Origin of the sequence: Streptomyces sp. NPDC059649, from assembly GCF_042734445.1 — a bacterium.
GTDB lineage: Bacteria > Actinomycetota > Actinomycetes > Streptomycetales > Streptomycetaceae > Streptomyces.
This window is the reverse complement of sequence record NZ_JBHWDV010000002.1, coordinates 458289-569671: the sequence shown is the minus strand read 5'-3', so window position 1 is coordinate 569671 and position 111383 is coordinate 458289. Positions and strand designations below refer to the sequence as shown.

Sequence of the window (111383 nt, the reverse complement as noted above, 5' to 3'; positions counted from 1 at the left end):
AGATGGTCCGCGCGGGCGGATCGGGATACGGGGTCAACCGGCACGTGGGTCCTCCAGGGGTGGGATGACCGCAACGCTAGGCACGCTGACCTGGGGCGGGTTGGTAGCCCGGTGAACAATCCGGGGGGCCGGTTCGTGCCTGGATCCGAATCCGTGGAGATCGACGGTGGCTGGTGGGTCGGAGGGCCTGGTGGATCGGATGGCCTGGCTGGCACCTCTCGCAGAACCTGGGAGCGCCGTCCCAACCAGCGCCCTCCGCCTGGGGATCGCCACCGCCCGTCGGCATCGCCCCAGACGAGGGAGTGCGTGCGTCGCCGATATCCTGCCTGGCATGTCCCACTCGTATGCGGGTCTTGATGATGCGGGTCTTGATGATGCGGGCGTTGACGACGCGAGGGTTGACGATGCGGGGGTTGACGATGCGGGGGTTGCGACAGCAGCGGCCCGTGCCGGCGCGGACGTGGTGCGCAGCATGTACGGCCAGCGGCTCACCCGTATCGACAAGGGCGCCGGGGACTTCGCCACCGCCGCCGATGTAACGGCCGAGACGGCGATCCTCAGCATCATCCGCGCCGCCCGGCCCGACGACGCCGTCCTCGGCGAAGAGGGCGGACAGCAGGGCGCCACCAAGGCCGCGCGCCAGTGGCTGGTGGATCCCTTGTGCGGCACGCTGAATTACGCCGTCGGCACCATGCTGGTGGCCGTCAACGTGGGGCTGCGCGACGGGGCGGCCGCGGTGGCCGACCCGTTCAGCGGCGAGGTCTTCTTCACCGACGGTGAAACCGCCTGGTTGCGGCATGACGGTCCCGGTCCCGATGCCCGGCTGGCCCCCTCACCCGCCAGTCAACTCGTCGACGTCAATCTGGACCCGCCGTTCCCCAACGCACCTGGTTTCCGGGCCGTGGACCTGCTGGCCCACCCCTCATTCGGGGAACGGTTCCGCCCCCGGGTCGCCTCCACGACGCTGGCGTTGGCCTGGGTCGCCGCCGGCAAGCGCGCCGCCTACGTCACGGACGGCGGCGACCTGTCCGGGAGCGTGCACTTTGCCGCCGGCATCGCCCTCTGCCGGGCCGCCGGCTGCGTGGTCACGGGGATCGACGGCGCCCCGATCGGTCAGGCAGGTCGCGGACTCGTCGCGGCTGCCGACGGCGAAACCCACCACCTTCTGATGTCGATGATCCGCAGCAGACGTCAGGGCAGCGCCTGAGACATCACCGCCGGGCTGTCGCCTCAACTGACCTTGCCACTGCGCTACTCGGCCACTCGGCTAGCGGTCACCGGGCCGTTGCGGACGGAGACGTCCCGTGCAGACGGAGTTGGAGCATCGCCGCAAACCGGGCGGACGGATCCTGCAGGTCCAGCTGTCCCACCTCGGCCACCCGACGGATGCGGTAGCGGAACGTGTTGGGGTGGACGAACACGCTCGCGGAGGCGGCGATGACGTCTCCGAAGGCGTCCAGCCACGCCCGCAGGGTCTCGACGAGGTGGGCGTTGTGCTGGGCGTCGTAGGCCGCCAGCCGGGCGAGCGGCCCGCAGAGTTCGTCGCGGTTGGCGATCGCGAGGTCCCGGATCTCCAGGAGGAGGGCGTCGACGTATACGTCGGCGATCGAGGCGACGCGCTGGACGCTCTCGCCGCTCAGCAGTACGCGCAGCGCCCGGTCGGCGTTGGCCCGGGAGCGCGGGAGGGCGGCGGGCTCCTGGGCGACCGAGCCGATGCCGATGACGGCGCCGGCCCGGTCACCGGTGCGCTGCAGGAAGTTCGCCGCCACCTGCACGGCGCGTTCCCGGGCGTGGGCCGGATCGCCGGTCACCGGGAACAGTGCGTACGCCACGTCGCCGAGCAGCGCCACCGCGGAACGGGGTTGGACGGCGGTGAGGTGGACGGCCAGGGCGCCCGTGAGGCGCTGGCGCTCGGCGGTGAGGTGAGCATGATCGTCGCCGGCGCCTGGGCCCAGTCCCATGGCCATGACCAGGGTGGGTTCGTTCACCAGCCCCAGCCGACCGAGCGCATCGACCGCCCCTCCCCCGCCCTCCAGCGCGGTGGCGACGAGGTCGGCGCGCAGCCGGTTCTCGGCGTCGGTGCCCGCGCGGAACCGGAGCATGTGGAGCGCCGCGAGCTTGGCCGCCTCCCGGAACGCCTGGTCGCGCTCCGGTGTGAGCGGTTGCCGCAGCGCCGCCCACAACGACCCCAGGATCTCGTCCCCCGCACGCACCGCGATCGCCACGCGTGGCAGCGCGACCTCGTCACCGACGGTCGGCGGGGGAATGTGCACCGGGCCGTCACTGCGGTACAGCTGCTTGAAGGCCCCGCTCTCCTCATGGGCGCGCAGATAGCGCTCGGGCACCTGCCGGGCCAGGATGCTCTCCACACGGGCTGTGTCCGCCTCGTCCTGCCGGCCGGAGAAGGCCAGGATCCGCGAGCTGCGGTCCTCGATGGTGATCGGGGCGTCCAGCAGGGTGGCGATCGCGTTCGCCAGCGCGAAGAGGTCACCGGACGGCACGCCGCCGAGCGTGTGTGCGCCCGCTTCGCCGACGTCCCCCTCGGACAGCAGGGTGCGCAGCATCGCAGCCAGCTGGGCCCAGGACGCTCCCCGGGTCAGGGCCAGCAGCGCCACACCGGTCTCGGCCACGACCGGTCCGAGCTCGCCCGCGTCCTCGACCGGGCCCCGGACCACCAGGGCCGCGGCCCGATGAACGGCGAGGTCCCGTAGGAGCCGGGAGATCTGCTCGGCTCCATGGACACCGACGCCGAGCACGATGGCGCGCTGCGGATAGTGCTGCTCGTCATACGGGTCGTGGATGCCGACGCCACCGATCTCTCCGGCCGCCTCGGCGCCGCCGTGCAACAGGTCCAGGAGGGTGGAGCCGAAGTCCTTGAGCACCCGGCTCAAGCTTCTGGCGGGGTGCGTCGACATGCGCCTGATCATCTCCGCAGGTTAGGGCCGTCACGGTCCCCCGGCTTGGTGCGTGCGGACGAGGATAGGCGAGCGAATCCGTATCTCCGAACGAACCCAGGTGATCACCAACCCGAGCGATCATGGATCCGGTGGATCACGGACTCGGATCTCCGCGCACGCGCCGACGACCACCTTTCCCCTGCCCGCAGCGTCTCAGCAGCCTCGGCAGCCCACCGTTCAGGTCCCTCCGGGTCCGCTCCACCCTTCACCGCGCGGACCGCCGCACCGAACGTACTCCCGCTGAACACCGGCGGGCACTGGTTCACTCGACGTCCAGCCGAGCACGGCGCGCTCGTACCACCGTTGTCGGCGATAGCTCAGCCATGTCCCGCTTTTTCGGAAGAATCCTTCCCGCTCACCCATAAGAGCGTGGTCCGGCTGCGAGTTGTTTCCGGCCCTGCCCGCGTGACCATGTTCGTCGTCACGAGGGTTGGGGCCGGAGGCCACGGAGGCTGTGCTGCGCCGACGGCGGCGTGGGGGTGAGGTCTTGAGAACCCATCCCTGGCTGTCGACGGCCAGGCCGTGGCCGGGTCCCGGCTCCGATGTCCAGGGCAGGAGCTCTGGGTAGGGCGAACGCAGGGTAGGGCTATGCACCTGACTCCACACGAACAAGAGCGCCTGATGATCCATGTGGCGGCGGACGTCGCCGAGAAGCGTCGGGCCCGGGGGATCCGGCTCAACTACCCCGAGACCGTCGCGCTGTTGACCGTCCACGTCCTCGAGGGCGCCCGCGACGGGAGAACCGTCGCCGACCTCATGTCTTCCGGGCGGAAGCTGCTGACCCGTGAGGAGGTCATGGAGGGCGTCCCGGAAATGATCAAGAACGTACAGGTGGAGGCCACGTTTCCGGACGGCACGAAGCTGGTCACCGTCCACGATCCTTTCCCGGAAGCGGGCAAGGACGACGAGCCGCTGGTCTCACCGGGCAAGGTGGACTACTCCACGGAGCCGGGCGACGAGTTCGTGCGCTTCAACGAGGACCGCGAGGTCACTCCCCTACCCGTCAACAACCCGTGTGACCGTCCCGTCCAGGTCGGTTCGCACTACCACTTCGCCGAAGCCAACCCCGGCCTGGAATTCGACCGTGATGCCGCCTGGGGCAAGCGCCTGCACATCCCGGCCGGCAGCTCCGTGCGCTTCGAGCCCAACGTGCCGGAGCATGTCGAACTGGTCCCCATCGAGGGCAAGCGCGAGGTGCACGGCCTTCGCGGCGAGGTCGGCGGCCCCCTCATCGGCACCCGACCTTCATCCACTGAGCGTGGCTCATCCGCCGAGCAGGCTTCATCCGCCGAGGTCGGGGGTGAGCTCAATGACTGAGTGCTGCCCTGAGCCTCCCAAGCCTTCCGATCCCCTGACCCGCGTCCAGTACGCGGACCGGTTCGGACCGACGACCCGCGACCGTATCCGTCTCGCCGACACCGAGCTGCGGATCGAGATCGAGGATGACTGGGCCGGCGGTCCCGGGCGCAGCGGGAACGAGATGGTCTTCGGCGGCGGCAAGGTGATCCGTGAGTCGATGGGGCAGTCCATTGCGCCGCGCGACCGGCGCGGCGCACGTGATGCTGACGAGCCCGTCGGGGCCGACGAATCCGGTGATGCCGACGCCGGCGACGTCGTCGAGCCTCCCGACACCGTCATCACCGGTGCCGTCATCCTGGACCACTGGGGCATCGTCAAGGCCGATGTCGGCCTCCGCGACGGTCACATCACCGCGCTGGGCAAGGCGTACAACGACGAGACCATGGACCGCCTCCATGACGGGGCCGGCAAGCACAATGACGTCGGCCCGACACCCACGGATTTCGTCATCGGTCCGGAGACGGAGGTCATTGCGGGCAACGGGAAGATCCTCACCGCCGGCGGGGTCGACACGCACGTCCACTTCATCTGCCCCGAGCAGGTCGGTGAGGCGCTCTCCGCGGGTGTCACCACGCTCATCGGCGGTGGTACGGGGCCGGCGGAGGGCAGTACCGCCACCACGGTCACGCCCGGTTGCTGGCACATCGCCCGCACCTTCGAGGCGCTGGATGCCTTCCCGGTCAACGTCGGACTGCTCGGCAAGGGTGCCACCATGTCCGAGGAGTCCATGTACAACCAGGTGGATGCGGGCATCATCGGCTTCAAGATCCACGAGGACTGGGGTGCCACCCCGGCCGCGCTCAAGAAGTGTCTGGAGGTCTGCGAGGAGACCGGGGTTCAACTGGCCCTGCACGCCGACTCGTTGAATGAAGCAGGCTTCGTCGACGACACCATCGCGGCGATCGACGGCAGTGACGGCAGCGATGGCCGCCCCGTTCGCTCCCTCCATGTCTTCCATGTCGAGGGCGCCGGCGGCGGCCACGCCCCCGACATGATCAAAATGGTGAAGGAGCCGAATGTCCTGCCCGCCTCCACCAATCCCACCCGGCCGCTGACCATCAACACGGTCAGGGAGCACTTCGACATGGTGATGGTCTGCCATCACCTCAACCCGAAGATCGAGGAGGATCTGGCCTTCGCGGACTCCCGGATCCGCCCCTCCACGATGGCCGCCGAGGACATCCTGCACGACCTCGGCGCCATCTCGATCATGTCCTCCGACGCCCAGGCCATGGGCCGCATCGGCGAGATGATCACACGCACCTGGCAGACCGCGCACGTCATGAAGGTCCGCCGGGGCTTCCTGGAGGAGGACAGGCTGCCGGAGGAGGAGCGGCCGACGGGTGAAAAGGGGGCCGACAACAGGCGCGCCCGCCGGTACGTCGCGAAGTACACCATCAACCCGGCGATCGCCCAGGGCATCGATGCGGTGGTCGGCTCCGTGGAACCCGGCAAGCTGGCCGACCTGGTGCTGTGGGAGCCGAAGTTCTTCGGCGTCAAGCCACATCAGGTCATCAAGGGCGGGCAGATCGCGTACGCGCAGGTGGGCGACGCCAACGCCTCCATCCCCACCCCGCAACCGGTACTCCCCCGCGCCGTGTGGGGAGCCACCGGCCTGGCGCCTCGCTCCACCTCGTTCAACTTCGTCACGCAACGGGCCATCGACAGCGGCTTGCCCGAACGGCTCTCGCTGGGCAAGAAGTTCAAGGCCATCACCAGCACGCGTGGCATCCGCAAGGCGGACATGAAGGAGAACGACGCGACCCCCGACGTCCGGATCGATCCCGACACCTACGAGGTGATCGCCGGGGGCATGAAGGTGGAGGACGTGACGACCCGCGTCGAGGGCCAGACCGTCGAGCGGAGCTATCCCAGCGAACTCCCCATGGCACAGCGGTACTTCCTCTTCTGAGGCACCGAGCGCCGGACGATGCACACGCAGCACGGAGCCGGTGCCCTGACACCAGTGACGAAAGGTGACCCGCGAAAGAATGAGCCGTGCCGCACTGCTCGTCCTGGCCGATGGCCGATTCCCCGCCGGAGGGCACGCACACTCCGGCGGGGCCGAACCCGCCGTGGCAGCGGGCCTGGTCAACGACAGGCACTCGCTGGAGGACTTCTGCCGGGGGCGCCTGCACACCGCGGGCCTGGTCGCGGCGGCGCTTGCTGCCGCGGCCGCCGCGGGCCATGATCCGGTGGCGCTCGACGAGGCCGCCGACGCCCGCACACCCGTCCTGGCGCTACGGATCACCGCCCGCAAACTGGGACGACAGATGATGCGGGCCGCCCGCGCGACCTGGCCCTCGGCCGAGCTGGACGCACTGGCCGCGGCCCGGCCGCAGGGCGCGCACCAGCCGGTGGTGCTGGGGCTGGCCGCGCGGTCCGCCGGGCTTTCCCCGCTGGATGCCGCGTACGCGACGGCGTACGAAGCCCTCAGCGGACCGGCCACCGCGGCGGTCCGGCTACTGAGCCTGGACCCTTTCGACGCCACCGGGGCCCTCGCCCGACTCGCTCCCGACCTCGATCGGACCGCCGCGGCGGCGGCCGCCGCTGCAGCACGCGTCCCGGCCGAGGGGCTCGATGCGCTGCCCGCCGCGTCCGCGCCGCTGCTCGACATCACCGCGCAGCAGCACGCCGCCTGGCCGACACGCCTCTTCGCCTCCTGACCTCCAAGAACCCGAAGACGCCACACCTCACGCAGGTCTCAAGAGCCCATGAACGCCCCACCTCACGCAGGACTGGAGTTTGTATGCACCGTGACCACGACGAGACGTTTCCCGAGCGCCACACCTACAGCGCCGCCGACCGGGTACGGCCCGGAGGGCACCCGCGCGCCCTGCGCATCGGCCTGGGCGGACCCGTCGGCTCGGGGAAGACCGCAACGGTGGCCGCGCTGTGCCGTGCGCTGCGCGACGAGCTGTCCATCGCCGTCGTCACCAACGACATCTACACCCGCGAAGATGCCGCATTCCTGCTCCGCGAGGCGGTACTGCCCGCCGAGCGGATCTCCGCTGTAGAGACCGGCGCGTGCCCGCACACGGCGATCCGTGACGACATTTCGGCCAACCTGGAGGCAGTGGAGGATCTGGAGGCTGCGTTCTCCTGCGAGGGGACGGGACCCCTCGATCTGGTGCTGGTGGAGTCGGGCGGCGACAACCTCACCGCGACCTTCTCCAAGGGCCTGGTCGACTTCCAGATCTTCGTCATCGACGTCGCCGGCGGCGACGACATTCCCCGCAAGGGCGGCCCCGGCGTCACCACCGCCGACCTCCTGGTGATCAACAAGACCGACCTCGCCCCCTACGTCGGCTCCGACCTGGAAGCCATGGCCCGCGATGCCAAGACCCAGCGCGGCGAACTCCCCGTCGTCTTCACCTCCCTCACCACCGGTGACGGCATCAAGCCCGTCACCGACTGGGTCCGCGCACGACTCACCGACTGGAGTGCCGGCCCCGCATGACCCTCACCCGGCCACACACCGCACCTGCCCCTGACCGGTCCGCCCCGGGGGTACGCGCCACCGCCCGCATCCTGGCCGCCGTCAGGGGCGGCACCACCGCCCTGCCCGTCCTCGACGGAGACGGCCCCTTCGAACTGCGCCGCCTGAATACCCACGGGACCCAGGCCCGGGTGTGCGTCGTCGGCGCCATGAGCGCCCCCCTCGGCGGCGACCGGCTGCGGATCGAAGCCACCGTCCAACAGGGCGCGGCACTGCACCTCACCTCCGCCGCCGCGACCCTCGCCCTCCGCGGCCCGACCTCCGCACCCGCCAGCTACGACGTGCACCTGACCGTTGGAGAGCACGCGCAGCTCCACTGGCTGCCCAAACCGCTGATCTGCGCGGCCGGCAGCGATCTGCGCCAGATCTGGACGATCGACCTCGCCCCCACCGCCCGGCTCGTACTTCGCGAGGAACAGATCCTCGGACGCACCGGCGAGTCCCCCGGCCATCTGACGACTCGCCTCACTGTCCGCCGAGGTGGGCGCACCCTGTTGGACCAGCAGGCCGCATACGGGCCGGGCGAACCCGGCTGGGACGGCCCGGCAGTCCTCGCGGGCCACCGCGCAACCGGCCAACTCCTCGTCGTCGACCCGGACTTCGAGGCAGACACCCCCGAAGTCCAGCTCCTCGGCGACGCCCCGCAAGACGGCCAAGCCGTACGGACCCCCCTCGCCGGCCCCGCCACCCTCGTCACCGCCGTCGCCCCGGACGGCCTCCGCCTGCGCCACCTCCTCACCACCCACCTCCTCACCACCGCACAGATCGACTCCGGCCAGCCCCTCGCACGCGGCAACCCGCACTGATCCGGGCGTCACACCAACGCGGGCTATCGCTCACCCGGCCCGCCACATGCTCAGGCGGCCCATGGACTCATGACGGCCGGAGGAATCACCGATGACGGGGGGGGACATTCCCGGCGGGGACATGGTGCGATGCGAAGGACAAGCTGATGGGTTCCTTCGACCTGGGCAGCTCTGACTTGGTCAGATCTGCCCAGGTCAGGTCTGACCTGGGCGGATTCGATCTGGGCGGACGCGTAACCCTGGTGACGGCGCTACCAGCGGCATCGGATCCGCCACCGCGGCGCTCCCTGAAGCTCCCGGTTGGCTGAAGTCTCCGGCCGACTGAAGCCTCCGACTGCCCGGCCGCCCGGCCGCTCAGCCGCCCGACCGCTCAGCCCCGCTCCGCCAGTCGGCTCACTGCTCGGTCCGGTTCACCCGGATCAGCGTCTGCTGCCCGTTGGCGACGAGGTTCCGCCGGTCGTGCTGGACTCCGAACACCTCCAACTGGCATACAGTCAGGGTGCGTCCGGACTTCAGGACCGTCCCGACCGCCTCGATGTGGGCGCCGACCGCAGGCGCCAAGAGGTTGATCTTGTACTCGACGGTGAGCACGTCGGTGTCCTCGGGGAACAGCGTGAAGGCGGCGTAGCCACCGGCGCTGTCCGCGATGGCGCTGGTGGCACCGGCGTGGAAGTAGCCGTGCTGCTGGGTCACTTCGGGGCGGCCGGGGAGCACGATACGTACCCGGCCGGGGCCGATGTGGGCTATCCGGGCCCCGAGGTGGCTCATCAGCCCCTGGCGGTCGAAGCTGTCCTGGATGCGCTTCTGCACCTCGGGGCTCGCCTCTTCCGGCTGCGTCTGATCTTCCACGTACTCTCCTTCGACGGACATCACAGTGTGGCGACGGACACGACAATTTGCGTGTACGAGGGTGACGCGGGCCGATCAGCCGGCGAGGCGTTCCACCAGCAGGAACGCGCCGATGACGATCATCATGACACCGGAGACCCGGGTCACCGCCCGGGCCGCCGAAGGGCGGGTCCTCAGGACGGTGCGGGCCAGGACGCCGACGGCGAGGTAGACCAGGGCGCAGGCCGTCATGTGGAGCGTGCCGAGCAACCCGGTCTGCGCGGCGACGGGCCAGCCGCCGGCCGGGTTGATGAACTGCGGGAACAGCGAGAAGTACAGCAACAGCGCCTTGGGATTCAGGCCGCTGATCCCGGCACCCTTGAGCATGACCCGCCCGCGCGAAACGGGCATTGCCGTGGGCACCATTGCCGAGGACGCCACCGTCGAGGAGCCCACCGCCGAGGACGCCACCGTCGAGGAGCCCACCACCGAGGAGCCCACCACCGAGGAGCCCACCGCCGAGGACGCCAATGTCGAGGAGGCCACCGCTGGGGAGCCCACCGTCGAGGACGCCGTCGTCTCCGTGGCCGCGCCCAGGACCGCCGGCCGCGACAGCACGCCCCAGCCCAGCCACATCAGGTAGGCGGCGCCGGCGACGGTCAGCACGGTGAGCACGGTCGCCGAGCTCGCCACGATCACCACCAGACCGGCCACGGCGAGCAGCGTGTATCCCGCGTATCCGGCTATCAGCCCGGCCACCGCAGGGACGACCGACCGGTCCCGCAGCCCCGCCGAGATCGCATAGGCCCAGTCCGCGCCCGGTGTGAACACCAGCAGCAGATCCACCGCCAGAAAAGCCGCCAGCGTCGTCGTGTGCATCGATGGTTTCCTCTCACGTTCCTTGCTCTGAGAGGAAACCTAGGCTGGACCTGCCGGAAAGTGTTGCTGTTCTTACCCCATGATCGCGCTCACTGAGGGAGAATCTTCTCCATGGATGCCCTCGACCGGAAAATTCTTACCGAGTTGCAGCTGGACGGCCGCCTGACCGTCACCGAGCTGGCCGCCCGCGTGCAGCTGAGCGTCTCGCCCTGCCACCGCCGCCTGCGCGACCTCGAACGGGAGGGCGCGATCCGCGGCTACCGCGCCGTCGTCGACCCGGCCGCCATCGGCCTGAACTTCGAGGCCCTCGTCTTCGCCACCCTGCGCTGGGAGGACCGCGACACCGTCACCGCCTTCGAAGAGGCCGTGACCGCCATCCCGCACGTCCTCCAGGCCCAGCGCCTCTTCGGCGAACCGGACTACCTCCTGCGCGTCGCCACCACCGACCTGGGCGCCTACCAGCAGCTCTACGACGAGCAGCTGGCCAAGCTGCCGGGCGTCCAGCGACTGACCTCCACGCTCGTGATGAAGAACGTCATCGACGACCGGCCATTGCCCGAATGACCGACCGTTGCCCGAACGACCGGTCATTGCCCGAATGACCGCCCGTTGTACGAGTGGCCGCCCACTGCACGAGTGACCGCCCATTGGCCAGGCGGCGACTGCTCCGACTCAGATCGCTAGAGGTGTGATTCCAAGGCGGCGTAGACCTTCCGCCAGGCCTCCGCACCGGCCTTCGGGTCGTAGTCCTCCGGGCGGTCTGCGCAGGCGAAGCCGTGCCGGGCGCCCGGGTACGTCACCAGCTCGTGCGGCACCTTGGCCTCGATGAGGCGCTGCTCGGCCTGCTCCCACTCGTCGGCCGGGATGATGTGGTCCAGCTCGCCGCGGAAGCCCAGCAGAAAGGCGCCGCCCTCCGCGATCCGCTCGCTGGTCTCCAACGGCGGCACCGGGCCGACCAGCGGAAAGCCGCTGTTCAGCAACCAGCCCGGGTAGAAGACGGCGGCCAACTCGAAGCGCAGCTCGGTCGCCGCCCGCACCGCGATGTGCCCGCCCATGCTCAGCCCGAGGAAGGCCACGCCCCGCTCACCGGCTTCAGCACGCGCCACCGTCAGAGCCGCCGAGGCGTCAGCCACCAACTCGTCCCGGTCCAGCGCCCGCATCAGCACCAAGCCGTCCTCGCGCTCCTCGGCCGAGTACCCGAGCGCGGTACGACGGGCGTTGCGCCAGTAGTAGTCCGGTGCCAGCGCCACGTACCCGGCCGCCGCCAACTCCGCGCAGGTGTCGCGGACATAGGCGTTCACTCCGTACAGCTCGGAGCAGACCACCACCGCGCCGCGCACCTCACCCTCCGGGCGGTGCACATACGCCTCAATGCCACCGGCTTCGCCGAGTCTCTCCCACTGACCAGTCATCAGTTCCCCCGTGCCTTGATCGCTGAAAGTCGCCGCAATCCTAGACTCACGCAACGTCCGTCACACTGGCCACGGAAAAACACAGAGATACCGACGCGGAAACGCATGCGGATGCGGCTGCCGCTGCCGCTGCCGTTGCCGTTGCCGTATGGATAAGGGCAGATGCCGTGTCAGTGGCCGGCACTACCGTGTGGTGCATGACCAACATCAGTTTCTGGACCACACCGGCGGACCGCATGGTCCGTGGCGGCATGGGCAGATGCGACATCACCGTTCTCCAGCCGCCGTTCACGGCGACCGCCCACACTCTTCCGGCCAACGACCCGGCGCGAGCAGTGGAGTTCGCCGGATCCTTCGGCACCGTCGATGAGGTACTGGGAGAGATCGAGACCCGCCCCGCGAACCAGACCCTGTTCCTCGGCGAGCGAGCCGACCTCGACCAGATACAGGCCGGGGCGTGGGGTCCCATACTGGGGATCAGCGATCCCGCGCTCGGTGACGATGGTAACGACACCCCGCTGCTGTACGAGGTGGGCCGCCTGCGCGAGCGCTACCCGGATGCGCGGATCGTCGGCCGGGTGGAGGTGGACTACGGCGAGTCCCACACCGAGGACATCGTGTGGCTTCCTGACGGCACCATGTTCCACGCCTCCGGTTGGCCCGGGATGGACCCCTGGGAGCTGACTGGCGACCCCCACGCGGTCGTCGCCGCCCTCGGCATCACCGGCGACATGCTGGAGGACATCGACGTCGACCTGGACGCCGAGCCCGAGGAAGTCGAGTGGTCCGCCTTCGTCGGCTTGGCCTTGGGGGACGCCGACCCGTGGCCCTGGACGCACCTGGAGACTTCCGTACTCAAGGTCCGCCACACCGAGAGCTACACCCACCGCATGGAGAGGCTGTACTTCATCGGCGGCTGATCTGATCGTTGAGGGTGGTCTGCGAGTCACGAAGCGGCCCCTCCGCGCCCCAGGGCGCCCATCCGCGCCCAGTTCGCCTTGCCCGTGCAGACCGCAACACGCCCGTACTTGATGGAGCAGCATTCAGGGGCAAGTGGTCCATCGTCGACGTCAGTTCGGCTGCCGGCGGGTCCGTTTCACCTCGCGGTCGATGGCCCAGGCGTCGGCGACCGGACCGATGTGGCGGAGCTTGTCGGGATTGATCACCGAGCGGATGGTCTGGATCTGTCCGTCGAGCACATCGAGCGCCAGGGTGTGCAGCACCTTGCCGTCCCGGTCGCGGAAGATCGCGCCCGGCTGGCCGTTGACTTCGTGCGGCTCGAACGTCACGTCGATCCGGGCCATCAGCGGGAAGACGGAGGCGAGCAGCCGCGCCACGTTCTCGGGACCGACGACGGCCCTGGACAGCTGCGGGGCCTTCCCGCCGCCGTCACCGACCATCGATACATCGGCGGCGAGCAGTTCCCGCAGGCCGCCGACGTCGCCTTCGCGGAGGGCGTCGAAGAACCGCGACGCCAGTTCCTCACGCTCTTCGCGGACCGCTTCGAAGCGCGGCCGCCCGGCTTTCATGTGCCCCCGCGCCCGCGCGAGTAGCTGCCGGCACGCCGCCTCCGACCGCCCCACTGCCGCGGCTACCTCGTCGTATCCAAAGCCGAACACCTCCCGCAGCACGAACACCGCCCGCTCCAACGGGCTGAGCCGCTCCAGCAGGAGCAGCGCCGCCATCGACACCGAGTCGGCCAGTTCCGCCGAGCGCGCCGGATCCTGATACGGATCGCTCAGCAGCGGCTCGGGGAACCACGGGCCCACGTACTCCTCCCGCCGGACCCGTGCGGAACGCAGGACATCGATCGAGATCCGCGTCACCGCGGCCGACAGATAGGCCTTGGTCGACGTGGGCCGGGTCGCCGAGCCGTCAAAGCGCAGCCATGTCTCCTGCACGGCGTCCTCGGCCTCTCCCACACTGCCCAGAATCCGATACGCGATCGAGAACAGCAGCGGCCGCAGCTCCTCGAACTCCTCGACCTTGCTCACGCCGAATCCCCTCCCCTGGTTCCCCGCCCCGCGGCCCGGGGCCCTCCGCCGGGCCCCGAGCCAGTCGTTGATGCCGTTCAGTGGAACTGCCCGGGCTGGTAGTTGCCGGCCGGCTGCTGGGTGATGACGTTCAGCCGGTTCGCCATGTTCATGAACGAGACCGTGAACACCAGGGCGGTGAGCTGCTCCTCGTCGTAGTGCTTCGCGGCATTCGCCCACACCTCATCGCTGACCCCACCGGCCGCATCCGCGACCCGGGTGCCCTCCTCCGCCAGCTCCAGCGCGGCACGCTCGGCCTCGGTAAAGACCGTCGCCTCCCGCCATGCCGCCACCAGGTTCAGTCGCACCGAGTCCTCGCCGGCAGCGGCGGCGTCCTTGGTGTGCATGTCGATGCAGGCGGCACAGCCGTTGATCTGGCTCACGCGCAGCGCCACCAGCTCCTGCGTCGCGGCCGGCAGCGGCGATTCCTTGAGCGCCTTGCCCGCCGACATCACGTACTTGAGGGCCTTGCCGGCGGTCGGGCTGGCGAAGTAGTTCAGTCGCGCGTCCATGGGGTGCTCCTCTGGGATTGTTCGTACCTACACCCCCTGAGACGGGGTAGCCCGACCACCTGTGACATGGGGAAATGTGACCTGCGTCTCTCCCCCTCCCCCGGCTGTCGGCACGCGTCATGCGTCACGCGTCACGCGTCACGCGTCACGCGATGACGTTCCTGCCGTACGTGTCAGTGCGGCCGCGGAACCACATCAAGACCAGGCAGTCACCATATGTCCGGCGTCGGGATCGCCCGGCTGAAGTCGCCGGCCCGCAGTGCGTCGGTGGGTATCGACCAGTGCATCCAGCCTCCGTCGCCGCCCAGATACCACTCGTCGTGTCCGGAGAGTTGGAGCAGGTGGTGGTAGGTGGTGGGGTCTTCGCCCCAGGGCACCATGGGCGAACTCCCTGTGGGGAACTTCGGCCAGCCAAAGGCTATGTCCTCGGCAACGAGCGCGCCCGGCCGGCTCGACCACTCCGTGAGCAACTCCTCCACGTACTGACCAGGCATGGCCTTGGCCAGGTGGTCGGCCTCGGGCCCCAGGTCGAGGGCGTGCCAGGCCGGGTCCCAGGTGTCGGGGAAGTCGAACCCGGGCGTGGCTGCCCAGGGGACCGGGTCGAAGACGCTCGACCGGGCGGGTGGGTTCGTCTCGACGGCGTGCGCGGCACGGGCTGCGATCACCTTCCCCAACTGCGGGTCGAACGAGAGGTATTTGAGTGCCACCTCGTAGGAGGCGGGATCGCACTGCTCGGAGTCGGTGTCCAGGGAGAAGAAATTGAGCAGGCCCGTACCGGCCGGGAGGACGTCGTCGAGCCAGGGGGCCAAGGCGTCGGTGTCGAGGACGGCGATCAGGGTCAACGGAAAGCCGTCGCAGGTCGGCCACGGTGTGCCTGGTTCAAGCATCGCCCGGCCGCCGAACCGGCTGTGCCCGGCGGCCTCGCCCGGACCGGCCTCGGTGAGTGCGAAACCAGGCCGGGCGAGGCGGAGGAACCGGGCGGCGAGGTCGGGGCCGAGACGTTCGGCGCAGAAGTCTCGGAGGGCCGGGCGGACGGTCTCTGGAGTCATACGCCCAGTCAAGCACCAGCCACTGACAGGCGGACCAGGCCGCCGTTCCAGGTGTGCCGGGCCCGAAGTCCAAAGGCACCCGCCCCTCCCGCGATCAACCTCCTGTCAAGGAGAGCGCCACGGTGGCCGGCCGGCACGCGAACGTCCTTCGGTGACTGGTGCGGTGAAACGGGCGACCAGCGGAACAGCCAGGGCGATGAGAACCACCGTCACCAGAACCGGCCCCGGGCCGAAGAACCCTGTCACCCCCCGAGCAACGTCCAGCTCCGGCGAGTCCGTTCGGCACGCATACCCTTCGGTCGAGCAGCCGGTCAGCACGCCCTGGAGGACCACTCCCCACGTCCAGATTCCGGCCGTCAGCCACCCGCCGAGCAGGCACGCGGGAAGAACGGCCAGCTTCAGGAACCGTGGCATGCGGTGCGCCTGGGGGTCGCCCCGGAACCACTGGGCCCCGACCAGCGTGAGCCAGCCGCACAGCAGCACCGCGGCTGCGGCCAGCGCTGCCAGGAAGGACGCGGCGAGCGGTATGCCGGAGAGGCCGTAGCCGGACACCCTCGTGTAGAGGGCGAGCCAACTGCCCGTCACCACGCCGGCGGCCACGATCACGCCGGTGAGCGCCGACCGGCCGAGCCGGGCCGGCCCGCCCGCGTACCACTGGTGGCGCCAGAGCGTGAACCCCACGAACAGCGTCAGCCCCACCCCGACGAGCAGCCCGCAGAGAGTCGGTGTGAAGAAGTTGTCCCTCGGCCCGTAGAACCGCAGCAGCATGTCCTGGAGCGTCGGCAGCAGCACACCGGCGACGGTCGCACCGAGGAACACCCGCCCCGGCGAGGAGGCGAGCACCCGTCCCGGGGTCCTGGCGACGCCCAGCCGGTCCGTGCCCATGGGGTGGTGGCGCAGCCAGGACCGTAGCCGCGCCGCGCCCGCGCCGTCCCCGCCGTCGGCCTCCGCGCCGAGGGCACCGAGGGCGGCGAGCAGCCCCTCCGGGTCGGTCGTCCCGGCATGCACATCCGCATGGTGTTCGCGGATCCGCAGGTACGCGCGGACGATCAGCTCACCGAGCAGGGTGAGCAGGACGACCCGGGCCAGGGCGACCACCATCGCTGCCGGCGTGGAGTTGCGGTTGAGCACGTCCAGTGTCATGGCGAAGGCGATGAAGGCCCCGGCGAACAGGTTGGAGGGGCGGAACACCGTCAGCACGTTGTACGCCTGCAGGTCCCCGGTACGCAGATGCGCGAGCTCGTGCCGGACCACGGACTCGAAGATCCGCCGACCGTGGTCGCTCTGCTCGCGGAGGACCAGCAGTTCCGGGCCGAGCATGAGGAGGGGCCGACCTCGTTGGCCGGTGACGTACGCTCCGGACGCCAGCCGCGGGTCCACCATCACGGTCGGCTCCCGGCTCAGTCGGGCTTCCCTGACCAGGCTCTCCACCGCCTCGGCGACGCCGCGAAAAGGGGTCTCGGCCAGTGGCGTGGAGCGCCGCTGGCGGCGCCGGCTGGTGTGCAGCCCGATCACGAGCCCGGGCGTGAGCAGCATCAAGAGGTAGTTGATCGTGCCGCTGACCATCGCACTGGGATCCCTGGGACAGTTGAGGGACGAGCCCATGCACAGCTCGGCCACGGGTGCCTGCAGCGTGGCCATCCACAGTGCGAAGAAGAGGTCCTGGGTCAGCACGGTGGCGACCAGCAGGGTCAGCATCAGCGAGGAATCGGAGGGAAACGCCTCGATGTCGAGCGCGGGGGCATGACGGGGTGCAGGGGAGGAAGGGGAAGAGGGGGAAGAAGAGGCGGTCATGATGTCGGGTCCTGGGCCCCGCGCCCGCCGGGGCTCAACAGCGCCGGTTCGTCCGCCGAGGCGACCCGTACCCGTGCCCGTGCCCCCACCACGCGTCGGGCGAACTCATCGCGCCGGACTCTGACGGTGACGGGGTCAGTGTCAGAGTCGGTCTCGGTGTCGGTGTCGGTCTCGGTGTCGGTGTCGGTGTCGGTCCATAAGTTCGGTGTGCGTCCGAAGTGCTGCGGCATCGCATTGTCCCCCTCACCGCTCAACCTGCGTGAAGGCCACACTCCTACCGCCCTCCTCCCCTCGGCGCAAGGTCCTCACGGGACTCCGTCCCGCTACCGCAAAAGGTGCGAAGGAGGGGGGAGTTGGAGGGCAACCCAACTCCCCCAATTGGCGGGGTACTTCGGTGCTCATGTACGCACCTCCATGCGCATGTGACGTACTTCGGCGCTCACAAGGCATACCTCCGGCCCAGGCACGGGCCCTCAACGAGGGACCGTGACGAGTCCCCTCTCGTAGGCCATGATGACGAGTTGGACCCGGTCCCGGGCGCCCAGTTTGGTGAGCAGCCGTGACACGTGCGATTTGGCGGTGGCCACCGTGATGAAGAGGTCTTCCGCGATCTCGGTGTTCGACCGGCCGCGTCCGACGAGGGTCAGTACTTCCCGTTCCCGGTCGGTGATGCCCTCGACCGGCCGTGGGGAGCGTTCCGGGCCCGCCGGTGGTGCGGCCTCGGGGCGTCCGACGAAGTCCGCGATCAGCCGGCGCGTCACACCCGGTGCGATCAGTGCGTCGCCGGCGGCGACCACCCGGAGCGCCGCGAGGATGTCGTCCAGTGCCATGTCCTTGACCACGAAGCCGCTCGCGCCGGCCCGCAGCGCGCCGTAGACGTGGTCGTCCTCGTCGAAGGTGGTCAGGACGAGGACCCGGGTCGTCGCCGGACCGGCGGTGATCAGGCGGGTGGCCTCGATCCCGTCCATGCCGGGCATCCGGATGTCCATGACCACGACGTCGGGGCGGAGGTCGCCGACGAGTCGGACCGCTTCGGAGCCGGTGGCGGCCTCACCGACGACTTCCAGGTCGGGGTGGTCGGCCATGATCACGCGCAGACCGGAGCGCACCAGCGGCTGGTCGTCGGCGAGCAGGATCCGGATGGTCATCGGGCCTCCACCGGGACCTCGACGGGTACGGGCAGCGGCAGCCGGGCCGCGACCCGGAATCCACCGTCGGGGCGCGGGCCGGCGCTGAGGTGGCCGCCCAGCAGACCGACCCGCTCGCGCATGCCGATGAGGCCGAAGCCGTGGCCCGGGCCGTCCCCGGTGGCGCCGCGCCCGTCGTCGACGACCTCCACGGACAGCTCCTCGTCCCCGTAATCGATGGCCACCCGGCAACTCCCGGTGCCGGCGTGGCGGACCACGTTGGTCAGCGCCTCCTGCACGATGCGGTAGGCGGACAGGTCGATGTCGGCGGGCAGTGGGCGCTGGTGGCCGCTGCGGCGCACGTCGACGCGTACCCCCGCGTCCGCGGTCGTCGCCGCCAGTCGTTCGAGGTCCGCCAGCCCCGGCGCGGGTGCGAGCGGGGACTGCTTCGGGTCGGTCGTATCCCGTTCGGCCTGACGGAGCGACACCAGTGTGCGCCTGAGGCCCGACAGGGTCTCCCTGCTGGTGGCCTCGATGGCGCGCAGGGCCTCGCGGGCCTCGGCCGGCTGGGTCTGGATGACGCGGCTCCCCACGCCGGCCTGGATGGCGATGATGCCGATGCTGTGCGCGACCATGTCGTGCAACTCCCGTGCGATCCGCAGCCGTTCGGCGGTCACGGCCTCGGCCACCTCCTGCGCACGCAGTGCCACCGCGTGCTCGCGGCGCTCGCGGCCGAGCAGACCCGCGATGCAGGAGGCGGACATCGCCAGGAGGGCGATCACCACGTTGATGGTCAGGTTGTCCCCGTGCGCGAAGAGGCCGGTCACCAGGAGTTGCACGGTGAAGGACACGGCCCCGGCGACGATCGAGGCCCGCCGCGCGCAGTGGGCGACGATGAAGCCCAGGATGAGGTCCACCGCGAGATACGACAGGAACTGGCCCTGATACCCCACCGCCAGGTGCTCGGGCAGGGAGCGCGGTGTGCCCACCACGACGGCAGTGGATCCGAAGAGTGCCAGGGCCAGCGCCGGTATCGGCGTCCGTCGCAGCACACCGACGAGCAGGCTCGCGGCCAGCAGTGCCCCGACGCCGTGGACCGTCCCCGACGCCCTCGGCGCGCCCCCCACCAGCAGTCCGACCATGAGGAGGTAGCAGGCACCTCCCGCCCAGGCCCCGGCCTTCGTTCTCGTCATCGGCGGCATGCCCTCGTGCGGACAAGGGCGCGGTGGGCGACGCGCGCAGACAACGGAGTGATCGTTATGGGGTTCACGCCCCGAGATTAACCGGCTACCACCCGCGCGGCATCAGCCCGGGGACGTACGCCCACGGGCCAACCCGGCCGCACGATTGCCACCCCCGGCCCCATGTCTGGACACGGGTCCGCCCGGCAGTGTGGATGCCGTGATCGAAGTCAACGAACTCACCAAGCGCTACGGCCGCAAGACGGCCGTCGACCAGCTGTCCTCCACCGTCCGGCCGGGCCAGGTCACCGGATTCCTCGGCCCCAACGGAGCCGGTAAGACCACCACCCTGCGGATGGTCCTCGGTCTGGACGCGCCCACCTCCGGCACCGCCACCGTCAGTGGCGTCCCTTTCCGCCGCCACCCGCGCGGACTGCGGCACGTCGGCGTTCTCCTGGATGCCGGCCAGGTCCACGGCGGACGCAGCGCCGCGGCCCACCTGGCCGCCCTGGCCCGCAGCAACGGTCTTCCGCGGCGCCGGGTGGACGAGGTGCTTCAGGAGGTGGGGCTGGCCGAGGTGGCGACCCGCCGCATCGGCGGATTCTCCCTCGGCATGAAGCAGCGACTGGGTATCGCCACCGCCCTGCTCGGCGACCCGCCCGTGCTCATGTTCGACGAGCCGATCAACGGCATGGACCCGGAGGGCGTGCTCTGGGTACGCCGGCTCTTCCGGCGCCTGGCCGCCGAGGGGCGCACGGTCTTTCTCTCCAGTCACCTGATGTCGGAGATGGAGAACACCGCCGACCAGCTGGTCGTCATCGGCCGGGGCCGCCTCATCGCCGCCGAGTCGGTACGGGACTTCGCGGCCCGCGGCACCCGGCGCAGCGTCGTGGTCGGGACTCCGCAGGCCGCCGAGCTGACGGCCGTGCTGACCGCGGCGGGCGCCTCGGTCGAGCCGGAGGGCTCGACCGGCGCCGAGAAGCTCGCCGTGACCGGTCTCCCGGCGGACCGGATCGGAGCGCTCGCCTTCGAGCACGGTATCCAGCTGGACGAGCTGACCAACCGCACCGCCTCGCTGGAGGCGGCCTTCATGGAACTCACCGCCGACAGCGCCGAATACCTGGCAGGACAGCCCCGATGACCACTCTCACCTCGGTCCCCCGGACCACCCCCGTCGCCGCACCGACCGCCCGCTTCCGCGATCTGCTCGCCTCCGAGTGGATCAAGATGTGGTCCCTGCGCTCCACCTCGTGGACGATCGCCCTCACCGTCCTGTTCGTCATCGGGTCCACCGTCGTGGCCACCTCGTCGGACGCCGCCGCGGGCTCCGCCCCCGCTGATTTCCGGCCGTTCGACGCCTACCCACCCGCCGGCTACTGGACGTTGATGCTCGTCGCCAGCAGCATCGGCGCCCTGACCGTCGTCAGCGAATACCACAGCGGCCTGATCCGCACCACCACCGTGGCCGTCCCCGCCCGCGGCTCGCTCGTACTGGCCAAGGCGGCCGTCACCGCCGCACTGTGGACCGTGGTGGGCACGGTCGCCGCCACCGGCTCCTTCCTGGTCTCCCAGGCACTCCTGGACGGGCAGCACGCCGGCGTTCCGATCACCCACCCCGGGGTCCTCCGGCCGCTGCTGGCATCCGCGCTGCTGGCCCCGGTCTGCGCACTGGTCGGTCTGGGTCTCGGCGTTCTGATCCGGCACGCCGCGGGGACCATGGTCACCAGCGTCTTTGCCCTGCTGATGCTGCCCCCCATGTTCTCGGAGAGCAATCGCTGGTCGGCGGACATCAAACACGCGCTGGTGTCGGCCGCCTGGACCCGCCTCATCCAGACCTGGGAGCCGGATCCCGGATCCCTGGCCTACAGCGCCACGGTCCCAGGCTCCTGGGCCGTGTACCTGCTCTGGCCGCTGCTCACGGTGGCACTCGCCGTGTTCGCCGTGCGGCGCCGCGACGTGTGAAGCCTCGCGGTCCTCGTCGGCCCGGCCGGCGATGCCGCCCAGCTCCGCCCCCGGTCGGGTCTGGCTCCGTGCGCCGGCTCGGCCGGGTACGCCGCGGACACGGTTCGGAAGCTCCCAACTATGGTTCACAGACTGGGAGTTGGAGGATGCCGAGTTCATCGGCCCGGGCGAGGGAGGGCCGCCGCGCCGGGTTCACGTCATGCACGGGGGCGTGCCCTTCGGTCAGTCCGCCTCATCGGGCGCCGGGGTCTCGCGATCCAGCGCGGGGATGTCCGCCGGGAAGAGGCTGACCAGGAGGCCGTAGGGCTCGCCGCGGGAGCTGTCCACCGTGTGCGGCTCGGCGGCCTGTTCGCGTAGCCGGGCAGCCAGCGCATGGGCCTCCTCCGGGGCGAGCCAGAGGTGGCGCAGTACGGTGTGCTCCGCCTGGTCCGGGCGGGCCGGCAGCATCTCGCCCAGCGCGGCGTTGATCAGGAACTGGGGACCGCCCTCGACGTCCTCATGGAACGTAAAACCGTGGCTGACCAGCGCGAAGAGCTGTTCCGTACCGCCGCGCACCGGTCGGGATTCCGCCAGGCGGACCAGGCCGGCCTCGCGGAGCACCCGCACGTGGTAGCCGGTCGTCCCCTTGGCCATCCCCAGCGCCGTGGACAACTGGCGGAGCGTGGCCGGCCGCTGCCGCAGAACGTTCACCATGCGGTGGCGGATCGGGTGTCCGAGCGCCTTGAACTGCTCGGGTGAACGGAGCACCAGGGGCTCGGCCTGCGGGTCTGGCATACCGGCAAGTGTCCATATTCCTCGATGCTTTGACAAGCGGCTCGGAGCGGCACCAGAATCGGCCGCATCCAAGCGACGACGATTTTCGACGCTTCCTTGCCCGGAAGGACTCGCGATGCCCCTGTCGACGGCCCTGGTCGCCACCGACCGCCCCGCCCGCTACCTCAAGCAGCTCGTCTCCCACCTGGGCCACAAGGCCACCACCCAGCTGAGCGGCAGCGGCCGGGGAACCGTCCATCTCGACGCCGGGACCTGCGTACTCACCGCAGACTCGGAGGGGTTGTGCCTGATCGCCACCGCCATGGACATCGAGGGCCTGAACCGCGTCCAGGACGCGGTCGCCCGTCACTTGGTGCGCTTCGCCACCCAGGAGGCCCTGAGCGTCGACTGGACCGAGCCGGTGGCCGGAGAAGACCTGGCGGGCCTCGGCCCGGTGGTGGACGACTATCTGCTGGCGCACTGCACTCCGCCCGACGACGCGCTCCAGGAGCTGGCCGACACCACCCGTGAGGCCACCGGGGGCGCGTCAAGGATGCAGGTCTCCGCCGACGAGGGGGCGCTGCTGACGATGCTGACCCGCCTGGTGAACGCCCGGTTCGCCGTGGAGGTGGGCACGTTCACCGGCTATTCGTCCGTCTGCATCGCACGGGGACTGGCCGCCGACGGTCGCCTGCTCACCTGCGACATCAGCGACGAGTGGACCTCGATCGGCCGCCCGTCCTGGGAACGGGCCGGTGTCGCCGACCGGATCGAGCTGAAGCTCGGCCCGGCCCTCGACACCCTGCGGGCCCTGCCGGCCGAGCCCGCCATCGACATCGCCTTCATCGACGCGGACAAGGCCAACTACCCCGCCTATTACGAGGAGATCGTCCAGCGCTTGCGTCCGGGCGGCCTGGTGGCGCTGGACAACGTCTTCCTCGGCGGTCGGGTCTTCGACCCCGCGTACCAGGAGGAGCACCACCTCGCGATGCGCCGGCTGAACGAGGTGATCGTCGGCGACGAACGGGTGGAGTCGGTGATGCTGCCGGTACGGGACGGGCTCACGCTGGCCCGCAAGCGCTGACGCGGAGCGTGGCGGAGCCCGGGAGTCGTATCCAGCTCCCGGGCCCCTGGGGATGCCACCCAATTGCGCACGCCGGCGGCGTTTAAGAGGACGGATCAGTCATCAGGCCGTCGTGTTCTTCCTTTGAACTACCGCACCGTGGAGAGGTGCAGGCAAGATTCGAACTCGCATCCGACGGCGTTCGTCCGGCCTCGGTCGTTCCGGCGATCGGCGGCGATGCTGAAGCTGGAGCGAGAGTCTGAGATTGATGCGGAGGTGCCTCTGCCATGTTGGGCTACCCCGGCCCGTGGTGCCGGGAGAAGGACTCGAACCTTCACTGTCCACCGCTTCTTCAGGCTGAACTTCAGTTTCAGCTTGCGCTCATCGCACGAACCGGTCCTCATTTCCGGCCCGTGCCTGTTGCGCACCCCCGCGCTCGCACGCGGGGGCGATCATGGATGCTACCCGCGGCCGATGCCGGCCGCACGGGCAGCGGCCGGCGTCAGCCGAAGAGGTAGCCGAACACCGCGTCGCCGATGCGCTGGTCGGTGACCTCGACGCCGTTGGCCTCCTCGCGGGCGAACTTGACCGCCTGCTGGAGCTTCTCGACCCGCTCCAACAGCTCGTTCACCCGGCGCGCCGGAAGTGCCCCGGAGAACTTCACCGTCGTCCAGTAACCGATCGGCACGTCCTCGTAGTACACCTCGACCTGTGCCGGGTGCTTGTCGGTCGCCTCCGCCTTGACGTGGTTGCGCGGGACCTTCTTCGTACGGATCGTGCGGACCGGGTCCGTCTTCCACCAGTCCGTGGACGGGTCGAGGGACCAGGACTCGGCGGCGTCGAGCACGGGGAGCTTCTTGACGAAGGCGTGCAGGTCCGTGAGCTGCTTCTCCAGGAACAGCAGGTAGCTGACCGGAACTTCGGCGAGGATCGTCCGCCCGTCGACCGAAACGTCGGCCCGGGCCGTGCAGTTGGCCCAGTCCTTGGTGGCCGTCACGTCGAACAGCCGGGTCAGCGACGCCGACATCTCCCGCAGTATGTCCTCGCCCTTGACCTGCACCCGTGTGGACTCGGGCGGCAGCTGCTCGCCCTCTTCGTCCTTCGGCTGGTACGTACGCGAGATACCGGCCAGCTGTGCGGGCTTCTGCAGCTTGTGGTGAGCCGCGGTGATGTCCTGGAGCGACTTGCTCTTGACACCCTTTTCGACAGCGATGATCTGGTTCAGCTTCGCCACTTCGTCCCCCTTCGAACAGCAGAAACATATCCCACGACCGTCCCTCGCTCGAACGCTTTTCGAGCCGCGGAGCCATGCCGATACTTGGAAGACCCAAGTCACTCCTTGGGAAAACCAAGCACGACCGTTACGCTCCCTCTCGTGATCAGACACAGGGAAGACGGATATGAGCTCTCCACAGACCCCGACCGTCTCGACGTCGGCCTGGTACACCACTGGCTCTCGACCGACGCGTTCTGGGCGCTGGGCCGCAGCCGGGAAACGGTCGATCAGGCGGTGCGCAGCTCCCTCAACTTCGCCGTCCACGAGACCGCCGGTCCTCAGGTCGCTTACGCACGTGTCGTCACCGACCGGGCCACCTTCGCCTGGCTCTGCGATGTCTATGTCGCTCCCGCCCACCGCGGGAAGGGGCTCGGCACCTGGCTGGCCGGCGCGGTCCGCGACCACCTTGCTCCGTACCGGCTCAAGCGCGTCCTGCTCGCCACCCTCGACGCTCACGGGGTCTATGCGAAGGCCGGGTTCGAACCCCTCCCGAACCCTGAACACCTGATGATCCTCACCCCAGGCACGGCGCCATGAAGCGACCGGCCGCAGTGCCCACTGGGCGTCAGGTGATCCAACGGAGCCGGCCGACTGCCTGCGAGGCGAGCCGGGCCGGAGAGGGGAGATGAGTCAGGCATGCGTGTGGTGATCTTGTGTGGCGGGGAGAGCTCGGAGCGCGACGTCTCCCTGGCCTCGGGCCGCTCGGTCGCCGGGGCCCTGCTCGACCGGGGACACGAGGTGGTACTGGTCGACCCGGCCGCTGCGGTCCCGGTCCTGGCCGGGCCGCTACGACCCGGTGACGCGATCGACGGGTTCGCGGTGGGTAAGGAACCACCTTCCCCGGCAGCCCGGCAGCAGTTGAGGCGGCGCATGCACGCCGCCTTGACCGGCGGTCCGGTCCTGGAGCTGCTGCGCGAGGCGGAGTTGGTGTTCCTGGCGCTGCACGGCGGCTGGGGCGAGGACGGGCATGTGCAGGCGCTGTTGGAAATGGCGGGCGTGCGGTTCACCGGCGCGGGCAGCGCGGCATGTGCGGCGGCCTGGCACAAGGGGCGGGCACAGGCGGTCCTGGGTGCGACAGGCGTCCCGGTGGCCGAACGGGTGCTGTGGGGGCCCACCGCGAACGGGGTGCCGGAGGCCGTGAGACGGCTGCTGACGGCCGGGCCGGTGGTGGTCAAGCCGGTTGCGGACGGGTCCAGTGTGTCCGTCCACTACGTCGACTCCCTCCCGCAGCTGACCCAGCTCGCGGCCGAGATGCGCTCCGGTGAGGTGGAGCTGATGGTGGAACCGTTCCTGTCCGGGCGGGAGTTCACCGTGGCCGTCGTCGGTGACCAGGTGCTCCCCGTGGTCGAGATCGAGCTGACGACATCGGTGTTCGACTACACGTCCAAGTATCAGCCGGGGGCGGTCAGCGAAGTGTGCCCGGCACCGGTACCGGACGCGTTCGCCGCTCGTCTGCAGGAGTTGGCCCTGCGTGCGCATCATGCTCTGGGGTTCGGCGGCGACGCGTACTCCCGTACCGACTTTCGCTGTGACGCGAGCGGCGAGCCGAGGTGCATCGAAGTGAACGCGCTCCCGGGCCTGACCGCGACGAGCCTGCTGCCGCGCGCGGCGACCGGTGCCGACTGGTCCTACCCCGAGCTGATCCAGCGCCTCATGGACCTCTCGACGCGCTGAGGACGGATGCCTCGAAGTGCGGGTATCCGGGCCTCATGGGCCGGTGGGGATGTGGGCCGGTGAGCCTTGGTGGGCTTGGGGCCGGTGTGCCTGTGGGCCGGTGGGCCTGCCGGATGCGGTCATTGGCTGCCCTTGATGTGGACCCACTGGGGCCAGACGCGGGCGGCGGCCTCGACCTGGCGGACGACCGGTCCGACCGCCTTGGTCGCCTGCCTGTAGCCCTGGAACAGTCCGTTGAGCATGGCGTCGTTCTCGCCCGCGTTGTTGCGGTTGCTGTCCACCAGGTCGACGCAGCGCCGGCTTGCCTCGACGGTCGTCTTGAGCCAGGACGACCAGGGGCCCTGCAGGTCGAGGTCCGGGATCGCAAGACGGCGCGCGGCGGTCGCGTCCTTGTGCAGCGCGGCACAGGTCGTGCGGAGCCGTTTCGAGTCGAAGCGGACCATCTCGCGGGGACGGGACTTCGCCACCGCCACCATTTCGTCGAGCTGCTTGCGGAACTTCCCGTAATCCGCGGTCAGTTGGAGGATGCTGTGTTGCCCGCTCACCTTGAACCAGGCCAGCAGTTGGAAGGCTCTGATGCGTTCGGACGCTCTGGGCGGTGGTGGTGGGCTCATGACGGACGGTGTCTGTGCTGCCGCGGACTGCTGACTGGCGACCGCCACCGGCCCGAACGCGGCGACGGCGATCAGCAGGGCCAGGCCGCTCAGGGCGGCCACGGAGCGAGGACGGGAAGGCGACGCGGGTGGCGAGGGCGTGGCGGGAGTCGAGCGGGGCCGGCTCGCCGCGGTCCGTAGGTGCAGGATGCCGACCGCGCCTCTCACCACCACGGCCAGCAGAGCCGCGCCGAGCACGGAAGACAGCACCAGGCCGGCCAGGGACTGGGAGAAGAACCAGCTCGCGGAGGGCAGCAGGTGGCAGCTGTGGCCCAGGGTCCGCAGCGGCCCCAGACAACCGTCCACCGAACCGAGCGCGAACTGTCCCACCACGGCGAGGGATTGGGCCACCCCCGCCGCGACGAGCGCACGCAGCAGCCGCCGGTGCCGGGCGGTGATCGCCACCACCGCACCGGTCAGTGCCACCCCCGCCCAGATCGCGGTGGCCGCCCACCACAGGTACAGGATCGAGAACGCGCCGTTGGGTGCGCCGAGCGGCGGCTGCCAGGTGTGCATACGGGCCATGACCACGGCCACCCCCGCCAGACAGCCGACACCGCCGAGGATCCCGGCCGTCACGGCCGACCGCAGCCCGCCGGCCTGGCCGTACACCCGGGTCCGCCACAGCCAGAGGACCAGGGGGTATGCCCACAGGACCGTCGTCGCGCCGAGGAACAGTGGGTTCGTGCCCAGCATCGACGCCTGCGGCATGGTGGGGGTGAACCAGTCGAGCTCCGCCGTGTGCTCGCTCCACGGCCCGGGAAACGCCCGGATCACCTCCTGCTGCAGGCCACCGTGGGTGAGGATGTCGCCCGCCAGGTACAGAAAGCCGAACCGCAGCCACCAGTTCAGCCCGGCCGCGGCCAGCAGGCAGGAGGCCAGCAGGGGCAGCCAGACCGCGGTACGCAACGAGGTTCCGCCCAGCGTCCGCAGCCGTAGCCGCGCGCAGGCGACGGTCCACAGGGTGAACAGCACGGCACCGGCCGGCAGTACCAAGAAGACCGCGGGGTGCTCCGGCAGCCATCCGGCGCCGCTGGTGATACCGGTCATCAGCTCACCGCAGGCCAGACCGAGCCCCAGCGCGAGGCCGGAGCGCAGCCCGTCTGGCCCGGGTAGACCGCTGTGCTCGGCATAGGCGAGCGACCGCCAAGCGGCGACGGCGACAAGTGCCCCGGCGGGCACGGCGGTTAGCCAGGTCGCCGCCGTGGTGCCCCATAGGCCGGACAGAGTGTGTGCGGAGACCAGGACGGACCAGCCGGTCAGGAACATCTGCTCCGCGCCCAGGGAGAACAGCGCCGCCGGATCGGCCAGCGACCGTCTGCGCACGGCCCAGGAAGGATGGGTGCTCCACAGGGCCGTCAGCCAACTCCACGCCGGCTGCACGTACTTGGGGAGCAGGAGACGCGTTCCGCGGTCCCGGGCGCGTTCCCAGACCCCGTGCTCGGCCCCCAGGGCGACGGCGTCCGCGTCGGCGTACAGCTCACGGTGGCGCAGGGTGTCGGCGCGGGCCAGCACCACGAGGAGCACCATGAACAACGCGCTGGCCACGGACCGCAGCACACCGGCCCGCCCGGCGGGCCAGAACACCTCGTCGGCCCCGTAGAACGCGCCGAAGAACTGCGCGGCGATGAAGCTGCCGCCGTACAGCACCGTGTACGGCACGACGACCAGTGCCACGAAGACCCGCCACAGCGCCGTGACGGCATAGGCGAGGTCCACGTCCCGGTTGCGGAGGTGGGCCAGCTCGTGCAGCACGACGGCGTGGAATCCGGCCCGGCCGTCGGCGCTGCCGCGACGCGCGGCCAGTAGCCCGGCGTGCAGACAGACCGTGTGCCGCCCGGCCCGGCCGAACGCCTCGGCACCGGCGTCGAAGGAGGCGGGGTCCACCACGAAGGCCGGTACGGTACGCAGCCGCGCGGTGGCCACCAGTCGCATCAGCTCGGCCCGCAATTCCCCGGTGGGGTCCGCCTCGTCGACGGTGATCACGCGACCGCGCCTGGCCTTCCAGCGGGGCAGCCAGACGTACAGCACGGCGGCTGACAGCAGCACCAGTACGGCGCCGAGAACACCAGGCAGTTCGGTGACCACGGCACCCGCGGGCACACAGTCCTTGAGTTCCTCAAGTCCTCGGACGTCGAGCCGCATCGCGTCGACCATCCGGCCGTTCGGATCGAAGCCCGCCGCGAACTTGCACAGGATCGCCTTGTCGTCCCAAGGCGCCAGCGCGAACATGCCGTTGACCATCTGGAGGGTCGCCACCACCATCACGAACACCAAGAGTGCGAAGCGCAGGGTGGTGCCCATCGGCAGGACCCGTGGGTCGATCCGACCGTGCCGGGCGTCGACCGGTGCCGGTGGGGCGCCGCCCGGTACGGGCGGCGCGCCGCCGGCGCTCAGGACGCCCTCCCGGGTCCCGGCCCGGCGTCGCCGTCCGGCCCGGCCGCGGCGGACGCCACCGGCGTAACGGCCTGTGGAAGGGCAAGGCGCGCCACCACGCGGTCGGCGAGCACCTCCGCGGCAGCCTCCTCCAGCCCGGCCCGCGCCGCCCCCTCGCACACCCGACGGTGTACGGCGGGCAACTGGTCAGCGGTGAGCGCGGGCACTTCGGGCGGCGGCGCCGGCGGCGTCCGCAGCAGTCGGCGCAGCCTGGCGCCGAGCCCCGCCAGGACGCCACCGACCAGCGTCCTGGCGGAGGCGCGGCAGACCTCGTCCACCGCGAGCCACACCACCGGCGTGATCACCGCGGCGGTCTCGGCGAGACCGAAGCCGAGCGGCGCGCTGGTGTTGCGGCGCTTGAGCAGCCGTACCGCTTCCTCATGATCGAGCCGCGCCAGACCGTCGACCAGCGGCAGCTCCTCGGGCGCCTGCTGGGCAACGATGTCGGACACCACACCCCGTACGTCCCCACTCACCGGCGCCACCTCCGCACGTCGTGATCAACGGCCCACGCGTCAACTCCGCACGTACTCAATGTAGTTGGCAGACACGCTGCCCGTCTGCAGGGACATCCACGCCGGGTCGGCGGCACCCGGCCGACGTATGGCGGCGCCTACACCTTGCCGGGTGCGGCGATGTCCATGTCCAAGGACCGCAGCAGCGCGGCCAGTTCTTCCTGGAAGAGCTTGTCCGGGCTGATGGTCTGGGTGCGCAGATGTCCGTAGACCTCCAGTGACACCAGACCGTGCAGGCGGCCCCAGATACGCAGGGCGAGCGCCACGGCGGCCGGAGGGAGGTCGGGGTATGCCGGGCGGACCTTGCCGAGCAGGCCTGCGTCGAAGTCGGCCCAGTCGAAGTCGCTGCCCGCATAGAGGTGTTCGGCGTGCGGCCAGGCGGCGTCCGCGAGTCCGGCGAGACCGGTGACGCACGTCCAACCGTCTGTGGACCTGCTTCAGCCCGGCGGAGAACATCGCTCCCGGCGAGCGCACGGGCCGGTTCCGCATCGGCGGCGACCAGCCGGTCCTCGACGCGGACGGACGCAGCCGCATCTCCGCGGAAGACGCCGCCGTGGCCCTCATCGACGAGGCGGAACTACCCCGCTTCGTCCAACGCCGCTTCACCATCGGTTACTGAATCGGTTACTGAGCGACGCCGGCGGCTTCAGCGGGCCGCCGCCCGGGGCCTGGGCGGCCGGGCGGCGGCCGAGCCGGCGGGGTGGGGTCGGCGGGGTGCGTGCCGGATGGCCGAGAGGAGGCTGCCGCGCCGGCGCCGGTCGGCATGCCACAGCTTGAGCCGGACGGCCGGGCGGCATCCCGGCCTCAAGGCTGCCGGTCCGACTCGCCCCCTTCCGGACGCGGCCACACATCGGCTATCCGCAACGTACCGTTGCGGTATTGAACAACGGGGGCACGGGTCCGCGGGTCGACGAAACGCCTGGCTCCCCACGGCTTCCAGCCCAGGTTGATCAGCTCGAAGGCCACCGTGCGCGGGGAAGGTTCCAACTTTTTGGCCCACTCGGCCGTCTGCTTCTGGCCAGGGGGAATGGTCTCCCATCCGCCGAAGGGGAAGTCGCCGCTGCCGACATAGCATTGCACCTCCCGGACGCACTTCCGCGCGAGGCGGTCACTGCGCCCCAGGATTTCCATCCAGCCGTCCCATCGGACATCCGCACCAACTTCCCGCGGCCTGGGTTCCGTCCTCGGGCCACCGGCCCACTCACGTCGGGCAACCAAATCCCTCAGCGTGCGATGCGCCGGCGTCCCCTCCTCGTACTCCCGCGCGAGACGCCTCAACGCCCGCATTCCGGAGGCCGATACATGGTTGGGGCGCAAGAGAGTGCGCCAGTCGGGCCGCCGCACCATCGCGTCCGTGCCGCGATGGGGGCGCAGCGCGATACGCATGAGCACGACCACAGCGACGAAGACGGTCAGAAAGCCGAAGCCCAACAGAAACGCGTCCACGACCGACTCCCGTCTCACCGACCGAGTCCCTTCTCACCAACCGCCGCCCCAGTCACCGTCCGATGATTTGCTCGGCATCGAACTGTGATGTTCCACCGGCCGATCCGTTCCCACGCGCGCCCAGAGCACGAAGGCCCCAGCACCCAGGGCGATCAGACCGACCGGAATGAGTATCGCCAGAATCCACGTAAGCATGCCTTGCCTCTCCAATGGGCTGCCGATCGACGGGAACCTGATCAACCGAAGAAGTGGCGGTTCCGGCGCACGAAGTCGGCAAATCCGAGGGGCTCACGACCGGTGAGATCCGCCACGGTTGAAGTGACCTTCTCGGCGCCGCCGTTGCGGTAGGAACGGGCGACATCGATCAGCGCATCGGCGTAGAACTCGGGCAGCCCGCGGCTCAGCATTGCCGCGCGCGCTTCGTCGTCGGGCAGGCCCACATAGCGCACCGGCTTGCCGAGGACCTCGGAAAACGTTTCCGCGGCTTCGGCGTAGGTCAGTGCCTCGGGTCCGGTGAGGTCATGGACGCAGCCGTCGTGGCCGTCGGAGGTGAGTACCCGCGCAGCGACAGCGGCGATATCGCCGACGTCGATGAAGCTTATGGGTGCGTTGATCAGTGGCAGGGTGAACTCGCCGGCCTCGCGGATGGACGGCTGATTCAGGAAGTTCTGCAGATAGAAGTTGGGGCGCAGGACCGTCCACGGGAGGCCGGATGCGACCAGTGCCTGTTCGACGGGCCGATGCAGCTCGGCGATCGGCGAGAGCCCTTCGTCGGCCCGCCAGACCGACAGCTTGACCACCCGAACTCCCGCCGCACGGGCGGCTTCCACCATGTTGAGTTCGTGCGTCGTCTGGTCCGGGCTCGTCGCTCCGAGCAGGAAGAGGGAGTCGATGCCCTCCAGTGCGGGCCCGAGCGTGTCCGGTTTGGCCAGATCGAGCGTCACTGCCTGTCCGCCCGACTTGATCACCCGAGCCGTGGCGCGGGGATCGCGGTAGGCCGCACGTGCGGCCACGCCGTCGGCGGAAAGACGAGCGAGAAGGGCCGTTCCGACATTCCCACTCGCGCCGGTCACCAGAATCATCTTTGCCTCCGAGGCAGTAGCAGTGAGTGGGCCAGGCTCCTGGTCACTGGCCCACTCGTCCGTCGATGCGCTCGCGCAACAGGTCGGCGTGCCCGCAGTGACGGGCGTACTCGTCGATCCGGTGCACCATCAGTTCCCGGACGGCGGTCCGGTCCTTCCCCACGCGCTCGCCCAGGTCCGGGTGTTCTGCCAGCGCGGCGTCGGTCGCGGCCTGCTCACGCTCCAGATCGGCGTACGCGGCCTCGACCACGGCCGGCTCGCCGACGGCTCCGTCGAAGTCCGCGTCCCGTTCGCCGTAGAGCTTCGGCAGCGGGTCAGCGTCGCTGATCCAATTGCGCCAGCCCCGTTCCACCTCGGCGAGGTGCCGCACCAGGCCGAGCAGCGACATCGTCGACGGCGGAACCGACCGACGGGCCAATTGCTCCGCATTCAGACCCTCGCACTTCATCCGCAGGGTCATGCGGTAGTTCGTCAGGAAGTCCTGCAGCGTCGCACGTTCGCCGTCCGGACTGGGACCTGCGCTGTTGCGGGGGTCGTCGTCCGGATCGGACCACATGTCGGGGTAGACGGTTGCCTGGCTCCATCGCGCGGGTTGGTCACTCATGCGTGGCATGTTCGTCCGCGACGGCCCCGGCACGCTACTGAGTTTCGCTGCCCGGCCCACGCCACGGTGGCATCAGGATGAGGTGCCGGTCTGGGGTAATGAAGCCCTGCAGCAGGCCAGGCCGGTTCCGCCTTCCTGCCGCCGACCCGACACAACCTCATGTGATGTCGTGGTCCGAGGAGAGCTCACCAACGCGGCGGACGGGCGGCGCCGTTGCCTCACCTTCGCTCTGCCGACCAACCGCTCCCTGCTCGGCGCATGTCAGCCCATCCCCATCTGGAAGCGTGCTACGGCTCGACGGTGGGCGGCGCCTCGGTCCACCCCGGTTCGGAACGAGGCCGCGCAGAGAGTACGGGCACCCGCTGTTGTACGTGGCGGGAAGTGCCCGTCCAACACTCCCTTCCGGTAACTGGCCGTACCTGAGGCTGACTTGCGGAGGAGCACCGCACGCGCCTCGACCGGCACCTGACCCCCACCGAAGACTCTCAGTCACTGCCTCGGCGGGGCCGGACGGCCGTCAGAGGAGCAATGCGCCTGCTCTCCCCTTTTCCGAGACACGTGGCCGGAGCGACTACCGAGGCGACTGGCTTCGCTACCCTGAGGCGAGGGTTTTGTCCGAGTATATCCAGGAGTTTCCATGGCATTCGTGCGTTCGGTCGGCGTCAACGGTGACAATCAGCCGGATGATGTCCGAGAGGTCCAGGAGTTCCTCAATGACTTCCGGGCCGACAACGGCCTTCCGCTGATCTCCGTGGACGGCCTCGTGGGGCCCGCCACCATCGGGGCGATCAATGCCTTCCAGGCAACCCAGGGCGGCGACCAGGACGGACAGATGGTGCTGGCGGACGCCAGTTCCGGTCTCGTCTCCGGCCAAGGCGATGGGAACTCCCTCAAGGAGGCGTGCGAGGCCGCCAAGGCGGACTGCAAGGCCACGGCCGACTGCGCGCAGGGGGACACGCTGAAGACCGAAAAGTGCTTCTGCTGGCGCGGGGGCACCCAGAAGTTCACCTGCCAGGTCAAGTGCAGCTGCCAGTCACCGGTGGCCTGAGCTTCCCCGACGGCCGCCCTCAGGTGTCTCGCCGCCCGGATGGTGGTGGCCCCGGCCGGCCTGCTGATCGCTGCGCGCGGCAGGCGTGACGCGACCCGGTGCGGCCGGGCAAAAACGCGCACTTCGGACGGTGCCTGGCGGCCGTCGCTTCGGAGGCGGCCCCCCTTCCGGACTCCGGCCCGGCCGTATATAGGCTCACGTCCGAAACGAGCCTGACGGGGGAGTATCGAGTGGAGAGGCTGCGGCAGGACGATCCTGCGCGGATCGGGGAATTTGTGGCGTTGGCGCGTCTCGACGCCGACGGCAGCCGGGGTGTTCCCGAGCGCCGCTATCTGGCCCGTAGTGCTGACGGCAGGCAGACCGTGTTGGTGTGTCTGCCGTCGCCCGGCGGTGACCCGGCGCGGTGGGCGGCCGAGGCGCAGCAGGCGGCCCGGCTGACCCAACCCGGGTTCTGGCCGGTCGGCCAGCTCGGGGGGACGCCGGCCTTTCCGTGGTACGCCTCCCCGTACCGGCCCGCGCTGCCGTTGCCCGCCGTCCTGGCCGCGTACGGCGGCCCGCTGCCGGAACCGGTGGTCCGTATGCTCGGCGGCACGCTGGCCGAAGCCCTGGCCTCGGCCCATGTCCTGGGCATCGTGCACGGCGGTGTCTGCCCGGCGGGCGTGCTGCTGACCGCCTGCGGGCCGCTGCTGGGCTGCTTCGGTGCGACCCGCGCGAACCCGGTGGCAGGGGCCGCCTCGCCCACGCAGACAATTGGACTGGAGACCGGCTGCCTGGCGCCCGAACTGGCGGCGGGCGGGCCGGCGGACCGGGCCGCTGACGTCTACGCGCTGGGTGCCGTGCTGGCGTACGCGGCGACCGGGCACACCGTGCCGGAGCGGCAGGAGATCCCCGCGAGCCTGCGGGACCTCATCACGGCCTGCCGCTCACGCGACCCGCACGGCCGGCCCGAACCGGCAAGGGTGCTCGCGGAGTTGCTGCCGGGCGCGGCGTACGGCGCGCTGACCGGGTCCACGGAACCGGTGTCGCTGCCCGGCCGGGTCGTCGAGGCGTTGTCCCGTCAGTCGGCGGAGGTCCTCGCCGCCGCACTCCCCACCCAAGGGAGCTGAGCCATGATCTCCCCCCTTCTGCATGACGACCCGCACACCGTCGGGCCGTTCCGGATCCTCGCCCGCCTCGGCGGAGGCGGTATGGGCACCGTCTACCTGGGCCGTTCCGCGGGCGGACGCACGGTCGCGGTGAAGACGCTGCACGCCCGTCTCTCCGCGGACACCACGTTGCGGACCCGCTTCCGGCTGGAGACGGACGCGGCCCGCGTCATCGGTTCCGATCATGGTGCGGCGGTCGTCGACGCCGATCCCCAGGCACCGACTCCGTGGCTGGCGACGGAGTACGTCCTCGGCCCGCCGCTGGACGACGCCGTCGAGGCGGGCGGGCCACTGCCCGAGCCGGCCGTGCGCGCCCTCGGTGCGGCCCTCGCCGACGGGTTGGAGCAGCTGCACCGGTCGGAGGTGGTGCACCGCGACCTGAAGCCGTCCAACATCCTGGTGACCGCGCAGGGCCCGCGGATCATCGACTTCGGCATCGCCCGGGCCTTCGGTGACGAGCACCTGACGAGCGTCGGCAGTGCTGTGGGAACGCCGGCGTTCATGTCGCCCGAGCAGGCGTCGGGCCTGGAACACGCCGCGGCGGGCGATGTGTTCGCCCTGGCCGGGGTGCTGGTCTTCGCCGCCACCGGCGTCGGTCCGTTCGGCGGTGGGGCGCCGACCGACCTGCTGTACCGCGTCCGGTTCGGCGAGCCGGACCTCGGCGGGGTGCCCGAGTCGCTGCGCCCGCTGCTCGTCCGTTGCCTGGCCAAGGATCCCGCGCACCGCCCGTCCACCACCGAGCTGCGCACCGCGCTGGGCGGCGCGGTGGCTGCCCCGGGCGACCGCGGCGGTTTCGCGGCCCTGCTGCCCGACGCGGTGCTGCGGGAGATCGCCCGGCGCAGCGACGAGGTGTGGCGCGAGCCGCCGCACCGTTTGCCGCCGCCGGTGCCCACCGAGGTGCCGCGGGCCGAGGCCGCCCCCGCACCGGGCGTCTCGCGGCGGCGGCTGCTGACCGTGGCCGGCGGCGCCCTCCTGGGCGGCGGCATCCTCGGCGGCGGTGGCTGGGCCCTGCTCGCGGGCTCCGGTGACGACGGGGGCGGCGGCAAGAAGAAGGACGCCGTCGACCGGCCGAAGCCCCCGACCCAGCTGTGGAGCACCACCATCCGGTGCCCCGACTCCGGGGGCGAGGTGATGCGGGTGGGCCGGAACCTCGCCATGCGCGCGGGGATCGTGCTGTGCGGTGTCAACGCCGAGTCGGGCCAGGACACTTGGCAGTCGAACGTCGCCGAGACCTGGCGGTCGGCCACCGACGGAACCAGGCTGTACGCCTTGCGGGGGCACACCGAGGAGGCGGCGGCGCTGGCGGTGTGCGAGGTCTCGCAGATCAACGGCGAACTGGGCAAGCCCCTGGTGGAGCTCTCCGCGTTCACCGGCAAGAACCAGTACAACCAGCTGCTGTGCGTGGTCGACGGCATCGCGTACCTGGTGGCCCGGGCCGCTTCCGGCGGACGCTGGTACCTGGTCGCGGCCGACCTGAAGTCGGGCAAGGAACGTTGGCGCAGCCCGGTGGAGGGGCCCCAGTCCCAGGGATTCCCGCCGGTGCTGTCCGGTTCCGTGGTGGGGTCCCGGGTGGTGCTGTGCGGCAGCCCGAGCGAGGACTCGAAGTTCATCCGCCTCTCCGCCCACGACAAGGGTCACGGCCGTCAACTCTGGGAGATGTCCGAGACGTTCGCGGGCACCACCCCGCCGTCCCGGCTGGTCACCGACGACCGGAACCTCTACCTGGGCGCCGAGAGCCTCACCGCCCGCCGGCTGTCCGACGGCGGTCTGGAATGGCTCTTCGAGAACGGGCGGGACCGCGGCGGCAGCGCGGGCCAGGAGCGGCAGTACGGCGCGCCGATCGTCCAGGACGGAGTCCTCTACTGCACCAGGGCGGACCAGGGACTGATCGCCGTCGACGCCCTCTCCGGCACGCTGAGCTGGCAGGAGAAGGGGCTGTCCGGCAGGAAGAACAACCGGGACGTGACCCCGGCGGTCGGAAAGCGCTACGCGTACTGCGCCGACGACAAGGGCCTCCGCGCCATCGACCTGCGCACCCGCCGGGCCGTCTGGACGTACGAGGCCACGCCCCTCGTCCTGTCCGCCGACCCCAAGGGCGGCCACCTGTACGTCCGCCAGGAGAAGCGGACCATCGCCCTCCCGCTCGCCTGACGCCCCGCCCGTTCCGATCCAGGAGACGACCGCCTGTGAAACCCCTCGGCCAGGGAGATCCGCTGCGCCTGGGCCCCTACCGCCTGCACGGCGTCCTCGGCGAGGGCGGCATGGGCAAGGTGTACTTCGGTGCGGACGCCTCCGGACGCCCCGCCGCGGTCAAGGTCCTGCTGCCGGAACTCGCCCACGACGGGCACCTGGCCGACCGTTTCCTCCGGGAGGCGCGGACCGCGCAGGCGGTGACCAGTGAGGGCGTGGCGCGGGTACTGGCCGCCGAACTGGAGGGCGGCAGGCCGTGGATCGCCACGGAATTCCTGGCCGGCCCGACGCTGGACGACGCCGTCGAGCGCTTCGGGCCGCTCGACGAGCCCGCCGTACGGGAGTTGGCGCGGTCACTGGCCCGTACGCTCCAGGACGTGCACGCCACGGGGCTGGTCCACCGGGACGTGAAGCCCCCCAACGTCGTCCTCACCTCGCGCGGCCCCCGTCTGATCGACTTCGGTATCGCCCGTCCCGAGCACGGCCTGACCCTCACCCGGACCGGGCAGATTCCGGTCACCCCCGGCTACGGCGCGCCGGAGCAGGTCCTCGGGCAGCGCGTCGGTCCGGCCGCCGACGTCTTCTCCCTCGGCGCCGTCCTCGCCTTCGCCGCGAGTGGCCGGCCGGCGTACACCGGCGCCGAGATCACGGCGGTGCTCTACGAGGTCGTGCACGGCGACCCCGACCTGGCAGCCGTTCCGGAGGGCTTGCGGTACCTCGTCACGCCCTGCTTCTCCAAGGACCCGGCGGCCCGCCCGCTGCCCGCCCAGGTCGCCGAGGCCGCCGCGGCCCCACCCCAGCCGGAACGGCTGTGGAAGTCGGGCCAGTTGGGCTCGGAGATCCGGCAACGGGAAGCGGCGGCACGCCGGCTGACGGCCCGTCCGACCATCGCGGCCACCGAACCCGGGGGTGCCACCGGCGGGGCCCCCGGCCTCCCCCGGCGCCGGCTGCTGGTCGCGGCCGCCGGCGGTGCGGCGCTGCTGGCGGCGGGCGGCGGTACGGCCTGGTGGCTCACCCGTGATGACGGGGGCGACACCCCGTCCGACCCCTTCGACATCCCGCCGGCCGCGAAGGTGCGGGCCGCGCCGCTCGGCTCCGCCGAGGGCACCCCGAAGCCGCTGTGGGGGCCCCTCCAGGGCGTGGCCGACGCCGGGTCGCCGGCCCCGCTGCCGGTACGCGATGTGGTGGTCTTCGCGGCCTCCGGGGGCGGCATCGCGGCGCGCCGGGTCACCGACGGCCGGGAGCGGTGGCGGATCGGCGACGCGAAGGCGGAGGCCGGTTATCTGTCGATCGGGGACCGGCTGGTGGCCACCGCCGACCGCAAGGGGACGCTGCGCACCTGGGTGGCCGCCACCGGTTCCCCGCGGTGGACGGTGGACGCGGAGGTGGGGGCCCTGCTGGCCGCGGACGCCCACGCGGTCTATCTGCTGACCTCCGACGGCCGGCTGCGCTGCGTGGGGACCGACGGGAAGGTGCGGTGGACCCGGCGGCCACCGCTGCCGCTGCCGGGCGGCCATCCCGTCGCGGCCCTCGGCGCCGGCCGACTGGTGCTCTGTACGGAGAAGGGCGACGTGGCCGCCGTCCGTGCGGAGGACGGGGCCCGTGCTTGGGTCCGCAAGGGACAGGCCGAAGGACCACTACGGCCCGCCGTCGACGGCACCACCGTCTACCTCGGCGGCCGCAGCCTGGCGGCGGTGGAGGCCGCCGGCGGTCGCGAGCTGTGGGCCCTGGACCCGCTGCGGCCGCCCAGGCGGGGCGTCTACGGGTGGGGCCCGCCCACCGTGGCCGGCGGCGTGGTCTACGCACTGGACTGCGATGCGCTGCGTTCGGTGCGTGCCGACGGCAGCCAGGCAGCCTCCCCGGTGATGATCGCGGGCGTGGCCCCGCCATGGCGGCCACCGGTCGTGCAGGGGAACAGCGTCTGGGTCGTGGAGAGCGACGAGACAGGGGTGAGCGGCCTCCCCCGCTCCGGAGAGGGCCAGCCCCAGACGTACGCCCTCGCCGGTAGCCGGTCCCGCTCCACCGCCGCCAGCGGCAACCGCCTCTTCGTCCTCAACGGCACGACGTTGCTGGCGCTGTCGGTGTATTAGGCGACTGCCCGGGATGGTCTGACGCTGCACAGGCGGATGCGGGAAGAACCACCGTTGCTGGGAGAAGAACCCATCGGCGGCGACTACCGACCGTCGCGGTTCCGCACCGGGTGCGACAGGAGATGCGCATCACATTCCGTCGTGTCACAACGTGCGGGGGCTGTTCCGTCCAAGGGGTGTCACCGTCAACCACGACACAGGAGCGCACCATGGAAGCCCGGTTGAACCTCTTCACCAGCCCGGTCGCGGCCAAGTTCGGGAAGCACATCATCGCCGCGGGCAAGGTGCTCGCGGACTCGAGACTGCCGGCGGCGACGCAGGAACTGGTGAAGCTGCGCGCCAGTCAGATCAATGGCTGCGGGTTCTGCACCGACATGCACACCAAGGACGCCGCGCACGCCGGGGAGACCGCCGTCCGCCTGAACCTGGTCGCGGCCTGGCGGGAGGCCACGGTGTTCACCGAGGCCGAGCGTGCTGCCCTGGAGATCACGGAGCAGGGAACACGTATCGCCGATGCGGCCGGCGGGGTCAGCGACGAGGCGTGGGCGAATGCCGCCAAGCACTACGACGAGGACCAGCTCGCCGCCCTGGTGTGCGCGATCGCCCTCATCAACGCCTTCAACCGCATGAACGTCATCGTCCAACAGCCCGCCGGCGACTACCAGCCGGGCCAGTTCGCATAACTCAGGAGTGCCTGGCCGCCGGGGGCTTTCGACCCCCGGCGGCCGCCGCAGCACACCACGCCGGCCCCCGTGCCGTACGCCCTGCCGGGTGTCCCGGTCACTATTGGTCGAGCTTGCTCCACGGCGTGATGTCCAGTCGGGCCGCCTCGGAGTCCAGTTGCTTGGCGGCCAGCCGGATGTTGAGCGTCGCGGCCTTGCCGGCGTTCGCGCGTGCCCCCGCCACGACGGCGCTGCGGTCTGTCAGCACGGCCTTGGCCCAGGTCTCGGCGGCATCGGCGAAGTTCTGCGTGTCCGCCGGCGCTCGCTCCGCCAGCTTCACGAGTCGCTCGTGATCGGTCTGCGCGACCCGCTGTACGTTCTCGGTCTCCTCACGTGCGTCGCCTGCTTTGGCGGCGGCCGACTCCTTCTTCATGGCGCCTTGCAGGTCCCTGACCGCATCGGCGATATCGGCCGACGACTGTTCTACCTCTGTGTCACCGCCACACCCCACCAACAGCACAGAGCCGAGCCCACAGGCAAGCAGTGCTAACGCTGCCCTCTTCACAGTCCCAGTCCCCCCAATGGTCAACACATAGAGTCATCGCGAGGTGACAGCATAGGGGCTGAGCCGCACTGGCAGGCCGTAAACGGGATCAGAAATCGACGAGCTCGCGGTCGTCGATGCGGGCCACTGACTCCGGCCGGAAAAGCTTGGTGTACTCGGCCCGGATCGCCTCGATTTTGCGGCTGACCGGGCCGGCCTGATCCGTCAGGGGGAGCAAGGTGACCTTGTGCGAGCGCTCGCGCTCGATCTTCCCGTGGGTGTCACGGAATTGGCCGAAGGCGTCCTCTTCCTTCCGTCCGGTGACAAGCACCGGGCAGGGCCGAGGGACGCATTCCCTCGGCCCTGACACGGCTGTCGGTCCTGACCGGGTTGACGCGACTCAGTTCTTGACGGGGTTGATGGACATCAGTCCGGTGAAGAACGTGACGGGCACCGTGTCCGTCTTGTTGGTGGTCGTTCCGGTGCTGGTCGAGGACGTCTCGGACGAGCTGAGCCCCGCGCCGAACGAGATGACCTTGTCGAAGCTGGCGTTGATCTGCCCCGACACCACCTTCTCCAGGCCCTGTTGCCGGATCTGCTGCTCGCTCAACGTCACCGAGGTGAACTTGACGTCCCGTTGGATCGAGAACACGAAACTGCGCTGCCGGGGGTCCAGGCCGGCGAGCGTCAGTTTGCCGACCAGGTGGGTGGTGATCAGGATGCCGGGAGGCGTGCCAAGGGTGCCTGGGTTGCCTGCCATGGCGGAGGAGTAGATCGCGGGGTAGGTCACCCAGTGGGTGGACGAGCCGTCGACGACGATGTCCAGCGGTTTGTCCGGGGTGACCTTGCCGTTGAGGATGACGCTGGGCGCCGCGGGCACCACATTGTCCTGACTGAGCACCGGCTTGCCGTCCTGGAAGATCGCGATGGCGAAACTGCCGCGCTCCCAGTCCGCCTCGCTGGGGCCGAAACTGACCGGGGCGAAGCTGAACACGAACGACCGGTTGTCCGCGCCGATGGGGACGGGCGGCCGCGGGGTGGGACGGGGTGCCGGAGCGGGCGGCTTCGGTGTGCCGGAGCCGCCGTCGCCGGGGCCGGGTGGGGTACCGGGGCCTGGCGTACCCGGGGTGCCGCCGCCCGGGGTGGGGGGCGTGCCACCGGTTCCCGGGGGCGTGGTGCCTCCGGTGCCGGTGCCGGTGCCTCCGCCCGGCGTACCGCCGCCCGGGGTCCCGGTGCCGCCGCCGGTCGGAGTGCCGGGGCCGGTTCCCGTGCCGGGAGTGCCCGTGCCCGGCGTCGGGCCGGTGCCCGGCGTGCCTGGGGTGCCTGGTGTGCCGGGGTTCTTGCCCGCGAGCCCGGCCGCGTTGCTCGCCAGTGAGGTCAGCAGGGCCGCGATCTCCTTCTGCATCGACTCGTCGCGGAAGATGTCGCCCTTGCCGAGGAGTTGGAGGGCCGCCGCCATGCCCACGGGATCGGGGGCCTGCGGCGGCTGGACGATGGTGACCGCCGACGCGGGCAGCCCCGAGGGCGTCGTGGAGACCACCACGTCCCGGCTCCCCGTGGACACCGGAGCGATCTGCGGGGCACTGTCCGGATCGGGGGACTTCTGCCAGTCCCAGAACCGGGTGTTGTCGATGACCTCCGCGGAATTGCAGTGGCCGAGTTTGGCCTCGGCGAACACCCCACGGGTGGGCAGGCTGACCAGCTGCTCGCTGCGGGCCGGAGCCACCTCGGGAAGCCGTAGCTGCCCCTCCCCCGCGTCGTCGAACAGGGCGGGGTCGAGCGGGAAGGCCGTGGAATCGCCGAGCACTTCCAGGGCGCGGTTCTCGACGGCCTGGAACAGCGGGCGTGTGGTGCCGCCGACGGTGAGGCTGCTGCCCGCGAGTTCGGTCCACCGGGCGTTGGGGTCCTCGCCGAGCCGGATCAGCCGGTAGTAGTGCTCGCGGTTCTGCACCAGGTGTCTGCGCAGCCGGATCCGCAGCAGGTTCTCCTCATCGCTGAGGCGTTGGAACGGGGTCGGCGCGGGGGCGGGCTCCGGCGCCTGGCGGGCCGCCAGCGACCAGGTCGTGGACGGCTTCTGGAACAGCTTTCCGCTGGGCTCGTCGACCAGGAGGTGGGTGTTGCCCGCGGTGTCCACGGCCGTGACGACCAGGTGTTCCACGGCGACGTCGTCGTTCCTGCCCTCGGTGTGCGGAGGGGTGAGGGTCACCGAAATGGTCCGCAGATCACGCCAGTTGACGCGTTCGTCGGGCCGGGGAACACCGGCGAGGTCGACCGACGCGTGGGTGTGCTGGAAGTCGCCGGGATTCTGCAGATGGGTCGGGTCCGGGTCCCAGTCACTGTGCTGCGGACGGATCAGATTCGTGACCTTCTGGCCGCCGTCCGAGGCTCGTTGGGTGAGCGTGACCGTCGTGGGCACCCGGTCCTGGAAGTTGGACAGATCGCCGATGGTGAAGCGGAACTGGAACAGGATGAACTCCACGCTGCCCGGATCGGGCGGCACCGGCACCTCGGGCTGGAGTTCCCGCCAGGCGGCGTACTTCTCCACCGCGTCGAATCCGCCGGCCAGTTGCGGATCGAGCAGCCCGGCCTGCAGCAGGCGGCGGTAGCGGACGATGACCAGCTCGTCGTCGAGGTTCGGGGACGCGGCCGGCAGCAGGACGGCCGGGCGCACCCGGCCGCGCTCGACGAGCACCCGGAAGTGCCGCAACACCTCATAGTAGAGCAGGGTCATCGCATGCGCGTGATTGTGGTTGCGTACGGTCCGGGTCTGCGCGGTGGAGTTCTCCGCCTGCCGGGACTGCACGACCACCGTGCTGCGCATATCGCGTACGGAGGTGGAGTGCTGGCGGATCTGGTCGTGCAAGTTCTGTACGGTGTCCGCCGATACGCTGCGGTCGCCGGACGTCGTGGCATAGCCGCCGCCGATCGCGGCGGAACCGCCGAACATGCCCATCGACGCCGCTCCCGCCGCGCCGGTCATCACCGAGCCGCCGCGCTGCCACTCGTTGACGGCGCCCTTGACCACCTCGTCGACCGTCCGGTCACGGGTGAGGGCATGCTCAAGGTCGTCCGTGAGCGCAATGTCCTCCAGCCGGCTGTCGGTTGAGGTACGCGACCAGTCCACGACCGCGAGCTGAACCTGCTCTCCAGGAGCCAGCGGGAGGCTGTAGGTGACCTGGCCGAGCCCGTGTCCCACCGGAATCCAGGTGACCTCGTAGCTGATGACCAGGGCGATGGGCACCGGAAATCCGGCAAAGCCGTGGGAGCCGTCGGAACCCTCGGAACCGTCGGAACCCTGGGAGCCATCGGAACCCTCGGAGCCCTTGGAGCGCCCGGAGCCGTCCGAGGTGGTGCCGCCCTCCCCCGGCCGGGTCGTGTACTGCGCGCCGTAGTCCAGGCGCGCCAGGAGATCCGGGACGGTCACGATCTGGTGCACCTGATACTGCTGGGTGGCCACATTGGACGGCAGCAGGGTCTCGCAGCCGTCCTGCCCGATGAGTTCGGCCGGTACGTACGCGAAGGAGCCCGGCGAGAGATACCAGTCGAGGAGCGAGGGCGACTGCATCGCGGGGAAGCCGGTGGTCGATCCGGTGAAGACACCACCGTGATCCACGCCGAGCCGCAGGACCAGTGCCTGCGCCTGCTCATCGGCCTCAGCCAGGACGTCCACCGCGCTCTGCAGCGGACCGCCCAGGTACAGCCACACATGGGCGAGCCGTACCTCGGCGGTGGAGCCGTCGGGCCGCTCGGCCAGTTGCAGGGCCTGCCGCCACAGCGGCGCCAAATCCCACGAGAGGTACCCGGCGTGGTCACTGCCGAGCAGCCCCAGCGGAATGCGGACCGTATTCCCGGTGCGGGCGGCAGCCCCGGCAGCCCCCACCTCGCCCCCGGAGGCTTCTTCGGAAACGGTCAGATGGGCTTCGAGAAAGGCCAACGCCCCGGAAATGGGGCCGCCGGTCCTATTGTCGGAGAGAAACACACAGCAGCGGGCCGGGCCGCCGGTGTCGTCGGTGTCGTCGGTGTCGTCGGTCGGAAGTGCGATGTCCATGGTTCCCCCCATCGACTTCGCGCCTGAAAAGGAAGCCGCAGCCTCAACGGCGGGCGGTCAGGCGACGAGAGGAAGGTAACGCAAGGAGGCTCGATCACCTCTCGAACTTCTTGTGGAACATTTGGACAGAGCATGCAGGCCGTGACCGGGCGGACGTTATTCCGCTGCTGAGATGTACGACTGGAAGGCTTCCCGGACCGCGCTGGGCATCTCTTTCTTGCCACCGGCCACGACATCAGTGAACACGTGCCGCACTTCCCCCTCTGCGATAAGCCGTTCGCCGACCTTGAATCTCGGGCGCACGATCATGCTCGTCGTTCCGAGATGGGTAACGGGCATCTCGATATCGACCAACTCATCGAATCGTGCCCCCTGGCGATAGCGAATCCGCGCCTCTGCCACGACCAGGTCCGTTCCGGCCTCGACCATGGAGGCATAGTCCGTCGCTTCGCGCCACAGCTCCGTCATGGCAACGTCGTAATAGAAGAGATAGTGGCCGTTGAACACGACGTTCTGCTGGTCACACTCGCTGTAGCGCACCCGCAGTCGGTGCGTGAAGAGCTTGGTCATGAGCGAGATCGTAACCGCCTCTCGCACTGACGAACGAGGTGCCGGGCGGGACCAAGTGCCGCTGCAGGGTGGTCAGTTAGCGGCAAGCTCGTGGCCGGATCAGCCCTGCTCGGTCCGCCCGGTCCGCCCGGTCCGCCCGGTCCGCTCGGTCCCGACTTTCGGACCGGATGACCTGGCGGCCGCCACCGCAATGCAAGGCGGGGCTTGACCTTCACACTAATGGGAAGGTTTGAGCATCCCCTCATGCGAAACACTGAGCTCCCCACCGATACCCCCACACCCTCACTCGACGCACCTGACGAGACATCAACCAACCCGCACAAGATGCCGATTGGCGCCCTTCTTGCGCTGGCCATCGCGGTGTTCATCACCAGTCTCACCGAGACCCTGCCGGCCGGACTGCTGCCCGCAATGAGTTCCAGCCTGCACACGAGCGAGTCGGCCACCGGCCAGACAGTGACGATCTACGCGCTCGGCACGGTGCTCACGGCCATCCCGCTCTCCGCGGCCACCGCCGGCTGGCGCCGCAAGCGCCTGCTGCTGACGGCCATGGCCGGCTTCGCCGTCGCCAACACCGTTACCGCAGTGTCGGCGGACTACCCGCTGACCCTCGTCGCCCGGTTCGTCGCCGGCGTCGCCGCCGGGCTGGCCTGGGCGCTTCTGGCCGGCTACGCCCGCCGGATGGTCGCCCCCCACCAGGCGGGCCGGGCCCTCGCGATCGCCATGGCGGGCATCCCCGTCGCGCTGTCCCTGGGCGTCCCGGCCGGTACCTTCCTGGGCCAGGTGGTCTCCTGGCAGGCGGCCTTCCTCGCCATGACGGCCCTCACGGTGGTGCTGCTGGCCTGGATCGTCGTCACCGTGCCCGACCATCCGGGCCAGGCGACCGGCGGCAAGATCCCCATGCGCCGGACCCTGCGCGTTCCGGGCGTGGCCGCGGTGCTGTTCGTCACCCTCGTCTTCGTCCTGGCCCACACCATCCTCTACGCCTACATCGCCACCTTCCTCCAGCACATCGGCCTGGGCGGCCGTACCGACGCTGCTCTGCTGGTCTTCGGCATCGCCTCGCTGGCCGGCATCTGGATCGTCGGCACCTTCATCCACGGTCACTTGCGCACCTTGACCCTCGCCAGCACCGTGCTGGTCGGCATCGCCGCCGCGGCTCTCGGCGCCTTCTCCAGCAGCCACGCCCTGGTGTACGTCGCCGTTGCCCTGTGGGGGCTGGGCTGGGGCGGAGTTCCCACCCTGTTGCAGACCGCCGCGGGCCAAGCCGGTGGGGAGGCGGCTGATGCCGCCCAGGCCATGCTGGTGACCCTGTGGAACGTGGCCATGGCGGCCGGCGGCATCATCGGCGGCCTCCTCCTCCAGGCCGTCGGGGCCGGCGCCTTCCCCTGGACCGTCCTGGTCCTCCTCGTCCCGGTCCTCGCCGTCGTACTGACCGCCCGTTCACACGGATTCCCCACCCGCGGCGCCACCGGCAGCGGCAGGGGCAGGGGCGCCGACACGGGCACGGGCACGGGCACGGGCACGGGCACGGGCAACTGACGACACAGCGACCCACCGGCGACGAGAACGCCCGAGCGGAAGCCGGCAGCAACGGATCGACCATCGACCGCAACCACGGGCACCACCTGCACGCATGTCCATGTCTGTCGTCTCACTGGCTGTTGGCCGGGACTATGGTCGGCACCATGACCCTTTCGATCCGAGAACGAGAGAGTTTTCTGGCGGAACCTCACATCGGTGCGCTGTCAGTGGTCGAACGGCCCGACCGCGCACCGCTGACGATTCCCATCTGGTATCAGTACACGCCGGGCGGCGAGCTGTGGGTGCGCACCGGGCCCGACTCCCGGAAGGCGCTGGCGATTCGGGCTGCCGGGCGCTTCAGCCTGATGGTGCAGCGGACCGAGCCGACGGTGCGCTACGTATCGGTGGAGGGCCCGGTGACCAGGACGGAACCGGACAGCCGCGAGCGGTCCTGGGAGATGGCCGCACGGTACCTCCCCGAGGACAAGGTCGCCGCCTTCGTGGAGTACGACCAGACCCAGCTCGGTGCGCATGTCGTCATCTCCATGCGGCCGGAACACTGGGTGTCCGCCGACCTGGGGTCGTTTTGACCGGAGCGCATGTAGCCCCTGCACGGGGCCGTGCCGCGGCCCCTTCTCCATTGGTCACCACCATTGCCCCTGGCCGCCGGGTCGGCCAGGGGCAGGGGTGCCGGCTCCTGCTGAGGCAGGCGCTAGTGAGTGCGAGGATCTCCGGGTGAGCTGTCCCGCGAATAATGAGCTGTCCTCCGCCGAGCGCGCATTCATGATCAATGCCAGTGAAATCGACATCCTTCCCGGTGTCCGGGGCGATCTGGACGAGCCGCTGGCGTCAAGGCCGGCCGCGGACCTCATGCCGACTCTCCTGACGCTGGTCGACAAGGGATGGATCGAGGTCTCCCGGCTCATCCCCTGGACTGCACCGGACGGTGCCGCAGGATTCCAGCCCGGCCCTTCCCTCCCCGAGCAGGAGCTTGTTGCGCTGCTCTCTGACACCACGAACTGGGAGTACCCGGAATCCGGCGAGTGGCTCGGCTGCCTGACGCTCACCCTTACGGAAGCGGGACGAAAGGTCCCCCGCTGATGCGTGGTTAACCACAGCCACACCGGCTGCGAAGCGCTTCTGGTGGGAGTCGCGCTGTGGGCGGCGCGACTGTAGGGCGAGCGCGGTGACCTCCGCATCGAGCCATGTCGCGACGCCGTAGTCAGGTCGTCTGCGCCCTTGCGCGTACGACCCGTGATCCGTATGTGATCACCGCCCCGTAATCTGCACCTGACCAGGGGATGCGCAGGATGCGTGACGAATACGGGGGCCCACATGACATACCGACGTGCGGTGATACCGGCACTGGCCGGAGGGCTGCTGCTCACTGCCCTTCTGTGGTGGGCGGGGACGAGCGCGCAGGCGCTGCATCTGCCGGGCGCCACCACCATGATGGGCGTCCCGGCCACCGTCGAGCTCGACCACTGGCTCGCCCCCTGGTCGTACGATCCTCCTTCCTCGGCCCAGCTCGACGCCGAGGCGCCCGGTGGGGTCGGGGGCACGGCCTGGATCGCAGGCACCAGCTACCTCGCGCTGTACACCACCGCGTTGCAGATCCGGTTCGCCGCGGTCTTCGTCTTCTTCGTGCTCGGGGCGCTGCTCCTGGTCCGCAGACTGCCGCCGGTGCGCGGCCGGACGGCGGCCGCACTACTCGCGCTGTGGGCGTGGGGCCTGGTGGCCGGGACCCTGGCGGTGACCGTCTCCGCGCCGTGGCTGATCGCCTCAGGCGGGCACGGCAGCTTCCGCTTCCTGCCCCAGCTGGCGAGCCTGATCGGCTCCGGGCGGCAGATCCTGGTACCGACCGCACTGGTGGCTGCGGTGGTGACCGTGCTCGTAGCACGGGTCACGGCCAAGGAGGCCGGTCCGCTGGCGCAAGAGGCCGTCCCGGCCCGCGCCGCCCGCCTGGCCGCTACCGCCGGCACCGCGGTGATCGCCCTGTCCCTGGTGGTCCTCTCGTACCAGTCGGTCGCCGCCGCCCTTCAGACGGTCTCCCCGAACATCGGACTGCTCTCCGAACCGGGTGACCTCCTGCGCCAGTGGCTGCTGCTCGGTGCCTGGAACGGCCCGATGGGCACACCCCTCGGCGACTGGCTCCTGTACCGCGCCGCCGACGTGCTGCTGCTCGCCGTGGTGTGGTTGTCGCTGCGGCGACTGCCCGGACTCCTCACCCGTGCCACCGTCCCGGCGATGGCGGTCGGTGCGGTGTGCGCGACCGTGCTCGGCCTGCTGGCGAGCCAGCTGTTGCGGGCGGCGACGGACGGGATGGGCCTGCGTTGGGGTCTGCTGCACCTGTTCGCCGGCCTCGGCGGCGGCGTCCCGGCCGCCCTGACCTGCGGCTTGGTGGCGGGAGTCGCGGCCGCGGTGACGCTGCGGGTGGCCGGGGGCCGAACGAAGACGGCCGACGAGCCCGAGGAGTCCGACGAGCCCAACGGGTCCCACGGCCCGACGGGTCCGACGGGTCCGACGAGCCGTTGACGACGGGGAGTTGACGACGAGCCGTTGACGACGAGGAGTTGACGACGGTGAGTAGACGACGGTGAGTTGCTGAAGTAGCTGGGGAGTAGAGGAGGAGCTGGGGAGTACGCGCACATACGAGGGAACGTTTGCGTGGGTGGGCGCCTCCTGGCCGGGTGTAAGCGGCTTCTCGCATCCGGCGAAGGGATTCCCTCATGATCAGCAGCGACCGCCCCATGCCCACCCTCGAAGGGGCCGAGCACCGGTGGGTGACGGTCCGCGGGGCCCGGCTGCACCTCGCCGAGTTCGGCAGCGGCGAGCCCGTGGTGCTGCTGCACGGCTTCCCGCAGCACTGGTACGCCTGGCGCGCGCTCGTCCCGCTGCTCGCCGACGATCACCGGCTGATCTGCGTCGATCTGCGCGGCTTCGGCTGGTCGGAGCAGACCAAGCACGGCTACGACACGGACGGACTCGGCGACGACGTCCTCGCGCTCCTTGACGAGCTGGGCCTCGACCGGGTGACCCTGGTCGGACACAACTGGGGTGCCGGCGTGGGCTTCCGGCTCTGCCAGCGGGCCCCGGAACGATTCCGCGCCTTCCTGGCGTTGAACATGGCACACCCATGGACGCGTCACCGTGACGTCCTGCCCAATCTGTGGCGGATGTGGTACACCGCCTTCCTCGAGTACCCGGTGCTCGGACGGCTGGTCCTGCGGCACTGGCCCGCCTTCACCCGATATCTGCTGCGGCGCGCGGTCGCCGACCCGGCGGCATGGCGGGACGCGGATCTCACGGAGTTCACCGAGGCGGCACAGGCCTCGGCGCACGCCGGGCAGGCGATGTTCTGGCAGTACGTCGTACGGGACATTCCGGCGGGCTTTCGCGGCACCCACCGCCGGCGGCGGCTGACCGTCCCGACGTTCGTCCTGGGCGGCGAGCACGACCCGGTGATCCCGCCGGCCCTGCTGCGCGGCGATCCCCACGCGGACGACCTGACCGTCAGGATCGTGCCGGACGCAGGACACCACCTGCACGAGGAGCGGCCCGCGCTGGTGGCCGAGGCGCTACGGGAACTCGTCGCCAGGACGTGAGGACCGGAGCAGACGACTGGTCGGAGCAGACGACTGGTCCGGGGCGAGTCCAGGCAGCCCAGGCAGCCCAGGCGAAACGACCCGATGACAGGGGCCGGTTGACAGTAGTGACTGGCACCTGACGATGAGTCAGCGCAGGGCGGCGCGGTCCTCCACCGCACGGAAGAAGGCACGCGTGCGGCGCTTCCCCAGCAGAGTCCGGTAGACACGCTGCACCGGCCCCAGGGCGGCGGGACGCGCCGCGCCGCACACCGCGAGCCGCGTCCCGACGCCGTCCGGCTCCGCGGCGATGCCCATCGTCACCAGGCGGGACTGCATCAGGCACCATCCGGGGCTCAGCCGCACATCGAACGGGCCGCGCAGGCCGAGGACGTCCTCGGCCTGCGCGGCTTTGCGCTCGCTGTCGCCGGCCGGAACCCTGAACTCCCGCACGAAGGAGATCAGATGGGGCAGCTCGCCCTCCAGGTCGGCGATGACCGCCCACACCTGGTCGAAGGGCAGCGCGATCCGAGCCTCGCCATACAGCGGGGCGCGCAGTCCGGCGGCCAGTACGCGCAGCCGGGCGACCTGGTCGGGGGCGGTCACCGTGTCCACGCCTTCCGGAAGGACGAACGGGCCCTGCTCAGCCGTGACTTCACGGTGCCCTCGGGTACGCCGATCAGTGCGGCCGTCGTCCGCTCATCCAAGCCTTCCAGCTCCCGCAGTACGAGCACGGTGCGGTGCTGGACGGGCAGTCGAGCAAGCAAGTCCCGTACCTCCGTGGTCAGTTCGGCCCCGGCACCAGGCAGCAGATCCCGCAACCGGGCGATCTCCTCGGGGTCGGCGGGCGTCTCACTCGCGGTGCGGCGCGCCACCCGGGCGGCCTCGCGCACCGTGACCGCACGCACCCACCCATAGAACGCCTGCGGGTCCCGCAGCCCCCGCAGCCCCCGGAACACCGCGACCAGGGATTCCTGCACCGCGTCCGCTGCATCGCGCGGGGCGATCGAGGTACACAACCGCGTGACGTAGGGCGTCACCATCTTCAGCAGGTCGTCCATGGCAAGGGCATCGCCGCGCTGCGCGGCCCGTACGAGCGGCGCCGCCGCGTCCCAGGGCCGCACGTCGTCATCCATCGCGGGACACCGTACCGTTACGGCTCCGAGCGGAAGGGTGCGGGGCGGGGCATGGAATGGCAGGGCAGGTCATGGAATGGCAGGGCAGGCCATCGCCGACACCCTGCCACTCCCGTTCCCCCGGCTGCCCACCCCGTACCCCCGGCGCCCCACGGCGCCACCCGGAATACCCCGCCCCTCCGCAAGGTTGAGGCTCAACAGGGGGCCTTCGCGTCCCCTACGGGATCCGTTCGACCGCCCCCTACGGGCCCAAGGTGGCGTGGCCCGGCGAGCTGAGGAGCTCAAGTTCTTCCTCCGTCAGCCGGAGTCCGCCCGCTGCCACGTTGTCGACGAGGTGATCCGGGTTGCCCGTCCCGGGGATGGCCAGCACGTGGATGCCTTGCTGCAGGGTCCACGCGAGCCGTACCTGCGCCGGCGAGACCCCATGTGCACGGGCGACAGCGCAGACCTCGTCGTGCTCGGCCCGGACGGCGCCGGCCTCGCGCCCTTCTCCGGCGATGGCGAAGAAGGGCACGAACGCGATGCCGCGTGCCGCGCAAGTGCGGAGCATCGCCTCCCCGTTGGGTGCGTCGATCCCGTAGCGGTTCTGCACACACACCACCGGCGCGATTGCCTGGGCCTGGTCCAGGTGCTCCAGACGGGCGTTGGAGATGCCGAGGTGACGGACGAGTCCGGCGTCGCGCAGCTCGGCGAGGGCCCCGAAGTGCTCGCTGATGGATTCCTGGCCCATGATGCGCAGGTTCACCACGTCGAGGTGGTCGCGACCGAGTTGGCGCAGGTTCTCCTCGACCTGGCCGCGCAGTTGGTCGGGCCGCGCCGAGTCGGCCCACCTTCCGGAGGCGTCCCGGGCCGGGCCGACCTTGGTGGCGATGACGAGGTCGTCCGAGTACGGCGCCAACGCGGAGTTGATCAGCTCATTGGCGGAACGCAGCCGGGAGAAGTAGAACGCCGCGGTGTCGATGTGGTTGACGCCGAGCTCAACCGCGCGGCGCAGTACGGCCAGTGCCTGGCCGCGGTCGCTGGGGGTGCCCTCGTGGAAGGCGGCGCTGCCGGTCAGGCGCATGGCGCCGAAGCCGATCCGGTTGACCGTGAGGTCACCGAGCAGCCAGGTGCCTGAGGCGGCGGCGGAGACCGTACCCAACGTCATCTGTGTCATCAGCTCCCATTCGATCGGCCCTCGACCCTCGCCCTCGCCCCTCGACGATTCGGAGCGTGGCGGTCCTGGAGTATGCGCAGGTGACAGCCGGGGCGGAAAGGTGCGGAGCGGTGGGGGAATGTCACAGCGCGGACGGGAATCCTCGGCTGTGCACCCGGCGTTACTACTACAGGCCGAGCGCCCCGGGGCCCGGGCGCCCTGCGGCACTCCCGCTCCGGCGGGGCGAAGATCCGGATCGCTTGCGCCATGGGACGAGTCCGGCACCGGAACCACCTGGTCGGCACTCCCTCGTCCTCGCCCGCCTGGTCGGTACAGCTACCGAGCGCGAGGCGTCGCATCCCAACTCTGGTGCACGGTTCGCCTCGTGCCCGTCTCGCAACCAGCGTCCGTAGCGCAGGGCCCGTAGCGAAGTGCCTGGGGCACAGTGCCCGTAGCGCAATGCCCGTAACGCAGTTTCAGGCGTGCATGCGGGCCGGTCCAGCAGACCGGGGCCCGGCGGGAGCGTGCCCTGGGCGGGCTCGGTCCGCCGTGCCCCGGCTGGTTGCGGTGGCCCGGTCAGGCGGGCAGGGCCGGGTAGTCGGTGTAACCGCGCTCGTCGCCGCCGTAGAAGGTGGCGGGGTCGGGCTCGTTGTACGGACCGCCGGACGCGAGGCGGCGGGGCAGGTCGGGGTTGGCCAGGAACAGCGCGCCGAAGGCGATCAGGTCCGCGGCGCCGTCCTCGATCAGGCCGAGGGAGGCCTGGCCGGTGGGCGCGGGGTGCGTGAACGGGTTGAGGACGAAGGTGCCGGGCCACTCCTTGCGCAGGCGCGCGGTCAGGCTCTGGTCGGGCCCTTCGAGTACGTGCAGATAGGCCAGGCCCAGTGGGGCGAGACCGGCCACCAGGGCGGTGTAGGTCGCCTCCAGGTCCGCCGGGTCCGTCTCGGCGATGTCGTTGAACGGGGCGCCGGGAGAGATACGGATACCGGTCCGGTGGGCGCCGATCGCCTCCGCGACGGCCGCGGCGACCTCGACGGCGAAGCGCACCCGGCCCGCGACATCGCCTCCCCAGGCGTCGGTGCGCTGATTGGCGTTGGGGGCGAGGAACTGGTGGATCAGGTAGCCGTTCGCGCCGTGAAGCTCCACCCCGTCGAAGCCGGCGGCAATGGCGTTGCGCGCCGCATCGACGAAGTCGGCGATCGTCCGCACGATCTCCTGGTGCTCCAGTTCCCTCGGCGTGACGAAGTCCTGGGGGCCCTGGTGGGTATACACCTGGCCCGTGGCCGCGACGGCGGAGGGGCCCACCGGGATCAGACCGCCGGGCAGCAGGCTGGGGTGGCCGATGCGGCCGGTGTGCATCAGCTGCGCGAAGATCACTCCGCCCTCGCGGTGGACCGCGTCGGTCACCTGCCGCCAGGCCGCGACCTGCTCGGCGGAGTGCAGGCCCGGGGTGTCGGGGTAGCCCTGGCCGATCACCGACGGCTGGACGCCCTCGGTGATGATCAGACCGGCGCCGGCCCGCTGGGCGTAGTAGGTCGCCATCAGTTCCGTGGCGGTGGCTCCCGGCCCGTAGGCGCGGCTACGGGTCATCGGCGCCATCGCTATGCGGTTGGCCAGACGCTTGCCGCCCAGCTCGATCGGATCGAACGCGGTCGTCATGATCATTCCCTTGGTCAGGAGCGGGAGCCGCCCGGACTGGCGGCTCTCCTCGGCATGCGTGCTTGCTCGACGCACCATTGGCGTGCGTGTTTGCTCGACACACAATTACCTGTCCGAACAAGTAAATCATCATCCAGCCTTCCCGCCCCCACGCGTGAGCTGCATCACCCAGCAGACCATCCCCCACTGGGACTCGATTGACGTGGGACAACCCCGGATCTCCACAAGGTGCACCACGGACCACGGAGGGTCGTTATCCTGACTGCATCCGGCGAAATACGAGTCGGATTACTGTCCGGCAAAGTTCGGCCGGGAAGGGACGATTTTGATGAGCGGGACAACCAGCCGGGACGCGCACAGCCAGTCGTCGCAATCGACGCCGGCCACCTCTTCGGTGCCGGTGCCCGCTACCGCCCACGTGGGGCCGGTCAGCCACGCGATCTTCCGCGTGGCCCGCCTGCACCGCATGATCGCCGGGCAGCTCCTGCGTCCGCTCGGCCTCCATCTCGGCCAGGAACTGGTCATGATGCATCTGTGGGAACTCGGCCCCCAACGGCAGACCGACCTCGTGCGCTTGATGGACTCCGACGCGGCCACCATGACCCGCAGCATCAAGCGCCTGGAGAACGCCGGCTTCGTCCGCCGCCGCCCCTGCCCCGACGACAAGCGCGCCGTCATCATCGAACCGACTGCCGCCAGCAAAGCTCTGCGCCGGGAGGTCGAAGGCATCTGGGCCGAACTCGAAGGCGCCTCCACCGGCGACCTCACCTCTGAGCAGCAGGCCGAAGCACTGGACGCCCTGCGACGCATCGAGGACAGCCTCGCCCGCGTGGCCGCACGTACGTCCGCGGCCGAGTCCCCCGCACCGGCCGCGGAGGCTCAGTAGCGGTAGTCGGTAGTCGGTAGTCGGTTCGCGCCGCCGGCCACCCATGGCCACACACGCCCTTCGAGTGGCGTGCGGCCGCTCGCCGTGGCCGCGAGCCGAACCGACCGACAGCAGGAGAACGGGAGAGCGGGAGAGCGGGAGAGCGGGAGAGCCCGCGCGCGCTTGCCTCCTGGAGCCATCAAGCTCCGATAATGCGTGGATGGATCACACGATGGCTCGGGCATTCGTCGACTCTTGGGTGAAGGCGTGGAACGCCCACGACGTGGATGCTCTGTTGACGCACTTCTCCGACGACGTGACGTTTCGGTCGCCGGTGGCGGCGCAACTCCTCGGCGGTGACGGGGTCATCCGCGGCAAGGACATGCTGCGCGCCTATTGGGCGGAGGGCCTGCGACGCATTCCGGACCTGCGGTTCGAGGTGGTCGGCAGCTACGTCGGAGTGGACTGCCTGGTCATCAACTACCGCAACCAGAAAGGCGGTTTGGTCAACGAGGTGCTGCTCTTCGACGGCCCGCTGGTCACCGAGGGATACGGCACCTACCTCGGCGAGAGCGACAATCCGGCCGGAGCCCACTGAGGGATTCCGGGCCCCATGCCTCCGGATCATGAGGGATTCCGGGGCCCAACCCTCCGGATCGGCCAAGGGCCAAGCCTGGGCCATCCGCTTCCTGACCTGAGGCCGCGTGGGGCGGTCGGCTCGGCTGACTGCTGTGGCCTGTCCGATGGGTCAGGTCAGGTCCTAGTAGCTGAGTGCGGCGAACCATTCGTCCCGGCCGTGCCGGGTGAGGTCGAGGAAGTGCCAGACCGGGCAGAGCAGGTCGATACCGCGCTGGTCGATGTCGTCGGACATCCGGGGATGCGCCGAGTAGAAGTGGCGCACCGCCCCGTTGCCGTCGCGGGTGAAGACCGACACCGTCGAGTCCTGGTTGCCCTCGGCGTCCTCGCTGCCGAGGTCGTATTTGAAGGTGCTGGAGCCGGCGCTCAGCAGCCGCAGGTTCGTCCAGTTCCGGTTGCGGGCGTGTGCGCGGAGGGTGGGCAGGTCGGCCGCGGCGACCACGGCGAGGTCGATGTTCTGCGCGATGTGGTGGGCGACGCCGTTGAACCCGTCGATCCACATCGTGCACATGGGGCACGGCTCGGTCTGCCGCTTGCCGTACATGAGGTGGTAGATGACGAGGTCCCGCCCGGGCCGGGTGAACAGCTCGCTCAGCCGAACGGTCCGCCCGGGCGCATCGCCGGCGTGCAGGTCGGCGGGGCCTTCCTCGAACGCGTAGTCGTCGACGACGGGCCCCGGCGGCAGTCGGCGGCGCAGCTCGGCGACGCGTTCGCGGTGGCGCATCAGCTCGATCTCGGCTTGGCGCAGCTCCTCACGTGCGTCCGTGTATGCCTCGGGCTCCCCGGTCAGATGGGTGAGACGCATCGCTACCTCCTCCGCGACCGGCAGGGAGCTGCCGCTCCGACCACCATTGTCCGCTCCCGCGCGGGGGCCCGCGAGGCGGTGCGAGGGGTCAAGCGGAACGGAATGCACACCGGGTTCCACCGGGTTCCACCGGGTTCCACGCGCGGGTGAAACGTCCATCAGCTCACGAGGCACAGCCACAGCACGCGCGCAGGGAGCGCAGGGAGCGCAGCACCGCTCACCGCGGTGCGGGAGGGGCGGTGGACCGCACGGTGAGTGATCGCTCAGGCAGGCCGTACGCGCATGCAAGGACATTGCCGGCCACGAACCTCTTTGCATGACCATGCGAGATGCTGCATACTCTTTCCATGTCCAAGGTCCTCACCTCCCTCCCCGCCGGCGAGCGCGTCGGCATCGCCTTCTCGGGCGGCCTCGACACCTCCGTCGCAGTCGCGTGGATGCGTGACAAGGGCGCCGTCCCGTGCACCTACACGGCCGACATCGGCCAGTACGACGAGCCCGACATCGCCTCGGTCCCGGGCCGCGCGAAGACCTACGGTGCCGAGATCGCGCGCCTGGTCGACTGTCGCGCGGCACTGGTCGAGGAAGGCCTGGCCGCGCTGACCTGCGGGGCGTTCCACATCCGCTCGGGCGGGCGGGCCTACTTCAACACCACGCCGCTCGGCCGCGCCGTCACCGGCACCCTCCTGGTCCGGGCGATGCTCGAGGACGACGTACAGATCTGGGGCGATGGCTCGACCTTCAAGGGCAATGACATCGAGCGGTTCTACCGGTACGGCCTGCTCGCCAACCCCCACCTGCGGATCTACAAGCCCTGGCTGGACGCGAACTTCGTGACCGAGCTCGGCGGCCGCAAGGAGATGTCGGAGTGGCTGCTCGCCCACGACCTCCCCTACCGGGACAGCACGGAGAAGGCGTACTCCACCGACGCCAACATCTGGGGCGCCACCCACGAGGCCAAGACGCTGGAGCACCTCGACACCGGCGTGGAGACCGTGGAGCCGATCATGGGCGTGCGGTTCTGGGACCCGTCGGTCGAGATCCTCACCGAGGACGTGACGATCGGCTTCGACCAGGGCCGCCCGGTGACGATCAACGGCAAGGAGTTCGCCTCCGCCGTCGACCTGGTCATGGAGGCCAACGCCATCGGTGGCCGGCACGGCATGGGCATGTCCGACCAGATCGAGAACCGGATCATCGAGGCCAAGAGCCGCGGCATCTACGAGGCCCCCGGCATGGCCCTGCTGCACGCGGCGTACGAGCGCCTGGTCAACGCGATCCACAACGAGGACACCCTCGCCCAGTACCACAACGAGGGCCGGCGGCTCGGACGCCTGATGTACGAGGGCCGGTGGCTGGACCCGCAGGCGCTGATGGTCCGCGAGTCGCTGCAGCGCTGGGTCGGCGCGGCCGTCACCGGTCAGGTGACGCTGCGACTGCGGCGCGGTGAGGACTACTCGATCATCGACACGACCGGCCCGGCGTTCAGCTACCACCCGGACAAGCTGTCCATGGAGCGCACCGAGGACTCGGCGTTCGGCCCGGTCGACCGGATCGGCCAGCTCACCATGCGCAACCTCGACATCGCCGACTCGCGCGCCAAGCTGGAGCAGTACGCCGGGCTGGGCCTGATCGGCACCGCCAACCCCGCCGTCGGCGCCGCACAGGCCGCCGCGACCGGGCTGATCGGCACGCTGCCGGAGGGCGGCGCCGAGGCCATCGCCTCCCGCGGCGAGGTCTCCGACGCCGACGAGTTGCTGGACCGCGCCGCGATGGAATCCGGCACGGACTGAACGGACCCAACGGACCCAACGGACCCAACGGGCTCGACGGTCTCAACGCACCCAACGGGCTCGACGGACTGATCAGCCCTGGTGGCGAGCGGTGCGCTCGCCCTCCCTCCGGTGACGCAGCAGCGAAGCGGCCGGCTCAGCGCCCATGGCGCGGAGCCGGCCGCTACTGGTTTCCGCATGACTGGTTCCGCTGCTCAGCGCATAGTCTGCCGGCCCGAAGCGGCCATATCGCCCAGAGGCGGTCAAGGTGGTAGGTGACACGACACTCCACCTGCGGGAAAGGCGGCACCATGAGCAGACTGATCGTCACCGCGTTCGTCACCCTGGACGGCGTGATGCAGGCCCCCGGCGGCCCGGACGAGGACGTCGACGGAGGCTTCCAGCACGGCGGCTGGCAGGTCCCGTACGTCGACGAGGACTTCATGGACCTCATCCTGGGGATCTTCGAACGGACCGCCGACCATCTCCTGCTCGGCCGGAAGACCTACGACATCTTCGCCGCACACTGGCCGCGCGTCACCGACCAGAACGACCCGATCGCCGTGAAGCTCAACTCCATGCCCAAGTACGTCGCCTCACGCACCCGCGACAGCCTGGAGTGGCACAACTCCCATCTGCTGAAGGGTGAGGCCGCGCAGTCCGTCGCACAGCTCAAGGCACAGCTCGACGGCGTGATCATGACGCAGGGCAGCAGCAACCTGATCCAGACCCTGCAGCAACACGATCTCGTCGACGAGTACCGGCTGCTCATCAACCCCCTGATCCTCGGCACCGGCAAGCGGCTCTTCGCGGAGGGCGCCACCCCGGTCGCCTGGACGCTCATGGAATCCCGCACCACCAGCGCGGGCGTGCAGTACTGCGCCTACGAACGCGCGGGCACCCCCGAATACGGAACTTTCCTGCTGGACGAGCAGGGCTGATGACCCGCTACGCGCGACCTCTACCACGTAAGGCACCATGTAAGGCATGGATAGCATAAGTGGGCCTTACGAGCTGCGCGTGGGTGTGCCCTCCGTCGAGGTCTTCCGCCGCCTGCGGACCGATGCCGGCCTCTCCGACAGAGCCCCCGAAGCCGTCGCGCTCGCCCTGCCCCATACCTGGCACGGCGTCGTGCTTCACCACCAGGGCGAGCCCATCGGCATGGGGCGGATCATCGGGGACGGGGGCACCGCGTTCCAGATCGTCGACATCTGCGTGCACCCCGCGCACCAGGGGCGAGGTCTCGGTAAGCGCATCATGGCCGCGCTCACAGAGGAGCTGGAAAACCGGGCGCCCGCCACCGCGTACGTCTCTCTGATCGCGGACGGTCCCGCGCGCTTCCTCTACGAGAAGTTCGGCTTCGCCGACACCGCCGCGCACGGCTCGGTGGGCATGTACCGCTTCATGACCGGGAGTTGACCGGCAGGTGGCCCGCCGCGCTCGCCGCCGGGCCACCACCTTCCCGTCTCCGGGCCACCACCATCCCCTCCCCTCGGGGCCGCCCCTACCCCGCCGTCACCGTCACATAGCCGACCTTCTTCACACGGCCGTGGTGGGCGACGACCGTCACCGGGTAGCGGCCCGGCTTGATGTCGGTGCGGATGGTGGCCGTGCCGAGGAAGCGCGGGTCGTCGCCGTCGGAGGCCTTGCTGTCGTCGGCGCGGAGGTGGAGTACGTGGGTGAACGCCGGGGAGGTGGCGGTCAGACGCGTCTCCTCGCCCGGGTCCGGGGTCACGTCGTGCCACATGACCCCGACCTTTCCTCCTCGGACGACCCGGATGCTGTGCCGGTGTGGGCTGTCGGCGTAGTTGCCCGGGGCGTACAGTTCGGGGCCGTACGCCTTGCCGAGGTAGTCCGGGTCGCCGGGGCGGGACGCGCGGACCGTCAGGCGCTTCTTCATGATGTGCCGGCCGTGTGGGCCGAGCAGTTCGAAGGTGTACCTGCCGTCCGCCAGACCGGGCTTGAGCTCCGGACGGGCCTGGAACGTCCGGGGGTTGTAGAAGTCCGCCTTGTCGTGGACCAGACGTACGGGCCGCGACAGGGCTGCGGACCGTACGGTGAAGTGGGTGCCCCGCTCACCGGGGTACAGGTCGTCGAAGTACAGCCACACCGGCGCCCCGGGGCGGGCAACTTCCGACGCGGGGGTGAAGGTGAACGACGGGCGTTGCGACCGCAGGACCTGGATCTTGTCGCGGGCGACGGTGCGGCCTGCGACGGTGACCGACACCGGGTGCCAGCGGGGCTTGGCCGTCATCGCGAGGGCGGTCGTGGCCCGGCACGAGCCGTCCTGCCGGCGCAGCCGTACGGGCCCGCTGAACGCGGACGACCGGGCCACCACCGGGGCGTCCCCCGCGTCACAGCTGACGCCGTCGAGGTCCATGGTGAGCAGTTGCCCGGGGCGGGCCTCCAGATTGCCGTCCAGGGTCAAGGTGGGCTTACCGGACGTGGCGGTGGGCGTGCGCCCGCTCTTGCCGTGGGGGTGCTCCGCGGTGCTGTGCGCGTGGTGCGCGGACGCCCCGGGGCTCTGCGCCGCCTTGGTCGGGTTCGCCGAAGTGGCGCCGCACCCGCCCAGCACAAGGCCGGCCGCGATCACGCCCATCAGCCTGGACCAGTTCATCGTCTCCCCCAGTCGGTCGGTCAGAGGGAGAGATGCCGGCACGGCGATGTTGGTTGTCTGCCTCAGGGGCAGATCTTTTAGGAGTAAGGGCCATGCGTACGTAGGGGACATGCGTCGTAAGGGGCATGTGTAGTAAGGGACATGCCTACGTAACGGGCATCTCGCACACACTCCTGAGGCACCTGTCGAGGGACCAGGGAGGTCTAGCTGTCGCCGGCGCGCCGAAGCTCCGCCGCGAGGTGGTGTTGCAACGGCTGACCGACCGCCGCGAGGTCATGGACGAAGGTGAGCGTGTCCTGGTCCGCCAGGTCGTAGCGGCGGCGAGAGGCATTGACCTCCTTGGCGGTGGGAGTGAGCGCCACCTGATGGGTCGTCAGGTCGACCGTCCCGTCCTCCGCCCGGCCGACCAGGATCTCCGCGACGCCGGTGGGCTGGGTGATCAGTGCCTCCACATGCCCCTCCGGCTGCAGCCGCCACCAGCCGCTCTCGCGCGCGGCCGGCCGCAGCGGGGTGTCGTCCGGGTCGAGGAGCCAGGCACGTGCCTCGTAGCGGAGGAAGGGGCGCCCGTCGTGGCTGAAGGTGACCTCCTGCGCGTACGCGAACTCCTCGGCGAGGGTCGGATACCCGCCACGCCCCCGGCCGACCCACCTGCCCAGCAGCCCGATCAGCGGCGCGACCAGGGCGTGGGGCGCGGGCACTTCGTCCGGGCGGAACGCGTCGGGGTACGGGGGCCGCGGGGTGAGGTCGGACATGAGGTGCGCTCCTGGATCGTCGTCGGTGCCGGGGGAATCCTCGGCCTCCCCATGATCGCCCCCTACACCTCCTCACCGGGAATCGACAGGTACGCCTCGCGCAGAGTGCTCAGCACCGGGTCGTCGACGGTCAGCGAGGCATCATCGATCGCCGTCAACGCCCGGACGCCGATGCTCGTGTTGGTGGCGAACGCCGCCCGCATGCTCTTGGCCCGGTCCAGGGTGAGGGGCGCGATCCGGTGCTCCACCTGTTGCTGCAACAGCCTCATGGTGACGCCCGGCAGCACCGGGGCCTGGGGCCACACCACGGTGCCCGCGCCGTCGATGAAACCGACGTTCCAGGTCGGCCCTTCGCTGACGTACCCGTCGGGCCCGACGAGCAGAGCGTCGTCGAAGCCGGCGCGCTGTGCCGCGCGCCGCACGTGCAGAGCCCCGAACAGGCCGCAGTGCTTGACCTCGGGCAGATCGCGCTCATAGGGAGCGCTCATCGCGCGCAGCGGCGGCGGGGGCATCGCCCCGGCCGGACGTACGGTGACCAGTACCTGGGGCTGATCGGCGTCGGCAGGGTGGCCGACCTCGACCGCGGGATCGTAGACGGTCACGCGGACCACGCACGGACCGCGCCGCCCCTCCAGCGCCTGCCGGACGAACTGCCGGACGCGGCCGGTGTCCAGATCGGCGCCCCAGACGGTCCCGCAGTCCCGTACGAGGCGGTCCAGGTGCAGCGACAGCCCACGGATCCGGTGTTCGGCGTCGGCCCGCATGGTGGTGAAGTGTCCGTAGCCCGTCAACGCCAGAGGGAGCACGTCATCGGTGGTCACGGGCTTTCCGTCGAGATGCGCCATACCCCCAGCATGTCAGGACGGTCTCGGGCCGCGGGATTCCAGAGGGTCCCGGGGGCCCGGGGGGGCCGGGGGTTCCAAGGGCCCAGGAGGTTCCGGGGCCCATGGGCGTTCCTCGTATTCGTGGTGTTCGTGGGTGTCCCAAGCAGTTCTCACCGCCCGGGACACCCACGTGTCAGTGCAACAACGGGGCCTACCTGGCGAGTTCGGCCGGCTCGTCCAACCGTGTCAGTTTCTGCGGGTTGGCCACCGCGTGGATCCGGGTGACCCGCCCGTCCTCCACCACGAGGCTCACCGCCGCCAGCCGGCCGTCGAGCTCTATCCGGCCCGCGGGCGCGCCGTTCAGCCACACCGCCGACACCGCACGACCGGGGCGCGCGAGCAACTGCGCCACCAGCTCGGCCCCATGGATCGGAGCCCGCGCGGCGGCCGCGAGCCCACCACCGTCGGTGACCAGGACCACGTCCGGCGCCATGACCTCCAGGAGCTCCTGGACCTGCCCGGTGCGCAACGCGGCCAGGAACCGCTCCACCACGGCCTGCTGCTCCGACCGGCTCACCGCCACCCGCGGCCGCCGGGCCGCCACATGCTCACGGGCCCGCCGCGCGATCTGCCGCACCGCGGCCGCGGACTTCCCGACGGCCTCGGCGATCTCGCCGTACGGCACGTCGAAGACCTCCCGCAGCACGAACACCGCCCGCTCCGCCGGCCCGAGCGTTTCCAGCACGGTCAGCATCGCGATCGAGACGCTCTCCGCGAGTTCGACGTCCTCGGCGACATCAGGGCTGGTCAGCAGCGGTTCCGGCAGCCACTCGCCGACGTATTCCTCGCGACGGCGGGACAACGTCCGCAGGCGGTTGAGCGCCTGCCGGGTGACGACCCGGACGAGGTACGCCCGCGGCTCACTCACCTGTGCCTGGTCGACGTCGGCCCACCGCAGCCAGGAATCCTGCAGCACGTCCTCCGCATCGGCCGCTGACCCGAGCATCTCGTAGGCGACCGTGAAGAGCAGGGTGCGGTGGGCGACGAACGGGTCCTCGGTCATGCCGTCGAGGCCGCGCCGGAGGTCACCGTGCGCTCGGCCAGCGGAATCCCGCAGACCTCGGAGAAGCCCTGCGAGGCGACCCCATGGGCATTGTTGTTCCTGGTAGCCATGTTGACGAAGGCGATGTACGCGGTGAGCTCAACCATCGCCGCCGCGCCGAGCCGGTCCAGCAGACCGGCATACATCTCATCGGTGACGGTCGGCGGCGTGTTCGTCATCGCCTCGGCGTACTCAAGGACGTCCCGCTCCAGCGGCGTGAACACGTCCGACTCCCGCCAGCGCGGCACCTGGCTCGCCTTGGTCAGGTCCAGGTTCTGGTTCAGTGCCTGGAAGTAGCCGACGTCGAGGCACCAGCCGCAGCCGACCAGCGCCGCAACGGCCATATGCGCGAACGACTTGAGGCCCGCGTCGGCCGTGTCCCACTCGGCCAGCTTGGCCGAGAACTCCAGGTTGGACGTGGCGACATCGGGGCTGTGCCACACCACCTCGACGGGCTCGGGCACGGCACCGAGCTGCTTGGTCATGTTCTCGCGGAGCTCGGCGGGAAGCTCGGCCTTCGGAACGCGTAGCGACATGGTGTTCTCCCTGTGGGTGTGTATGTCTGCCGGTACGCCATGAAGACACCGCCGGTCCGTCGAATGTGACAGCGGGGGTCCGGTGACTGTCACCAAGGGGAGGCTGAAGTGATCGGCCTCGACGAGGAGGTGGCCGAGAGCGGCCGTGGGTGCCGCGGGCCGGCGGCGGCTCATGGCCCGCGGCGGGTTCACTCAACGGCTGTTCATCGCTCACTCATCGATCAGGCATCCGTCAGTCAGCCGGAATCGACTCGCGCAGGGCCTTCGCGGTCGCGCGGGGGTCGTAGCCCTCGGGCACGCCCTCGACCAGGATGATGTCGCCCTCGATGTGCCGCGAACGCAGCGGCGCGATCTCCTGGTAGGCGGGCGAATCCCACCAGGCCTGAGCCTCGGCCACGCTGGGAAAGCCGATCACCACCACGTGCCCGGGCCAGCTGCCCTCCTTCACCTCGTGCTGGGCCGCATGCACGAGGAAACGACCGCCGTACGGCTCGAACGTCGCAGAGATCCGCTCGATGTACTCAGCGATCTCCGGGTGCGGTACGGCCTCCTGGAGATGACCTATGACATAAGCAGGCATGAGAACCTTCCAGTTGCTCGGCTGACATCGGCTGACATACGTCGCGATCATGACACGCAGTCGACCGACATCAACGACGTGCGCGCGGCCGCAGCCGCGGGACCCCTCCCTCGCCCCGCTCAGGCCTGGCCGCAGTCAGGGCACAGCCCCCGATAGGTCATCTCGACCTCGGAGACGGTGAAGCCGAAGCGTTCGGAGGCGGGTAGGGCGGCCAGCGGGTCGCCGGTGGGGTGGACGTCGCGGATGGTGCCGCAGGTCGAGCAGATCAGGTGCTGGTGGGGGCGGTGGGCGTTGGGGTCGTAGCGCTTGGCGCGGCCGTCGGTGGCCACTTCGGTCACCTCACCGAGCGAGACGAGCTCGCCGAGGGTGTTGTAGACGGTTGCGCGGGAGATCTCCGGCAGCCGGGCAGCGGCGCGGGCGAGCACCTCGTCCGCGGTGAGGTGGACGTGCTCGCCGTCGAGTACCTCGGCGACTACCCGGCGCTGGGCAGTCATCCGCCAGCCGCGTCGGCGGAGCCGGTCCAGCAGGTCGCTCATGACCACCAGCCTTACTGTGCGTGTTCCGGACAGTGCGTATTCCGGTCCCGGACTGTGGATGGTCCGGTTCCGGACAGTGCGTATTCCCGTTCCGGACCGTGCGTGTTCCGGCCCCGGACCGTGCGTGTGCTGGAACCGAAGTGTGCATCTTCCAGTTCCGGACTGTGCGTGTTCCGGATCCGGACTGTGCGTCTTCCCGTTCCAGGCTGTGCGTGGTCCGGCGAATGAATTCGTACGGGTCTGGCTGTTGTATTGACTTGGACTTCGTCCATCGTAGGATCGGTTCTGGCGACAGCCAAGGGACAGGACAACAGCAGGGAAAGCCCGTGACGGTTGATGGGACGGGTCCGCTCACCGCATCCGGTGCCCTGGCCGCGGACGGCCAGGTCAGCGGGCAGGCGGGTGCCGGCGGCCCGGTGCTGGTCGAGGAGCAGGTCCTGCCGACGCAGGTCGCCCCCTTCGAGCGGGAGTGCGCCCTTCGCGTGCGCGACGGCCGCCGTCATGGCGGGTGCCGGTCGTGCGGTGTCGTCGTTGATGCCCCCGCCGCGGTCGGTATGGCGTGGTGGCTGACCGCGTCCGACGGCCGCGGCCGCTCGCTCGTCCAGGCCGGGCTCATCTGCAGGGGCCCACAGGCCCCGCTCGTTTTCCCGTCCGTAGTTTCTGAAGTTTCTGAGCACCGTGATCTGCCAGTTCGGAAGGATTCCCATGTCTGAGAACCACGACGCGATCGTCACGGACCCGAAGCCCGAGGAGGCAGGCGGCTGCCCGGTCGCGCACGGGCGCGCCCTGCACCCGACCCAGGGCGGCGGCAACGCCCAGTGGTGGCCGGAGCGGCTCAATCTGAAGATCCTCGCCAAGAACCCCGCCGTGGCCAACCCGCTCGGTGAGGACTTCGACTACGCCGAGGCGTTCAAGAGCCTCGACCTCCCGGCGGTGAAACGGGACATCGCCGAGGTGCTGACGGACTCCAAGGACTGGTGGCCGGCCGACTTCGGTCACTACGGCCCGTTCATGATCCGTATGGCCTGGCACAGCGCGGGCACCTACCGCATCAGCGACGGCCGCGGCGGCGCCGGCGCCGGCCAGCAGCGCTTCGCCCCGCTCAACAGCTGGCCGGACAACGGCAACCTCGACAAGGCCCGCCGTCTGCTGTGGCCGGTGAAGAAGAAGTACGGCAAGAGCCTGTCCTGGGCCGACCTCATGATCCTCGCGGGCAACGTGGCGCTGGAGTCCATGGGCTTCACGACCTTCGGCTTCGCCGGCGGCCGCGAGGACGTGTGGGAGTCCGAGGAGGACGTGTACTGGGGTCCCGAGAAGGTCTGGCTCGACGACCAGCGGTACACCGGTGACCGTGAGTTGGAGAACCCGCTCGGCGCGGTCCAGATGGGTCTGATCTACGTCAACCCGGAGGGCCCGAACGGCACTCCGGACCCGATCGCCGCGGCCCGCGACATCCGTGAGACGTTCCGCCGGATGGCGATGAACGACGAGGAGACCGTCGCGCTGATCGCCGGTGGTCACACCTTCGGCAAGACCCACGGCGCCGGCCCGGCGGACCACGTCGGCCCCGACCCCGAGGCCTCCCCCATCGAGCAGCAGGGCCTCGGCTGGAAGAGCACCTACGGCACCGGCAAGGGCGGTGACGCGATCACCAGTGGCCTGGAGGTCACCTGGACCGCCACGCCGACCGAGTGGAGCAACGGCTTCTTCAAGAACCTCTTCGAGTACGAGTACGAGCTCACGCAGAGCCCGGCCGGCGCCCACCAGTGGGTGGCGAAGAACGCCGAGGCGATCATCCCCGACGCGCACGACCCGTCGAAGAAGAAGCTCCCGACGATGCTCACCACCGACCTGTCGCTGCGCTTCGACCCGGTGTACGAGCCGATCTCGCGTCGCTTCTACGAGAACCCCGAGGAGTTCGCGGACGCCTTCGCCCGTGCCTGGTACAAGCTGACCCACCGCGACCTCGGCCCGAAGTCGCTGTACCTCGGCCCGGAGGTCCCGGAGGAGACCCTGCTGTGGCAGGACCCGCTGCCGGAGGCCGAGGGCGAGGTCATCGACGCCGAGGACATCGCGGCCCTCAAGGCCAAGCTCCTCGACTCGGGGCTGACCGTCGCGCAGTTGGTGTCCACCGCGTGGGCGTCGGCCTCCACCTTCCGTACGAGCGACAAGCGCGGCGGCGCCAACGGTGCCCGGATCCGCCTGGAGCCGCAGCGCAGCTGGGAGGCCAACGACCCCGACCAGCTGGCGCTGGTGCTGCGCACCCTTGAGGGCATCCAGCAGGACTTCAACGCCAACTCCGGCGCCAAGCGGGTCTCCCTGGCCGACCTGATCGTCCTCGGTGGCGCCGCCGCCGTGGAGAAGGCCGCCAAGGACGCCGGTTACGACGTCGAGGTGCCCTTCGCGCCGGGCCGGGTGGACGCGACGGAGGAGCACACCGATGCGGAGTCCTTCGCCGCGCTGGAGCCCACCGCCGACGGCTTCCGCAACTACCTGGGCAAGGGCAACCGCCTGCCGGCCGAGTACCTGCTGCTCGACAGGGCGAACCTGCTGGGCCTGAGCGCCCCCGAGCTGACCGTCCTCGTCGGCGGCCTGCGCGTCCTGGGCGCGAACCACCAGCAGACCTCGCACGGCGTCTTCACCGACACCCCGGGCCGGCTGACGAACGACTTCTTCGTCAACCTGCTGGACCTGGGTACGACGTGGAAGGCGACCTCCGAGGACCAGACCACCTTCGAGGGCCGCGACGACGCCACCGGCGACGTCAAGTGGACCGGCACCCGTGCCGACCTGGTCTTCGGCTCGAACTCCGAGCTGCGCGCGCTCGCCGAGGTCTACGCGAGCGACGACGCGAAGGAGAAGTTCGTGAACGACTTCGTCGCGGCATGGGTCAAGGTGTCGAACCTGGACCGGTTCGATCTGGCCTGAGCACGCATCGAGTGACCTGAGACGACGTCCGGGCCGGCCCGCGGGGCCGGCCCGGACGTTCCGTATTTCGGGGGGGCTCCCTTGTGACGGCTCGACGAAGGACGGGCCCCCATCTGTTTAACGCGCAACGTTGACCGTGCGTTTATCAAACCTGGCTTAACTCCCCTGGTGGCTGTGCGGTGACCAGCAGCGCAGTCACGTAAGCCAACGGCTCGAAAATGGGGGGCATTTTGCAGTTCCGGCATACGGCAATAGCCATCGCCGCCACCGCCACTCTGGGGATCAGCACCCTGACCGGCACGGCGTACGCCAACCACCACTCAGCTGCGTCGCCGACGGTGACGACGTCGGTCCTCTCCCGCGGCGCCCGGTCCGGAGCGCTGCCGCAGTCCGGTCTGCCAGCCAGTTCCGTCAAGAAGCAGAGCTCGGCGCCCGGCAGCGCCGACAAATTCTGGACATCCGAGCGCGTCAGGCGTGCGCTTGCCAACCCGGTGGCGCCCGAGGGACCTCGCACCCCTCCCATGAGCCGCCCGCTGAAACAGTCCGCCCTGCCCGACGTCGCACTCTCCGCAAACGCCGTACCGCCGAAGCGCTCCTTAGCTTCCGCTCCTGGCGAGGCGAGAACCAGCGCCGCACAGGCGCAAGAGGCCACGCGTTCGCTGCGCGCACCCGAACCCAAGAAGTGGCCGTGGGCCGCCACCGGAATCCTGTTCTTCGAGACGGCCGCAGGCCGCTACGGCCACTGCACCGCCTCCGTCATCACGCACTCCAACAAGTCCTCCCTCTGGACGGCAGCGCATTGCCTTTATGACTGGGCCAAGAAGCGCTGGTACAAGAACTTCGCCTTCGCGCCCGGATTCGCCAAGACGGCGCCCTACGGCTACTGGGACGTCAAACGCGTCATCGTCCCCTCCGTCTACATCAGCAAAGGCGACTTCCGCTACTCCGACATGGGTGGCATGGTCCTCCAGCCCCGCAAGGGCCGCTCCATCCAGAACACGGTCGGCGCATACGGGTATGAGTTCCGGTCCAACTCCCCCGAGAACGACAACGTCGCCTCTCTTGGGTACCCCGCCGATGGATACCACCGGCCCGATTCCTTCTACTCCGGCGGTGCCTACATGCGGTACTGCTACGGCAACACGGTGGACGCATCGAACGGGAACCCGCTGGACCAGCGGCTGGAGATGGACTGCGAGATGGGCCACGGGGCCAGCGGAGGGCCCATGGTCAAAAACCTCACCCACGGCGCCCGGATCGTCGGCGTGAACAGCCACCGGAACGGGGACAGTCACGGCAACTGGACCGACAACCACCTGTATTCGTCCGAGCACGGCGCCTACGCCGTGAGCGTGTACAAGTCCCTGTGAACCGACGCACGTGACAGGACCCCGGCTGGCTTCGGCCAGCCGGGGTCCTTCCCTTGTACCGGGGATCTAGCGCTTCGGACAGTCGTATTCATCAGGGCCGGCCTCGTGCACAAGGGTTCCCCTACCCGCCGCAGCCGCGGAGCCGTCGCTTTTCGGTGGCACTCCGCCTTCCGGGCAAGGCCACTTTCCCGTTTTCTCATGGTGTCGCAAGGCGTCGTGAAACCGCGTCGCATCCTCCGGCTTCGACGGCTTCACCTGATGCACCGTCACTTCTGGGCCGTCTTCTCCCCGTGCCTGGAACGCGAACGGCACCGCGGCCACCGCCGCCAGTACCACCGCTGATAACTGAACACCCCTGCTCACTCGGGCGCGCATCACACTGCCCCCTCCTCGCATGGCGCACCGCCTGTCGGTCACCTGTGCCGCCTCCATCGTGCCGTGAGCCGCCACCCGCGTCGACCCCTTCGAGGACACACGGGCCAGAGCGCAAGCGCCGTTGTGAACGCCGTGCTTCGCGCGCGTGACAGGGAATTCGGTATGTGAGACGCCTGCGGAAGAGTCGTTGACGTGGCTGGTTTTCGCTGTCAGCCTCTCGGGTGTGAGCCAGTCCGAGGAATTCGCCGCGCGCTTGCACGTCGATCTGCGACGTCAGGCCAGCGCCATCTGTGCCGCTGCTCGCTAGCCCTGCTGGCTTGAGCCATCGGGCCATCTGCTGACTCGTTCCACGAGGCACGCCAGGCCGTGCCGTGACCTGCCGTACCGGGCGTACCGGCCGTGTCGTACTCGATGCAGGTAATTCGTGACGAGGTTTCCTTTCCACCGGCCGGTGTTTGTGCTGCGCGCTCGCGCACACCGGCCCGCTCAAGGCGATTCTTCCCCTCCTGAACAGGACCTTTCCCATGACCACGCTGAACGCATCGTCCCGACGACAATTCCTCACCCTGCTCGGAATATCGGCGGCCGCGGTGAGTTGCGGTACGACGGCGACCGGTGCGTCTTCCGGGCGGGGGCAGACCAGGACGCTCCGGTACCAGGGCTGGGCGGGCCAGGTCACCTTGCCCGAGTTGGCCGCGGATCTCGGGTATCTGGAGGACGTCAAGCTGAAGTGGATCGGCAATACGACCAGCGGCCCGCAGGACATCCAGTCCGCGGCCACCGGCCAGATCGACTTCGGCGGGGCGTTCAACGGCGCGGTCGTCAAACTGGCCGCGAACAAGGCTCCCATCAAGGCCGTGATCAGCTATTACGGCGCCGACAAGGAGGCGTACAACGGGTACTACGTGCGGCAGGACAGTCCGATCCATTCGGCCCGGGATCTGATGGGCAAGAAGGTCGGGATGAACACTCTCGGTGCCCATGCCGAGGCGTTGCTCGACATCTATCTGGAGCGGGGCGGTCTGTCCCGGAAACAGGCGGGCACGGTCGAACCGCTGGTGGTGCCGCCCGTCAACATCGAACAGAGCCTGCGCCAGCGCCAGATCGAGGTGGCCGTGCTCGGCGGCATTCTGCGGGACAAGGCCCTGGCGAAGGGCGGAATCCGCCCACTGTTCAGCGACTACGGGCTGCTCGGCGCTTTCAGTGCCGGCACGTACGTGATGACGGACCGTTTCTTGAAGCAGAACCCTGATACGGCCCGGATCTTCGTCACCGGGGTGGGACGGGCCATCGAGTGGTCCCGTTCCACCCCGCGCAAGGAAGTCGTCGCCCGTATGACGGACATCGTGAAGAAGCGGGGGCGCAATGAAGAGGTCGCGCCCCTGCAGTACTGGAAGTCGTGGGGCGTCGCGGAGACGGCCGGCCTCATCACCGGCAAGGAACTCCAGCTCTGGGTCGATTGGCTGGCCAAGCGCGGCGACATCCAGAAGGACCAGGTGACGCTGTCCGAGCTCTACACCAATGAGTTCAACGGCAATAAGGCCGGCGGCGCTGCGTCCGCTTCGCCGTCTTCCGCTCCTTCGAAGAACGGGAGTTGACCGATGACGGAATTCATCGCACCCAAGATCGCATTCGAGGGCGTACGGAAGGATTTCACCGTCAAGGGCCGGGCGCGGAAGGGCCGGGCGGGCGACGACCGCGCAGGGGCAGGGCGGGCGACCCGGTTCACCGCCCTCGACGGGATCGACCTGGAGATAGCGGCCGGCGAGTTCGTGGTCCTGGTCGGGCCCAGCGGCTGCGGGAAGTCGACCCTGCTGGATCTGCTCGGCGGTCTCACCCGACCCACCGGCGGGCGGATCCTGCTGGACGGCCGGCCCGTCACCGGTCCGGGCCTGGACCGCGGCATCGTCTTCCAGCAGTACGCGCTGCTGCCCTGGCGCACGGCACAGGGCAATGTCGAGTTCGGCCTGGAGGCCACCGGAGTGCCACGGCGCCAACGCGCCGCACGTGCCCAGGAGTTCCTGGACCTGGTGGGTCTGTCCGGCTTCGAGAACCGCCATCCGCACGAGCTGTCGGGCGGGATGCGGCAGCGGGTCGCGATCGCCCGCAGTCTCGCCTACGACCCCGATGTGCTGCTGATGGACGAGCCGTTCGCCGCGCTGGACGCCCAGACCAGGGAGTCGCTGCAGGACGAATTGCTGCGGATCTGGGAGCGCACCGGAAAGACGGTCGTCTTCATCACACACGGGATCGAGGAAGCCGTCTATCTGGGGCAGCGGGTCGCCGTGATGACCTCCCGGCCCGGCCGGATCAAGCAGGTCGTGCCGATCGCCCTGGACTCGCGCACGGAAACGGACGACCCGCGGTCCAGTCCCGAGTTCGCACGGTACCGGCACGAGATCTGGTCGCTGCTGCACGACGAGGTGGCCAGGGCCCAGCAGTTGGAGAAGGAGGAGGTCTCGGTATGAGCTCCGTAACCGGCACGACCACTACGAGCACGCGGGCCCCCGCCCTCCCCGCACCCGCGTCACCCCTTGCCCCGGCGTCCGGCGTACCCCGCCGTGCCCGCTCGACAGCGCTCCTCCGCCGGGCGGGCCGCCGGCTGCCGTCCCTGCTTCTCAAGGGCGCCGCCAAATCCGTGGCGGTCGTCGCCCTGCTGCTCCTGTGGGAGGTCGCGCCGCGACTCGATCTGGTCGACCGGACGTTCCTGCCGCCGTTCAGCGAGGTCGCCGGGGCCTGGTGGGAGCTGGCGGCCGACGGCCAGCTGGCCGATCACACGGGCGCCAGTCTGGCCCGGTCGTTCAGCGGCTTCGGTCTGGCGGTGGCCGTCGCCGTGCCGCTTGGTCTGCTGATCGGCTGGTACCGGCCGGTCGCCGATCTGCTCGGTCCGCTCCTGGAGGTGTTCCGCAACACGGCCGCGCTGGCCCTGCTGCCGGTGTTCGTCCTGCTGCTGGGGATCGGCGAGACCTCGAAGATCTCCATCGTGGTGTACGCCTGCACCTGGCCGGTCCTGCTCAACACCATAAGCGCCGTGGGCAACGTCGACCCCACGCTGCTGCGGCTGGCCAAATCGATGGACCTGTCCGCGCCACGGCTGTTCCAGAAGGTCATCCTGCCGTCCTCGGTACCGGTCATGTTCACCGGGATCCGGCTGGCCGGAGCGGCGTCGATCCTGGTGCTGGTCGCCGCAGAAATGATCGGTGCCAAGGCCGGTCTGGGCTATCTGATCAATTCCTCGCAGTACAACTTCGCGATCCCGCAGATGTACGCGGGCATCCTCACCATCTCCGCCATCGGCGTGGCCTTCAACCAGGTCCTGGTGACCGTGGAGCGGCGGCTCAGCTCCTGGCGCGTGCCCGCCGCCGGCTGACCCGGCCCCCCCTTCCGGCACCCATCCCGCTCCGAGGAGCCGCTATGCCTCCCGCCGCTCATCCCGGCCCCCAACGCCCCCTGCATCTCAACGCCTTCCTGATGAACGCCGGCCACCACGACGCCGCCTGGCGGCACCCGCGTACCCAGCCGGAACGCGTCACCGACCTGCGCTACTTCCAGCAGCTCGCGCAGACCGCCGAGCGCGGCCGGCTCGACTCGATCTTCTTCGCCGATGGCCTCGCCCTGTGGGGGAAGGTCCGCCACAACGCCCTCGGCGGCTTCGAACCGCTCACCCTGCTGTCCGCGCTGGCCGCGGTCACCGAGCACATCGGGCTGATCGCCACCGTATCGACCACCTTCAACGAGCCGTTCCACACCGCCCGCAAGTTCGCCTCCCTGGACCACCTCAGCGGCGGCCGGGCCGGCTGGAACATCGTCACCTCGGGCACCGTGAACGAGGCCCGCAACTTCGGGCAGGACGAGCACCTGGCACACCGGCTGCGTTACGAGCGGGCGCGGGAGTTCGTCGAGGTCGCGACGAAGCTGTGGGACAGCTGGGAGGACGGGGCGATCCTGCTCGACCGTGCGCGCGGCGTCTACGCCGACACCGACCGGGTGCGGGAGATCAACCACCGCGGGGCGTACTTCGGGGTGCAGGGCCCGCTGAACGTACCGCGCAGCCCCCAGGGCCACCCGCTGCTGGTGCAGGCCGGTTCGTCGGAGGACGGCAGGGAGTTCGCCGCCGAGTACGCCGAGGCCGTGTTCACCGCCCAGCAGACCCTCGCCGACGCCCAAGCGTTCTACAAGGACCTCAAGTCCCGGCTGGCGCGCCACGGCCGGGCCGAGGACGAGCTGAAGGTACTGCCCGGCATCTGCCCGGTCATCGGCTCGACCGAGGCCGAGGCACGGGCCCTCGACCGTGAGCTGACGGAGCTTCAGGTACCTGAGTACGGGCTCGCCCAGCTCTCCGGGATGCTCGGCACCGATCTGACCGGGCTGCCGCTGGACGGGCCGCTGCCCGAACTGCCCGAGGAGCGGGACATCAACGGGAACAAGAGCCGTTTCACGCTCGTCGCCGAACTCGCCCGCCGCGACGGCCTCACCCTGCGTGAACTCATCGCCCGCCTCGGCGGAGGACGCGGCCATCGGGTCGTCGTGGGCACGCCGGAGCAGATCGCCGACCAGCTCCAGGAGTGGTTCACCCACGGCGCTGCCGACGGCTTCAACATCATGCCGCCCCATCTTCCGGGCGGCCTGGAGGACTTCGTCGACCATGTCGTCCCCGTCCTCCAACGGCGCGGTCTGTTCCGTACCGAGTACACCGGACGCACCCTGCGCGAGCACTACGGCCTGCCCCGCCCCACCAACCGGCTGGCCGAACCCACCACCCTCCTGAACGGAGAAACCGCATGACCTCCCACACCAACGACAGCAACGACAGCAACGACAAGAGCGACGGCAACAGCACCAGCACCACATTCGACATCCGCAGGATCGGGGGTCGTATCGGGGCCGAGATCACCGGCGTGGACCTCAGCACAGACCTCGACCCAGCCCTCGTGACCGAGATCAACTCCGCGCTCCTGGAACACAAGGCCCTGGTCTTCCGCGACCAGCAGCTCGACGACGCCGGCCAGCTCCGCTTCGCCTCGCTCTTCGGCGAGCTCACCACCGCGCATCCCACCGTCCCCTCCGTCGACGGGCAACCGAACATCCTGCCCGTCAACGGCGACGAGGGCATCCGCGCCAACCGGTGGCACACCGATGTGACCTTCGTCCGTACGCCCCCGAAGGCGTCCACGCTGCGCAGCATCGTGGTCCCGCCCTACGGTGGCAACACACTCATCGCCAATACGGCCGCCGCCTACCGTGATCTGCCCGATCCCCTGCGCGAGCTGGCCGACAAGCTGTGGGCGGTCCACACCAACGACTACGACTACGCCGCCCCGAAGAACGAGCACGCCGCCGAACACCGCCGGCAGTTCGTCTCACGGAAGTACCGCACCGCACACCCGCTGGTCCGTGTGCACCCAGAGTCCGGGGAGCGGGGGCTGTTCATCGGCGGTTTCGCACAGAGCATCGTCGGCCTGGGCCCGTCCGATTCGCGCGATCTGCTGCGCCTGTTCCAGTCGTACGTCACCCGTCCCGAGAACATCGTGCGGGTGGCCTGGAGCCCCGGTGACCTGGTCCTCTTCGACAACCGCAGCACCCAGCACTACGCCCCCGACGACTACGGCGACCTGCCGCGTCTCCTCCACCGGGTGACCGTCGCCGGCGATGTCCCGGCCGGCATCGACGGCAGGCTCAGCCACACCATCGAAGGCGACGACGCCACCCACTACACACCCGCCGCGGCCTGAGACCGGCTGCCCACCCGCCGGGGCGCACACCGTGACCTGCGGTGTGCGCCCCGGCATCCGCACCGCCGTCATCCCCGCGTCGAAGGCAGCGGCGGCAGTTCCCGGTGCCGCACGGTGAAGGCGCCCTTGATCACCGGTGCGAAGGGAGCGGGAGCCATGCAGGTGCCGGTAGGGGACTCCAGGTCCTTCTTGTCCTTGGCGCGGGGTTCGAAGTTCACGATGTCCCAGCCGAAGCCGAGGCGGTCCGGTGCGTCGCCGCGCCCCTGCTGGATGCTGAGCCCGATCCGCTTGCCCCTCTTCTCGACGTTCGACTCCGCCACGACCGCGGTGAGCGTGGCCGTGCCGCCCCCGGTGACCAGGCAGTCGACCTTCGCCTTCGACCAGCCGGTGATGTGGTGGGCCGGTGAGTAGTGCCTGATGGTCACGGTGCCCTTGGCATCGGTGGGCAGCCCGGGCAGCGGCAGGCCCGGCAGGTGGCGGGTGAAGGGCGCTGCCTCGGCGTCGACGGTGAAGCGGATGTCGTCGTGCGGCGAGTAGACGTACGAGATGCGTCCTGCCCCGTGGACGCCGGCGACCTTGGTGGGCTGCTTCGCGGGCGTCCCGGCAGCGTGCGCGTCGCCGGGCACGGACCCCATCGCGGCGACCCCAGCGAGCACGGCGAGCGCGGCGACGCCGCCAACGGTACCGAGAGCGACAAAGCGCATGATGAACTCCCTTGGAAGGACTGCTGGTTGACCGCTGTTCGGCCGGTCTGCCGAACCAGCAACAGCCTCGCCCGCGCCCACCCCCGACGCCCATCGGCCGATCGGCGGATAAATGCAGTCCGTCCTCGGCGCGCCTCTGCCGTTCGGTAGACGGGGCAACAGGAGAACGGGGGCGGAACACCGGCCGGGGCGGCCGGAGCACCTGCCGAACGCGGCCGGATGATCACGACCTCGTACGCTGATCACCATGGGGGAAACGACACCAGCCGTGCCGGAGTTAATACTTGGCGGACTGCCGACGCTCGTGGCAGCAGTCACCGTGATCTGGGCGCTGGCCCGCCGCCGCGCTGCCGCGCACCGCCGACTGGCCCGCCCCACAGCGGCCTGCGCGCTGCTGTCCCTGATGACCACCGTGGCCGTCACCCCGCATACGGGCGCGTACCTGAAGCTCGTGGAGGCGGGCCTGCTGCTGCCCCTCATCGCGGCGGTCGCCCGCTGGTCGCCGCTGCGGGAGCTGCGCATCGCGGTCCCCCTGGCGGCCCTCGCGGTAGCCGCCTGGCCCGCGCCGCTGGTCAACGGCAGTTTCCTGGAACGTACCGGGGTGGCGTCGTTCTGGCTGCTGCCGGCGCTCGCCGCGGCGGCCATCGGCGGCTATCCGCGCCATGTGGAGCAGCGCCGACGTACCGCGGTGACAGCGGCCCGGCGCGCCCAGCGGCTCCAACTGTCCCGCGATCTCCACGACTTCGTGGCGCACGACGTCAGCGGCATCGTCGTCCAGGCCCAGGCGGCCCGTTTCCTGGCCCCGACCGATCCCGGCCAGGCGGTCCTGGCCCTGGAGCGGATCGAGAAGGCGGGCCTGAACGCCCTGGAGGCGATGGACCGCACGATGCACATGCTGGACGACGACCAGGAATTGGCGAGCACGTCGCACCGGCCACCCGGAATTGCCCAACTCCCCACCTTGATCGATGACTTCACCGCGCTCAGCGGCACAGAAACGCGCCTCCACCTGCCCCCGAGCGCGGCGGAAGCCTTCACTCTCGCCGCCCCGGAGGCAGGCGCGTTGGCCTACCGCATCGTGGCCGAGGCGCTCACCAACATCCATCGGCATGCGCCCCGAACGCCCCGCGCGGAGGTCCGCTTCTCGCCCAGCCCCACGGGCATGGAACTGCGCGTGACCAACGAGCCACCAGACACACCCTCCAGTCACCCCCGCCGCCCCACCGCCCTGCGCCGGCGCGGCGGGCGCGGGCTCGTCGCCCTCACCGACGACGTACGGGCACGGGGCGGCACCCTCACCGCCGGCCCGCACGGCGAGGGCGGCTGGTGCCTCACGGCAATCCTGCCGCTGTCGACCTCCCCGACAAAGGAGCCGAAGAAGCGGCCGAAGGAACCGAAGCTGCCGAAGGAGCCGAAGTGACCGCCTCCACCCCCACCACCGGCGCCCCCAGTCCCACTCCCGGCCACATCACCCGCATACTCCTCGCCGACGACCAGCCGGACGTACGCAGCGGCTTCCGGCTGATCCTCGACTCCCAGCCGGACATGACCGTCGTCGGCGAGGCAGCGGACGGCGCCACGGCCATCGACCTGGCCCACCGGCTCCGCCCCGACCTGGTCATCGCCGACATCCGGATGCCGGTCCTCGACGGCCTGGAGGTGACCCGTCGCCTGACCGGTCCGGCCACGCCCGGTGCCCCTCGCGTCCTGGTGGTCACCACCTTCGACCACGACGACTACGTCCGTACGGCCCTGCGCGACGGCGCCTGTGGCTTCCTCCTGAAACGCTCGGGCCCCGGCCTGCTGATCGAGGGCGTACGAGCCGCCATGGCCGGTGATCTCCTCATCAGCCCGCAACTCACCGTCCGCCTCCTGCGGTCCCAGGCGACCTCCGCCCCTCCCCCAGCACGCGGGCCCTCCCCCCTCACTCCGCGCGAGGAGGAGATCGCCCGCCTTGTGGCGGAGGGTCTGACGAACGCCGAGATAGCCGCGCGCCTCTTCATCTCCGCGGGCACGGCCAAGACGCATATCGCCCATATCCAGGCCAAGTTGAAGGTGCGGAACCGGGTGGGCATCGCGGCCTGGTCCTGGGAGACGCGCGATCCCCCGCAGGCCAGGCCGTAGGGCCGTACGGCCGTCACCGCACCCTGGGCAGGCCGGTCACCGACATCACGAGCGAGTACAGCGAGGTGGTCGCCGTGATGAACAGCCGGTTGTTCTTGGGACCGCCGAAGGCGATGTTGGAGACGGGCTCGGGCACGCGGAGCCTTCCGATGAGGGTGCCGTCGGGGTGGTAGCAGTGCACGCCGTCGTCGAACGCGGCGGCCCACAGCCGCCCTTCGTCGTCGAAGCGGATGTTGTCGAAGCCACCGTCGGTGCGCTCCGCGAAGACCTTGCCGTCCGAGAGGGTGCCGTCCTCGCGTACGTCGAAGACGCGGATCTGCCGGGCTCGTGTGTCGGCGACGTACAACTGCCCTTCGTCCGGGGAGAAGACCAGGCCGTTCGGTCCGTCGAAACCGTCCGCGACCCGGTGGACCGCGCCCGTCATGGGATCGATCCGGTAGACGTCGCAGCTGCCGATCTCGCTCTCGGCGCGGTGCCCCTCGTAGTCACTCGTGATCCCGAAGTCCGGGTCCGTGAACCAGACCGAGCCGTCGGAACGGACGACGGCGTCGTTCGGGCTGTTGAGGCGCTTGCCCTCGAAGCGGTCGGCGAGCACGGTGACGCGGCCGTCGGGTTCGGTGCGGGTGACCCGGCGGTTGCCCTGCTCGCAGCTCACCAACCGGCCCTCGCGGTCGAGGGTGTTGCCGTTGATGTGGCCGGCCGGGGAGCGGAACACCCCGATCGCGCCGGTCGCCTCGTCCCAGCGCAACAGCCGGTCGTTGGGAATGTCGCTCCAGATCAGCTGCCGCCAGGCGGGCAGATAGAGCGGCCCCTCGGCCCAACGGCAGTCCGCGTGCAGCCGCTCCAGCCGTGCGTCCCCGTTGGCGCACCTCCCGGTGCGGAAGCGCTCATCCAGAACCTCGTACGGAGTGTCGAGCATCGATGCAGACATGGTCGCCTCTTCTCCCTCATCCATCGAACCTCATTCGCAGTGATACTAATATGCCCGAACCAGATATGGTGGAGGTATGCGAATGAGCAAGGGGATGGTGGACGACATCGACCGGGCGCTGATCGCGGAGCTGCAGCGGGACGCCACACAGGCCTACGCGGCGCTCGGCAAGGCGGTCGGCCTGTCAGCCGGCGCGGCGCACGACCGCGTACGCAAACTCCGTGAGCGCGGCGTCATCCGCCACACCACCGTGGACGTCGACCCGGCCGCCCTCGGGCAGGGCGTGCTCGCGTTCGTCATGGTCGACTCGTCGGCCTGGATGGGGGACGCTTCCGACGCCTTCGCCGCCATCGCCGAGATCCAAGAGGCGCACATCATCGCCGGCGCCGCCTCCGTGCTCGTCAAGGTGCGCACGGCCACCACGGAGCAGTTGCAGGACGTCCTACGACGGCTCTACGCGATCGAGGGCGTGAGCGGGACACAGGCGACGGTCGTGCTGGAGACCTTCTTCGAAAGGCCGGTCAGCGCCGACTGACGCCTTCGGGGCCGGCCTCGACCTCCAGGTAGCGGCGGCCGCCCGGGCCGCGGACCTCCAGGGCGTCGAAGCCCCACTCGCGCAGTACCTCGCGGCACCGCAGCAGGCTCTCCCGTTCCTCGTAGCGGGCACCGCTCCCCCGCGGCCCGGCCCACCGCACCACCACCAGGCCCGTCCGCTCCCCCGCACTCGCGCGGTAGCCGGTCCGCACCGGCTCGCCGTCCTCGCCGACGGCTGACGGCGTCATACCTCCGGCCTCCAGGAGCAGGCTCACCGTGCGCAGCAGCCGGCGCCGTTCCCACTCGGCGGGACGGGCCTGCGGCTCGGGACCGGGGTTGGTCAGCCGGCGGATGCTCCGGATGCCGTCGAGCGCCACGCGCAACTCGGCCGACCGCGCACCGGTGTCCGCCGTCTCCACGGCATCGGCGCGTTCGGCGCCTGTGCGTACGCGCAGGCCGTCCGCCTGACTGTCCCGGTCGTTCATCGCTCGCCACCTGGTTTGGTTCGGGTCCGCTCCTACCGGCACGAACGGTACGCACGGCAGGGCGGGAGCGCAGCGCGAGCGTCGGGGACGCAGGTTCCTGTCAGGCGGTACGGGTCCCCTGGCCGGGATTCAGGTGCCCGGTCCGTGGTGCAGCCCCCTCCGTGCAGCCCCCCTGCTCCCCTTCCTGCCCTCCTCCGGATATTCGATCGCACGTGGGGATCACTCCGGGCACAATGCGCGCATGCCGACCACCGCGGAGCAATTGCTCTCCGCACTCGAACCGCTGCCGTTCCCCGCCCGCCTCTCCCTTACCGCGAGGACCGCCCATCGGCTGGCCGAGGAGGGCCAACTCTCCCCACTGCTGGCCGATTTGGATGCGCGCGGGCCGTACGAGCGGCGGCTCGCGGCGCTGGCCGCCCTCGCCGGGAAGGATGCCGGATTCCTCGCCGGGCGGCTCGCCGATCCCGACCCGGTCGTCGCCGGCTACGCCCTGCGTGCCACCCGCGTGCTGCCGGTGCCGGACGAGGCGGTGGAGTCGGTGTACGACGACGCACCGGCCGCCCTGCGGCAGCGACTGGCACGGCTGCTGGCCTCCGGCGGCCGGACGGCGCTCGCCGAACGGCTGGTGGTGCGGCTGCGTGCGGACTGGGGCGACGCCGAGGCGGCACGCCCGCTGCCGGCCTGTTCCACGCCGTTCGTCGCCCGGAACCTGCCCGGGCTCGCGCACGCCGTCGACGGCTGGACGGGACTGGCCCGGCGGCATCCCGATCCGGTGCTGGACCATGCCGAAGCCGCCCTGGCCGAGCGGGCGGGGGGACAGCAACGGGAGGAGTGGTGGCGGCTGCACGCCACCGCGGTCGCCGTGCTCGCGCCGCTCCGGCCCGAGCGGGTGCTGACGCTGCTGGAACGGTACGGGCCGGAGAGCCTGCCGTCCTCGCTGTGGGCCGACCTCGGCCCGCTGGTGGACGCCGGCGCCGAGCGAGTGGTCCGCTGGCTGACCTCGCCCGACCGGCACGCACCGCGCCACGAGCCGGTACCGCCCCCGGGAGTGCTGCGCCGGCTGGTGCGGGCCGAGCCGGCGTCGCTGCCCGCCCTCGGCCGCCACTGGCTGGGCCGCGGCGCGCACTTCACCGCCCTGGTCAAGGCCATGGCCCCCGGCCGGCGTCCGGCCTTCCTCGATGCGGTCACCGCCGCCGGGACACCCGGGGAGCCGGCCCTGGCCGTCCTCGATCTGCTGCCCCGCGAACGCCGCTGGGCGGAAGTACGGCGGGCCGCGGGCGAGTTCACGGGGGGTGCCGACTGGTGGGACGACCTGGACACCCTGGTCCACGGGCCGTTCGACGAGGCGCGACCGGCGCTGCTCGCCGCGGTCCGGCGGCCCGACGCGGACGACCGGGCGTCCGCCTGGCCGCTGTGGGTGGCGTGCGCCGCCCGGGACGGCGGCCGCGAGGCGCTCACCGACCTGCTGACCGCGATGCGGCGGCTGCGCAACGAGCGGGACCCGGTCCGCGCCGCCGCGCTCGACGCACTCGCGTCCGTACCCGCGCGGCTGTTCCGGCCCGAGGACGCCACGCGGCTGGACGGGATCACCGTCGATGCCCTGGAGGCGCGGGACGCCTCCGCCGACAGCCGGGCGGCGCTGCGGGCCCTCGCCGAACGCGTACTGGTCGAGCACGCCACCGAGGGTGACCCGGCGCTGTCCGCTTGGGCGCTGGGCACTGTGGAGCGCCTGGTGGCCCGGGCCGGTGTCCCCGACTTCGGTCCGCTGCACCGGGTGCTGCGCCGTGGCCAGGAGCACCAGCTCTTCGAGGCGCTGCGCCCGTGGCTGGCGGCAGCCGCCCAACGTGCCGACTTCCGGGTGCTGTTGGGCCTGGCCGATGCGCTGGGACCGCGTGCCCGGCGGATGCCCCAGCTGCAGGACATGCTGTTCACGGCCTTGGAACGCGGTGACGACGAGACGTTCGCGGCGGCCGCGGAGCGATGGCTGGCCGCACCGGCCACCCGTGACGAGCGGGCGGCCCGGATCGTCGCGCGCGAACCGTCGGCGGTGGTCCTCCCACCCGTACGCCGCGTCCTGGCCCGGCGGCGCACCGACCTGCTCGACGCACTGCTCGGCGACGCCCCGCCCTACGGCCGATTCCTGGTGCGCGGTGCCCGGCGCCCGCTGCCTGATCTCGGCGACAGCGACCGCTGGTTGCCCCGTCAGCAACGGGCCGCGGCACGGCTCGCCGGGGAGGCGGCCGCGGACCGCTCCCTGCCGCTCGACGCACGCGCCGCCGCGGTCCGGGCCGCCGCCCGGATCCCCGAGCTGGGACGCGCGCTGGCGCTGAGGCATGCCGACGACGGGGACGTGGTCGTGGCCGAGGCGGCGCTCGGCGCACTGCCCTGGACCGACCGGCCGCACGAGGCCCTGCCGGTGCTGCTGGAACAGGCCGGCAGCGACCGTGCCCGGGTCGCCGTTTACGCGGCGACCCGCGCCGCCCGCTTCACCGCCCCTTCCCAACTCGCCCCTGCGCTGGGCGAGTTGCTGACCGGCGAGCGGGCGGCGAAGGTGACCTCACGCAAGGAGGCGGTGCGGCTCGCGGCCCGTTTCCTGCCGCCGCGGCGAGCGGTTTCCCTGCTGGCGCGGGCCTTCGGCGCGCCCGACCGCCACCCGGACGTCCGCGCCGCCGTCGTCCGCGCCCTGCCGCCGCTGCTCGACGTGCCCGAGGCCTGGCGCCTCCTCGAAGACGCCGCCCACGACGACGCCCCGCCCGTGCTCGACGCCCTCGTGCGGGTCACCCCGTGGGAGCTGGCCCATGCCCACCGCCCCGGGTACGCCGCCGTGGTCGACGCCGCCTACGACGCGTGTCTGGCGTCCCTCGACGGCTTCGCGAGCTACCGCACACTGCACGCCATAGGCACGTGGGCCCGCTACGCACCCGAAGTGGCCGGCCGGCTCTCCCGAACGGTCTGCGACCTCGACCACCGCGCCCACTGGCGGTACGCGGCATGGGTCCTGCGCGAGCTGGCCGGGTCGGGGCTCCCGTACCCGGTGGGCGGTGCGGAGCCGGGCAGCGTGCTGCACGCCGCGGTGGCGGAGCTGCTCGCCGCGATGCACACGTACGACGGCGGCTGCGACGCCCTGCCCGACCGCGACCTGCCGGCCCTGCAGCGGCTGCGCACCCTGGTGCCCCCGAGCTCGGGCCAGGCCGACCGGCCCGAGCTGCTCAAGGCGCTCGCCGATCAACTGGCGCCGGAGCCCCTGCTGTTGACCGAACGTGCCGAGCTGCTGTGGCGACTGGTCGACCGCACCGCGGAACCGGCCGCGCTGCTCGGCCGCCTGCGCGACCTGGCGGACGCCCTCCAGGACGCCGGAGTGACCGTCGCGCAGCAAACGGCCGGCCGGCTGCGCATCTCCTGGGCGCCCGGCGCACATCCGCAGTACACCAGCGCCTTGCTGGCCGCGGCCGACGAGCTGGCCCGCGACGGCGGCACCGTCACCGGTCTGCTGGCGGCCGAACTGACGGCCGGGACGGGAACACGGCTCGACTGGCCCGAGGAATGGCGGCAACTGCTGCGCCGGCTGCGCAGACACCCGCACCCTGACGTACGCCACCACGCCTACCGGACGGTGACGAAATCGGAATGACACGGGTGGGGCGGCCGTCGTCACACGTGGCGCGGCCCGTCCAGGCCCGGGAAGCCGAGGGCGGGGCAATCCCACGAAGGAGTGACGCGAAGCGTTCGAGTACCCGTCGCGCCCGGTAGACGAGTCCCCGCAAGCCCTCCCCCACTCGCCAGAACATATGTCCACGAAGTGCTTCCCGGTCACCCGTTACGGGGAAGGTAAAGGGCCGTTCTTTAGAGCACCTGTACCCACGATCGCCTTTCTGGAGAGACCGTGCACCCCGTACCCGTGCTCGCCCGTGGCCCCGTCCGGCTCGAACAACGGCAACCCGGCGCCGCGCCGGCAGCATGCCGCAGGCAGCTGCTTGACGCCCCGATCCACCGCCTCCGCAGCGCATCCCGACCGGGAGCGAGGTGGTGGGCATGACGGCGTCGAACGGCGACGCGGCCCCGCCACCGACGACCGGGCAGACCGGCCTCCCCCGGCCCCGCCGCGCGCCGTTGGGCCTTCCGCCGGCGGCGGTGCCCCCGGGACCGGGCGACGGGGACATCACCGACGAGCTGAAGGAGGCGTACTGGTCGGTCTACGACGGCGCCGCGGCCCGGTCGACGGTCCGCGAGGTCCTGGTGCGGCTCCCGCGGATCGTCTGGACGATCGGGCGACTGGCCTGGCGGGCCGACCGGTGGGCCACCTCGGCGGTCGTGGTGCTGCAGTTGGTCTCGGCGGCGATGTCGGCCTTCGGGCTGGTGGCTTCGGTGGCCGTGCTGCGGGAGCTGTTCGGTCAGGGGCCGACGCCGGAGAAGGTGCGGAACGCGGTCCCGCAGATCCTGCTCGTGGTGGGCTTCCTGTCCGCCCGGGCGCTCCTTGAGGCCGGGGTCGCCCTGGCGCAGGCCCGGGTCACCCCGAAGATCCGTACCGCGCTGGAGCGCAGCTTCCTGCGGCTGACCGCACACGTACGTCTTGAGGTCGTCGACGACGCCGACTGGCACGACGACGCCTACCGCGCCTCCGACCGGGGGCTGTTCTACGCCCGGCAGATCGTCGGCCAGGTCGTCGCGCTGGCCTCCGCGCTGCTCGGTCTGATCGGCACGGCCGGGGTGCTCACCGGCCTGCACCCGGTCCTGCTGCCCCTGCTCCTGCTGTCGGTCCTGCCGGTCGGCGCGGCGGCGGTGTGGACGGCGCGGGCCCGCTTCCACAGCTTCAGGCGGTGGAACGCCCTCCAGCGGCGGGTGCGGGTCTTCTCCTGGCTGCTGCTCGATCGGGACGCCGCGGCCGAACTCCGTTCCGACACCGCCCAGAACGCCCTCCTGGACGAGCACCACCGGCTGACCGAGCGCATCGCCGAGGAGGACACCCGACTCGGGACCAGTTCCGCCGTGCTGACGCTGGCCGGCCGGGCGCTGGGCGGAGTCGGGACCGGCGTCACGTACGTGGCGCTGGGCGCCATGCTGATCGCCGGATGGCTCCCCCTCGCCGCGGGCGCGGGCGCGGTCCTGGCCATCCAGGCCGGACAGACCGTGCTGACCCGCTTCGTGGATGTCGCGCACCTGGTCTACGAGCACGCCATGTGGGTCGACGACCTGCTGAGGTTCCAGGAACGGTGCCGCGGACTGCAACCCCGTCGTCGTGAGCTCACGGCACCCGCGACCGTCACCACCCTCACCCTGAAGGACGTCACCTTCACCTACCCCGGCAAGGAGACACCGGCACTGCGCGGCATCTCCATGGAGCTGCGGGCCGGCGAAACCGTGGCGTTCGTCGGCGTCAACGGCTCGGGGAAAAGCACCTGCTCACGCCTGATCGCCGGGCTGTACGAGGCGGAAGAGGGCGCGGTGTGCTGGGACGGGACGGACGTGCGGGGTATCGACGCCGAGTCTCTGCAGGCCCGCGTGGCCACCGTGCTCCAGGACCCGCTGCACTTCCCCTTCAGCGCACTCGCGAACCTCACGATCTCCCGTGGCACGCTCACCGAGGCGGACCCCCAGCGGGCCCTGGACGCCGCCGTGGCGTCCGGCGCGGACCGGGTCATCGCCGGACTGCCGCACACCTGGAACGCGGTGCTGTCCAAGCGCTTCCGGGACGGCCAGGAGCTGTCCGCCGGACAGTGGGCCAAGATCGCCGTCGCCCGCGGCCTCTACAAGAACGCACCCGTACTGCTTCTCGACGAGCCGACCGCGAGCATGGACCCCCGGGCCGAACATGCCGTCTACCAGGCGGTGTTGCGCGACCAGAGCCGCGCCGACCGCATCACCGTCCTGATCTCGCACCGCCTGGCCAGCGTCGTCGACTGCGACCGCATCTACGTCTTCGACGACGGCCGGATCACCGAGTCCGGCTCCCACCACCAGCTGATGGCCCTGGGCGGGAACTACGCGGAAATGTTCACCCTCCAAGCAGCCGGCTACCAGCCCACCCCCACAACACCCGCCCCCGACCCCGAATCCGACTCCGGCCCTCACTCCCCACCCAGGACGGTGCACCAGTGACCGAGAAGACCTCACCGCTCGGTTCGGGCGGGCCGGCTCTACAGCGAGATGGGGTGGTGAGGGGCGGAGCCACCGCGGGTGGCTGGGGGCTCACAGGCTCGGGTCGCGGTGGGTCGGGTGGCCGTCCAGGACGGTGAGCAGGACGGGGAGGTCGGGCAGGGTGGTGGCGGGGGTGGTGAGGGGGTCGTCGGCGAGGACGGTGAGGTCGGCGCGGTGGCCGACGGCGAGCCGGCCGGCCTGGTGCTCCTCGCCCGCCGCGCGGGCGGCGTTGAGGGTCATCCCCCGCAGGGCCTCCAGGGGCGTGAGTGCCTGGTAGGGGCCGTGCGGGGGCCGGCTGAGGTCGCGACTGGGGCGGCGGTGGCGGGCGCCCGCCCTGACGCCCAGCGGCGGGTACGGGGCGATGGGCCAGTCCGAGCCGAGGACGACGGTGGCTCCGGCGTCGGTCAGGTCCCGGCAGCGCCAGGCACGGGCCGCACGCTCCTCGCCCAGGCGGCGCGACGTCGCCGTTCGCGTGGCCCCGTAGGCATCGCTGTCGCCTCGACGCTCTACCTGGTCCTGATGCGCGCCACCACCCGCCCCGGGGCAGGTTCGCGCTCCACGACCCGCACGTTCACCACGGCGGGCCGGAAGACGAGCGACTGACCCCGGCGCCCCTCACCAGCAGAACCGCCGGTCGCCGCGGGCACAGCGACGCCCTGCCCCTCGCCCGCAGCGACGGCCGATGGACGATGGCCGATGGACGATGGGCACCGGTCTCTCAGTCCCGCTGCCCCTGCTCATCGAGCGGCCAGTTCCGCTTCTCACACAGCCGCGCCACCCTGTTGGCCAGGTCTTCGGGCACCGGAACTCCCAATCGGCGGGCGGCCCCGATGCGGTGCCGGACGAGCCCCAGGGTCCAGTCCAGCTGCTCGTCGCTGCGCGCCGCGAATTCCTGGAGCGCCTCCGCCATCAGCTGCTGCCGGTCGATGTCCGCGACGTCCTCTCTCATGGGCGCTGAACCTACCGGGCCTCCTGCCTCGGCAAAACCGCTGAACGCAGAAGTTATCCGACTGCTACCGCGGTGACAGACACCGGCAACGTGGGTGGCGGCCCGTCCACGACGGCCGCGACGGCACGTCATGGAGCCGCGGCGGCCACGGTCCCTACTCCGCTCCGGCCGCACGGGTGCGGCAGGCGTCGGGAAGCGGGGCCAGGCGGCGGGACGGGTCGGCGGGGTGGACGGCCAGGAACGTCTCGGCGGCCAGGCCGGGCGGCGAGACGGGTCGGAAAACGGTACGGCCGGTCGGCAGGTGCTGGGACTGGGCGGCGTAGAAGACGGTCCTGCTGGGGTGGCCGGTGGCGATGGCGGCGAGGGTGTCCCGGACGCTGGCCGCGCTGGCCCCGAAGGGCGAGTTCCACGCGGTCGAGCAGGTGGCCCACATGCCGCATCAGGAGCAGCCCGCCGTCGTCAACGCCCTGATCCGCACCGCCCTCGCCCGGCAGGCCGCCGTGCGCTAGACGACGACAGGACCCGGCGTCAGGGGGACGCGATATGGCAGCCTGGCCGGCCCGGCGTACGCCCACGGTCCGGCCCTCGGCACCGCGGGGGCCGTCCGTCCGCCGCCACAACAGCGCGTCTACGAAAGGGAGGTCGCCGTGCGTGTCGACATCGTCTGGTGGGATCTGTCCGCTTCCGGTCAGACCATCGAGTCCATGCGGGAGTACCTGCGGGACGAATCCGTCGCCGCCTTCTCCGAGGTCCCCGGGCTCCGCCTCAAGATGTGGCTCTCCGACGCCGAGACCAACCGGTGGGGGGCCGTCCTGCTGTGGGAGACGGAAGAGGCAACCCGCCAGGTGCTGCCCAGCCGGGCGCTCGAACTCATCGGCCACCCTCCCGTGTTCGCCCACGGATTCGACGTCGAAGCCACCACCGAGGGCCGCTTCGAAACGGCTCAACTCGCCCTGCGGGGGCTGGCGTTCACCGAAACCGTTGGCGGTTGACAATCCCTCTGCGGGTGTGGCGCCGCCCGACCCGGTGCGCCCACGTTCACGGTGTGATCGTTCAGGGCATGACCTTCAAGGCCTGATCGTCAGTACCTGGTCCACCGGGCGTCGCGGTGTGTGGGGGCCCTTCGGGCCGTATCCGAGGCGGAGGAGCATGTGCACGTGGCCGGATCCCGTGACCGGGTCGCGCAGGATCCAGCGCAGGTCGGGCCATTCGAGGGGCTGGGTCGCGAACGAACCGGCGACTCCCTCGGAGGTGGCCACGAGCATGACGCGTTCGAGTGCCTGGCCGGCGCGCAGCCAGTCGGCGGGACCGTCTCCGGTGGTGCTGAGCGACGCCAGTTGGGGGCTCTTCTCGAAGTCGGCGTAATCGCGGTCGGGTGCGGCGTGCCGGCCGGCGAAGTCCCTGACGGGCGTGGAGCCGGCGCGTTTGCGGGGGCCGAAGGCGTAGGCCGGGATGCCGTCCTCGGCGGAGGGTCCGGTGCCGGTGTCCCGGGTCCAGCTGCGTTGTTCGGCGTCCCGGGCGTCGTCCATGCGGTTGTAGCCCTCGGCGTGCTTGATCAGGTCCAGTACGGTCTCGCGGTGCGCTGCGCCGAGGAAGCTCAGCTGTGCGCCTTCCCGGGCCGCGGCCTCGGTCAGGGCGGTGCGGACGCTCTCCGGGATCTGCCGCTCGGTGAAGGGGTAGCGGCTGGTGTGACGTTCGCGGATCGCGGGGTGGAGGTCGGGGAGGGCCTCGTCGGCGCGGCCGTGCGGGTCGTCCAGGCGCACGGTCGCCAGCAGTGTCGGGGTGTGCGGGTCGGGCAGGAGCGTGGTCCAGGTGCGATGGCCGGCGTGGGCCGCGGCCACCCGTAGGTTCAGCAGCGCCGCTCCGCAGCCCAGGTGCATGCCCCGGGTCGTCGGATCGGCCTCGGGTATCGAGCGGTCCAGATCGGCGGACAGGGTGAAGGTGCGGCTGTGGCGGGCGTAGCCGAAACGCCACGGCTGGGCATTGTGCATGGACGGCGCGGAGACCGTGTCGGCGACCAGGCTCTTGACCAGGGTGTCGTCGAGGATCTTGGTGAACACCGGGTGCCTCCCGGGGCGGCGGGCGGTGGTTCGCTGAACCTCTTCAGCATCGTGCTGGTGCCCGGCTCGTGGCAGGGGCCGTAGGGCCCTGTTCGTGGGCCACCCGGGCCTTCCGGGCCTGCCGGCCGCCGCTCGGGGGCCGATCGGCTCATCCCCCGTCCGGTCCGCCGCGGCCAGGCTGGAGGAGCACGAAGGGAGGTGCACACGATGACGAACGAGCAGCCCGGGCCCCCGTCGGAGCCGGTCCGGACCCGCAGTGACCTCGGCCGGCGCGCAGCGCTGCGCCGGCAGCAGTTGGGACTGACCCGTGAGGAGGTCGCGGCGCGGGCCGCCGCCTCGCCGGGGTACCTGCGGTACGTGGAGGAGAGCGCCGCCGAGCCCGGCATCGGGTTCCTGCTGCGCCTCGCCGGTGCGCTGGACACGACGGTGGCCGAGCTCGCCGGGGGAACGGCGGAGCTGCCGGCCGGCTTCGGCACGGCGGCAGACCATCCGGAGGTGCTGGTCCTCAGTTCCAACGAGTGCCGGCACCTGCTCTCCACCCATGGGGTCGGCAGAGTGGCGGTGACCGTCGACGGCACACCCGCGATCTTCCCCGTGAACTACACCGTCGCCGATGAGGTCATCGCCTACCGCACCGCCCCGGACGCCGGCCCGGCTGCCGCGGCCGGCAAGGAAGTCGCGCTGGAGGCCGACCACATCGATGAGGCCTTCAGCCAGGGGTGGAGCGTCCTGGTCGTCGGGCCCGCCCATGCGGTGACGAACGTCGCCGAGTGCCGCCGGCTGGACGAGCACGCGCACACCGGCCCCTGGATCGGCGACGGGCGCCACTTCTGGATCGCGATCCACCCGATCCGGATCACCGGACGGCGCATCCGCGTCACGGGGGCACGTACGCCCTCGACGACCACGTCGTGATCAACTCGTGGCTCGTGGTCCGCGCGCGGCGGGCCGGCCGGGCGTCCGGTCCGCCTTCAGCGTCCGTACCTGGAGCGACGCCGGCCCGCCGACCGGCCCCCGCCGGGGCCCACTCGGCCCATGGGCTCCGTTCCGGGCCGCGGCGATGCTGGAATCAGGAAGCCGGTATCCGAGCCCTGGCCGCGCGGAGGTACGTCATGGGCGGGTCTGTTGTCGTAGGTCTGGACGGCACCGTGAACAGCGTGCCGGCGGTGCGCTGGGGCGCGGCGGAGGCTGCGGCCCGCGGCCTGCCGCTGCATCTCCTCCATGCCTGGGTCTCGCAGCCGCTGAACCTCCCGGGCGCCAGGGGAGCCACGGACCGGAAGCGCTACGGGGACGAGGTGCTCGGAGCGGCCGAAGCCATGGCGCACACCCTGCATCCGGACGTCCCGGTCACGACCGAGCAGGTCGCGGAGCAAGCGGTCGACGCGTTGGTGGACCGCAGTGGTCTGGCCACGATGATGGTGCTCGGCTCGCGCGGGCACGGCGCGATCGCCGGCTTCCTGCTGGGCTCGGTCAGCCTGCACGTCCTCGGCCGCGCGGAGTGCCCGGTGGTGACCGTGCGCGAGGAGGAGACCGCCGCCTACGGGCGGCCCGAAGTCGTGGTCGGCGTCCAGGAAGCCGGTTCGCGGGGTGAGGCGGTGCTGGAGTTCGCGTTCGCCGCCGCCGAGGCCCACCACAGGCGTCTGCGTGCCGTACGGGCCTGGGAGCCGCCCGTGGTGGAGTGTGTGCCGACCACCGTGGCTCCGCCGGACGAAGAAGAGCTCGCGGCCGAGGAGGAGCGGAAGCTCGCCGCCGTTCTGGCGCCCTGGCGGACGAAGTTCCCCGGCGTCGAGGTCGTGGACCACCTGCAGCAAGGCCGGATCGCACCGGTCCTGCTGGAGTCCTGCTCCCGGGCGAGTCTGCTGGTCGTGGGGCGGCGGATGCAGCGCACGCCGATGCTGCTCGGCCCGGTCGTCTTCGCCGTGCTGCACCATTCCCGCTGCCCGGTGGCGGTCGTGCCGCGGATCTGAACGGTCGCCGGACGCGCCCCCACGGGCGGGGCCAAAGGCTCCTCAGTCGTGGGGCTCAGTCGTGGGGCACCACTGCCACCGGGCAGGTGGCATGGTGCATCGCGGCGTGCGCGACCGGCCCGACCCGGGGTGCGAGGAACGGATGGTGCCGCCTACGGCCGACGACCAGGAGTTCGGCGCCCGGGACGGTCTGCACCATGGCCCGGGTCGGGCTCTCCGGCAGCACGGTCAGTCGCACCGGTACGTCGGGGAAGCGCTCCCGCCAGGGGCGGATCGCCTCCCTCAGCTCGCCGTCCGCCTCCTTGGTGATCTCCTCCGCGACGTCCGTTTCGATCCCCCACGGCACATAGGCGGCCGCCGGAAGGGCACGTCCGTGCACGGCCTGCAGCGGCAGGCCCCGGCTGGCCGCGATGTCGAAGGCGAAGTCGAGGAGGGGGTCGCAGGGGCCGTGCAGGCTCATCCCGACGACGATGCGCGGCTCCGCGACCTCGGCGGCGGCTCCTGCTGCCTCCGCGGACCAGCCACCGCGGACCAGCACGACCGGCCGCTCGGCCTGGCCCACGACGTCGAGGCTGACATCGCCCAGCACATAGCTCTCCCATGCCGTCAGCGCACGGGTCCCGAGCACGACCATCCGCGAATCGTTCGCCGCGTACAGCAGCGCCGGCAAGGCCTCGGAACCGACCAGGTCCTCGATGATCCGCACCCGGGGATGGCGGTCACACACCTCTTCCCGGGCCCGGCGCACGATCTCCCGGGCACCGGCGTTCTGGTCGCGGTCGGGGGGTGTGTCGGGTGCCTCCGCGGCCAGCAGGACCCAGGCGTGCAGGAGTCGCAGCACCCAGCCCCGCCGGTCCGCTTCGTCGGCTGCCCACCGTGCCGCTGCCAGACTCTCCACGGAGCCGTCGAGCCCCACGGTGATCACTTCCGGCTCCATGGCTGTCCTTCTTCCAGGGCGGAGAGGGATACGGGTCGCGAAGCACCTGTCCCACGTGTCGAGCCTGCTGCATGCCCGTCCGGCCGGCAATGAGCCGAAGGGTGCCGTCAGGGGGCCCGAACGGCCCACCGCCGCGCCGTCCACCCGTCCGGCACCGCGCAGGCCCGGCAGAACGTGCTCCGGCCGCCGCGGTCACTACCGTAGAAGGGTGGCCATGGACGCCCGGACGACCACTGCGGAGGACATCGTGGGCGGCTACGGAGGACATCGTGGGCAGCGAGAGGCCTGACCGGGCCGACGGGGCGCAACCGAGCCTGGGCGCGTTGCCGGACGATCTGCAGGAGCGGCTCCGGGCCGTCGAACCCAGCACGGCCAGATCGCCGCATCTGCTGCTGGAAGCGGTCATGTCCGTGGGCGACCGGCTGGAGCTGTCGCAGGTGCTGCGCCGCATCATCGAGGTGGCGGTGGTCCTCGTGGACGCCGAGTACGGGGCGCTCGGGGTGATCGGCGATGACGCCCGGATCTCCCAGTTCCTGACGGTCGGGATCCCCGAGGCGCAGGCCGAGGCCATCGGTCATTTCCCGGAGGGACACGGAATTCTGGGGGAGCTGATCCGGCACCCCACGCCGTTGCGCCTGACGGAGATCGGCGACCATCCGGCGTCGTACGGATTCCCGCCGGGCCATCCGCCGATGCATTCCTTCCTCGGGGTGCCGATCCGGGTCGGCGACGAGGTGTTCGGCAATCTCTACCTCACCGAGAAGCGCGGCGGCCGGCCCTTCGACGCCGCGGACGAGACGGTGCTCGCGACGCTGGCCGTGGCGGCGGGTGTCGCCATCGAGCACGCCCGGCTGTTCGACGAGGTCCGCTACCGGGGGCAGTGGCTGGAGGCCAACAGCGAGATCGTCGCCGGCCTGCTGCCCGGGCCGGGTGAGAACGACGTGATCGAGAAGATCCTCGGCCACGCCGTGCGCATTCTCGCGGCGGATCTCGGCGCGCTCGCGCTGCCGGTCGACGACACCCATGTGAGTGTCGCGCTCGCCGTCGGGGTGCAGGCCGACGCCCATCGCGGCCTGGTCCTCCCGCTCGACGGCTCCTTCGTCGGTACGGCGCTGCACACCGGACAGCCGCTGACCAGCCTCGATGTCGAGCACGACCCGCGGATCACGGCCGGTCCGCCCCGCTGGAGCGGTCTGGGGCCCGCGGTCGCCGTCCCGATGATCGCCGGCGACCGGGTGCGGGGCGCGCTGCTGCTGGCCCGGCTCCGCGGCCGCGATCCGTTCACCGAGCCGGAGACCGCGCCGCTCGTGACGTTCGCGGGCCAGGCGGCCCTCGCCATGGAGATGGCCGACCAGCGCCGGGCCGCCGAACAGCTGGCCCTGCTGAAGGACCATGAACGCATCGCGCGCGACCTGCACGATCTGGCCATTCAGCGCCTCTTCGCCACGGGTATGACGCTGCAGAGTTCCTTGCGTTTCGTCGATCATCCGGAGGCCCGTGAGCGGCTGTTGCGGGCGGTGGACGACCTGGACGAGACGATCAAGATCATTCGTTCCACCATCTTCGGGCTCCGCGCCCATGAGTCCGCCCGCGTCTCCCACGGTCTGCGGGCCCGCACCGTCAGCGCCGTGGAACGGGCCGCGGACACCCTGGGCTTCGCCCCCGCGCTCCGTATGGAGGGGCTCCTGGACACCGAGGTGCCCGCGGAGATCTCCGAGCAGGTACTGGCCGTGCTCGACGAGGCGCTGAGCAATACCGCGCGGCATGCCCACGCCAGTACCGCGACCGTCTCTCTGGTGCTCCATGACCGGACGCTGACCCTGACCGTCCAGGACAACGGTGTGGGCATCCCGGCGGACGGCCGGCGCAGCGGATTGCGCAACCTGGCCGAGCGGGCCGCGAGCCTGGGTGGCGCGATGACCGTCGAGACACCGGCGGACGGTGGCGCCCGGCTGGTGTGGAAGGTGCCGACGCCCACGGGGTGACGCGGCCCCGGGCGCCTCGGCCGTATCGCCTGCCTCGGCCGTACCGCCTCAACCGTGCTGCCGGCCGGTCACCGTGTCCGCGGCGGGCGGCACCTGGGTGGCGAGCACGGCCGCCTGGATGCGCCGCTCCACCCCGAGCTTGGCCAGCATGCGGGAGATGTGGTTCTTGACGGTCTTCTCCGAAAGGTAGAGCCGCTTGCCGATCTGACGGTTCGTCAGTCCTTCGCCGATCAGGCCGAGGATCTCCGTCTCCCGCGGCGAAAGGCTCGACAGCGCACTGGCCTCGGGCTCCTCCTCGGCGCCCTCCCCCCGCAGCGTGCTCATCAGCCGCGTGGTCGTCGCCGGGTCGAGCATCGAGCGTCCGGAGGCGATCGTGCGTACCGCGGCGACCAGATCCGCGCCTTTGATCTCCTTCAGGACATAGCCGGCCGCACCGGCCATGATCGCGTCCAGCAGCGCCTCGTCGTCGTCGAACGAGGTGAGCATCAGACAGGCCAGACCCGGCATCCGCGAGCGCAGCTCCCGGCAGACGGACACCCCGTCACCGTCCGGCAGCCGTACGTCGAGCACCGCCACGTCCGGTCGCAGCGCGGGGCCGCGGGCCAGCGCATGGCCCGCCGTCCCCGCGTCGCCCACCACCTCGATGTCCGGTTCGGCATCCAGCAGGTCCTCGACACCACGACGGACCACCTCATGGTCGTCCACGAGGAACACACGGATCGGCCGCTGCGGTGAGAAACCCTCTGACTCGCTCATGGCGTCCTCCGGGCTGGTGGTACGAGCCGACGCCGCCTACCCCCATCCTGAAGCACCCCCGAGGGTCGCGCCAGATCCGGACGCCCCTGCCGCCCGCCGGTATCCCCGCGCTCTCCCGATGACGCACCTGTCTCCCGATGACGCATGTGTCTCCCGATGAGGCCGTTCGGCTCTCGCCCGCGCCCACCGGGTGTGCCACTCTCGGAAGGCAAGGCGAAAGAGGTCTGCCATGCCTCTGACGAAGATCCGTTGGTTGTGGCTGCGTAACCCGCTCAAGCGCGGTACGGACGTGGCGGAGTCCTGGCTGCTCCTGGTCACGGCAGCGCTGATCGCGGTGCTGGTCCCGGCCGCCGGCGTGACGGCCGCCGATGTCGTCAGCCACGCGGCCGAGCAGCGGAGCCGTGCGTCGGTACCGGTCTCCGCCGTCCTCACGGAAGACGCCCCGACCGCCATCGGCGTGGACTCCCCGGGCGGCACCGCCGGCCGGGTCCATGCCACGGTGCGCTGGACGGCCTCGGACGGCACGGTGCGGACCGGAGTGACGGCCGTGAAACCCGGCCTGCGGGCCGGCGACCGGACCACCGCACGGGTCGACCGGCACGGCTCCCTGCTGCGGGACCCGGTCACTCCCGAAGACGCCGTCGTCGAGAGCGTCGCGGTCGGCGTCGTGGCCGCCTCCACCACCGGATTGCTGCTGATCGGCGCGGACAAGGCCGGAGTCGTGCTGCTGAACCGTCGGCGTTACGCGCAGTGGGAGAAGGACTGGGCGGAGACGGACACCCAGGGACGGCACCGGCAGTCCTGAACACTGCGCCGCGCCGCGGCGTCCTGCGGTCCCGCCCCAGACAGCGTTACGCGGGCCCGCGGTACGGCTCCTCCCGCGCCGAGGTCAGGCGATTGACCACCGCTGTGACCCCGTCGACCTGCCGGGTCATCTGCACCGCAACGGCCACCGCGCCGCTGCTCTCCACTTCCCCGCTGAGGGTCACCACCCCGTCGTGGACCGCGACGTCCACGCTCTGCGGCCCCAGCCACAGCGCCCGCACCACGATCTGGTCGATCACCTCCTGGCGGATGTCCACATCCGGCCGGGCGAAGATCTGCAGCACGTCCCGCCGGGTGACCATGCCGACCAGACGGGCCTCCTCGTCCACCACGGGGAGCCGTTCGATACCGCTCACACACATGAGGCGGGCCGCTCGGACGACGGAGTCGTCGGCGCGGACCGTATGAGCGGGAGCCGACATCACCGCGCCGGCGGTGCGCAGGCCGGGGCCGGCAGCCGCACCCCGCCCGCGCTGGAGGTCCGTCACGGAGATGACGCCGATCACCCGGTCCTCGGCGTCCACCACGGGCAGTCCATTGATGTCGTACTCCGCCAGCCACCGCGCGATGTCCTCGGTCGAGGTGTCCCGCCGCGCACTGACGACCTCGTCCGACATCACGCTGCCGACCCGTCGGCGCTTCATCTCGGCCCCGCAACCGACCCCGGCTCCGTCGGCGCCGGCGTCGTGCCCGCGACGTCGAGCCGCACGTCCACCACGCCTTCCACCGCCCGCACCAAGCGGGCCGCGACGGGCAGCTGCGCGGCCGTGGGAAAGCTTCCCCTGAGCGTGACCACACCGTCGGTGACCACGGCTTCCACCTCTCCCGCGGAGCCCGCGAACAGCCGGTCGAGGACGTCGGAACGCACCTCCGCCGCCAGCTCCTCGTCCGAACGCAGAAAGACCTTCAGCAGGTCGGAGCGGCTCACGATCCCCCGCAGCAACCCCTCGTCATCGACCACGGGAAGCCGCTTCACCGACGTGTGCGCCATCGTCCGCGCGGCCTGGGCGAGGGTGTCGCCGGGGTGCACCGTCAGGGCCGGAGCACTCATCAGCTCCCGGGCCGTCACCCCACCGGCCTTGCGCACATCGTCCAACCGCCGGGCCTGTTCCAGGCGGCTGAGCTCGCTGCCCCGGAACTCCTCCTTCGGCAACAGGTCGGCCTCGGAGACGACGCCGATCACCCGCCCTTCCCCGGCCAGCACGGGCAGCGCACTGACCTTGTACTGCTCCATGGTCTCGACGATTTCCTTGAACCGTGCCTCCTGTCCGACGGCCACCACGGTCCGGGTCATGACGTCGCTAACGGTGTGCGGAGAGTGCTCCATGACGCCTCCTCGAAGCGGACCACAGGGGCACGGCCGTTGGGACACCTCCAGCCTGCTGCGGTCCGCCCTCGCCGGGCAGGGGCCGTCCGGCCCCCTCACCGTGCCGTCCGGCACCGGCCGCGGACGCGCCACCGCGCCACCTGTCCCCCGTGCCGCGCACGAGCCGGACACCCGGGCTCCGTTCAGGCCACTCGGCCGAGCCGGAGACCGACGTTTCCCCGTACCGTCGTCTCATGGCGAAACAGCGAGGTGACGACGGCCGCGCCAAACTGTCGCGGTCGGTCTACGAGCAGGAGCTGTACCGCCTGCAGACCGAGCTGGTGGCGCTGCAGGAGTGGGTGCGTCACGAAGGTGCCCGCCTCGTCGTGGTCTTCGAGGGGCGCGACGCGGCCGGCAAGGGAAGCGCCATCAAGCGGGTCACGCAGTACCTCAACCCGCGGGTCGCACGGATCGTGGCACTGCCCCGGCCCACCGAACGGGAACGCACCCAGTGGTACTTCCAGCGCTATACGGAGCACCTGCCGGCCGCCGGCGAGATCGTGCTGTTCGACCGCAGCTGGTACAACCGGGCCGGCGTCGAGCGGGTCATGGGGTTCTGCACGCCCGCCGAGCACCAGCGGTTCCTCCGGCAGTGCCCGGTCTTCGAGCGCATGCTGGTGGAGGACGGGATCCTGCTGCGGAAGTACTGGTTCTCGGTCAGCGACGAGGTCCAGGAGCAACGGTTCCGGCGGCGGCTCAAGGACCCCGCGCGGCGCTGGAAGCTGTCGGCCATGGACCTCGAATCGCTGACCCGCTGGGAGGACTACTCACGGGCCAAGGACGAGATGTTCGTCCACACGGACATCCCCGAGGCGCCGTGGTACGTCGTCGAGAGCGACGACAAACACCGGGCCCGGCTGAACATGATCGCCCACCTGCTGTCCACGGTGCCCTACCACCACATCTCCCTGCCGGAGCTCGACCTACCACCCCGGCCGCCGACCACCGGCTATCAACGGCCCTCCCGTGACCTGCAGAATTACGTCCCCGACCACGCCGCCGGTCTGGAGTGACGACTGCGGACACGGCTACGGCACGGCTCCAGCTACAGCTAGGGAACGGGCTAGGGCTAGGGCTAGGGCTAGGGCTAGGGCTACGGACGCACTGCCCGTGGGAGGCTGCGGATGTCCCGCACGGTCAGATCCGTCGTCCCACCGCCGGCGCATCGGGCCGTACGGACGCCGGCCCGGTCACGTCGAACGCCACGTCCACCACCCCTTCGACCGACCGCACCAGGCGCGCGATCACCGGGATGAGGGAGGTGTCCCGGACCCGCCCGCTGAGGGTGACGACTCCGTCGGCGACCTCGACCTGCAAGTCATGGGCCGGCGGCGCGAACAGCTCGCTCAGGACGTTCCGGCGGACCTCCTCCGCCAGGTCCGCATCCGAACGCAGAAAGACCTTCAGCAGGTCGGCGCGGCTGACGATGCCGCGCAGCACGCCGTGTCCGTCCACCACCGGAAGCCGTTTGACGGACCCACGCGCCATGATCCGCGCGGCCTGGGACAAGGTGGCGTTGACCGAAACGGTCAGCGCGGGGCTGCTCATCAGCTCCCCGGCCGTCATCGCATCCGCCCGCCGGACGTCGTCGACCCGACGCAGCAGCTGCAGACGCTCCGGATCCGCCTCCCGGAACCCCTCCTTCGGCAGCAGATCGGCCTCGGAGACCACCCCGATCACCCGCCCCTCCCCCGCAAGGACAGGAAGCGCGCTGACCTTCCACCGCTCCATGGTCTCCACGATCTCCTTGAACCGTGCCTGGCGGTCGACCGCGGCCACGGTCTCGGTCATCACGTCACGGACGAGGTGCGGAGCGTTCAGCATGATCCCTCCTCGGTTGCCGGACCGACGACCCCTGACGGCCACGGCACCTCCAGCCTCCGAAGCACCGGGCCTCCCGGCCAGGGGCCGTCCGGCCCTTTCCGCTTCCGTTCGGCCGGAGACAGACGGGCGTTGGCCGAGCCGACGGTGACGGGAGCCACGGCGAACGGAGACGTTCTCTCGCGTCCTTTCCGTGGCTCCCGTCCTTCCCGTGACTCCCGTCCTTCCCGTGACTCCCGTCCCTGCCGCGGCTCCCGTGGCTCCCGTGGCTCCTGGGATTCCCGGAACTCCCGCGGTACGTCAACCGGAGGCCTTGATCACGCTGGCACGCTGATCACGTCTGATCTCTCTGATCATGTTGATCACGTCGATCACTGTGCGCGGATCGCGAACGGCAGCGTCCGGTAGAAGAACGACGTGTCACCAGTGCCCACCGTCACCCCCGCATCGACGTTGACCACGGGAGCCGACCCCGCGACCGCCAGACGCAGGCGGTAGACGGCGGTGGCACCCGGCGCCAGCGGCGACTTGGCGGTCGGAACGAGCTGCGCGCTCATGCCGGGGTCGCAGCCACTGGGCACCAGCGGGACGTGCTGCCAGCCGCGCCCGGGCACGTACTGCTGGAGCACCAGGTCCTTCGGCTCCACGGCACGCCCGTTGCCCTGGCCGTAGGCGAAGTAACCGGCGTTCAAAGCCGGGTAGTTCCGCCTCGTGGTGTTCTTCACCGTGAGCGTGAACTCCTTCGCCGCGCCCCCGCGCACCAGGGCGGTGCCACGCGGCCAGCCCGTGACCGTGGTCGTCGGCCGGTCGACGACGGCACTACGGGCCGGCGCGCGGTAGGTGTGGCCGTGTCCGTCGTTGACCGAGGCGGCCACGGTCAGCCGGCCGGGACGGTCGATGTCCTGCAGGCGCAGGGCCACCGTGGCGGGGTGGCCGGCGCTCGCCGCCACCGAGATTGGGAAGGTGAACGTCCCCTTCTCCGGATGGTCGCTGCCGACCGGCCGCTGGTCCAGGTCGACCCAGCGGTGCGTCTTGGGCACATAGCGCTGGATCATGAGCGAGGCGGCGCTGAAGCCGTGCGTGGTGACGTCCAGCCGGACCGTGCCCCTGGACACCGGCGTGCGCAGGGTCACGCCGGAGGAGGTCCACAAGCCGACCGGCGCCTCCGAGGCGAGGCGGTAGGAGATCTTGTCCGCCGCGCTACCGGTGACCCCGGCGACCGGAGCAGCCGCCTCCGCCGGCCCCGCCGACACCCTCCGCGCCGCATCAGCCTTGGTCGCCGTCACCGCACGGGCCTTGGTTGCCGTCACCGCATCGCTCTTGGTTGCCGTCGCCGCGGCGCCGCAGCTCGCCGCCGACGTGGTCCGTGCTCCGGCGGCCGTCTGCACGGGCGTCGCCTGCCCGGGGGCCGCCGCCCCGACCACCAGGGCCAGTCCGGCCGCAGCCGCCACCGTCGTACCGACTGCGGCCCGCCGCGCTCCTACGGACCGTCGCGCTGTACGTGTCATGTCTCGCCCCCACATCGAACGCGGACGCATCAGCTATGCGCCTCTGAGGGAGAGGAGTCGCAACCGGCAGCGCAGGGTTCCCCCACACCCCGGCAAATTCCAGAAATTCACTGACATGGGTACCGAACGGCGAGATCCCACCACACCCGACCACACGGAAACTCACAAATACCCCAAATAACCCGCCAGTCGACGGTCGTGAGAGCGGCTCGGCCAGGGAAGTACAAGATCGGCAGGGGCTACCGATACCGGCTACACGAGGGGTATCCCTGAAGGGGCGGCCCCGTCCAGGACCGCCCCCTTGAATGGGAAGGACCCCCGCCATGGACAACTGGTACGTCGACGACCGCTGCACCAACTGCGACGTCGCCCGACAGTTCGCACCCGACCTGATCACCGAAGCCGACGGTAAGTCGCAGATCATGCGCCAGCCGCGCGACGAGGCGGAGAGCCGGCGCTTACACGCCGCCGTCTTCGCCTGCCCCACCCGCTCGATCCGCCCGTTCTCCGGGCAGCCCGACCAGACCCTCGACCCCTTCCCGATGCCCCTGGACGACGGCGTCCTGATCTGCGGGCACAACTCCCTGCACACCGCAGGCGCCAACTCCTACCTCCTCCTACGACCCTCCGGCTCGGTCATGATGATCGACACCCCCCGCTGGAGCCGCCAACTCGCCGCCCGGTACACGGAATTGGGCCCCGTAACCGACGTACTGCTCACCCACCGTGACCACGTCGCACACGGCCGCCGCTACGCGGACCACTTCGGCGCCCGACTGTGGATCCACGAGGGCGACCTCGACGCAGCACCGGACGCCGACCAGGTGATCCGCGGCCTCGACCCCGTCGACATCGGCGAGCGAGTCACCGCCCATCCCCTGCCCGGCCACACCCGAGGCAGCGTGCTCTACCTCGCCGACGACCGCTACTGCTTCAGCGGAGACAGCTTCTACTGGTCCCGCACCACCGACGATCTGGAGGTCGCCGAAAGCGTGACCTGGTATTCCATCGAAGAATTGGCCGACTCCCTCGCCAGAACGGCCCCACACCTACGCTTCGAATGGGTCCTGCCGGGCCACGGCGACCGCCACCACCTACCCGCCGACGAAATGTCCCAACGCCTACAAGCACTGACACAACGCACCCGCCTCCTCCACCCCCAACCCATCGACTTCACCGCGGTCCGCTGGTAGGGGCACGCGGCCCGGACGACAGCGGGGCCAGCCATGTCAGCCATGTCAGCCATCGGCTCCGGGTGTCCGGCTTCGGCGTGGCCGAGTACTCGACTACTCCCTGGCCGACAAGGACTCTTCCTCCGTTACGGCCATAACGAGACGGAGCTCACGGCGCGCTCGGCGTCCGCACCGAGGCACCCGGCCTCGGACCGGCGTCGTGACCATGACCGTGGCGTGGCCGTGGCCGTGCACGGCGTCGCAGGACACCTTCGCTTGGCGTAGCCGAATTCCCCAAGCTGCCAACATTCCTTCGCAAAGAGGTCTTTGCAAACGACTGTTGGCGGTCTACGGTGCCCAACATGACTGACTCAGGCTCAAGTTCACCTTCGGATCCAAGTTCGGGCAACGACCCGTGCGTTCCTCCTTCTGAGGCTGCAGCGGACGCGGTCGTCCTCGATGCGAAAGGGCTGCGCGCACTGGCGCACCCGGTGCGTGTGCAGTTGGTGGGGCTGTTGCGCAAGAACGGCCCGTCGACGGCCACTCGGCTCGCCGAGCGGCTGGGCGTCAACTCCGGCACGGCCAGCTATCACCTGCGCCAGCTTGCTGCGGCGGGGTTCGTCGAGGAAGACACGGAGCGCGGGAACGCACGGGAGCGATGGTGGCGTTCGGTCCACCAGTCGACTTGGTTCAACGACCCGGAACTGGCCGTCCGGGAGCCCGAGGCGGCGATGGCCTATCTGCAGTCCGTGGCCGCCACGTACGCCCAACGCGCTCGGCGAGCGCTCAATGAGCTGCAGACCATGCCCCGCACCTGGCAGGAAATATTCGACATGAGTGACTGGCCCCTGCGGCTCACTCCCGCGGAGGCTGCGGCTCTGCACGAAGAGCTGCGGGCGGTCGTCAGTCGATACCGGCGGGATGCGCCGCATGGACAAGAATCGGCCCGGGCTCCCGAGGGCGCCGAGCGGGTCTCCGTCATCCTGCACCTCCTCCCCGAGTTGGACGGGCCCGCCACCCCAGCAGGCACCCCCGGCCCCGAGAGGCCAACGGGAGCGGAGACGCCATGACGGAAGAAACCCTGAGCGCCGGCGAACTCCCCGGCAGCCACGGCGACTTACACAGACGACCCGAGGGCATAGGCAAGCGGAACTTACGGCCGCTGGGCGGGCTTCTCGCGGCGATGGCGGTGTCGTTGACCGGAACCCGGATATCCGCCATCGCGCTGCCCTGGTTCGTACTCGTCACCACCGGCAGCGCCACCCAGACCGGACTGGTGGCCTTCTGCGAGATGACCCCCTACGTCCTGGTCAAGGCGCTGGCCGGTCCACTGGTGGACCGGGCCGGGCCGCGGACCATCTCCTGGACCACCGACCTGGCAAGCGCGACCGCCGCGGCTGCCGTACCGCTCCTGCACGCCCTGGGGCTGCTCTCGCTCCCGTTGCTGCTGGGTCTCGTCGCGTTGATCGGCGCCGCGCGCGGCCCCGGTGACCTGGCCAAGGAGGTGATGGTTCCGCAGGCGGCCGAGCGGAGCCGGATTCCTCTGGAGCGGGCCACCGGCCTGACCGGCGTGACCGAGCGGCTCGCCACCACCATAGGTCCCGCCGCCGGCGGGTCCCTCGTTGCACTGCTCAGCCCCCTGACGGGCCTCGTCCTCAACGCCGTCTGCTTCGCGCTCGGATCTGTGATCATCGCCCTCGCGCTGCCCCATGGCATGGGGTGCGCGGTCGAGAGAGGCCCGTCGGCTCACGGGGAGTCGGCGGCCGAAAACTCACATTCCCAGGCCTCCGAGGCCGGCTACTGGCGGCGGTTCGGTGAAGGCTTCGCCTTCCTTCGCAGCCAGCCGCTGCTCCTGACCATCATCATCATGATCGCGATCACCAACCTGCTGGACTCGGCGTTCACCACGGTCCTCCTACCGGTGTGGGCAAAAGAGTCCGGCAACGGCCCGGCGGTCATCGGTCTGAACAGCAGCGTCGGAGGAGCCGCCGCAATCATCGGGAGCCTGGTGGCCGCGGCGATTGCACACAGAATGCGGCGCCGGCTCGTCTTCTTCGCCGGGTTCCTGCTCGCCGGCCCGCCGCGCTTCCTTGTCCTGGCCTCCCACGCACCGATGTGGGTGGTCCTGACCGTCTTCGCCATCGGCGGATTCGGGTCGGGCTTCCTCAACCCCATCCTGGGCGCCATCTCCTTCGAACGGGTTCCCCGTCACCTCCTCGGCCGGGTCAACGCGCTCCGCGACTCGCTGGCCTGGGCGGGTGTCCCCCTCGGCGGACTCATCGCCGGCGCGGCAGCGGCCTCCTTCGGGCTCGTACCAGTACTGGTGACCGGCGGGACGATCTACTTCCTGACGACGAACCTCACCGCACTACGACCGGAGTGGCGCGAGATGGACCGATCACGTGGGCGGCACAACCCACCACCGGACACACTCAAAACACCAAGCCAGAGCCCAGAGCCCTGAATCGTGAGTCGTGAGTCGTGAGTCGTGAACTCTGAGTCGTGGGTGTGCGCCCTACGCCCTGCGGTCTGCTGCCCTGCAGGCCGAGCGCGAACTGTTCGGCGCCCCACCCTCTCGATCGCCGACGACGACCCGAACTCCTTGAGAACTGCGGCGCGCATCACTGCCTCGCCTTCATGCCATCGTGAAAGCGCCCCCGGCCCCCAACCAGACCAGGCGCTGTCCCAGTACTGGGCCCATCACGTTCTCGCGGGGCGGCAGAGGTATTCGAGGGCCGTCGTGTGGCATATCGAGCAGACGTCACGCGCATCCAACGGTCGTTGGGGGGCGCCTCGGTCCGTACGCGCCCGGTGGGAGAGGATGCACCCGACTTGTACGAGCCACGGCCATGCGGAGGCGCACGATGGGAGAGCTGGTAGAGCCGGAGCCGGTCGATCTGATTCACCTGGCAGACGCGGACGGCGACCGGTGCGTCGTGCGCGTGACCGGACGTCATCAGCCCGGGGTTCTGACCGGCCATGACACTCTGCGCGCCGATGTCCTGGTATCCACCAGCTTCCTCGATGCCCGCCTTGAGCTCTATCTCTCCCAGCGCGATCTCGCCGCTTGGGAAAAGGAACTCGAAGGGCTCGTTCCGGGCGGCAACGCGGGACTGGGTAACGGTCGTGGCCTGGAACTCGGCATACGACTCAATGAGGATCAGTCGCTGTGCGTGACGATCCACGACCCCGACCGACTGTCCACGTTCTACTGGATCCGGCCACAGGACGACTGGATCCAGGACCACCGAGCCCGACTGGCCCGCGTTCGGCAGATCTGGCCGAGTGAGGTCATCGAGACGGCTCCCTCGTCCTATGAGTGGAGTCCGAGCCGCAGGAAGTGAGCAGCGCAGTGCACGGCCCTCTGCGTCCCTTCTCTCCTCCTCCCCCCGCACCCCCGCCACCCCACCACCTCTTGAACGCCACCCGGGACATCCAGGTGAAGACTGCCGGAGCAAAATGTGAAGGAAGGCGCCCGGTTGAGGGCGCGGGGGACGCGGCCGGAAGCGGCGAGAAGGGCAGTGGGGGATGGCAGACCGGATATCCCAGGGATCAGGGGAATCGGATAGATCACGGGAATCAGGTAGATCACGGGGTGCAGGGAAAGCGGGGAAAGCAGGGGAGGCAGGGGCTTCGGGTGGGTGGCGGTTTCTGCTGTCCGTTGGCTTCGGGGTGGTGCTCCTCCTGTTGTCGGCAGTGCTGTTGGCCAGCGTGCCAGGTGAGTTGGCGGAGCGGGACGCGTACGCCGCGGCGCCCGCCTGTCCGGCCGGCTCACGGTCGGATGCGTGCACGACGACGGTTCCGGCGATCGTCAAGGGCACGGAGGACGAGCCCAACGGCAAGAGCGTCCGCTACTGGCTCCTCGTGACCGAACGGGGCACGGACACCGTGCGGCGTGTGCGGATGGCCGGGTCGGAGCCGGTCTACGACGCCGTGCGCCCCGGTGACGAGGTGAAGCTGACGTACTGGCGGGGTGAGATCCGCACCGTGCGGCGGGGCGCCGCCGCTCAGGAAACCTCGGAGTCTCCGAATGACAACTGGCGCTTCCGGCTGGGCTTCGGCCTCTTCCTGTTGTTCTTCGGGCTCCTGGTGTGGTGGCTCATCTGGTGGCACCGTTATCGCTACCCCGCCGCGACGCACAACAGCCTCTGGCAGGTCACCTTCGCCGCGGTGACCGGGGCCGTCGTGAGTTGCTTCGGCTTTCTCGTGAGCATGGTCGCCCGCGGCGTGCCGGAGGTGTTGCTGATCACGGCAGTCGGTGTGCTGCCGGCCGCGGGTCTGGGCGGGCTGTGCGCCTGGTGGCAGCGGCGACGTACGAACCAGGCTGCCGCGACCGTCAGCAGCATCGTTCCGGTTCCTCCTACGGACAAACAGTGCGTGCGCGCGGCCGTACACGGAGACGTTCCCTACCGCGTGGACGGCTTCAACCACCTGGTGGTGGGCGACGGGCGGCCGGCGACCACTCCGGACCCCGATGGTCGGGTCGCCCGAAGGCCGCTTCCGGAGACGCTGGTCGTGCAGAGCGTCCGGGCGCTTCGGGTCGACGATCCGCCGTTCTGGAAGCAGGCCTTCAAGTACGACGCGGTCGTCATCGCTTGCCGGGACGGTGACCACACCGTCCTCATCGCCACCGCCCGGCGGGATGCCGCGCTCGTCCTCGGCGCGCTGACCACCCCACCCGCCGCCCCCAGCACTTCCCCCACCCCTCCCGGGCACCACCCCGACGCACAGCGCACCTCCGCAGATGGGGTGCGTGCGGAGGGTGCGTAGGGCAAGCCCGTTGTACGGCAACGGTCGGGCCGCGGGTCACGAGACGTGCTTTGTAGGATCGACCGGTTGTTGGGATGGGTTCCGTGAGTGGGACAGGCCATAGATGGGGTGGTGGGCAGACCAGTTGGCGCAAGAGAAGAATTACTCCCTCACGAGTGACGATGACGAGAACGACTTCTGGGGCTTTGCGCAGGACGCCAGGGGGTTGTTTTCTCCGTTGGAGGAGGAGGAAGAGGGCCGGCGTCAGGTCGAATTCGTGGGGTGCGCGCCGCGGGGCGGGCTATTGGCCGCACTGGGGCGTATCGGCGGGCGTCGTGCGGTGGCGGGGAACGCGTATGTGGATGTGCTTGATGCCGACGGTGTCAGCATGGGCTCCTACTTCGTGAACGACGTCACCGTGACAGCCGCCCAGCCTTCTTGTCTGGGGACGGATCTGGTCGACGTCATGGTGGATATGTGGTGCGAGGAGGCCATGCCCGGTTCCGGGTGGGTCTGGGAGTTGCTCCGCACGGGTCGGCTCAACCGTACGGGCCGGTGGCAGCAACTCGATGCCGCTGGTCGACGCGCATGGCTGTCGGTTGCTTTGTGGTCACACCGCTATCAACGCCGCGGAAAACCGGACGCCTTGGCGGGGAAGGTATTCACGTTGGACGGCCGGCACATCGTGGACAAGGACGCCTTCTACTGTGCGCTCGGTGAGGCGATCAACGGCCCCGGTGGGTATTTCGGGTGGAATCTCGATGCCTTGGACGATTGCCTCAGAGGACGTTGGGGCGCCACCCCTCCGTTCACCCTGGAATGGCAGCACTCCGCTGCCTCCCGGACCCGACTGGTGAACCATCCCGCGGTTCAGGATGACACGGCCACCCTCTTCGAACTTCTCTTGGAAATCTTCGAGGAGCGTGGCATCGAGGTGGTCCTGAAGTGAGCACGATCCTGCACAGGTCGCTGACCCCTCACGATCACGGTGATCATCCCGCGTGACGATCCCGCCCACGTCGGTGTCCACGCCCCCGGCCCCTGGCGGAAACCGGGGGCCGCGAGGCTCTTCGCTCTCCGAGCAGGGGTATTGGTACGCGTCGCTCTCCGAGCCGGGGCGGTCGTATGCGGCAGAGCCTGCCGCATACGACCACCCCGACGGGCGCTGCATCCGCTAGAGCGGCGGATGGTCCGGCACGGGAGAGGCAGCGACCTCGTCGTCGAGGATCTGCTCCCGCGCAGCGGCGGTCATCTTGTTGATGGCGATGGCCTGGGCGAGAAGCTCACCGGCCGGGAGCGGATGCGTGAGCAGGTCGTCCGATTCGAGCGTGGGGAGGGCCTGCTTGATCAGACGCTGTGCCTCGGGGGTCCTGGGGACCGCGTCGGCCTTGAGGAGATTCAGCATCGTCTCCAACGCCTCGGCCAGTTCGCGAACCGCGTCCCGCAGCTCGTCCGTATCGGGGCATTCATCGTTCATGTCACAACGATCCCGGCTCGGCCGCAGATATGCCAGAGCGCCCACCGGATCCGGCCAGGATGGAGGGGCGAACGCGGAGAGCAGCATGGGAACGCGTGCACGGACCAACGCCGCGCGAGCGGCCCGAGATTGCCCCTCTCCATCATCCGCACCGAAAGAGGAAGAAGTCTCGGTGGCGCGAGCGGCATGCCATGGTCAGAGCTCTCGGTGGCGTGAGTGGCATGCCATGGTCGGAGGTCTCGGTGGCGTGCGTGGCATGCCGTGATCACATGTACACATGACAGACGACAACGCGGCAACCGCCGTTCGTGAGACAACGGCAGTTCCGGGCCCGGCCGACCCGGCCCACGCCCGCATTCCCGACACTCCGGCCGGCGGCACAGTCATCCTGCTCAACGGCACGTCCAGTTCCGGCAAGTCAAGCATCGCTCAGGCACTTCTCGACATGCTCGACGGCGCCTGGTTCCACATGCCCGTTGACGCCTTTCATGCCATGCGCAGCAAGGGGCCGATATCCGATGAGGACCTCCAGGCCGAGATCGACCGCACCTGCAAGGGCTTTCACCGTGCGGTCGCCGGCATGGCTGCCGGCGGCAACAACCTCATCGTCGACTATCCACTCAGCCGTCGCTGGCGGCTGCTGGACCTTCTCGATGTGCTCGTGCCCGAGGACACCGTCCTGATCGCAGTGCGCTGTCCGCTGCCCGAGTTGGAGCGCCGCGAACGTGAGCGCGGCGACCGACAGCTGGGACTGGCCGCCATGCAGTACGACCAGGTGCACTCCCACGAACTCCACGATCTCGACGTGGACACCAACCTCCTTTCCCCCGAGGAATGCGCCCGTCGTATCCGCGACTTCTTGCCAGGACGACCGCAGCCCACCGCATGCGAAAGGCTTCGGCAGGCGCTACGGAAGCCCAACTGATCGGTGGCGTGGAGGGCAGAAGGTCGCGCGCGGTGTGCTGTCGTGCGTTGCGCAGTGGGAGCCCACGTCTTCAGTGCTGGTTGACCGGCCAGACCGCCGCCGGATCGCAGTGGGCCGGGCACGCCAGGAGGTAGACCTCGTTGCCGAGGAACAGGTTGTAGGTTCGGAGGGGAGGTCAAGCTGGAAGAACAGGGCCAGCCGCTCGCCGCAAAAGCACTCGGGCCACACCTGGCCGTCGTCGAGGAAGGGCCAGCCACCCACCGAGTTGCGGGCCGGTCGATCCAACGGCTCGGTCCCGACCTCGATCACCTGGGCAGGCAGCGCTACCTGCGTCTTCGTCACTTCACGTTCGACCATCCGCTCACCCTAAGGCTTTCCGGACCGGGTGCCCGGTTGCCTGAATCGGGCAGCCAACCAAGCAGATCTCAACGAACCCAGGACGGAATCCAGAAGAGAATCCAAGACAGAACCCACGCAGAAACCAGAGCAGACTGTATGGCTGTAGGACAGGTCCTGTCCTAGAGGTACGCCAGACTGGCCTCCATGACGACATTCCGTGGCCTCGCAACCATCCGTTACCACGCCGACGATCTTGCCGCCGCCCGTGCCTGGTACACCAAAGTCCTGGGCGTGGAACCGTACTTCGCACGCGAGGAATACATCGAGTTCCGGCTCGGTGACCATCTACAGGAACTCGGCATCTCTCGTACTCCCTCCGCCCCGGCCGGGGTGGTCGCGTACTGGCACGTGGACGACGTCGACGCGACGAGGGCACGATTGCTGAAGCTCGGCGCCAAGGAACATGAGCCATTGCGCGACTACGGCGACTTCCGGGCCGGCGCCGTACTCGACCCGTTCGGCAATATCCTCGGCATCATGCACAACCCGCACTACCTGGAGGCATGGGGCGACCGCGACCGCACTGGCGCTGGCACAGGCACAGGCACTGAAAGCCGTTTCACGACCGGAAGCCGCGTCGATTTCACGGCGGGAAGCGGCAGCATCTGACCATTGCGTCAGAGCAGCAGAGGTCGGCCACTCCGGTACGCGTCATCACTTCGCGTCGTACCGGAGCAGCCGGTACGACGCGAAGTGCACAACCCCCCTTCCTCCCCTACCCGCTACAGTTCCGATGAGCTGATCGGACCCGGGGGGGGGCGGTATGAGTAGCTCACTCAGCGAAATGGCGGTCGCAGTTTTGGGCATCGGGGGCACGCTCGCATCGGCCCTTCTCACGCAGCGCAGCGCGCACCGCACCAGAGTGCGCGAGCTGGAACACGCCAAGCAACTCAGCGATGAGGAACGCGAATACGCCACCCGCCGGGCTCAACTAGAGGCGCGGCGCACGTGTTACGCCTCCCTCAACGCCGGTGCCCGCGACTACACCACCGTCATGACGAACTTCTGTCACGCCCTGGAGGCGGACAAAGTCACTGACGCACTCCGTGAGGATCTGGACCAGGCACGCCGGGCCCACCGTTCCCGTCACGCCGAAGCGCAAATGATGCTGCCCGACACCGTTCTGGCGGCAGCCAGTGAGGTGAACCGCAACCTGGGCGATCTCTATGGTCTGCTCAAGCGGCTCGACACGGGCAGTCCGGCACCGGGAGAGAGCGTCGAGACCGCCAGAGCGGACATGGAGCGGTTATGGGACTTCCTCTGGCGGATGCGCCACGTCATGCGTATTGATCTCGGAATCACGACGCCCGAGTAGCTTCAACGTAGCTTCACCTTGGCTTCAACTCACCTAGGAACCATACTCGTTGGTGCCGTGGGCCGCTTTCACCGGAAGGCGGCGGCGTTTCGCGTCGCCCACACGTCGAAACCGTGCGGGGTACGTCCCAGGATCCGCTCGACATCGGGGCTGACGCGCCGCTCCTCCTCGGTCGGATCGCCCAGAATCGCCAGCGTGCCCTCGACGACCGGCAGTGGCATGAAGCGCGCCATCTCCGCATGAGCCTCCTCGCGGGTCTGTTCCACGAAGTGGACCGGTTCCGCCAGCGCCTCGGCGAGTGCCGCCGCCCGTTCGCGCGGGGTGACCGGTGCCGGCCCGGTGAGGGTGTACGTCGCATCCTCATGCCCCTGCTCACGCAGCACGGCGGCGCCGACCGCGGCGACGTCGTCCGGGTCGACGAAGGGCAGGCCTACGTCACCGAACGGAGCGGCGGCCGTGCGATGGAGGCGTACCGGCTCCGCCCAGGCAAGGGCGTTCGACGCCATACCTCCGGAGCGCAGGATGGTCCATTCCAGCCCCGATCCGCGCACCGCCGCCTCGAACCTGCCCGCATGCGCGTAGACCTGCGGCCGGGTC

104 protein-coding genes and 3 pseudogenes (1 of these 107 only partly in view) are annotated in these 111383 nt (G+C 70.3%); 58 read left to right on the top strand and 49 right to left on the bottom strand.

The window, feature by feature from the left end:
- Positions 1 to 406: 406 nt before the first annotated feature.
- Positions 407 to 1207: pseudogene (locus ACFV1J_RS05370) on the top strand (inositol monophosphatase family protein); the annotation flags it as partial.
- A gap of 67 nt (positions 1208 to 1274) precedes the next feature.
- Here ACFV1J_RS05370 and ACFV1J_RS05365 read toward each other — a convergent pair.
- Entirely contained in the window at positions 1275 to 2915 is a 1641-nt protein-coding gene (locus tag ACFV1J_RS05365) for a PucR family transcriptional regulator (RefSeq protein ID WP_385855887.1), read from the bottom strand.
- Positions 2916 to 3545: 630 nt separating this feature from the next.
- On the opposite strand from ACFV1J_RS05365, the gene ACFV1J_RS05360 reads away from it, so the two are divergent.
- The 5 genes from ACFV1J_RS05360 to ACFV1J_RS05340 all read left to right on the top strand — a co-directional run bounded on the left by ACFV1J_RS05360 (position 3546) and on the right by ACFV1J_RS05340 (position 8621).
- The gene (locus ACFV1J_RS05360; RefSeq protein ID WP_385855886.1) at positions 3546 to 4274 is read left to right on the top strand and encodes an urease subunit gamma; all 729 of its coding nucleotides are present in this window, start codon (positions 3546 to 3548) and stop codon (positions 4272 to 4274) included.
- Positions 4267 to 6228: an urease subunit alpha gene (ureC, locus tag ACFV1J_RS05355; protein WP_385855885.1), complete on the top strand. Its 1962-nt coding sequence runs from the start codon at positions 4267 to 4269 to the stop codon at positions 6226 to 6228. The genes ACFV1J_RS05360 and ureC overlap by 8 nt, the downstream gene beginning before the upstream one ends.
- A gap of 79 nt (positions 6229 to 6307) precedes the next feature.
- A complete protein-coding gene (locus ACFV1J_RS05350; protein WP_385855884.1) occupies positions 6308 to 6982 on the top strand; it encodes an urease accessory protein UreF in 675 nt (224 codons plus the stop codon).
- An 83-nt stretch (positions 6983 to 7065) separates the two neighbouring features.
- Positions 7066 to 7776 carry an urease accessory protein UreG gene (gene ureG, locus ACFV1J_RS05345; RefSeq protein ID WP_385855883.1) on the top strand — a complete coding sequence of 237 codons (711 nt, stop codon included), beginning with the start codon at positions 7066 to 7068 and terminating at the stop codon, positions 7774 to 7776.
- A complete protein-coding gene (locus tag ACFV1J_RS05340; RefSeq protein ID WP_385855882.1) occupies positions 7773 to 8621 on the top strand; it encodes an urease accessory protein UreD in 849 nt (282 codons plus the stop codon). The genes ureG and ACFV1J_RS05340 overlap by 4 nt, the downstream gene beginning before the upstream one ends.
- A 393-nt stretch (positions 8622 to 9014) precedes the next feature.
- Here ACFV1J_RS05340 and ACFV1J_RS05335 read toward each other — a convergent pair whose 3' ends face one another.
- Together ACFV1J_RS05335 and ACFV1J_RS05330 are read right to left on the bottom strand one after the other, a co-directional pair.
- A complete protein-coding gene (locus ACFV1J_RS05335; RefSeq protein WP_385855881.1) occupies positions 9015 to 9470 on the bottom strand; it encodes a PaaI family thioesterase in 456 nt (151 codons plus the stop codon).
- A 75-nt stretch (positions 9471 to 9545) separates the two neighbouring features.
- Positions 9546 to 10328, bottom strand: a complete 783-nt coding sequence (locus ACFV1J_RS05330) for a LysE family translocator (RefSeq protein ID WP_385855880.1) — start codon at positions 10326 to 10328, stop codon at positions 9546 to 9548.
- A gap of 111 nt (positions 10329 to 10439) precedes the next feature.
- Between ACFV1J_RS05330 and ACFV1J_RS05325 the strand changes: the two genes are divergently transcribed.
- Complete coding sequence (locus tag ACFV1J_RS05325; RefSeq protein ID WP_385855878.1) at positions 10440 to 10892, top strand: Lrp/AsnC family transcriptional regulator; 453 nt, start codon at positions 10440 to 10442, stop codon at positions 10890 to 10892.
- 116 nt (positions 10893 to 11008) lie between these two features.
- Here the strand turns inward: ACFV1J_RS05325 and ACFV1J_RS05320 are convergent, their stop codons facing one another.
- Positions 11009 to 11740 carry a dienelactone hydrolase family protein gene (locus ACFV1J_RS05320; RefSeq protein WP_385855877.1) on the bottom strand — a complete coding sequence of 244 codons (732 nt, stop codon included), beginning with the start codon at positions 11738 to 11740 and terminating at the stop codon, positions 11009 to 11011.
- A gap of 197 nt (positions 11741 to 11937) precedes the next feature.
- Here ACFV1J_RS05320 and ACFV1J_RS05315 point away from each other — a divergent pair, with 197 nt between their 5' ends.
- A complete protein-coding gene (locus ACFV1J_RS05315; RefSeq protein WP_385855876.1) occupies positions 11938 to 12660 on the top strand; it encodes a DUF6333 family protein in 723 nt (240 codons plus the stop codon).
- A gap of 150 nt (positions 12661 to 12810) precedes the next feature.
- On the opposite strand, the gene ACFV1J_RS05310 is transcribed toward ACFV1J_RS05315, so the two are convergent.
- The 7 genes from ACFV1J_RS05310 to ACFV1J_RS05280 form a co-directional block, all read right to left on the bottom strand.
- Complete coding sequence (locus ACFV1J_RS05310; RefSeq protein WP_385855875.1) at positions 12811 to 13734, bottom strand: RNA polymerase sigma-70 factor; 924 nt, start codon at positions 13732 to 13734, stop codon at positions 12811 to 12813.
- 77 nt (positions 13735 to 13811) lie between these two features.
- Complete coding sequence (locus ACFV1J_RS05305) at positions 13812 to 14285, bottom strand: carboxymuconolactone decarboxylase family protein (protein WP_385855874.1); 474 nt, start codon at positions 14283 to 14285, stop codon at positions 13812 to 13814.
- A 209-nt stretch (positions 14286 to 14494) separates the two neighbouring features.
- A complete protein-coding gene (locus tag ACFV1J_RS05300) occupies positions 14495 to 15334 on the bottom strand; it encodes a DUF1963 domain-containing protein (RefSeq protein ID WP_385855873.1) in 840 nt (279 codons plus the stop codon).
- 105 nt (positions 15335 to 15439) lie between these two features.
- The gene (locus ACFV1J_RS05295; RefSeq protein WP_385855872.1) at positions 15440 to 17128 is read right to left on the bottom strand and encodes a M48 family metalloprotease; all 1689 of its coding nucleotides are present in this window, start codon (positions 17126 to 17128) and stop codon (positions 15440 to 15442) included.
- Entirely contained in the window at positions 17125 to 17358 is a 234-nt protein-coding gene (locus tag ACFV1J_RS05290; RefSeq protein WP_385855871.1) for a hypothetical protein, read from the bottom strand. The genes ACFV1J_RS05295 and ACFV1J_RS05290 overlap by 4 nt, the downstream gene beginning before the upstream one ends.
- 243 nt (positions 17359 to 17601) lie before the next feature.
- Positions 17602 to 18276, bottom strand: a complete 675-nt coding sequence (locus ACFV1J_RS05285) for a response regulator (protein ID WP_385855870.1) — start codon at positions 18274 to 18276, stop codon at positions 17602 to 17604.
- Positions 18273 to 19448 carry a sensor histidine kinase gene (locus ACFV1J_RS05280; RefSeq protein ID WP_385855869.1) on the bottom strand — a complete coding sequence of 392 codons (1176 nt, stop codon included), beginning with the start codon at positions 19446 to 19448 and terminating at the stop codon, positions 18273 to 18275. Before ACFV1J_RS05280 ends, ACFV1J_RS05285 begins: the two co-directional genes overlap by 4 nt.
- A 208-nt stretch (positions 19449 to 19656) precedes the next feature.
- Here ACFV1J_RS05280 and ACFV1J_RS05275 point away from each other — a divergent pair, with 208 nt between their 5' ends.
- Positions 19657 to 20577, top strand: a complete 921-nt coding sequence (locus ACFV1J_RS05275) for an ATP-binding cassette domain-containing protein (RefSeq protein WP_385855868.1) — start codon at positions 19657 to 19659, stop codon at positions 20575 to 20577.
- Entirely contained in the window at positions 20574 to 21398 is an 825-nt protein-coding gene (locus ACFV1J_RS05270) for an ABC transporter permease (protein ID WP_385855867.1), read from the top strand. The genes ACFV1J_RS05275 and ACFV1J_RS05270 overlap by 4 nt, the downstream gene beginning before the upstream one ends.
- Before the next feature lie 222 nt (positions 21399 to 21620).
- On the opposite strand, the gene ACFV1J_RS05265 is transcribed toward ACFV1J_RS05270, so the two are convergent.
- Entirely contained in the window at positions 21621 to 22172 is a 552-nt protein-coding gene (locus ACFV1J_RS05265; protein WP_385855866.1) for an ArsR/SmtB family transcription factor, read from the bottom strand.
- A 115-nt stretch (positions 22173 to 22287) separates the two neighbouring features.
- On the opposite strand from ACFV1J_RS05265, the gene ACFV1J_RS05260 reads away from it, so the two are divergent.
- A complete protein-coding gene (locus tag ACFV1J_RS05260) occupies positions 22288 to 23235 on the top strand; it encodes a DUF2218 domain-containing protein (RefSeq protein WP_385855865.1) in 948 nt (315 codons plus the stop codon).
- Positions 23236 to 23716: 481 nt separating this feature from the next.
- Here the strand turns inward: ACFV1J_RS05260 and ACFV1J_RS05255 are convergent, their stop codons facing one another.
- Positions 23717 to 24448 (bottom strand): hypothetical protein, encoded by a 732-nt coding sequence (locus tag ACFV1J_RS05255; protein ID WP_385855864.1) that lies wholly within the window; start codon positions 24446 to 24448, stop codon positions 23717 to 23719.
- Between the two features lie 141 nt (positions 24449 to 24589).
- Here ACFV1J_RS05255 and ACFV1J_RS05250 point away from each other — a divergent pair, with 141 nt between their 5' ends.
- Together ACFV1J_RS05250 and ACFV1J_RS05245 are read left to right on the top strand one after the other, a co-directional pair.
- Positions 24590 to 25027: a GNAT family N-acetyltransferase gene (locus tag ACFV1J_RS05250; protein ID WP_385855863.1), complete on the top strand. Its 438-nt coding sequence runs from the start codon at positions 24590 to 24592 to the stop codon at positions 25025 to 25027.
- 99 nt (positions 25028 to 25126) lie between these two features.
- Entirely contained in the window at positions 25127 to 26164 is a 1038-nt protein-coding gene (locus ACFV1J_RS05245) for a D-alanine--D-alanine ligase (RefSeq protein WP_385855862.1), read from the top strand.
- 119 nt (positions 26165 to 26283) lie between these two features.
- Here ACFV1J_RS05245 and ACFV1J_RS05240 read toward each other — a convergent pair whose 3' ends face one another.
- The 3 genes from ACFV1J_RS05240 to ACFV1J_RS05230 form a co-directional block, all read right to left on the bottom strand.
- Entirely contained in the window at positions 26284 to 29121 is a 2838-nt protein-coding gene (locus ACFV1J_RS05240) for a M48 family metalloprotease (RefSeq protein WP_385855861.1), read from the bottom strand.
- An 89-nt stretch (positions 29122 to 29210) separates the two neighbouring features.
- On the bottom strand, positions 29211 to 29729 hold the full coding sequence (locus ACFV1J_RS05235; protein WP_385855860.1) for a hypothetical protein: 519 nt from the start codon (positions 29727 to 29729) through the stop codon (positions 29211 to 29213).
- Between the two features lie 137 nt (positions 29730 to 29866).
- A complete protein-coding gene (locus ACFV1J_RS05230) occupies positions 29867 to 30082 on the bottom strand; it encodes a TetR-like C-terminal domain-containing protein (protein ID WP_385856006.1) in 216 nt (71 codons plus the stop codon).
- A 95-nt stretch (positions 30083 to 30177) separates the two neighbouring features.
- On the opposite strand from ACFV1J_RS05230, the pseudogene ACFV1J_RS05225 reads away from it, so the two are divergent.
- Positions 30178 to 30387, top strand: a pseudogene (locus ACFV1J_RS05225) (epimerase); the annotation flags it as partial.
- 185 nt (positions 30388 to 30572) lie between these two features.
- Here ACFV1J_RS05225 and ACFV1J_RS05220 read toward each other — a convergent pair.
- The 3 genes from ACFV1J_RS05220 to ACFV1J_RS05210 form a co-directional block, all read right to left on the bottom strand.
- Entirely contained in the window at positions 30573 to 31214 is a 642-nt protein-coding gene (locus ACFV1J_RS05220) for a hypothetical protein (protein WP_385855859.1), read from the bottom strand.
- Between the two features lie 236 nt (positions 31215 to 31450).
- Positions 31451 to 32296, bottom strand: a complete 846-nt coding sequence (locus ACFV1J_RS05215; protein WP_385855858.1) for an SDR family oxidoreductase — start codon at positions 32294 to 32296, stop codon at positions 31451 to 31453.
- Between the two features lie 43 nt (positions 32297 to 32339).
- Complete coding sequence (locus tag ACFV1J_RS05210; RefSeq protein ID WP_385855857.1) at positions 32340 to 32909, bottom strand: DinB family protein; 570 nt, start codon at positions 32907 to 32909, stop codon at positions 32340 to 32342.
- Between the two features lie 628 nt (positions 32910 to 33537).
- On the opposite strand from ACFV1J_RS05210, the gene ACFV1J_RS05205 reads away from it, so the two are divergent.
- The 5 genes from ACFV1J_RS05205 to ACFV1J_RS05185 all read left to right on the top strand — a co-directional run bounded on the left by ACFV1J_RS05205 (position 33538) and on the right by ACFV1J_RS05185 (position 40056).
- Positions 33538 to 33948: a peptidoglycan-binding protein gene (locus ACFV1J_RS05205; protein WP_385855856.1), complete on the top strand. Its 411-nt coding sequence runs from the start codon at positions 33538 to 33540 to the stop codon at positions 33946 to 33948.
- A gap of 230 nt (positions 33949 to 34178) precedes the next feature.
- Complete coding sequence (locus tag ACFV1J_RS05200; RefSeq protein ID WP_385855855.1) at positions 34179 to 35054, top strand: serine/threonine protein kinase; 876 nt, start codon at positions 34179 to 34181, stop codon at positions 35052 to 35054.
- A gap of 3 nt (positions 35055 to 35057) precedes the next feature.
- Positions 35058 to 37244: a protein kinase gene (locus ACFV1J_RS05195; protein WP_385855854.1), complete on the top strand. Its 2187-nt coding sequence runs from the start codon at positions 35058 to 35060 to the stop codon at positions 37242 to 37244.
- Between the two features lie 35 nt (positions 37245 to 37279).
- Positions 37280 to 39373 carry a protein kinase gene (locus ACFV1J_RS05190; RefSeq protein ID WP_385855853.1) on the top strand — a complete coding sequence of 698 codons (2094 nt, stop codon included), beginning with the start codon at positions 37280 to 37282 and terminating at the stop codon, positions 39371 to 39373.
- Positions 39374 to 39582: 209 nt separating this feature from the next.
- Positions 39583 to 40056, top strand: coding sequence for a carboxymuconolactone decarboxylase family protein (locus tag ACFV1J_RS05185; RefSeq protein ID WP_385855852.1), 474 nt, complete (start codon positions 39583 to 39585; stop codon positions 40054 to 40056).
- Between the two features lie 100 nt (positions 40057 to 40156).
- Here the strand turns inward: ACFV1J_RS05185 and ACFV1J_RS05180 are convergent, their stop codons facing one another.
- The 4 genes from ACFV1J_RS05180 to ACFV1J_RS05165 all read right to left on the bottom strand — a co-directional run bounded on the left by ACFV1J_RS05180 (position 40157) and on the right by ACFV1J_RS05165 (position 45197).
- The gene (locus ACFV1J_RS05180) at positions 40157 to 40468 is read right to left on the bottom strand and encodes a hypothetical protein (RefSeq protein WP_385855851.1); all 312 of its coding nucleotides are present in this window, start codon (positions 40466 to 40468) and stop codon (positions 40157 to 40159) included.
- A gap of 220 nt (positions 40469 to 40688) precedes the next feature.
- Positions 40689 to 40910, bottom strand: coding sequence for a DUF3574 domain-containing protein (locus ACFV1J_RS05175; protein ID WP_385855850.1), 222 nt, complete (start codon positions 40908 to 40910; stop codon positions 40689 to 40691).
- Between the two features lie 69 nt (positions 40911 to 40979).
- Positions 40980 to 44627: a hypothetical protein gene (locus tag ACFV1J_RS05170; RefSeq protein ID WP_385855849.1), complete on the bottom strand. Its 3648-nt coding sequence runs from the start codon at positions 44625 to 44627 to the stop codon at positions 40980 to 40982.
- Between the two features lie 156 nt (positions 44628 to 44783).
- Positions 44784 to 45197, bottom strand: coding sequence for an acyl-CoA thioesterase (locus tag ACFV1J_RS05165; RefSeq protein ID WP_385855848.1), 414 nt, complete (start codon positions 45195 to 45197; stop codon positions 44784 to 44786).
- A 243-nt stretch (positions 45198 to 45440) separates the two neighbouring features.
- On the opposite strand from ACFV1J_RS05165, the gene ACFV1J_RS05160 reads away from it, so the two are divergent.
- The 5 genes from ACFV1J_RS05160 to ACFV1J_RS05140 all read left to right on the top strand — a co-directional run bounded on the left by ACFV1J_RS05160 (position 45441) and on the right by ACFV1J_RS05140 (position 50326).
- Entirely contained in the window at positions 45441 to 46739 is a 1299-nt protein-coding gene (locus tag ACFV1J_RS05160) for an MFS transporter (RefSeq protein WP_385855847.1), read from the top strand.
- A gap of 146 nt (positions 46740 to 46885) precedes the next feature.
- Entirely contained in the window at positions 46886 to 47311 is a 426-nt protein-coding gene (locus ACFV1J_RS05155) for a pyridoxamine 5'-phosphate oxidase family protein (protein ID WP_385855846.1), read from the top strand.
- A 145-nt stretch (positions 47312 to 47456) separates the two neighbouring features.
- Positions 47457 to 47822, top strand: coding sequence for a hypothetical protein (locus tag ACFV1J_RS05150; RefSeq protein ID WP_385855845.1), 366 nt, complete (start codon positions 47457 to 47459; stop codon positions 47820 to 47822).
- 234 nt (positions 47823 to 48056) lie between these two features.
- Positions 48057 to 49256 (top strand): hypothetical protein, encoded by a 1200-nt coding sequence (locus ACFV1J_RS05145; RefSeq protein ID WP_385855843.1) that lies wholly within the window; start codon positions 48057 to 48059, stop codon positions 49254 to 49256.
- A 194-nt stretch (positions 49257 to 49450) separates the two neighbouring features.
- Positions 49451 to 50326, top strand: coding sequence for an alpha/beta fold hydrolase (locus ACFV1J_RS05140; protein ID WP_385855842.1), 876 nt, complete (start codon positions 49451 to 49453; stop codon positions 50324 to 50326).
- A gap of 129 nt (positions 50327 to 50455) precedes the next feature.
- Here ACFV1J_RS05140 and ACFV1J_RS05135 read toward each other — a convergent pair whose 3' ends face one another.
- From ACFV1J_RS05135 to ACFV1J_RS05120, 4 genes are all read right to left on the bottom strand, one after another.
- Positions 50456 to 50911 (bottom strand): hypothetical protein, encoded by a 456-nt coding sequence (locus tag ACFV1J_RS05135; protein WP_385855841.1) that lies wholly within the window; start codon positions 50909 to 50911, stop codon positions 50456 to 50458.
- The gene (locus ACFV1J_RS05130; protein ID WP_385855840.1) at positions 50908 to 51441 is read right to left on the bottom strand and encodes an RNA polymerase sigma factor; all 534 of its coding nucleotides are present in this window, start codon (positions 51439 to 51441) and stop codon (positions 50908 to 50910) included. The genes ACFV1J_RS05135 and ACFV1J_RS05130 overlap by 4 nt, the downstream gene beginning before the upstream one ends.
- A gap of 241 nt (positions 51442 to 51682) precedes the next feature.
- Complete coding sequence (locus ACFV1J_RS05125; RefSeq protein WP_385856005.1) at positions 51683 to 52588, bottom strand: aldo/keto reductase; 906 nt, start codon at positions 52586 to 52588, stop codon at positions 51683 to 51685.
- Between the two features lie 564 nt (positions 52589 to 53152).
- Positions 53153 to 54232 carry an alkene reductase gene (locus tag ACFV1J_RS05120; RefSeq protein WP_385855839.1) on the bottom strand — a complete coding sequence of 360 codons (1080 nt, stop codon included), beginning with the start codon at positions 54230 to 54232 and terminating at the stop codon, positions 53153 to 53155.
- Positions 54233 to 54560: 328 nt separating this feature from the next.
- On the opposite strand from ACFV1J_RS05120, the gene ACFV1J_RS05115 reads away from it, so the two are divergent.
- Positions 54561 to 55118: a MarR family winged helix-turn-helix transcriptional regulator gene (locus ACFV1J_RS05115; protein WP_385855838.1), complete on the top strand. Its 558-nt coding sequence runs from the start codon at positions 54561 to 54563 to the stop codon at positions 55116 to 55118.
- Positions 55119 to 55317: 199 nt separating this feature from the next.
- The gene (locus ACFV1J_RS05110) at positions 55318 to 55695 is read left to right on the top strand and encodes a nuclear transport factor 2 family protein (protein ID WP_385855837.1); all 378 of its coding nucleotides are present in this window, start codon (positions 55318 to 55320) and stop codon (positions 55693 to 55695) included.
- Positions 55696 to 55857: 162 nt separating this feature from the next.
- Here the strand turns inward: ACFV1J_RS05110 and ACFV1J_RS05105 are convergent, their stop codons facing one another.
- On the bottom strand, positions 55858 to 56538 hold the full coding sequence (locus ACFV1J_RS05105; RefSeq protein WP_385855836.1) for a DUF899 family protein: 681 nt from the start codon (positions 56536 to 56538) through the stop codon (positions 55858 to 55860).
- A gap of 347 nt (positions 56539 to 56885) precedes the next feature.
- On the opposite strand from ACFV1J_RS05105, the gene argG reads away from it, so the two are divergent.
- The 3 genes from argG (at position 56886) to ACFV1J_RS05090 (ending at position 59729) form a co-directional block, all read left to right on the top strand.
- Positions 56886 to 58331 (top strand): argininosuccinate synthase, encoded by a 1446-nt coding sequence (gene argG, locus ACFV1J_RS05100; RefSeq protein ID WP_385855835.1) that lies wholly within the window; start codon positions 56886 to 56888, stop codon positions 58329 to 58331.
- A gap of 290 nt (positions 58332 to 58621) precedes the next feature.
- Positions 58622 to 59251, top strand: coding sequence for a dihydrofolate reductase family protein (locus ACFV1J_RS05095; protein ID WP_385855834.1), 630 nt, complete (start codon positions 58622 to 58624; stop codon positions 59249 to 59251).
- A gap of 46 nt (positions 59252 to 59297) precedes the next feature.
- Positions 59298 to 59729, top strand: coding sequence for a GNAT family N-acetyltransferase (locus ACFV1J_RS05090; RefSeq protein WP_385855833.1), 432 nt, complete (start codon positions 59298 to 59300; stop codon positions 59727 to 59729).
- Positions 59730 to 59814: 85 nt separating this feature from the next.
- Here ACFV1J_RS05090 and ACFV1J_RS05085 read toward each other — a convergent pair whose 3' ends face one another.
- The 7 genes from ACFV1J_RS05085 to ACFV1J_RS05055 form a co-directional block, all read right to left on the bottom strand.
- Positions 59815 to 60927 (bottom strand): hypothetical protein, encoded by a 1113-nt coding sequence (locus ACFV1J_RS05085; RefSeq protein ID WP_385855832.1) that lies wholly within the window; start codon positions 60925 to 60927, stop codon positions 59815 to 59817.
- Between the two features lie 203 nt (positions 60928 to 61130).
- Positions 61131 to 61679 carry an FABP family protein gene (locus ACFV1J_RS05080; RefSeq protein ID WP_385855831.1) on the bottom strand — a complete coding sequence of 183 codons (549 nt, stop codon included), beginning with the start codon at positions 61677 to 61679 and terminating at the stop codon, positions 61131 to 61133.
- 62 nt (positions 61680 to 61741) lie between these two features.
- Positions 61742 to 62524, bottom strand: a complete 783-nt coding sequence (locus ACFV1J_RS05075; protein WP_385855830.1) for an aminotransferase class IV family protein — start codon at positions 62522 to 62524, stop codon at positions 61742 to 61744.
- Between the two features lie 190 nt (positions 62525 to 62714).
- The gene (locus ACFV1J_RS05070; RefSeq protein ID WP_385855829.1) at positions 62715 to 63566 is read right to left on the bottom strand and encodes an RNA polymerase sigma-70 factor; all 852 of its coding nucleotides are present in this window, start codon (positions 63564 to 63566) and stop codon (positions 62715 to 62717) included.
- A complete protein-coding gene (locus ACFV1J_RS05065; protein WP_385855828.1) occupies positions 63563 to 64141 on the bottom strand; it encodes a carboxymuconolactone decarboxylase family protein in 579 nt (192 codons plus the stop codon). The genes ACFV1J_RS05070 and ACFV1J_RS05065 overlap by 4 nt, the downstream gene beginning before the upstream one ends.
- Before the next feature lie 232 nt (positions 64142 to 64373).
- Positions 64374 to 64721 (bottom strand): DUF1330 domain-containing protein, encoded by a 348-nt coding sequence (locus tag ACFV1J_RS05060; RefSeq protein WP_385855827.1) that lies wholly within the window; start codon positions 64719 to 64721, stop codon positions 64374 to 64376.
- A 119-nt stretch (positions 64722 to 64840) separates the two neighbouring features.
- Positions 64841 to 65257: a Fur family transcriptional regulator gene (locus tag ACFV1J_RS05055; RefSeq protein ID WP_385855826.1), complete on the bottom strand. Its 417-nt coding sequence runs from the start codon at positions 65255 to 65257 to the stop codon at positions 64841 to 64843.
- Positions 65258 to 65962: 705 nt separating this feature from the next.
- Here ACFV1J_RS05055 and katG point away from each other — a divergent pair.
- From katG to ACFV1J_RS05015, 8 genes are all read left to right on the top strand, one after another.
- Positions 65963 to 68185, top strand: a complete 2223-nt coding sequence (gene katG, locus ACFV1J_RS05050) for a catalase/peroxidase HPI (RefSeq protein WP_385855825.1) — start codon at positions 65963 to 65965, stop codon at positions 68183 to 68185.
- A gap of 218 nt (positions 68186 to 68403) precedes the next feature.
- A complete protein-coding gene (locus tag ACFV1J_RS05045; RefSeq protein WP_385855824.1) occupies positions 68404 to 69555 on the top strand; it encodes a trypsin-like serine protease in 1152 nt (383 codons plus the stop codon).
- Positions 69556 to 70075: 520 nt separating this feature from the next.
- Positions 70076 to 70237: a putative leader peptide gene (locus ACFV1J_RS05040; protein WP_385855823.1), complete on the top strand. Its 162-nt coding sequence runs from the start codon at positions 70076 to 70078 to the stop codon at positions 70235 to 70237.
- A gap of 217 nt (positions 70238 to 70454) precedes the next feature.
- Positions 70455 to 71528 carry an ABC transporter substrate-binding protein gene (locus tag ACFV1J_RS05035; RefSeq protein ID WP_385855822.1) on the top strand — a complete coding sequence of 358 codons (1074 nt, stop codon included), beginning with the start codon at positions 70455 to 70457 and terminating at the stop codon, positions 71526 to 71528.
- A gap of 3 nt (positions 71529 to 71531) precedes the next feature.
- Positions 71532 to 72398, top strand: a complete 867-nt coding sequence (locus tag ACFV1J_RS05030) for an ABC transporter ATP-binding protein (RefSeq protein ID WP_385855821.1) — start codon at positions 71532 to 71534, stop codon at positions 72396 to 72398.
- Positions 72395 to 73300 carry an ABC transporter permease gene (locus ACFV1J_RS05025; protein ID WP_385855820.1) on the top strand — a complete coding sequence of 302 codons (906 nt, stop codon included), beginning with the start codon at positions 72395 to 72397 and terminating at the stop codon, positions 73298 to 73300. The genes ACFV1J_RS05030 and ACFV1J_RS05025 overlap by 4 nt, the downstream gene beginning before the upstream one ends.
- 44 nt (positions 73301 to 73344) lie before the next feature.
- Positions 73345 to 74715, top strand: a complete 1371-nt coding sequence (locus ACFV1J_RS05020) for an LLM class flavin-dependent oxidoreductase (protein ID WP_385855819.1) — start codon at positions 73345 to 73347, stop codon at positions 74713 to 74715.
- Positions 74712 to 75662 (top strand): TauD/TfdA dioxygenase family protein, encoded by a 951-nt coding sequence (locus tag ACFV1J_RS05015; protein WP_385855818.1) that lies wholly within the window; start codon positions 74712 to 74714, stop codon positions 75660 to 75662. Before ACFV1J_RS05020 ends, ACFV1J_RS05015 begins: the two co-directional genes overlap by 4 nt.
- A gap of 68 nt (positions 75663 to 75730) precedes the next feature.
- On the opposite strand, the gene ACFV1J_RS05010 is transcribed toward ACFV1J_RS05015, so the two are convergent.
- Positions 75731 to 76366: a hypothetical protein gene (locus ACFV1J_RS05010; RefSeq protein WP_385855817.1), complete on the bottom strand. Its 636-nt coding sequence runs from the start codon at positions 76364 to 76366 to the stop codon at positions 75731 to 75733.
- Positions 76367 to 76613: 247 nt separating this feature from the next.
- Here ACFV1J_RS05010 and ACFV1J_RS05005 point away from each other — a divergent pair, with 247 nt between their 5' ends.
- A complete protein-coding gene (locus ACFV1J_RS05005; protein ID WP_385855816.1) occupies positions 76614 to 77786 on the top strand; it encodes a sensor histidine kinase in 1173 nt (390 codons plus the stop codon).
- Complete coding sequence (locus tag ACFV1J_RS05000; RefSeq protein WP_385855815.1) at positions 77783 to 78490, top strand: response regulator; 708 nt, start codon at positions 77783 to 77785, stop codon at positions 78488 to 78490. The genes ACFV1J_RS05005 and ACFV1J_RS05000 overlap by 4 nt, the downstream gene beginning before the upstream one ends.
- A 13-nt stretch (positions 78491 to 78503) precedes the next feature.
- Here the strand turns inward: ACFV1J_RS05000 and ACFV1J_RS04995 are convergent, their stop codons facing one another.
- Positions 78504 to 79421, bottom strand: a complete 918-nt coding sequence (locus ACFV1J_RS04995) for an SMP-30/gluconolactonase/LRE family protein (RefSeq protein WP_385855814.1) — start codon at positions 79419 to 79421, stop codon at positions 78504 to 78506.
- Positions 79422 to 79518: 97 nt separating this feature from the next.
- Between ACFV1J_RS04995 and ACFV1J_RS04990 the strand changes: the two genes are divergently transcribed.
- On the top strand, positions 79519 to 79956 hold the full coding sequence (locus tag ACFV1J_RS04990; RefSeq protein WP_385856004.1) for an Lrp/AsnC family transcriptional regulator: 438 nt from the start codon (positions 79519 to 79521) through the stop codon (positions 79954 to 79956).
- Here the strand turns inward: ACFV1J_RS04990 and ACFV1J_RS04985 are convergent.
- A complete protein-coding gene (locus ACFV1J_RS04985; RefSeq protein WP_385855813.1) occupies positions 79943 to 80440 on the bottom strand; it encodes a hypothetical protein in 498 nt (165 codons plus the stop codon). The genes ACFV1J_RS04990 and ACFV1J_RS04985 overlap by 14 nt on opposite strands.
- A 241-nt stretch (positions 80441 to 80681) precedes the next feature.
- Between ACFV1J_RS04985 and ACFV1J_RS04980 the strand changes: the two genes are divergently transcribed.
- Together ACFV1J_RS04980 and ACFV1J_RS04975 are read left to right on the top strand one after the other, a co-directional pair.
- Positions 80682 to 84071 carry a hypothetical protein gene (locus tag ACFV1J_RS04980; protein ID WP_385855812.1) on the top strand — a complete coding sequence of 1130 codons (3390 nt, stop codon included), beginning with the start codon at positions 80682 to 80684 and terminating at the stop codon, positions 84069 to 84071.
- Positions 84072 to 84472: 401 nt separating this feature from the next.
- Entirely contained in the window at positions 84473 to 86536 is a 2064-nt protein-coding gene (locus tag ACFV1J_RS04975) for an ABC transporter ATP-binding protein (RefSeq protein WP_385855811.1), read from the top strand.
- A gap of 90 nt (positions 86537 to 86626) precedes the next feature.
- Here ACFV1J_RS04975 and ACFV1J_RS04970 read toward each other — a convergent pair.
- Both ACFV1J_RS04970 and ACFV1J_RS04965 read right to left on the bottom strand, forming a co-directional pair.
- Positions 86627 to 87034: pseudogene (locus ACFV1J_RS04970) on the bottom strand (amidohydrolase family protein); the annotation flags it as partial.
- A 259-nt stretch (positions 87035 to 87293) separates the two neighbouring features.
- A complete protein-coding gene (locus ACFV1J_RS04965) occupies positions 87294 to 87524 on the bottom strand; it encodes a hypothetical protein (RefSeq protein WP_385855810.1) in 231 nt (76 codons plus the stop codon).
- Between the two features lie 353 nt (positions 87525 to 87877).
- On the opposite strand from ACFV1J_RS04965, the gene ACFV1J_RS04960 reads away from it, so the two are divergent.
- Both ACFV1J_RS04960 and ACFV1J_RS04955 read left to right on the top strand, forming a co-directional pair.
- Positions 87878 to 88033, top strand: coding sequence for an alpha/beta fold hydrolase (locus tag ACFV1J_RS04960; RefSeq protein ID WP_385855809.1), 156 nt, complete (start codon positions 87878 to 87880; stop codon positions 88031 to 88033).
- A 138-nt stretch (positions 88034 to 88171) separates the two neighbouring features.
- Positions 88172 to 88516: a hypothetical protein gene (locus ACFV1J_RS04955; RefSeq protein ID WP_385855808.1), complete on the top strand. Its 345-nt coding sequence runs from the start codon at positions 88172 to 88174 to the stop codon at positions 88514 to 88516.
- A gap of 75 nt (positions 88517 to 88591) precedes the next feature.
- Here ACFV1J_RS04955 and ACFV1J_RS04950 read toward each other — a convergent pair whose 3' ends face one another.
- Complete coding sequence (locus ACFV1J_RS04950; RefSeq protein ID WP_385855807.1) at positions 88592 to 89584, bottom strand: Acg family FMN-binding oxidoreductase; 993 nt, start codon at positions 89582 to 89584, stop codon at positions 88592 to 88594.
- A gap of 207 nt (positions 89585 to 89791) precedes the next feature.
- On the opposite strand from ACFV1J_RS04950, the gene ACFV1J_RS04945 reads away from it, so the two are divergent.
- Both ACFV1J_RS04945 and ACFV1J_RS04940 read left to right on the top strand, forming a co-directional pair.
- Complete coding sequence (locus tag ACFV1J_RS04945; RefSeq protein WP_385855806.1) at positions 89792 to 90499, top strand: helix-turn-helix domain-containing protein; 708 nt, start codon at positions 89792 to 89794, stop codon at positions 90497 to 90499.
- Between the two features lie 197 nt (positions 90500 to 90696).
- Positions 90697 to 91551 (top strand): universal stress protein, encoded by an 855-nt coding sequence (locus ACFV1J_RS04940; protein ID WP_385855805.1) that lies wholly within the window; start codon positions 90697 to 90699, stop codon positions 91549 to 91551.
- 55 nt (positions 91552 to 91606) lie between these two features.
- Here ACFV1J_RS04940 and ACFV1J_RS04935 read toward each other — a convergent pair whose 3' ends face one another.
- Positions 91607 to 92488 carry a universal stress protein gene (locus ACFV1J_RS04935; protein ID WP_385855804.1) on the bottom strand — a complete coding sequence of 294 codons (882 nt, stop codon included), beginning with the start codon at positions 92486 to 92488 and terminating at the stop codon, positions 91607 to 91609.
- Between the two features lie 266 nt (positions 92489 to 92754).
- Here ACFV1J_RS04935 and ACFV1J_RS04930 point away from each other — a divergent pair, with 266 nt between their 5' ends.
- On the top strand, positions 92755 to 94473 hold the full coding sequence (locus tag ACFV1J_RS04930; protein WP_385856003.1) for a GAF domain-containing sensor histidine kinase: 1719 nt from the start codon (positions 92755 to 92757) through the stop codon (positions 94471 to 94473).
- A gap of 48 nt (positions 94474 to 94521) precedes the next feature.
- On the opposite strand, the gene ACFV1J_RS04925 is transcribed toward ACFV1J_RS04930, so the two are convergent.
- A complete protein-coding gene (locus ACFV1J_RS04925; RefSeq protein ID WP_385855803.1) occupies positions 94522 to 95229 on the bottom strand; it encodes a response regulator in 708 nt (235 codons plus the stop codon).
- Positions 95230 to 95458: 229 nt separating this feature from the next.
- Between ACFV1J_RS04925 and ACFV1J_RS04920 the strand changes: the two genes are divergently transcribed.
- The gene (locus tag ACFV1J_RS04920; RefSeq protein ID WP_385855802.1) at positions 95459 to 96034 is read left to right on the top strand and encodes a hypothetical protein; all 576 of its coding nucleotides are present in this window, start codon (positions 95459 to 95461) and stop codon (positions 96032 to 96034) included.
- A 46-nt stretch (positions 96035 to 96080) separates the two neighbouring features.
- On the opposite strand, the gene ACFV1J_RS04915 is transcribed toward ACFV1J_RS04920, so the two are convergent.
- Positions 96081 to 96698: a CBS domain-containing protein gene (locus ACFV1J_RS04915; RefSeq protein ID WP_385855801.1), complete on the bottom strand. Its 618-nt coding sequence runs from the start codon at positions 96696 to 96698 to the stop codon at positions 96081 to 96083.
- Complete coding sequence (locus tag ACFV1J_RS04910; protein ID WP_385855800.1) at positions 96695 to 97381, bottom strand: CBS domain-containing protein; 687 nt, start codon at positions 97379 to 97381, stop codon at positions 96695 to 96697. Before ACFV1J_RS04910 ends, ACFV1J_RS04915 begins: the two co-directional genes overlap by 4 nt.
- Before the next feature lie 233 nt (positions 97382 to 97614).
- Between ACFV1J_RS04910 and ppk2 the strand changes: the two genes are divergently transcribed.
- The gene (gene ppk2, locus ACFV1J_RS04905; RefSeq protein ID WP_385855798.1) at positions 97615 to 98433 is read left to right on the top strand and encodes a polyphosphate kinase 2; all 819 of its coding nucleotides are present in this window, start codon (positions 97615 to 97617) and stop codon (positions 98431 to 98433) included.
- 124 nt (positions 98434 to 98557) lie between these two features.
- Here ppk2 and ACFV1J_RS04900 read toward each other — a convergent pair whose 3' ends face one another.
- Positions 98558 to 99244, bottom strand: a complete 687-nt coding sequence (locus ACFV1J_RS04900; RefSeq protein WP_385855797.1) for a CBS domain-containing protein — start codon at positions 99242 to 99244, stop codon at positions 98558 to 98560.
- Positions 99245 to 99612: 368 nt separating this feature from the next.
- Positions 99613 to 100749: a hypothetical protein gene (locus ACFV1J_RS04895; protein ID WP_385855796.1), complete on the bottom strand. Its 1137-nt coding sequence runs from the start codon at positions 100747 to 100749 to the stop codon at positions 99613 to 99615.
- A gap of 323 nt (positions 100750 to 101072) precedes the next feature.
- Between ACFV1J_RS04895 and ACFV1J_RS04890 the strand changes: the two genes are divergently transcribed.
- The 6 genes from ACFV1J_RS04890 (at position 101073) to ACFV1J_RS04865 (ending at position 107619) form a co-directional block, all read left to right on the top strand.
- A complete protein-coding gene (locus tag ACFV1J_RS04890) occupies positions 101073 to 101942 on the top strand; it encodes an MBL fold metallo-hydrolase (RefSeq protein WP_385855795.1) in 870 nt (289 codons plus the stop codon).
- Between the two features lie 341 nt (positions 101943 to 102283).
- Positions 102284 to 102991, top strand: coding sequence for an ArsR/SmtB family transcription factor (locus tag ACFV1J_RS04885; protein ID WP_385855794.1), 708 nt, complete (start codon positions 102284 to 102286; stop codon positions 102989 to 102991).
- Positions 102988 to 104385: an MFS transporter gene (locus ACFV1J_RS04880; protein ID WP_385855792.1), complete on the top strand. Its 1398-nt coding sequence runs from the start codon at positions 102988 to 102990 to the stop codon at positions 104383 to 104385. Before ACFV1J_RS04885 ends, ACFV1J_RS04880 begins: the two co-directional genes overlap by 4 nt.
- 400 nt (positions 104386 to 104785) lie before the next feature.
- Positions 104786 to 105265: a DUF5959 family protein gene (locus ACFV1J_RS04875; RefSeq protein ID WP_385855791.1), complete on the top strand. Its 480-nt coding sequence runs from the start codon at positions 104786 to 104788 to the stop codon at positions 105263 to 105265.
- 352 nt (positions 105266 to 105617) lie between these two features.
- Positions 105618 to 106691, top strand: coding sequence for a hypothetical protein (locus ACFV1J_RS04870; RefSeq protein ID WP_385856002.1), 1074 nt, complete (start codon positions 105618 to 105620; stop codon positions 106689 to 106691).
- Between the two features lie 124 nt (positions 106692 to 106815).
- Positions 106816 to 107619 carry a barstar family protein gene (locus tag ACFV1J_RS04865; RefSeq protein WP_385855790.1) on the top strand — a complete coding sequence of 268 codons (804 nt, stop codon included), beginning with the start codon at positions 106816 to 106818 and terminating at the stop codon, positions 107617 to 107619.
- Between the two features lie 225 nt (positions 107620 to 107844).
- Here ACFV1J_RS04865 and ACFV1J_RS04860 read toward each other — a convergent pair whose 3' ends face one another.
- Positions 107845 to 108147 (bottom strand): hypothetical protein, encoded by a 303-nt coding sequence (locus tag ACFV1J_RS04860; RefSeq protein WP_385855789.1) that lies wholly within the window; start codon positions 108145 to 108147, stop codon positions 107845 to 107847.
- A gap of 277 nt (positions 108148 to 108424) precedes the next feature.
- Here ACFV1J_RS04860 and ACFV1J_RS04855 point away from each other — a divergent pair, with 277 nt between their 5' ends.
- The 3 genes from ACFV1J_RS04855 to ACFV1J_RS04845 all read left to right on the top strand — a co-directional run bounded on the left by ACFV1J_RS04855 (position 108425) and on the right by ACFV1J_RS04845 (position 110786).
- The gene (locus tag ACFV1J_RS04855) at positions 108425 to 109072 is read left to right on the top strand and encodes an AAA family ATPase (RefSeq protein WP_385855788.1); all 648 of its coding nucleotides are present in this window, start codon (positions 108425 to 108427) and stop codon (positions 109070 to 109072) included.
- Between the two features lie 543 nt (positions 109073 to 109615).
- A complete protein-coding gene (locus ACFV1J_RS04850) occupies positions 109616 to 110080 on the top strand; it encodes a VOC family protein (RefSeq protein ID WP_385855787.1) in 465 nt (154 codons plus the stop codon).
- A 154-nt stretch (positions 110081 to 110234) separates the two neighbouring features.
- The gene (locus tag ACFV1J_RS04845; protein WP_385855786.1) at positions 110235 to 110786 is read left to right on the top strand and encodes a hypothetical protein; all 552 of its coding nucleotides are present in this window, start codon (positions 110235 to 110237) and stop codon (positions 110784 to 110786) included.
- A gap of 68 nt (positions 110787 to 110854) precedes the next feature.
- On the opposite strand, the gene ACFV1J_RS04840 is transcribed toward ACFV1J_RS04845, so the two are convergent.
- On the bottom strand, positions 110855 to 111383 hold the 3' portion of the coding sequence (locus tag ACFV1J_RS04840; RefSeq protein WP_385855785.1) for an SDR family oxidoreductase. It continues 293 nt past the right edge of the window; the window shows 529 of its 822 coding nt (coding positions 294-822); its start codon lies off the right edge, out of view; its stop codon occupies positions 110855 to 110857.

Coding starts and splice junctions, on each gene's coding strand:
- ACFV1J_RS05125 (WP_385856005.1), bottom strand. CDS start 52,588: ATGACGTTGGGTACGGTCTCCGCCGCCGCCTCAGGCACCTGGCTGCTC.
- ACFV1J_RS05215 (WP_385855858.1), bottom strand. CDS start 32,296: ATGATTCTGGTGACCGGCGCGAGTGGGAATGTCGGAACGGCCCTTCTC.
- ACFV1J_RS05305 (WP_385855874.1), bottom strand. CDS start 14,285: ATGGACGCGCGACTGAACTACTTCGCCAGCCCGACCGCCGGCAAGGCC.
- ACFV1J_RS05360 (WP_385855886.1), top strand. CDS start 3,546: ATGCACCTGACTCCACACGAACAAGAGCGCCTGATGATCCATGTGGCG.
- ACFV1J_RS04850 (WP_385855787.1), top strand. CDS start 109,616: ATGACGACATTCCGTGGCCTCGCAACCATCCGTTACCACGCCGACGAT.
- ACFV1J_RS05180 (WP_385855851.1), bottom strand. CDS start 40,468: ATGAAGAAGGAGTCGGCCGCCGCCAAAGCAGGCGACGCACGTGAGGAG.
- ACFV1J_RS04860 (WP_385855789.1), bottom strand. CDS start 108,147: ATGAACGATGAATGCCCCGATACGGACGAGCTGCGGGACGCGGTTCGC.
- ACFV1J_RS04995 (WP_385855814.1), bottom strand. CDS start 79,421: ATGTCTGCATCGATGCTCGACACTCCGTACGAGGTTCTGGATGAGCGC.
- ACFV1J_RS04895 (WP_385855796.1), bottom strand. CDS start 100,749: ATGACACGTACAGCGCGACGGTCCGTAGGAGCGCGGCGGGCCGCAGTC.
- ACFV1J_RS04890 (WP_385855795.1), top strand. CDS start 101,073: ATGGACAACTGGTACGTCGACGACCGCTGCACCAACTGCGACGTCGCC.
- ACFV1J_RS05020 (WP_385855819.1), top strand. CDS start 73,345: ATGCCTCCCGCCGCTCATCCCGGCCCCCAACGCCCCCTGCATCTCAAC.
- ACFV1J_RS05085 (WP_385855832.1), bottom strand. CDS start 60,927: ATGAACTGGTCCAGGCTGATGGGCGTGATCGCGGCCGGCCTTGTGCTG.
- ACFV1J_RS05260 (WP_385855865.1), top strand. CDS start 22,288: ATGCCCCTGTCGACGGCCCTGGTCGCCACCGACCGCCCCGCCCGCTAC.
- ACFV1J_RS05365 (WP_385855887.1), bottom strand. CDS start 2,915: ATGTCGACGCACCCCGCCAGAAGCTTGAGCCGGGTGCTCAAGGACTTC.
- ACFV1J_RS04935 (WP_385855804.1), bottom strand. CDS start 92,488: ATGGAGCCGGAAGTGATCACCGTGGGGCTCGACGGCTCCGTGGAGAGT.
- ACFV1J_RS05285 (WP_385855870.1), bottom strand. CDS start 18,276: ATGACCATCCGGATCCTGCTCGCCGACGACCAGCCGCTGGTGCGCTCC.
- ACFV1J_RS04940 (WP_385855805.1), top strand. CDS start 90,697: ATGGGCGGGTCTGTTGTCGTAGGTCTGGACGGCACCGTGAACAGCGTG.
- ACFV1J_RS05140 (WP_385855842.1), top strand. CDS start 49,451: ATGATCAGCAGCGACCGCCCCATGCCCACCCTCGAAGGGGCCGAGCAC.
- ACFV1J_RS05010 (WP_385855817.1), bottom strand. CDS start 76,366: ATGCGCTTTGTCGCTCTCGGTACCGTTGGCGGCGTCGCCGCGCTCGCC.
- ACFV1J_RS05090 (WP_385855833.1), top strand. CDS start 59,298: ATGGATAGCATAAGTGGGCCTTACGAGCTGCGCGTGGGTGTGCCCTCC.
- ACFV1J_RS05030 (WP_385855821.1), top strand. CDS start 71,532: ATGACGGAATTCATCGCACCCAAGATCGCATTCGAGGGCGTACGGAAG.
- ACFV1J_RS04960 (WP_385855809.1), top strand. CDS start 87,878: ATGGCGGCGAGGGTGTCCCGGACGCTGGCCGCGCTGGCCCCGAAGGGC.
- ACFV1J_RS05075 (WP_385855830.1), bottom strand. CDS start 62,524: ATGGCGCATCTCGACGGAAAGCCCGTGACCACCGATGACGTGCTCCCT.
- ACFV1J_RS05155 (WP_385855846.1), top strand. CDS start 46,886: ATGACCCTTTCGATCCGAGAACGAGAGAGTTTTCTGGCGGAACCTCAC.
- ACFV1J_RS05105 (WP_385855836.1), bottom strand. CDS start 56,538: ATGCGTCTCACCCATCTGACCGGGGAGCCCGAGGCATACACGGACGCA.
- ACFV1J_RS05065 (WP_385855828.1), bottom strand. CDS start 64,141: ATGTCGCTACGCGTTCCGAAGGCCGAGCTTCCCGCCGAGCTCCGCGAG.
- ACFV1J_RS05080 (WP_385855831.1), bottom strand. CDS start 61,679: ATGTCCGACCTCACCCCGCGGCCCCCGTACCCCGACGCGTTCCGCCCG.
- ACFV1J_RS05055 (WP_385855826.1), bottom strand. CDS start 65,257: ATGAGCGACCTGCTGGACCGGCTCCGCCGACGCGGCTGGCGGATGACT.
- ACFV1J_RS04845 (WP_385855786.1), top strand. CDS start 110,235: ATGAGTAGCTCACTCAGCGAAATGGCGGTCGCAGTTTTGGGCATCGGG.
- ACFV1J_RS05280 (WP_385855869.1), bottom strand. CDS start 19,448: ATGACGAGAACGAAGGCCGGGGCCTGGGCGGGAGGTGCCTGCTACCTC.
- ppk2 (WP_385855798.1), top strand. CDS start 97,615: ATGGCGAAACAGCGAGGTGACGACGGCCGCGCCAAACTGTCGCGGTCG.
- ACFV1J_RS04975 (WP_385855811.1), top strand. CDS start 84,473: ATGACGGCGTCGAACGGCGACGCGGCCCCGCCACCGACGACCGGGCAG.
- ACFV1J_RS05120 (WP_385855839.1), bottom strand. CDS start 54,232: ATGACGACCGCGTTCGATCCGATCGAGCTGGGCGGCAAGCGTCTGGCC.
- ACFV1J_RS04915 (WP_385855801.1), bottom strand. CDS start 96,698: ATGAAGCGCCGACGGGTCGGCAGCGTGATGTCGGACGAGGTCGTCAGT.
- ACFV1J_RS05340 (WP_385855882.1), top strand. CDS start 7,773: ATGACCCTCACCCGGCCACACACCGCACCTGCCCCTGACCGGTCCGCC.
- ACFV1J_RS05320 (WP_385855877.1), bottom strand. CDS start 11,740: ATGACTGGTCAGTGGGAGAGACTCGGCGAAGCCGGTGGCATTGAGGCG.
- ACFV1J_RS04985 (WP_385855813.1), bottom strand. CDS start 80,440: ATGAACGACCGGGACAGTCAGGCGGACGGCCTGCGCGTACGCACAGGC.
- ACFV1J_RS05115 (WP_385855838.1), top strand. CDS start 54,561: ATGAGCGGGACAACCAGCCGGGACGCGCACAGCCAGTCGTCGCAATCG.
- ACFV1J_RS05245 (WP_385855862.1), top strand. CDS start 25,127: ATGCGTGTGGTGATCTTGTGTGGCGGGGAGAGCTCGGAGCGCGACGTC.
- ACFV1J_RS04910 (WP_385855800.1), bottom strand. CDS start 97,381: ATGGAGCACTCTCCGCACACCGTTAGCGACGTCATGACCCGGACCGTG.
- ACFV1J_RS04885 (WP_385855794.1), top strand. CDS start 102,284: ATGACTGACTCAGGCTCAAGTTCACCTTCGGATCCAAGTTCGGGCAAC.
- ACFV1J_RS05095 (WP_385855834.1), top strand. CDS start 58,622: ATGAGCAGACTGATCGTCACCGCGTTCGTCACCCTGGACGGCGTGATG.
- ACFV1J_RS05130 (WP_385855840.1), bottom strand. CDS start 51,441: ATGGATGACGACGTGCGGCCCTGGGACGCGGCGGCGCCGCTCGTACGG.
- ACFV1J_RS05240 (WP_385855861.1), bottom strand. CDS start 29,121: ATGGGCACCACCCTGCGCTTCGCACTCTTGGTGTTCGTGATGGTGGTG.
- ACFV1J_RS05330 (WP_385855880.1), bottom strand. CDS start 10,328: ATGCACACGACGACGCTGGCGGCTTTTCTGGCGGTGGATCTGCTGCTG.
- argG (WP_385855835.1), top strand. CDS start 56,886: ATGTCCAAGGTCCTCACCTCCCTCCCCGCCGGCGAGCGCGTCGGCATC.
- ACFV1J_RS04920 (WP_385855802.1), top strand. CDS start 95,459: ATGCCTCTGACGAAGATCCGTTGGTTGTGGCTGCGTAACCCGCTCAAG.
- ACFV1J_RS05210 (WP_385855857.1), bottom strand. CDS start 32,909: ATGCCACGCATGAGTGACCAACCCGCGCGATGGAGCCAGGCAACCGTC.
- ACFV1J_RS05350 (WP_385855884.1), top strand. CDS start 6,308: ATGAGCCGTGCCGCACTGCTCGTCCTGGCCGATGGCCGATTCCCCGCC.
- ACFV1J_RS04945 (WP_385855806.1), top strand. CDS start 89,792: ATGACGAACGAGCAGCCCGGGCCCCCGTCGGAGCCGGTCCGGACCCGC.
- ACFV1J_RS05205 (WP_385855856.1), top strand. CDS start 33,538: ATGGCATTCGTGCGTTCGGTCGGCGTCAACGGTGACAATCAGCCGGAT.
- ACFV1J_RS04875 (WP_385855791.1), top strand. CDS start 104,786: ATGGGAGAGCTGGTAGAGCCGGAGCCGGTCGATCTGATTCACCTGGCA.
- ureG (WP_385855883.1), top strand. CDS start 7,066: ATGCACCGTGACCACGACGAGACGTTTCCCGAGCGCCACACCTACAGC.
- ACFV1J_RS04925 (WP_385855803.1), bottom strand. CDS start 95,229: ATGAGCGAGTCAGAGGGTTTCTCACCGCAGCGGCCGATCCGTGTGTTC.
- ACFV1J_RS05265 (WP_385855866.1), bottom strand. CDS start 22,172: ATGCCAGACCCGCAGGCCGAGCCCCTGGTGCTCCGTTCACCCGAGCAG.
- ACFV1J_RS05185 (WP_385855852.1), top strand. CDS start 39,583: ATGGAAGCCCGGTTGAACCTCTTCACCAGCCCGGTCGCGGCCAAGTTC.
- ACFV1J_RS05170 (WP_385855849.1), bottom strand. CDS start 44,627: ATGGACATCGCACTTCCGACCGACGACACCGACGACACCGACGACACC.
- ACFV1J_RS05025 (WP_385855820.1), top strand. CDS start 72,395: ATGAGCTCCGTAACCGGCACGACCACTACGAGCACGCGGGCCCCCGCC.
- ACFV1J_RS05315 (WP_385855876.1), top strand. CDS start 11,938: ATGACCAACATCAGTTTCTGGACCACACCGGCGGACCGCATGGTCCGT.
- ACFV1J_RS05325 (WP_385855878.1), top strand. CDS start 10,440: ATGGATGCCCTCGACCGGAAAATTCTTACCGAGTTGCAGCTGGACGGC.
- katG (WP_385855825.1), top strand. CDS start 65,963: ATGTCTGAGAACCACGACGCGATCGTCACGGACCCGAAGCCCGAGGAG.
- ACFV1J_RS05295 (WP_385855872.1), bottom strand. CDS start 17,128: ATGACCGCCTCTTCTTCCCCCTCTTCCCCTTCCTCCCCTGCACCCCGT.
- ACFV1J_RS05015 (WP_385855818.1), top strand. CDS start 74,712: ATGACCTCCCACACCAACGACAGCAACGACAGCAACGACAAGAGCGAC.
- ACFV1J_RS05070 (WP_385855829.1), bottom strand. CDS start 63,566: ATGACCGAGGACCCGTTCGTCGCCCACCGCACCCTGCTCTTCACGGTC.
- ACFV1J_RS04900 (WP_385855797.1), bottom strand. CDS start 99,244: ATGCTGAACGCTCCGCACCTCGTCCGTGACGTGATGACCGAGACCGTG.
- ACFV1J_RS05300 (WP_385855873.1), bottom strand. CDS start 15,334: ATGACTCCAGAGACCGTCCGCCCGGCCCTCCGAGACTTCTGCGCCGAA.
- ACFV1J_RS04855 (WP_385855788.1), top strand. CDS start 108,425: ATGACAGACGACAACGCGGCAACCGCCGTTCGTGAGACAACGGCAGTT.
- ACFV1J_RS05060 (WP_385855827.1), bottom strand. CDS start 64,721: ATGCCTGCTTATGTCATAGGTCATCTCCAGGAGGCCGTACCGCACCCG.
- ACFV1J_RS05195 (WP_385855854.1), top strand. CDS start 35,058: ATGATCTCCCCCCTTCTGCATGACGACCCGCACACCGTCGGGCCGTTC.
- ACFV1J_RS05270 (WP_385855867.1), top strand. CDS start 20,574: ATGACCACTCTCACCTCGGTCCCCCGGACCACCCCCGTCGCCGCACCG.
- ureC (WP_385855885.1), top strand. CDS start 4,267: ATGACTGAGTGCTGCCCTGAGCCTCCCAAGCCTTCCGATCCCCTGACC.
- ACFV1J_RS04965 (WP_385855810.1), bottom strand. CDS start 87,524: ATGAGAGAGGACGTCGCGGACATCGACCGGCAGCAGCTGATGGCGGAG.
- ACFV1J_RS05045 (WP_385855824.1), top strand. CDS start 68,404: ATGGGGGGCATTTTGCAGTTCCGGCATACGGCAATAGCCATCGCCGCC.
- ACFV1J_RS05160 (WP_385855847.1), top strand. CDS start 45,441: ATGCGAAACACTGAGCTCCCCACCGATACCCCCACACCCTCACTCGAC.
- ACFV1J_RS04980 (WP_385855812.1), top strand. CDS start 80,682: ATGCCGACCACCGCGGAGCAATTGCTCTCCGCACTCGAACCGCTGCCG.
- ACFV1J_RS05290 (WP_385855871.1), bottom strand. CDS start 17,358: ATGCCGCAGCACTTCGGACGCACACCGAACTTATGGACCGACACCGAC.
- ACFV1J_RS04880 (WP_385855792.1), top strand. CDS start 102,988: ATGACGGAAGAAACCCTGAGCGCCGGCGAACTCCCCGGCAGCCACGGC.
- ACFV1J_RS05145 (WP_385855843.1), top strand. CDS start 48,057: ATGACATACCGACGTGCGGTGATACCGGCACTGGCCGGAGGGCTGCTG.
- ACFV1J_RS05005 (WP_385855816.1), top strand. CDS start 76,614: ATGGGGGAAACGACACCAGCCGTGCCGGAGTTAATACTTGGCGGACTG.
- ACFV1J_RS05110 (WP_385855837.1), top strand. CDS start 55,318: ATGGATCACACGATGGCTCGGGCATTCGTCGACTCTTGGGTGAAGGCG.
- ACFV1J_RS05035 (WP_385855822.1), top strand. CDS start 70,455: ATGACCACGCTGAACGCATCGTCCCGACGACAATTCCTCACCCTGCTC.
- ACFV1J_RS05165 (WP_385855848.1), bottom strand. CDS start 45,197: ATGACCAAGCTCTTCACGCACCGACTGCGGGTGCGCTACAGCGAGTGT.